This window comes from Variovorax sp. GW458-11-26-14-LB1, assembly GCF_059423965.1.
The window spans coordinates 1-112,742 of the sequence record NZ_JBWKYW010000016.1 but is presented as its reverse complement, the minus strand read 5'-3'; the positions used below and the strand labels follow the sequence as shown (position 1 = coordinate 112,742).

Below are 112,742 nucleotides of genomic sequence, written 5' to 3'. Positions count from 1 at the left end.
CGCGGAAAGTCTTGCGGCAGTGCGCCGGTGAGCGTGGCCAGGCGGTAGAGCGCGCCCTGGCGCTGGGCCTTCAGCGGCGGCAGCGCGGCGTCGAGCTGTGCGAGCTGGGCGCGCGCGCGGCCAGCGTCGATGGCACCGGCGCGGCCCGCGCGCTGCAGGCGCTCGGTGACGTTCACGGCGTCTTGCTGCAACGCGACCGACTTCTGCGCGATCTGCAGCCGCAGGCCGGCCGAGCAGGCCTCGGCGTAGGCGCGCGCGGTGCCGGCCGCGACGTTCACGCGCACGAGGTCGAGCGCGGCTTCGGCGGCCTGGCTGCTGGCGGCCGAGGCCTCGATGGCGCGGCGGATCTGGCCGAACAGGTCGACCTGGTACGACAGCGACGCGCCCGCGCTGTAGTTGAAGGTGTTCGGCGGCTCGTAGCCCTTTTGCAGCAGCGACAGGCCCGAGACGTGGCCGAAGGACGGCCCGGCGTTCACGCCGATGGTCGGGTACTTGGCGCCGGCCACTTCGGTTTCGATGGCGCGTTCGCGCTCGAGGTTGGCGACGGCCTGGCGCAGGTCGGTGTTGTGCGCAAGGGCCTGGGTGACGAGCCGGTCGAGCAGCGGGTCGTGGTACAGGCGCCACCAGTGCGCGGGCAGCGGCGCGGCATTCGCCGGTGCTTCGGCGAAAGGCTTGGCGGCAGCGGGTTGGCTGGCCAGCGCCTCGGGCGGCTGCCGGTAGTCGGGGCCGACCGCCGCGCAGGCCGCGAGCCCGGCCGCAACCGCGAGCGAAGCCATGCGAAAGGCGAAGCGGGTCATGGCGGTCATCCCTTCTTCGGCGTGGCGGCAGCGTGGGCCGCGTCGTGTTCGAGGACCTGCACGGTGACCGTCTGGCCGGCCACGAGGCGCGCGCCTTCGGGCAGCGGGTCGAGCTTCACGCGCACCGGGATGCGCTGCGCCAGCCGCACCCAGTTGAAGGTCGGGTTCACGCTGGGCAGCAGGTTGGCGCTGGTGGAACGGTCGCGGTCGGCGATGCCGGCGGCCACGCTGTCGACCGCGCCTTCGAGCACCGCGCCGCCGCCCATCGGCGTCACGCGCACGCGGTCGCCCAGGTGGATGCGCGGCAGCTTCGTTTCTTCGAAATAGCCTTCGACATAGAACGACTGCGCATCGACCAGCGCGAGCACCGGCCGGCCCGCGGCGGCGTAGCTGCCCTGGCGCAGGTCGAGGTTGGTGACGAGGCCGTCGGCCGGCGCGCGCACTTCGGCGCGCTGCAGGTTCAGGCGCGCCGAATCGAGCGCCACCTCGGCCTGCGCGACGGCGGCCTGGGCCTGCTCGACGCGGGCGCGGGTCTGTTCGCGCGACTCCTTCGACACCAGCTCGTCGAGCCCCGTGTTGCGCGCGTTCTCGCGCTGGGCCTGGGCGCTCACGGCGCGCTGCGCGGCGAGCGCGGCCTGCGCCTGGCGCACGGCGAGGTCGTAGCGCGCGCGGTCCACCTCGAACAGCAGCGTGCCGGCGACGACCGGCTGGTTGTCGCGGATCGGCACGGCCGTGACGAGGCCCGAGACGTCGGGCGCGATCTGGACCACGTTGGCGCGCACGCGGCCGTCGCGTGTCCACGGTGCGAGCTCGTAGTGGTCCCACAGGCGAAAGCCCGCCCAGACGGCGGCGGCCACCACGGCCACGGTGAGAAGAACGCGCAGCAGGCTCTGGGCCCGGGGGTTGTCTGCGAAGGGGTTGGCTTTCATGGGAATCTCTGTGGTGTTTGAGTTGTCGGTGCGGGCGTCATTGCAGGTGCGCCGTGAGGCGGCTCAGGCCGTACAGCAGCAGCAGGTACAGCGCCATGTCGAACAGCGCCGGGTGCCACACCCAGCGGTACAGGCCGGTGGCGGCGAGCAGCCGGCGCACGCCCCACAGGGCGAGCAGCGCGGCGCCGGCCAGCAGCATGAGCCAGGGCACGTAGAGCCCGTAGAAACTGGCTTCGCCGATCATGCGGAAGCTCCTTGCGGTGAAGAAGAAGACACAGCCGCGAGCGAAGGCGGCGCGTCGGGGAACAGGTTGCGGCGCAGGCCGACCAGCGCGGTGACGGCGGCGCGCGACGCGGTGGAGGTGTCGCGCGCGGCGAGCACCGACGCCAGCGCTTCATCGATCTGCGGCAGCAGCGCCGCCGGGCGCGGCGCCATGCGGCCTTCGCCGCGCTGGCGGAAGAAGCGCGCGATGCCGCCGAGCAGCGCGGCCGAGGTGGCCATCGGCAGCTGGGCGCGCACGCGCTGCAGCACGGCGATGTCGGCGCCCATGCGCAGGTCGCGCAGCGCGTCGTTGGCGGCCACGCCCTCCACGGTGCCGCCGGCCTGCGCGATGCGCGGCGCCAGCAGGCCGATGCGGTCGAGCATGCGCACGGCGTAGGCGTCGCTCTGCGCGTACTGCGGCTGGGTGGAGGCGGCCATGTCGCCGAGTTCGCGCCAGGTGGCGCGCTGGATGCGGCGTGCGCTCCAGTCGGCGCCCACCGAGCGCACCAGCCGCGTGACGCGCGCGGCCATCACCACGCCGACGATCTGGCCGGTCATGCTGTTGATGAAGCTCACGAGGTCGGCGCTGGCGGTGTCGTGCATCGCCAGCGTGCCCGACACGCCGAAGACCAGCGCCATCGCGGCCATGAAGTGCGTCGGGCGCGGCAGGTACAGGCCCAGCACCAGGAACAGCGGCGCGCAGACCAGCGCGAGCATGCCGAAGTCCTGCACCGTGGGCATGAGCACGAGCACGTAGACGGCCGAGATGGGAATGGACCACAGCGTCCACTTCAGGAAGCCGTGCATCGCGGGCACGGGGTCGTCCATGGTGGCGAAGAAGCAGCAGAAGACGGCGGCCATCATGGTGGCGGCCGAGCCCATGGTCCAGCCCGTGAGGATCCAGAACGCGCCGCACACGCAGATGGCGATGACGGCGGCCAGCGCCGACAGCAGCGCCATGCCGTGGTCGCGGTGCATCGCGCGCTGGCCCAGCGCGGCCGTGCGGCGCAGCGGCGCGCCGCCCTTCAGGCCTTCGTCGATGTCGCGGCGGAGTTGGGCGCAGGCGGTCCAGCCGTCGACCAGTTCTTCGAGCCGGCCCGCCAGGCCGATGCGCAGCGCGCGGGCCCAGGGGCTGAACCCCGTGTCCTGCGCGCTGCCCAGCGCGGCGATCGCGTGGCGCAGCGCCTGCAGGCGGGCCGACGCGTCGACGGCCGGGTCGCTTTCGTCGCGCAGCCATTGCGCGGCCAGCGCCAGCACGGCGGTGACGTCGGGCGCGAGGCGGCCTTCGGCTTGCGCCAGCGCCTGCAGCCGGTCTTCGACCGCCGACAGCGCGGGCGTGAGCGCCGCCACGCGGTCCTGCATGGCGCGGATCGCGCCGGCGGTCCAGCGCAGGTGCGTGGTGTCGAAGGGCACGTGGGTCGAGAGCAGGCGCAGTTGCGTGATGTCGCCGGCGAGGCGGCGGCGGTCGTCGTCCAGGCGCTTCGGGTCGGCGTCCTTGGGCGTGCTGCGGTCGCCGGGCTGGAACAGGTCGCCGATCCATTGGCGCGCGTCTTTCAGCGTGCGGTCGAGCAGGCCCAGCACGGTGGGCGCGAGCCCCGCGGGCAGCACGAGGCTGTGGACCAGCGTGGCGCAGAAGATGCCCAGGCCGATCTCTTCCACGCGCGCCACGGCGGTGTCGAACAGCACGAGCGGCGTCTGCACCGACGGAAAGCCGATCAGCGCCGCCGTGTAGCCCGCGAGCATGAAGACGTACGAGCGCGGCGTGCGGTCGAGCAGCGACACATACAGGCACAGCCCGACCCACAGCGCGAGCACCAGCGTGAGCAGCTCGGGCGCGTTGGACAGCGCGGGCACCATGAGCACGGTGGCGACACTGCCGATGAGCGTGCCGCAGAAGCGGAACATCGCCTTGGAGCGCACGGCGCCGGCCAGCGGGTGGGCGACGACGTAGGTGGTCATGAGCGCCCAGAACGGGCGCGGCAGGCCGGCGCGGCTGGCCAGGTACATCGCCAGCATCGCGGCGGCGAAGCTCTTGACGGAAAAGAGAACTTCCGCGCGGGTGAAGCGCGGCAGCGCCATCGACATCGCCATTTACTGGCCGCGCCCTTCCTGCTGCAGGCTCTGCATGCCGGCAGCACTGCGGCCGAGCTTGGCCTCGAGCGCGCCGAAGACGCGCAAGGTGGCGGCGATGTCCTCGTCGGGAATGCCTTCGAACAGCGCGGCGCGCATCTGGCGCAGCGCGGCCTCGATGGGCTCGCACACGGCGCGGCCGGCGGGCGTGAGGTGCAGCGTCTTGGCGCGGCGGTCGGCCGGGTCTTCGCGGCGCTCGACGAAGCCGGCCTCGACCAGCTGGTCGAGCGAGCGCACCAGCGACGGCCCTTCGATGCCCAGCGCCTCGGCCACCGTGCCCTGCCGAACGCCGTCTTCCATGCGCCCGAGCACCACCACCGGCCAGGCCAGCGTCTGCGACAGGCCCACGTGCGCCACTGCCTTGTCGGCCGCCGCGCGGTAGCCGCGCTGGAGCACCGACAGCGAGGTGCCGAGCCGCATCAGCGCGTGTTCGCGCAACGGGGAGATGGGTTCGGTATCGGCCACGGTGTTATCAATTAGTTAGCTTGCTAACAATTGTACGGGTTTCTACCGAGTCTTGCACGCGGCCGCGCACGACGCCGGCGCGCGGCCCAGGGAAAAGGGGGGGAGAAAGAAAAGTGTGAAGCTCGCCGATAAGCCGGATTCTGTGCACCGGAGCCCTCTTGCGAAGACCCCGGCGTGACCGCCATTACTCTGGGCCGTTTGTCGCCAAACGGCTCGATGCCACCTACCCGCCAGCTCAGCGGAACCACCTCAATACTGGCCTACTTGGTGTTGCTGCGCGCAGAGATTGCCCGTTTCACCCGAACTGAATCGGCTCGTCTCTGTTGCTCTGATCCTCACCTCACGGTGGAGAGTCGTTAACTCCTGCGCTGTCCTGTGCAGTCCGGACGTTCCTCCAGTGCGATCTTTCGACCCGATGCTGTTGCCCGAGGGCAGAGCATCGTCCCTTTCGGGCTTGCACCAGCGGCGGTCTGGCGTGCTTCACCGCTCGATTATCGCCCGCCCCATCAATGACCCTTCAGGCGACGCCGCCAGCCGACCGTCAGCCGGGCGTTTCGCTGTCGCCGGCCTGCACCAGGCCCAGCTTGCGCAAGGTCCGGTGGAAGTTGCTGCGGTCGATGCCGGCCTCGCGCGCGGCGCTGGCCACGCGGCCGCCGTGGCGGGCGAGCAGTTCCAAGAGCCAGGTCCGCTGGAAGGCGTCGGTCGCCTCGCGCAGCGTGCCGCCAGCGATGGCAGGCCCCGCGTGTTCGTTCGCCGGGGCCTGCACGGGCGCTGCCACCGCGCCTCCCACGGCGGCAGCGCTGTCCAGCGCCAGGTGATGCGGTTCGATGGCCGTCCAGCGCGAGCCGCGCGGCTGTTCCCTGAACGCCCGCAGCGAAGCGCGGCTGATCACATGCTCGAGCTCGCGCACATTGCCCGGCCAGCCGTGCGCCAGCATGGCGGCCTTCGACGCCGGCGAGAGCCGCAGGTTGCGCGCGCCCAGCCGGTGCTGGTTCTCCTCGAGAAAGCTGCCGGCGAGCACGAGCACGTCGCGCCCCCGTTCGCGCAGCGGCGCGACGACGAGCGGATAGACCGACAGCCGGTGGTACAGGTCGGCGCGAAAGCGCCCCTGCGCGATCGCCGCGGGCAGGTCGCGGTTGGTGGCCGCGATCACGCGCACGTCGACCTTGCGCATGCGGTCGCTGCCGGGGCGCTGCACCTCGCCGCTTTGCAGCACGCGCAGCAGCTTGGCCTGCACGCTCAGCGGCAGCTCGCCGACCTCGTCGAGAAAGAGCGTGCCGCCATCGGCGATCTCGAACTTGCCGTCGCGGTCCTGCACGGCGCCGGTGAACGCGCCGCGCTTGTGGCCGAAGAGTTCGCTGTCGGCCAGCGACTCGGGCAGCGCCGCGCAGTTGACCTGCACGAGCGGCTGCTCGCTGCGGCGCGAGCGCGCGTGCAGGCGCTGCGCGACCAGGTCCTTGCCGACGCCGGTTTCGCCGAGCAGCAGCACCGTGAGGTCGGACACGGCGACGGTGTCGATCTCGTGGCACAGCTGCTTCATCGCCGCACTGCTGCCCAGCAGCTCGCGGGGCGCGCCGCGGCCTGCGCGCAGCGCCTGCGCGACGGCCTGCTCGCGCATCGCGCGCGCCTGCATCTCGCGGATCGTATCGGCGGCCTCGATGCCGGTTTCGACGAGGGCGATCAGTGCCTCCATCTGCGCCGGGCCCACGGCATCGAAGGCGTGCGGCTCCAGGGCGTCCAGCGTCAGCAGGCCCCAGAGGGTGCCGCGCAGGCGCAGCGGCGCGCCCATGCAGTCGTGCACTGGCAGGATGCCCGGCTGGCCGGCGACGAGGCCGTCGTACGGGTCGGGCAGGTTGCTGTCGTGGGCGAAACGCAGGCCCCGTTCGCTGGCGAGCAGGCGCGCAAAACGCGGATGGGCGGCGACGGGAAACTGGCGCCCCAGGGTTTCATCGCTCAGGCCGTCGACCGCGACGGGCTTCAGCACGTCGACGTCGAGCTGCAGCAGCGCGGCGGCATCGCAGCGGACCAGTCCCCGCGCGGCGGCGAGAAGCGATCGGTAGCGGGCAGCCTCGGCTTCGGGCTCGGGTGGTGAGGCCTCGGTGGTCGAATCGACACGCAATGTGGTCATAAGTACAACGCAAAAGTTGTTGCGAATTTGACCACGCCCGATAAATCCCCAATGGCGTCAAGCACTTGCAACGGTCTTCCGGCTGGCACGGATCGTGAGATGACACAGGCATCTCCAACCGAAGGACCGCCAGACCATGAACCCGCAAACCATCGCCATCGTCAAGTCCACCGTGCCCGCGCTCCAGGCCCACGGCGAGGCCATCACCAGCCACTTCTACAAGATCATGCTCGAGGGCCATCCGCAGGTGAAGGCCTTCTTCAACGAAGCGCACCAGGCTGCCGGCACGCAGGCGCGCGCGCTGGCGGGGGCGGTCATCGCCTACGGCGCGCACATCGACCGGCTCGAAGCGATCGCCGGCGCCCTGCCCCGCATCATCCAGAAGCACGCGGCTCTGGGCGTGCTGCCGGAGCACTACCCGATCGTCGGCCACTACCTGCTGCGCGCCGTGAAGGAGGTGCTCGGCGATGCCGCGACCGACGAGGTGATCGCCGCCTGGGGCGAGGCCTACGAATCGCTGGCGGGCCTGCTCATCGCCGCGGAAGAAGCCGTCTACAGCGCCAACGCGGCGCAGCCCGGCGGATGGCGCGGCACGCGCGAATTCCGCGTGGCCCGGCGCGAGGACGAAAGCGAGGTCATCACCTCGTTCTACCTGGAGCCCGTGGACGGCGGCGCGCTGCTGGCGTTCTCGCCGGGGCAGTACCTCACGCTGGTGCTGGAGATCGACGGCCAGCCGGTGCGACGCAACTACTCGCTGTCCGACGCACCGGGCAAGCCGTGGTACCGCATCAGCGTGAAGAAGGAAGAAGGTGGCCGCGCCTCGAACTGGCTGCACGAGTCCGCGACGATCGGCACGCGGCTGCAAGTGCAGGCGCCGTGCGGCGACTTCGTGCTGCAGCCCGCGGGCGAGCAGGCGCGTCCCCTCGTGCTGGTGACGGGCGGCGTGGGCATCACGCCCGCGATGAGCATGCTCGAGTCGGTGGCCCACACGGGCCGGCCGGTGCACTTCGTCCATGCGGCGCGGCACGGCGGCGCGCATGCGTTCCGCGCCCGCGTCGACGCACTCGCGCAGCGGCATGCGAACGTGAAGCCGCTGTATGTCTACGACGCGCCGCGCGAGAGCGACACGCCGCACGCGACCGGCTTCGTCACCCGCGAACTGCTGGCCGGGCTGTTGCCCGCCGACCGCGACGTCGACCTGTACTTTCTCGGGCCGAAGCCCTTCATGCAGGCGGTGTATGCGAACGGGCTGGCGCTCGGCGTGCCCAAGCAGCAGCTTCGCTACGAGTTCTTCGGGCCGCTGGAAGCCCTGGAGGCCTGAACCGCAACGGCCTGCCATCCCCCGTGCTGAAACGGTCGCGGGCCGGGTGCAACCCGGCCCAGGGGGCGCCACAATGCGCGCTGACCATCCGCCCCTCGCACCCAAGGAGATTCCATGAAGGCCCAGAACATCCTCCAGACCATCGGCAACACGCCGCACATCCGCATCAACCGCCTGTTCGGCCATGCGAAGCAGCAGGTCTGGATCAAGTCGGAACGCGCCAACCCCGGCGGCTCGATCAAGGACCGCATCGCGCTGTCGATGGTGGAAGACGCCGAGAAGAGCGGCGCGCTGAAACCCGGCGGCACCATCGTCGAGCCCACCTCGGGCAACACCGGCATCGGCCTGGCGATGGTCGCGGCCGTCAAGGGCTACAAGCTGATCCTGGTGATGCCCGACAGCATGTCGGTGGAGCGCCGCCGCCTCATGCTGGCCTACGGCGCCACCTTCGACCTCACGCCGCGCGCCAACGGCATGAAGGGCTCCATCGCCCGCGCCGAGGAAATCGTGGCCGGCACGCCGGGCGCGTGGATGCCGCAGCAGTTCAACAACCCCGCCAACGTCGACGTGCACGTGCGCACCACGGCCGAAGAAATCGCAGCCGACTTTCCCGAGGGCATCGACGTGCTCATCACCGGCGTGGGCACGGGCGGCCACATCACCGGCGTGGCGAAGGTGCTGAAGAAGAAGTGGCCCAAGCTGCAGGTGTTCGCGGTGGAGCCCGTGGCCTCCCCCGTGATCTCGGGCGGCGCGCCGGCGCCCCACCCCATCCAGGGCATCGGCGCGGGCTTCATCCCGAAGAACCTCGACACCTCGCTGCTGGACGGCGTGCTGCAGGTCGACGCCGAACCGGCGCGCGAAATGGCGCGCCGCTGCGCGGTCGAGGAAGGCATCCTGGTCGGCATCTCGTCGGGCGCGACGCTCGCGGCCATCGCGCAGAAGCTGCCCTCGCTGGCGCCCGATGCGGTGGTGCTGGGCTTCAACTACGACACCGGCGAGCGCTACCTCTCCGTCGAAGGCTTCCTGCCCGCCTGATCCAGCTACAAGTTTCATAGCGCCCCGGGCGCTTAAAATCGTCGGTCTGCTTGATAACCACAAGCCCCACGACATGCTGCGAATCTCCGAACTCAAACTCCCGCTCGACCACGCGCCTGACGCGCTGGCCACCCTGATCGCCCGGACGCTCGACGTTCCGATTGAAGCGATCGCCTCCCACACCGTCTACAAGCGCAGCTTCGACGCCCGCAAGGTCGACCTGCTCACGGTCTACATCTGCGACGTGCAGCTGACCGACGCCGCGCTCGAAGCCGCGCTACTCGCCAAGCACGCCAGCCACCCGCACATCCAGCCCGCGCCCGACATGCGCTACACGCCGCCGGGCCAGGCGCCCGCGGACGCCACGCGCCCCGTGGTGATCGGCTTCGGCCCCTGCGGCATCTTCGCGGCGCTGATGCTGGCGAAGATGGGCTTCAGGCCCATCGTGCTCGAACGCGGCAAGACCGTGCGCCAGCGCACCCGCGACACCTGGGGCCTGTGGCGCAAGAGCGTGCTCAACCCCGAGTCGAACGTGCAGTTCGGCGAAGGCGGCGCCGGCACCTTCTCCGACGGCAAGCTCTACAGCCAGATCAAGGACCCGCGCTTCCTCGGCCGCAAGGTGATGGAAGAGTTCGTGAAGGCCGGCGCGCCGCCTGAAATTTTGTACGTCGCGCACCCGCACATCGGCACCTTCAAGCTGGTGAAGGTGGTGGAGAACATCCGCGAGCAGATCGTCGCGCTCGGCGGCGAAATCCGCTTCGAGCAGCGCGTGACCGACGTGCACATCGAAGACGGCCACCTGCGTGGCCTGACGGTGCTCGACCAGACGACGGGCCAGAGCAGCGAACTGCGCGCCGACCACGTCGTGATGGCGCTGGGCCACAGCTCGCGCGACACCTTCGAGATGCTGCATGCACGCGGCGTGCACATCGAGGCCAAACCCTTCTCCATCGGCTTTCGCGTCGAGCACCCGCAGGGCCTCATCGACCGCGCCCGCTGGGGCCGCCACGCGGGCCACCCGCTGCTGGGCGCGGCCGACTACAAGCTGGTGCACCACGCCAGCAACGGCCGCTCGGTCTACAGCTTCTGCATGTGCCCCGGCGGCACCGTGGTCGCGGCCACCAGCGAGCCGGGCCGCGTGGTCACCAACGGCATGAGCCAGTACTCGCGCAACGAACGCAACGCCAACGCGGGCATCGTGGTGGGCATCGACCCGAAGGACTTCCCCGGCGATGCGCTGGCAGGCATCGCGCTGCAGCGCCAGCTCGAAAGCAACGCCTACGTGCTCGGCGGCAGCAACTACCACGCGCCCGGCCAGCTGGTGGGCGACTTCATCGCCGGCAAGCCCTCGACCGCGCTCGGCAGCATCATCCCGTCGTACAAGCCCGGCGTGACACCGACCGATCTGCACCAGGCCCTGCCCGCCTACGCCATCGAGGCGATGCGCGAGGCCTTCCCGGCCTTCGGCCGCAAGATCAAGGGCTTCGACACGCACGATGCCGTGCTCACGGGCGTGGAAACGCGCACCTCGTCGCCGATCAAGATCACGCGCGGCGACGACTTCCAGAGCCTCAACGTGCGCGGCCTCTACCCGGCCGGCGAAGGCGCGAGCTACGCGGGCGGCATCCTGTCGGCCGGCGTGGACGGCATCAAGGTGGCCGAGGCCGTGGCGCGCAGCGTGCTCGGCAGCGCCGTTTGACGATGCACTTGCACCGTCCCACCACCGGCCAGCTGGCCGTCGCCACGCTGGCGATGGCCGCCGTGGTGCTCGCGTCCAACGTCCTGGTGCAGTTCGCCATCAACGACTGGCTCACCTGGGGCGCCTTCACCTACCCGGTGGCCTACCTCGTGAGCGACCTCGTCAACCGGCGCTTCGGCCCCGGCATGGCGCGGCGCGTGGCGTGGGTCGGCTTCGCGGTCGCCGTGGCGGTGTCGCTGCTGCTGGCGCCGGCGCGCATCGCCGCCGCCTCGGGCCTGGCCTTCATCGCCTCGCAGCTGCTCGACATCCGCGTGTTCGACCGCCTGCGCCGCGGCCTGTGGTGGCGCGCGCCGCTGGTGGCCACCGTGATCGCGGCCGTGCTCGACAGCATCGTCTTCTGGGGCATCGCCTTCGCAGGCACCGACGGCCCCTGGCTCACCTGGGCGCTCGGCGACCTGGGCGTGAAGCTCGGTGTCGGCGTGCTGATGCTGCTGCCGTTCCGGCTGCTGATCGGGCGGCAAGCCGCTGACCAAGGCGCTGCACGCGCATGACGATCCGCCCTGACAATACCCGCAGGATGTTCCGGCCGCGCTGACCGCGCGGGACCGGTTGTTCCTTTTCTTCCCTTTCCATCCCCTCGCGCCCATCGCCGAGCCTTCCGTATGACCGACGCATCCACCGCCGCCCCGAACACGAACTCGCGCAACGCACGGCGCCAGCGCCCGGACATGGCCGAGCAGCTGCAGCAGCTGAAGGCCGGCGCGGGCACCGACGCAGGCGCTGACGCGTCGGCAACGCAGCCCACCGCCCCCGCGCAACAGCAGCAACAACAACGGCCGCCGCGCGCCAAGCAACAGCGCCCGCATGGGCAGCAGCAACCGCAGCAAGGGCGCAAGCCGCGCGGACAGCAGCCGCAACAGCAACAACAGCCGGAAGCCCAGCGCGCACCGCGCAAGGTCAACCCGGTGCTCGAGCGCCTGTTCGCGCTGTACCCGCAGCTGTTCGGCGCACGCTTCGTGCCGCTGAAGCTCGGCGTGTACGAAGAGCTGATCGCGCGCCATCCCGAAGACTTCAAGGCCGAAGACCTGAAGATCGCGATGGGCCAGCATGCGCGCTCCACGCGCTACCTCGAGAGCGTGGCCGCCGGCCATGCGCGCCATGACCTGGACGGCAACGCGCTCGACCCGGTCGCACCCGAGCACGTGCACCACGCCATCCTCGAGCTGCACCGCCGCCGCTCGCACCGCAACCCCGGCGAAGACCTGCGTCCGCAGCTGGTGACGCGCATCGCCAAGGCCATCGAAGCCTCGGGCCTGGACCACGAAGCCTATGCCGTGCTGGTGCGCTCACGCGACGCCAACAACAACGCCGTCGTCGACGAAGCCCTGGCCGAACTCGCCCAGCAGGCCGCCAAGCGCGAAGCCCTGCTGCGCGCCTTCGAAGCCAGCGGCCGCAGCGAACAGGAGTTCGCCGATATGTACGGCATGAAGCCGGGCGACGTGACGCGCACGCTGCAGCGCGTGCGGGAGGACAAGAAGCGGGCCGAGGCGGCAGCCGCTGCCGCAGCGGTGGCTGCTGAAGCGGCGGCAGCCGCAGCGCCTGAAGTGCAGGCAGCGCCCGAAGCAGAAGCCGCCCCGGCCGCTCCCGAAGCACCCGCTGCGGACTGACGCAAAACGCCCGCCCCAACGAAAAAAGCCGCCACATCACTGTGGCGGCTTTTTTTTCATGGGCGACGGAGTTGGCCGTCCTTTGCAGTGGGCTCAGCGCGCGTTCTGCAGCGCCGCGATGCGCTCTTCGATCGGCGGGTGCGTGGCAAACAGCTTGCCCATCGCGCCCGTGATGCCCATGGCTTCCACGGCCTTGGGCAGTTCGCCGGCCGGCAGGCCGCCCAGGCGCGCGAGCGCGTTCATCATCGGCTGGCGGTTGCCCATGAGCGCGGCGGCGCCGGCGTCGGCGCGGAACTCGCGCTGGCGCGAGAACCAGGCCACCACCATCGCGGCGGCGAAGCCGAGCACGATGTCCAGCACGATGGTGCTCACGTAGTAGCCGATGCCGGGGCCCGACGAGCGGTCGTCGCCGCGGCGCAGGAAGCTGTCGACCGCATAGCCGATCACGCGCGAGAGGAACACGACGAAGGTGTTCATCACGCCCTGGATCAGCGTCATCGTGACCATGTCGCCGTTGGCGATGTGCGCGACTTCGTGGCCGATGACGGCCTCGACTTCTTCACGCGTCATGCCCTGCAGCAGGCCGGTGGACACGGCCACGAGCGACGAGTTCTTGAACGCGCCGGTGGCGAAGGCATTGGGCTCGCCTTCGAAGATGCCGACCTCGGGCATGCCGATGCCGGCCTTGTCGGCGAACTTGCGCACGGTGCTGACGATCCAGGCCTCGTCGGGCGACTGGGGGTTGTCGATCATGCGCAGGCCGGCCGTCCACTTGGCCATGGGCTTGCTGATGAGCAGCGAGATGATCGCGCCGCCGAAGCCCATCACCAGCGCGAAGCCGAGCAGCGCCGTCAGGTTGAGCCCGTTGGCCGTGAGAAAGCGGTTGACGCCGAGCAGGCTGGCGACCACGCCGAGCACCGCGACGACCATCACGTTGGTCAGGACAAACAGAAGGATACGTTTCAAGTTGAATTCTCCGTGGGGAACACTGCCGTCCAGATGAGGGCCAGAAGGCCCGCTTCAAGCCTGCCCGGTCGGGAATACCGCTGTTGTCGTAGGTTGTGACGGGCGCGGCGCGGTGGCGTGCGGTAGAGCAATGATAGGAGTAAAAGTTCTACGAACGGGGCCGGAAGACCTTCGGATCGTCGTAGTAATCGGGTGTTTCGTTGGCGCCGCACCACCCCGGCACGCCGAGCACCGGCAGCGGTGCGAAGGGCTTGCGTGCCATGTGTTCGGGCGTGAGGCAGCGCGCCAAAGCCGCATCACCGAGCGGGCCAGCGACGGCAGGCAGCAGCAGCACATGCGCGGTCGCGGCCTTGCGCGGCACCACCAGTTTTTCGAGCAGCGCATGGCCGAACACGCGCAGCCGGGCCTGCGCCCAGAGTGGGCGCTGCGTGACGAAGAGCGCCTGCCAGTCGCGCGCAACCAGCGCCTCCAACAGCGCAGGCGGTGCATCGAGCACCGCACCGTTCTCGTCGAACAGCGTGAGCGCATCGCGCAGCGGCCCACGCGTGGCGCCGACGCCGGCGCGTGCGATCTCGGTGGCCTGCAGTTCGTTGAGCCGGCGCTTGGTTTCAGGAAAGGCCAGCCAGACCAGGCCGTTGAAGAAGTCGTGCAGGTTGTCGCGCGTGGGCACGGTGCGCGTGCGGAAGATGTGGGCCTCGTAGGCCTGGCCCTCGGGCAGCGCGTCCTGCGTGACGAAGTCAGGCACGGCGGGTGGCTTGGCCGCCTGCAGCGCGGCGGCGACGGTGCCACCCTGTGCGATGGTCCGCGCCACGGCTTCGCCGGGATCACGGTACGGCGCCAGCCAGGGTGCGGCCCAATCAATGGCCGCGACCGCTGGCAGGCCCGGGCTCAAGGCGCGGGCGCCCCCGTCCATCGGATCCGGTCAGGGTGCTGCATCACCGCGAACTCGCCCGTGAGCTTGTCGAAGAGCTTGAGCGAGCTGCCGCTCTTGCTGAGCAGGCCGGCGGTGCGCAGGGCCTTGGCCACGTCGTTCAGCGGCACGTCGGTGCCGCGGCGCAGCGCGGGCACGGCCTGCAGGATGAACTCGGCGGCTTCGGAGATTTCAGGCTGCTGCGGCGGTGGCGGTGCCACCGGCTTGGCAGTCTTTGCCGTCGTCTTGCGCGCGGTCTTGGCAGCCGCCTTCTTCGCCGGGGCCGTCTTCGCGGCCGGCGTCTTCTTCGCAGCCGCCACCTTCTTGGCCGGTGCGGTGCGCACGGCCGGCTTGATGCCGTGGTGCGCGAGGTCGATGAAGCTGTCGTAGACGCCGACGGTCTCTTCGCCGGTCTTGCCCTGCTGGCCGATGCCGCAGACGCGGCAGCCCTTTTCGCGCAGGCGGATCACGAGCGGCGCGAAGTCGGAGTCGGACGACACCAGCACGACCACGTCGGGCCGCTCGGCGATCACGAGGTCGATGGCGTCGACGGCCAGCGCGATGTCGGTGCTGTTCTTGCCCGCCGACAGGTTCACCATGGGTCGCACCGACAGCCGCTTGAACAGCGCCTGGCGGTTCACGGCCATCTCGGCGTTGCAGTAGGCGCGGCGCACGTGGATGGCGCCGTAGTCCTCCATCGTGCGCTGCACGGCCTGCTCGATCACGTCGGCCGAGACGTTGTCGGCGTCGATCAGCAGCATCACGCGCAGCGACGACAGGGGCACCGGCGCCGTCATGCGAGCTTCCAGTTCACCGTCTCGCCACCGCGCAGCGGCTTGAGCGTGGCTTCGCCGTAGGGCACGGTCTCGGGCAGGGTCCAGGTTTCGCGCTTCAGCGTGATGGTGTCGGTGTGGCGCGGCAGGTCGTAGAAGTCGGGGCCGTGGAAGCTGGCGAAGCCTTCGAGCTTGTCGAGTGCGTTCACGCTGTCGAAGGCCTCGGCGTACAGCTCGATGGCGGTGAGCGCGGTGTAGCAGCCGGCGCAGCCCAGTGCATGTTCCTTCAGGTGCGCGGGGTGCGGCGCGCTGTCGGTGCCCAGGAAGAAGCGGTCGCTGCCGCTGGTGGCCGCCTCGACCAGCGCGACGCGGTGCGTCTCGCGCTTGAGCACGGGCAGGCAGTAGTAGTGCGGGCGGATGCCGCCGGTGAAGATGGCGTTGCGGTTGTACAGCAGGTGGTGCGCCGTGATGGTGGCAGCCGTGAAGCGATCGGCGTCGCGCACGTAGTGGGCGCCTTCCTTGGTGGTGAGGTGCTCGAACACCACCTTCAGTTCCGGGAAATCGCGGCGCAGCGGGATCATCACGCGGTCGACGAACACGGCTTCGCGGTCGAACAGGTCGATGGCGGGGTCGGTCACTTCGCCGTGCACCAGCAGCAGCAGGCCGTGCTTCTGCATGGCCTCGAGCGTCTTGTAGGTCTTGCGGATGTCGGTCACGCCGGCATCGCTGTTGGTGGTGGCGCCGGCCGGGTAGAGCTTGAGCGCGCGCACGCCGGCCTCAGCGGCCAGCGTGATTTCTTCGGGCGGCAGCTTGTCGGTCAGGTAGAGCGACATCACGGGCTCGAAGGACGTGCCCGCGGGCACGGCGGCGCGGATGCGGTCGCGGTAGGCCACGGCCTGGGCGGCGGTGGTCACGGGCGGACGCAGGTTCGGCATGATCAGCGCGCGGCCGAACTGGCGGGCGCTGTGGGGCACGACGGCTTCGAGGGCGGCGCCATCGCGCACGTGCAGGTGCCAGTCGTCTGGGCGGGTGATCGTGAGGGTGTCTGTCATTGCGGCGAGATTGTCGCATCGCCCCTCGACCGAAGCACCCCCGGGCTACCCCAGCAGGTACTCGCGCACCAGCAGGCGCGCCCGGTGCAGCCGGCTCTTCACGGCGCCCGGCGGCTCGCCCAGGCGCTCGGCGATCTCGGCGATGGTGAGTTCCTCGAAGTCGCGCAGCAGCACGACCTCGCGGTAGTGCGCCGGCAGCGATTCGAGCGCATGGGCCAGGTCGATGCGCAGCGCGTGGTCGCTGCGGGCCGCGAGCTGGCGCTCGACGGTGTCTTCGTCGAGCGGGTCGTGGCGGAACATCGCGCGCTGCAGGCGCAGGCATTCGCGCCGGATGACGGTGAACAGCCACGACGAGAACGCCGCGGCCGCCTGCAGCCCGCGCACGCGGCGCGCGACCACCAGCAGCGATTCCTGCACGGCGTCGTCCACGTCGCTGGCCTGGCAGTGCCGGCGGGCATAGCGGCGCGCGTCGGTCTGGCAGGCAGCGAGCAGGCCCTCGAGGGCGACGGGGTCGCCGGTCTGCGCGGCCAGGATCAGGCAGGTGCGGTCGATCGCTGCGGTGGCCATGGGTCAGCGGCCCTTGTCGAGGGTGCGCCCGACCATCGCGCACATCGGGCAGAAGCCGACCAGCCCGGTGAGGGCCAGCATCGCGCCCATGAGGCCGACCGCGACGGCCAGCGCGTCCGCCGGCCAGTTCATGGCGGCGAAGGCGAGGCCGATGAGGCCCAGGGCGATGCGCAGGGCGCGTTCCCAGCCGGGAACATTCTTGACGTAGAGCATGGTGGTTTCCTTCGATCCGTGACGTGTGAATGCGGGGGGAGCAGAACGCCCCTCCCGCATGGAAAGAGGCGGCCACCCGCCGAAACGGTTCGCGGAAAGTCAGGATTTTTTCATGCGCCGGTGCCAATGGCCACAGCAGCCAGGCGCCACTACCGCTGGAACACCCCGCAGATGCGGTCGGCCACGGCTTGCATCCAGCGCACGTGGCTGGTCGAGCTGCGCGCGCCCCGGCCCGGCGGCCAGGGGTCGAACAGGCGCAGCGTGGTGCCGCCCCCGCCGGGGTCGTTGTCGCCGCGGATGCCGACGAGCACGACCATGTGGCCCGGCTGGCCGGCGGGCGCGCCGCCCTTGGCGCCCCAGCGCAGGTCGAACATCAGCGGCCCGGCGTGCAGCGCGGTGCGCAGCGCGGCAACAGTCCACGGGCCGTGGGGCCGCAGCGTGAGGCCGTGCGCGGCGGCGAAGCGGCGGTTGTCGTCATCGTCGCTGCCTTGCGCATGGCGGTCGCTGTCCACGCGGCGGCGCAAGGCGCCGTCGGCGCCCATCAGCTCCGAGGGCGTGCGCGCGACCACGGTCTGCACGGTGGCGCGCGTGAGCATCGCGGTGGCCGCCGCCCAGCACAGCGCGGGCGCGGGCTGCGGGATCAGCGCCACGGGGTGCAGCAGCGGCGCGTGGGTTTCGTTGTCGAAGGCCACGTTGCGGGTGCAGGGGCCGGCTTCGCCGTCTTCGCACAGCCAGTGCGCGGCCTGCAAGCGCAGCACGGCCGCCCGGGTGACGGGGCCGTAGTCGCCGTCGGGCGCGAGGCCGGGGCTGGGCTGCAATTTGCGGTTCAGGGCCTCCTGCAGGCGACGGACATCGGCCCCGCGCCAGCCCTGTTTCAGCGTGCTCATCGGTGGGAATCCCCCTTGACACAAGGATGCACGGACGAAGGAAAGCGAGCGGATGCATTGTGAAAACGGCACGCCCCTGCGTCTATTGGTCAGATGACATAGCCGAAACATGTGATGACGCGGGGACGTCCCCCCGGGCGGCAGCCCCGTGGCGGACCTTGGTAGGCTCGCTCCCCATGACCGCGCCCGCCCCGACCGCCCACCCCATCGCCACCGAACTCGCCGACGGCGGCCTCGCGGCCCTGTTCACTGCGCCCGGCGGCGCGCCGGCCTTCGCGGTGCGCTGGCAGGGTGCCGTGCACGGCTACCTGAACCAGTGCCCGCACGCCGGCGGCCCGCTCGATTTCGAAGGCCAGATCCTCGAAAGCTCCGGGCGCTACCTGATGTGCGCGCGGCACGGCGCGATCTTCGAGCCCGACACCGGGCGCTGCGTCGGCGGCCCCTGCCGCGGCGCGCGCCTCACGCCGCTGGCGCTGCGCGAGGCGGCGGACGGCAGCGTGTGGCTGGCCGACTGAGGCCGCCGGGCGGCTACAGTCGCGACCTCTTCTTTTCGCCCTGCCCCATGCGCCGCTTCGCTGCTGTCTCCGTCCTCGTTCCGGCCTTGTTCATCATCGCGGGCTGCGTCTCGCGACCCGCGCCGCGCGTCACCTTCCTGGCCGACGGCGTGTTCAAGTCGCCCACCGCGCAGGACGCCGAGAACTACTGCCGCAACTTCGGCGCGCCGATGCGCTTCTTGAGCAGCACGCTGTCGGAGGTGCCGGCGCAGGGTGTGCCGGCGGGAGAAGTCGTCTACCGCTGCGACTGAGCTTCTTCGGCTTCTTCCGGCCGCACCCGCGCCAGGATGAAATCGATGAACGTCCGGATCGCCCGCGTGTGCTGGCGGTTCGGCATGTAGAGCATGAACATCTGGGTGCCGAAGATCGACAGGCGCCAGTCGTCCAGCGTGGTCACCACGTCGCCGCGGCGCACGTCTTCCTGCACCACGTAGTCGGGCACGAGGCCCACGCCCAGGCCCGCGAGGATGGCCTGGCGCAGGAATAAAAAGTTTTCCGAGATCAGCGTCGGCTCCAGGATCACCTCGCGCCGCGTCTCGCCCTGGTAGGCCGAGATGCGCAGCTGCCGACCGATGACGGCGGCCGTGACCACCGGCGTGGCGCGCAGTGCGTCCAGCTGCACGGGCAGCGGGTGGCGCTCGGCGTACGCGCGCGTGGCGCAGGCCACGTAACGCACCGGGCCCATCTCGCGCGCCACGAGGTTCTGCGGCGGCTCGGGAATCACGCGGATGGCGATGTCGACCTCGTCGCGCAGCAAATCCTCGATGCGGTTCTCGAACACCACGTCGAGCACGATGCCGGGGTACTGGCGCTTGAAGTCGATGAGCCAGTCGGCCATCACGAGCTGGCCGTAGCCGCTGGGCACGCTCAGGCGCACGCGGCCCTGCAGGCCCTCGCCCAGCGCGGTGACCGACTCGCGCGCCGCCAGCAGTTCGCCCTGGATGGCCACGCCGTGCTGGTACAGCCGCAGCCCGATCTCGGTGGGCTCGGCGCGCCGTGTGGTGCGCCGGATCAACTGCGCGCCCACCGAGCGCTCCAGCTGGTTCAGGTGGTAGCTGACGTTGGCGCGGGTCATCTTGAGCCGGCGCGCCGCCGCGCTCAGGTTGCCCGCGTCAAGGATTTCTACCAGCAGGGTGAGCGATTGCAGGTCCATGGGCGGATTGTGTCAAAAATTCTTTGACAGTCTGTCAACTACCTATGCAATTGTCAAAGCAGCGATGCCGGCCAAGAATGCAGGGCTCCCCAGAGCCCCGGACCCCTCGGCTTCACGAGGGCCTGCCACGCAAGCAAGAGACAAGCGACACGCACATGGCCACCCCCACTCCCAGCCCTTCCACGTCCAACGGTCCCGTCACCTTCCAGCGTCAAGGCGACGTGTGCGTGGTGACCATCGACAACCCGCCCGTCAACGCCCTGGGCGTGGACGTGCGCCGCGGCCTGGCCGCCGCCATCGACGCGGCCGAGGCCGACAGCGGCGCCAAGGCGGTGCTGATCGTCGGTGCGGGCCGCAACTTCATCGCCGGCGCGGACATCCGCGAGTTCGGCCAGGCGCCGCAGCAGCCCTCGCTGCCCGAGGTCTGCCTGAAGATCGAGAACTGCACCAAGCCGGTGGTCGCCGCCATCCACGGCGCCGCGCTCGGCGGCGGGCTGGAGATCGCGCTGTCGGCGCACTACCGCCTCGCCGCGCCCACCGCCAAGCTGGGCCTGCCCGAGGTGGCGCTGGGCCTGCTGCCCGGCTCGGGCGGCACGCAGCGCGCACCGCGCCTCATCGGCGTGAAGCCCGCACTCGAACTGATGCTCAGCGGCCGCCATGCGGGCGCCAAGGAAGCGCTGTCGCTCGGCCTCGTCGACCGCCTCGGTGCTGAAGCCGACGCCCGCGCCGAAGGCCTCGCCTACGCGCAGGAACTGGTCGCTGCCAACGCCCCGGTGCGCCGCACGCGCGAAGCCGCCGGCCTGGCCGACAAAGACGCAGCCCGTGCCGCCCTCGAGGCCGCGCGCGCCGACACCGCCAAGAAGAGCCGCGGCCTGTTCTCGCCGATGAAGATCATCGAAGCCGTCGAAGGCGCGCTCACGCTGCCCTTCGACGAAGGCATGGCGCTGGAGCGCAAGCTGTTCCTGCAGTGCATCGACAGCCCGCAGCGCGCCGGCCTGATCCACGCCTTCTTCGCCGAACGCGAAGTGCTGAAGGCGCCAGAGACCCGCTCGGCCAGCCCGCGCGCGCTCACCTCGGCCGGCATCGTGGGCGGCGGCACCATGGGCGCGGGCATTGCCGTGGCCATGCTGGACGCGGGCCTGCCCGTGACCATGGTCGAGCGCGACGAGCCCAGCCTGGCGCGCGGCCGTGCCCACGTCGAGAAGGTGTACGACGGCCTCATCGCCAAGGGCCGCATGACACAAGAGGCCAAGGCCGCCGTGATGGCGCGCTTCTCGGGCTCGACGAGCTACGACGCCTTCGCGAATGTCGACATCGTGGTCGAGGCCGTGTTCGAGGAGATGGGCGTCAAGAAGGCCGTGTTCGCCGAACTCGACCGCGTGTGCAAGAAGGGCGCCGTGCTCGCCACCAACACCTCGTACCTGGACATCGACGAGATCGCCGCCAGCATCTCGCGCCCGCAGGACGTGGTCGGCCTGCACTTCTTCTCGCCCGCCAACATCATGAAGCTGCTGGAGATCGTGGTGCCCGCCAAGGTGAGCGCCGACGTGGTCGCCACCGGCTTCGAGCTCGCGAAGAAGCTCAAGAAGGTGCCCGTGCGCGCCGGCGTGTGCGACGGCTTCATCGGCAACCGCATCCTGGCCGTGTACCGCCAGGCCGCCGACCACATGATGGAAGACGGCGCCTCGCCCTACGACATCGACGCGGCCGTGCGCAACTTCGGCTACCCGATGGGCCCGTTCCAGGTGTCCGACCTGGCCGGCGGCGACATCGGCTGGGCCACACGCAAGCGCAAGGCCGCCACGCGCGATCCGCAGGCGCGCTACGTGCAGGTGGCCGACCGCATCTGCGAACGCGGCTGGTTCGGCCAGAAGACGCAACGCGGCTACTACCTGTACCCCGAAGGCGCGCGCACCGGCGTGCCTGACCCCGAGGTGCTGGCCATCATCGACGCCGAGCGCGTGCGCGCCGGCATCACGCCGCGCACTTTCACCGAAGAAGAAATCATGCGCCGCTACATGGCCGCCATGGTCAATGAAGGCGCCAACGTCGTGCTCCAGCGCATCGCGCTGCGCCCGCTCGACGTGGACGTGACCTTCCTCTATGGCTACGGCTTCCCGCGCCACCGCGGCGGCCCCATGAAGTACGCCGACACCGTGGGCCTGCCCAAGGTGCTCGCCGACATCCGCGAGTTCGCGAAAGAAGACCCGATCTTCTGGAAGCCGTCGCCGCTGCTCGTGGAGCTGGTGGAACGCGGCGCCGATTTCGCCAGCCTGAATCAATCCGAGTAACCGTTAGAGCCCACCGTCCAGGAGACAAACCCATGCGTGAAGCCGTCATCGTTTCTACCGCCCGCACCCCGCTCACCAAGGCGCACCGCGGCGAATTCAATATCACCTCCGGCGCCACGCTGGCCTCGTTCGCGGTGAAGGCCGCGGTCGAGCGCTCGGGCCTGGACCCGGCCCTGATCGAGGACGCGATCCTCGGCTGCGGCTACCCCGAAGGCACCACCGGCCGCAACATCGCGCGCCAGTCGATCATCCGCTCGGGCCTGCCGATCAGCATCGCCGGCACCACCGTGAACCGCTTCTGCGCCTCGGGCCTGCAGGCCATCGCCATGGCCGCCGGCCGCATCGTGGTGGACGGCGCGCCGGCCATGATCGCGGGCGGCGTGGAAAGCATCTCGCAGATCCGCGGTCGCAGCCCCGGCGACGGTGGCGACCTCAGCCTGGACCCGTGGATCGTCGAGCACAAGCCCGAGCTCTACATGGCGATGATCGACACCGCCGACATCGTCGCCAAGCGCTACAACATCAGCCGCGAAGCACAGGACCGCTTCTCCGCCGAGAGCCAGCGCAAGACCGAAGAAGCGCAGCTGGCCGGCCGCTACAAGGACGAGATCGTGGCCTGCACCACCACGATGGCCGTGACCGACAAGGAGACCAAGGAGGTCACCCACCGCGAAGTCACCGCCACGGAAGACAACTGCAACCGCCGCGGCACCACCTACGAGGCGCTGGCCAAGCTCAAGCCCGTGATGGGCGACGACAAGTTCATCACCGCCGGCAACGCCTCGCAGCTGTCCGACGGCGCCTCGGCCTGCGTGATGATGGAAGCCAAGGACGCCGAGCGCGCCAACCTGAAGCCGCTGGGCGCCTTCCGCGGCCTGGCGCTGGCCGGCTGCGAGCCCGACGAGATGGGCATCGGCCCGGTCTTCGCCGTGCCCAAGCTGCTCGCGCGCCACGGCCTGAAGGTGCAGGACATCGACCTGTGGGAACTCAACGAAGCCTTCGCCTCGCAGTCGATCTACTGCCAGGAGAAGCTGGGCATTCCCTCGGAACGCCTGAACGTGAACGGCGGCGCGATCTCCATCGGCCACCCCTTCGGCATGACCGGCGCGCGCCTCACGGGCCACGTGCTGCTCGAGGGCAAGCGCCGCGGCGCCAAGTACGCCGTGGTCACGATGTGCATCGCCGGCGGCATGGGCGCGGCCGGCCTGTTCGAAATCTACTGATTGAGGAGTCCGCGATGGACCTGAACTTCACGACCGAAGAAGAAGCCTTCCGCAGCGAAGTGCGCAGCTTCCTGGCCAACAAGCTGCCCGCGCGGCTGTCCGACAAGGTGCGCGGCGGCAAGATCCTGGAAAAGGCCGACATGCAGGAATGGCACGCCATCCTGAACGAGCGCGGCTGGCTCGCCAACCACTGGCCCGAGCAGTACGGCGGCCCGGGTTGGACCGCGGTCGAGAAGTTCATCTTCGAGAACGAATGTGCCCTGGCCTTCGCGCCGCGCATCGTGCCCTTCGGCGTCAACATGCTGGGCCCGGTGCTCATCAAGTACGGCAACGAGGCGCAAAAGAGCTACTGGCTGCCGCGCATCCTGAGCGGCGCCGACTGGTGGTGCCAGGGCTACTCCGAACCCGGCGCGGGCTCCGACCTGGCCGCGGTGAAGACCACGGCCGTGCGCGGCATCGACGCGCAGGGCGACCACTACATCGTGAACGGCCAGAAGACCTGGACCACGCTGGGCCAGCACGCCAACATGATCTTCTGCCTGGTGCGCACCAACCGCGAGGCGAAGAAGCAGGAAGGCATCAGCTTCCTGCTGGTCGACATGACCTCGCCCGGCGTGGAAGTGCGCCCGATCATCACGCTGGACGGCGAGCATGAAGTCAACGAGGTGTTCTTCTCCGACGTGCGCGTGCCCGCCGAGAACCTCGTGGGCGAAGAGAACAAGGGCTGGACCTGCGCCAAGTACCTGCTGACCTACGAACGCACCAACATCGCGGGCGTGGGCTTCTCGGTGGCCGCGCTCGAGCAACTCAAGGGCATCGCCGCGTCGCAGACCAAGAACGGCAAGCCGCTGGCGGACGACCCGGCCTTCGCGGCACGCCTGGCGCGTGTCGAGATCGACCTGGAGAACATGAAGACGACCAACCTGCGCGTGATCGCGGCCGTGGCCGGCGGCGGCGTGCCCGGTGCGGAAAGCTCGATGCTGAAGATTCGCGGCACGGAGATTCGCCAGGAGATCTCGTCGCTCGCGCGCCGCGCCATGGGCGTGTACGGCCGCCCCTTCGTCGCCGAAGCGCTGCAGGACGGCTACACCGAGAACGGCGGCGAGACCTTCGGCCCGGCCTATGCCAAGGCCGCCGCGTCGCGCTACTTCAACAACCGCAAGCTGTCGATCTTCGGCGGCTCGAACGAAATCCAGAAGAACATCATCTCCAAGATGATCCTCGGGCTGTAAAGGAGAGACGCACATGAACTTCGAACACACCGAAGACCGGCGCATGCTCGCCGACAGCCTGAACCGCTTCATCGCCGAGCAGTACGCCTTCGATGCGCGCGACCGCATCGCGAAGTCGGCGCACGGTTTCAGCAAGGAAATCTTCCAGAACTTCGCCGAGCTCGGCGTGATCGGCGCGCTGTTCAGCGAGGCCGACGGCGGCTTCGGCGGCAGCGGCTTCGACATTGCCGTGGTCTTCGAAGCGCTGGGTCGCGGCCTCGTGGTCGAGCCGCTGCTGGGCGCCGTGATGGTCGGCGAGGCGATCAGCGCCGCCGGCAGCGACGCGCAGAAAGAGAAGATCGGCGACATCGTCAACGGCGTGACCGTGGCGGCCTTTGCGCACGACGAAGCCGACACGCACTACGAGCGCACGCGCGTGGCCACGAAGGCCGAACGCAGCGGCGACGGCTGGGTGCTCCAGGGCGCCAAGGCCGTGGTGCCGCAGGGCGAGCAGGCCGACCTGTTCCTGGTCTCGGCCCGCACCTCGGGCAACGTGGACGACGCAACGGGCATCTCGCTCTTCCTCGTGCCCGCCAAGACCGCCGGCCTCACCGTGCGCGGCTGCCCCGCGATCGACGGTGGCCGCGTGGCCGAACTCACGCTCGACGGCGTGACGCTCGGCGCCGACGCGCTGCTGGGCGCCGAAGGCCAGGGCGCCGCCACGCTGGAGCGCGCCATCGGCCGCGGCGTGCTCGCGCTGTGCGCCGAGGCACTGGGCGCGATGGAAGCCGCCAAGACCGCCACGCTCGAGTACCTGCGCACGCGCAAGCAGTTCGGCATCCTCATCGGCAGCTTTCAGGCCCTGCAGCACCGCATGGCCGACCTGCTGCTCGAGATCGAACAGGCCCGCTCGGCCGTGATCAACGCCGCCGCCGCCATCGACGGCAGCGACCGCGCGGCGCGCGAGCGCGCGCTGTCGGCCGCCAAGTTCAGCATCGGCCGCATCGGCGCGCTGGTGGCCGAAGAGAGCATCCAGATGCACGGCGGCATCGGCATGACCTGGGAGCTGCCGCTGCCCCACTACGCCAAGCGCCTCGTGATGATCGATCACCAGCTCGGCGATGAAGACCACCACCTGCAGCGCTACATCGCTCTGGGCAAAGAGGTCGCGGCATGACGGACAAGACCGTCCTCATCTCGCAGGAAGGCGCCGTCCGCATCCTGACCAACAGCAACCCGGCCGCGCGCAACGCGATCACGCCGACGCTGTACGCCGAACTCTCCGCCGCGCTCACCGACGCGCAGAACGACCCCGAGGTGGGCGCCATCGTCTTCACCGGCGCGGGCGACTTCTTCTGCTCGGGCGGCGACCTGAACCTGCTGGCCAAGCGCCGCGAACTGCCCGAGGCCGAACGCCGCGAGAAGCTCGAAGGCCTGCACGACCTGATCCGCGCGATCCGCGACTGCGGCAAGCCCGTGATCGCGGCGGTCGAAGGCGGCGCGGCCGGCGCGGGCCTGTCGATGGCGCTGGCCTGCGACATGCTGGTGTCGGCGCGCGATGCGTTCTACACGGTGGCCTACGTCAAGGTCGGCCTCACGCCCGACGGCGGCGCCACGGCCTTCCTCGCGGAGTTCGTCTCGCGCCAGCTGCTCACCGAGCTGTGCCTCACCGGCGACCGCCTCACGGCCGAGCGCCTGCACGCGATGGGCGCGGTGAACCGCCTGACCGACAAGGGCGGCGCGCTGGCCGAGGCCATCGCACTCGCTGCCAAGGTGGCCAACGGCCCGCAGCGCGCGAGCGCACGCATCAAGACGCTGTGCCGCCAGGCCCATCGTGCAACGCTCGAGGAACAACTCGAGGCCGAAGCGGTCTACATGGTGACGTCGCAGGCCGACGCCGAAGCCGCCGAAGGCATCGGCGCCTTCCTCGGCAAGCGCAAGGCCGACTTCGTCGCGTTGCGCCACGCACCCCAGCCCGACGCGTCCTGACGCGCTGAGCCCCTCCCCGCGTGTGCATGCCGATGCAGATGCGGGGGTCTTTCGTTTTCCTGGAGTTGTTCCCATGCCCTCGCTGAATTCCTCGCTGCCGCTCGCCGGCGTGCGCGTCCTCGATCTGTCCCGCATCCTTGCCGGCCCCTGGTGCGGCATGGTGCTGGCCGACATGGGCGCCGAGGTGATCAAGGTCGAGCACCCGGGCCGCGGCGACGACACGCGCGACTGGGGCCTGCGCGTGGGCAAGACCGAGACCGCCTACTTCAACAGCGTGAACCGCAACAAGCGCTCCGTCACACTCGACCTGCAGACGCCCGAAGGCCAGCAGATCGCGCGCGACCTCGCCAAGCAGTGCGACGTGGTGATCCAGAACTTCAAGTTCGGCGGCATCGACAAGCTGGGCCTGGGCTACGAACAGCTGCGCAAGGACAACCCGGGCCTCATCTACTGCTCGATCTCGGGCTACGACCGCACCGGCCCCGAGGCCGCACGCCCCGGCTACGACCTCGTGGTGCAGGGCGAGGCCGGCCTGATGGCGCTCAACGGCGAAGCCAACCAGCCGCCGCTGAAGTTCGGCGTGGCCGCCGTCGACCTGTTCACCGGCATGTACTCGGCGCAGGCCGTGCTGGCCGCGCTCTACCAGCGCGAGAAGACCGGCACGGGCCGCCACATCGAGATGGCGCTGTTCGACTGCGGCCTGATGATCACCGCCTACTACGGCCTGGAAGCGCTGCTGATGGGCGAAGACCCGCCGCGCTACGGCAACTCGCACCCGTCGATCGTGCCCTACGGCGTGTTCGACGCGGCCGACGGCCCGCTGGTGATCACCGTGGGCAACAACGCCCAGTTCATGCGCTTCTGCACCGAGGTGATCGAGCGCCCCGACCTGGCCGCCGACGAGCGCTTCAAGACCAACATCCTGCGCTCGGCCAACCGCGCAGCGCTGCTGCCCGAGCTGACCGCCGAACTCGCGAAGCGCCCGCGCGCCGCGTTGCTCGAAAAGCTCAACGCCTCGGGCATCCCCTGCGGCGAAGTGCTGGGCCTGCTGGAAGCATTGAACTCCCCGCGCGCGACCGACGCCGGCCTGGTGACCAAGCAGCCGCACCCGGTGGCCGGCGAAGTCAATGTGCTGGCGCCTCCCTACCGTTTCGATGGCGAGCGCCTGCCCGTGCGCAGCGCGCCGCCCACTTTGGGCGAAGGCACGCACGACGTGCTGAAGTCCCTGCTCGGCCTGTCGGATGAAAAGCTGGCAGCGCTGAAAACGAATGGCGTCGTCTGATCGCACCACGCGAAGACAACGCCCGCATCCCTGAAGAGAAATCCATGGCCTTCCCGTTCCTCCGTACCCCCCGCAACCCCGTGCGCCGCGCCCTGCTCGCGCTGGCCCTTCCCCTTCTCGCAGGCAGCGCCTTCGCCCAAGCCTGGCCGACCAAGCCGATCACGCTGGTCGTGCCCTTCCCGCCCGGCGGCCCGACCGACGTGGCTTCGCGCATCGTGGCGCAGAAGATGTCGCTCGCGCTCAAGCAGAACATCCTGGTCGACAACCGCAGCGGCGCCTCGGGCACCATCGGCGCGGCCTTTGCGGCCAAGGCCGCACCCGACGGCTACACCTTCGTGATGCTGGCCACGCCGACGCTGCTGGCCTCGCACCTGTACGGCACCGTGCCCTACGACATCTTCAAGAACTTCACGCCCGTGGGCACGGTGTACGACCTGCCGATCGTGATGGTGGTGAACCCGAAGGCCCTGCCCGGCGTGAACGGCCTGCAGGACCTGATCGCCAAGGCCAAGGCCGACGGCGGCAAGCTCAACTACACGACCGCCGGCGCCGGCAGCTTCGGCCACCTGACGACCGAGCAGCTGAAGAACATCGGCAAGTTCGAGATGCAGCACGTGCCCTACCGCGGCAGCGCCCCGGCCGTGACCGACCTCATCGGCGGCCAGGTGCCCGCGATGTTCTCCGACCTCGTGGCCGTGATCCCGCACATCCGCGCCGGCACGCTGCGCCCCATCGCCGTGGGCTCCGGCAAGCGCGTGAGCCTGCTGCCCGACGTGAAGACCGTGGCCGAGCAGGGCTTCCCCGGCTTCGACGCCACCTCGTGGGGCGGACTGCTGGCCCCGGCCGGCACGCCGCAGGCCGTGGTGGACCGCATGAGCGCCGAGCTGAAGAAGGCGCTGGCCGACAAGGAAGTCGGCGAGAAGCTGCAGAGCGTGGGCTCCTTCGCGGCCTACGGCACGCCGGAACAGACCGCCACGCGCATGCGCCAGGACTTCGAGCGCTGGGGCAAGGTCATTCGCGACAACAAGATCACGAACCAGTAAGACACGGCCTCCGTCCGCAGCCGGCAAGACCCCTCAAGGAGACAACATGACAACAGGCAACGACAAGAACAACAACAACGTCATCGGCACACCGTTCCGCCCCCGGTTCCCGGTGCGCGGGCTCGCCGACATCCGCGCGCTCGAAGCAACGCCGCTCGACGAAGCGCTCACGGTGCGCAGCACCTACGAGCTCTTCCGCAATTCCGGCGCGGCCTTCGGCGACAAGACCGCGCTCACCTTCCTGCGCAGCGGCAACCCGGCGGATGAACCCATCCGCTGGTCGTACGCGCAGCTGCTCGCGGGCATCCACCAGACCGCGAACCTGCTGCACACGCTGGGCGTGGGGCCTGACGATGCTGTGGCGGTGCTGCTGCCCGGTTGCCTCGAGTACCACCTGGCGCTGTGGGGCGGCGAGGCCGCCGGCATCGTGCAGCCGCTGAACCCGCTGCTCACCGACGAGAAGCTGGTCGCACTGATGACCGCAGCGCGCGCCAAGGTGCTGATCGCCTACGGCTCGGACGCAGAATCGGGCATGTGGTCGAAGGCGATGCGCCTGCGCGGCCAGGTGCCCACGCTCACCACCGTGCTGCGCGTGGCGCCGCACGACGAGGCACCGGGTTCTGCGGGTGCGTTGCCCGAAGGCGTGGCCGAGTTCGACGTGCTGCGCGCCGCGCAACCGAGCGACCGCCTCGTGAGCGGCCGCGACATCGCGCCCACCGACATCGCCGCCTACTTCCACACCGGCGGCACCACGGGCGCGCCCAAGCTCGCGCGCCACAGCCACGGCGCGCAGGTGTTCACCGCCTGGGCCAGCGTGCAGCTCGCGGGCATGAACGAGCAGGGCATCTCGATCAACGGCTACCCGCTGTTCCATGTGGCGGGCGTGCTTCCGGCCTCGCTCTCGTCGCTGTCGGCGGGCGTGGAGGTGATCATTCCGACACCCTCGCTGCTGCGCAACAAGGAGGTGCTGGCCAACTACTGGAAGCTGGTCGAGAAGTACCGCCCGACCTCGCTGTCCGCCGTGCCCACGGTGCTCGCCGCGCTGGCCAACGTGCCGCTGGACGGCGCCGACATCTCGTCCATCACCTACTGCCGCACCGGCGCCGCCGTGCTCGCGCCCGAGCTGGCCGCGCGCTTCGAGCGCCTGTTCGGCCTGCACGTGCACGAGAGCCTGGGCATGACCGAGATGGCCGGCATCTCGACCATCACGCCGCCCGGCGTGAACGGGCCCGCAGGCTGCGTCGGCTTTCGCCTGCCCTATGCGCAGGTGCGCATCGTGGCGCTGGACGAGAACGGCAACGCCAGCGACCGCGAGGTGGCACAGGGCGAGACCGGCATGGTGCTGTTCAAGTCGCCCAACGTGTTCTCGGGTTTCGTCGATCCGGCCGACAACGCCAAGGCCTTCACCGCCGACGGCTGGCTCGCCACCGGCGACCTGGGCTGGATGGACGCCGAAGAGCGGCTGCACCTCACGGGCCGCTCGAAGGACCTGATCATCCGCAGCGGCCACAACATCGACCCCAAGACCATCGAGGACGCACTGGGCGCGCACCCCGCCGTGCAGTTGTGCGCCGCCGTCGGTGCGCCCGATGCCTACGCGGGCGAGCTGCCCGTGATCTTCGCGACGCTGGTGCCCGGCGCCTCGGCCACCGAGGACGAGCTGCTGGCCTTCACCTCCGCGCGCGTCGACGAGGCACCGGCCCGTCCCAAGTGGGTGTCGGTGATCGCCACGATGCCGATGACCAACGTCGGCAAGATCTACAAGCCCGAACTGCGCGCCATGGCCGCGCGGCAGGTGGTGGCGGCCACGGTCGCCGAGGTCTGCGCCGCACTCGGCGTGGGCGATGCAGCCCGGCCGGCAGTGAGCACCGAAGGCGAAAGCCTCGTGCACGTGCAGATCGACGCCGCTGCAACGGGCGCACAAGCCGCTGCATTGCAGGAGCGGCTGCAGAAGGCCCTGGAGCCCCTGCCCTTCAAGACGCGCATCGCGCTGAAGTGACCCCCTGCTTCTTCTTCGACACGATTTTCTGAAACCGAACGGGAGACAAACCATGACCCATCAACCCTCGACCCGCCGCGCCCTGCTGTGCGCGGCAGCATCGACCGCCGCGCTGTTCGCGCTGGCCCCCGCGCATGCGCAGGCGCCCTACCCGAACAAGCCGATCCGCCTCGTCGTGCCCTTCCAGGCCGGCGGCGCGACCGACGTGCTGGCGCGCGTGCTGGGCCAGAAGATGTCGGCCAGCATGGGCCAGCCCATCGTGGTGGACAACAAGCCCGGCGCGGCCGGCATCATCGGCACCGACACGGTCGCCAAGGCCGCGCCCGACGGCTACACCATCGTGCTGTCGCTGAGCAACTCGCTCATGACCAACGAGTTCCTCTACGAGAAGCTGCCCTACGACACGCAGCGCGACCTCACGCTGGTCTACCAGATCGCGATGGCGCCGCTGGTGCTGGTGGTGCACCCCAGCGTGCCCGCCAAGACCGGCCCCGAGCTGCTGAAGTACGTGGCCGCGAACAAGGGCAAGGTCGCCTACGGTTCGTACGGCGTGGGCGCCTACCCGCACCTGGCCGGCGCGCACATGAGCCTCACGCAGCAGGCCGACATGAACCACGTCGCCTACAAGGGCGAGGCGCCGATGGTGCAGGACCTGATCGGCGGCCAGATCCAGATGGCCTACGCGAGCGCGCTCGCGGCCAAGCCGCACATCGACGCGGGCAAGCTCAAGGCCGTCGGCGTGACCGGCGAGCGCCGCATGAGCACGCTGCCCAACGTGCCCACGCTGGCCGAGCAAGGCCTGAAGGACGAGGCCTACCGCGTGACCGGCTGGCTCGCCATTGCAGCGCCCGCCAAGACACCCAAGGCCATCGTGGACCGCATCGCCGACGAAGTGCGCAAGGCGACGCAGCAGCCCGACGTGCGCGAGCGCGTCGCGGCCATGGGCTTCGAGATCAAGGACAGCTCGCCCGAGCTCTTTGCCGCGGCCTGGAAGCAGGAGCGCCCCGTGTGGGAGCGCCTGATCAAGCAGTCGGGCGCCAAGCTCGAGTAACCCCTTTTCCCATTTTTGTCATTCAAGAGGAACAGCCATGAAAGTTCTGGTGCCTGTCAAACGGGTCGTCGATTACAACGTGAAGGTGCGCGTCAAGAGCGACGGCACCGGGGTGGACATTGCCAACGTCAAGATGAGCATGAACCCCTTCGACGAGATCGCTGTCGAAGAAGCGGTTCGGCTGAAGGAAAAGGGCATCGTGACCGAAGTCATCGCCGTCTCCTGCGGTGACGCGAAGTGCCAGGAAACCCTGCGCACCGCGATGGCCATCGGCGCCGATCGCGGCATCCTGGTCGAGACCGCCGAAGAGCTGCAACCTCTCGCGGTTGCCAAGCTGCTGAAGGCGCTGGTCGACAAGGAACAGCCCCAGCTGATCATCCTGGGCAAGCAAGCCATCGACGACGACGCCAACCAGACCGGCCAGATGCTGGCTGCGCTGGCCGACCTGCCCCAAGCCACCTTCGCCTCGAAGGTCGACCTCGCAGCCGACAAGGTCACCGTCGCACGCGAAGTCGACGGCGGCATGGAAACCCTGACGCTCACGCTGCCCGCGGTCATCACGACCGACCTGCGCCTGAACGAGCCGCGCTATGTGACGCTGCCCAACATCATGAAGGCCAAGAAGAAGCAGCTGGACACCTTCAAGCCCGAAGACCTGGGCGTGGACGTCAAGCCCCGCCTGAAGACCCTCAAGGTCAGCGAGCCCCCGAAGCGTGGCGCCGGCATCAAGGTGCCCGACGTTGCCACCCTGGTGGACAAGCTCAAGAACGAAGCCAAAGTGATCTGAGGAAGAAACGAACATGACCGCACTCGTCATTGCCGAACACGACCACGCCAGCATCAAGCCGGCCACCCTCAACACCGTGACCGCCGCGCTGGCTTGCGGTGGCGACGTCCACATCCTCGTGGCCGGTGCCAACGCCGCCGAGGCCGCCAAGGCCGCCGCGCAGATCGCGGGCGTGTCCAAGGTGATCGCTGCCGACAGCGCATCGCTGGCCGAGAACCTCGCTGAAAACGTCGCAGCCCAAGTGCTGACCATCGCCGGCAACTACAGCCACATCCTGTTCCCCTCGACCGCCAACGGCAAGAACGTCGCGCCGCGCGTGGCCGCCAAGCTGGACGTGGCACAGATCTCCGACATCACTTTGGTTGTCAGCCCCGACACCTTCGAGCGCCCGATCTACGCCGGCAACGCCATCGCCACCGTGCAGAGCACCGATGCCACCAAGGTGATCACCGTGCGCACGACCGGCTTCGACGCAGCCGCTGCCACCGGTGGCAGCGCAGCGATCGAAACCGCTGAAGGCGTTGCAGACAGCGGCAAGTCAACCTTCGTCGGCCGTGAAGTCACGAAGAGCGACCGCCCCGAACTGACGGCCGCCAAGATCATCGTCTCCGGTGGCCGCGCGTTGGGCAGCGCCGAGAAGTTCAACGAAGTGATGACGCCGCTGGCCGACAAGCTCAACGCCGGCCTCGGTGCAAGCCGCGCCGCAGTGGACGCAGGCTACGCCCCGAACGACTGGCAAGTGGGCCAGACCGGCAAGATCGTCGCGCCGCAGCTGTACATCGCCGCGGGCATCTCGGGTGCCATCCAGCATCTGGCCGGCATGAAGGACTCGAAGGTCATCGTCGCGATCAACAAGGACGAAGAAGCACCGATCTTCTCGGTGGCCGACTACGGCCTCGTGGCCGACCTGTTCACGGCCGTGCCCGAACTCGTGACCACGCTGTAAGCGGCTGCGACGATGAAGACCCGCATCACCGAACTGCTCGGCATCCGCTACCCCATCATCCAGGGCGGCATGCAATGGGTGGGCCGCGCCGAGCTGGCCGCGGCCGTGTCGAACGCCGGCGGCCTGGGTATTCTCACGGCGCTCACGCAGCCCACGCCCGACGACCTGCGCCAAGAAATCGAGCGCACGCGCACGATGACCGACAAGCCCTTCGGCGTGAACCTCACGATCCTGCCGGCGGTGAAGCCGCCGCCGTACGCCGAGTACGTGCAGGCCATCATCGACAGCGGCGTGAAGATCGTGGAGACCGCGGGCAACAGCCCGAAGGACTTCATCGAGGCCCTGAAGCGCCACGACGTGAAGATCGTCCACAAGTGCACCTCGGTGCGCCACGCGCTCTCGGCCGAGCGCAACGGCGTCGACGCGGTGTCCGTGGACGGCTTCGAATGCGCGGGCCACCCGGGCGAAGACGACGTGCCCGGCCTCGTGCTGCTGCCGGTGGCGGCGCGCAAGCTGCGCATTCCGATCATCGCGTCGGGCGGCATCGCCGACGGCCGCGGCATGGCCGCCGCACTGGCGCTGGGCGCCGAGGGCATCAACATGGGCACGCGCTTCTGCGTGACCCAGGAAGCGCCGATCCACGACAACATCAAGCAGGCGCTGGTGGCCGCGACCGAGCGCGACACCAAGCTGATGTTCCGCACCCTGCACAACACGGCACGCGTGTTCCGCAACGCGATCTCCGAAGAAGTGGTGGCCACCGAACGCCGTCCGGGCGGCTGCGAGTTCGAGGACATCCGCCCCTTGGTGGCCGGTGCACGCGGCCGCGCGGCGCTGGAGTCGGGCGAGGTGCACAACGGCGTGGTCTCGGCCGGCCAGTGCATCGGGCTGATCGACGACATCCCGACCTGCGCGGAACTGCTGGAACGCATGGTGCGCGAGTGCCGTGAGCATCTGGACCTCGCCCGCAGCTGGATGAACTGAAGCTCTGCCGCGCTCCCGCCGACGGGGCGCCTTGCTCCGCGAATGTCCCCCGGGGCTTCGCCCTCCTCCTTGATTTCGCTGCGCAAGGCACCCCATCGACGTGAGCGTTCAAAGCCGCTTCGGACTGGCGCGGCACGGGCCCACGAGGTCCGTGCGCGGCGCATCGCAGAAGCTGCATTTGTTGGCGCTCGCCGAGACTTCGTGCCGCATGAACCGGCCACTTCGCCGGGTTCTTCTCTAGAGTGAATGCCCCTGTCACTCGACACCCCACCAAGGGAAGAAGAAAGGCGCCACACCCCACCCCCTACTGAGATGTTTGAAGGCTGCTTGCCTCGCGGCAGGTTGTCGGTGCGAAAGCAGCGATGCAGATGCGAGGTATCAAAAGGCGACGGCCGAGGTGTTACTAGCACCCCAGCCGTCTAACCAAAAACGTGCAATCACCTCTAAGGAGCGCACATAAATGGCTACCAAGACTATAGCCCGGCCAACTACGCCGGTAGCTCCCGAAGACAATGCCCAAGACCCGGCGGATCTTCTCGAAAACACCCTCTCTCAACTCGAAGCTCTCCTGTGGGTCTGCCACGGGGAAGAGATCGACTGGTGCAGCGGTGACGGGCCTGGACGGCTGGACAACGTGCTTTGGCTTGCGGCTGATCTCGCTCGCAAGGCTGGAGAGCTGTTTCAACTGAGCGAGAAGGCGCGACGCGCAGCGCTTGAGACCGGCGGTTAGCGGCTGGTCTGCGGGCTGCAGGGTTCGCGGCGCGCTCCCCTTCTTGCCAGTGAACTGCCCTTCAACGCGGCTGTTCCGACTACCAGCGGGAAGAAAAGCTGGCAACAAAAGCCGGGGCGATCCAGTTCGCCCTGTGCTGTTAGCCTTACCTGGTCGGCAGGGCCCCTGCCACGCCAACTCCGGCCATCGTGCCCAAAATTTTAGAAGTGAACTCACCATGACCAGCCCGCTGTACAACGCCTCCGTTCCCGTCATGCAGCAGATGCTGCGCGCCCTGTCCGACGTGCTCAAGAAGGCCGAAGACCAGGCGACGCAAAGAAATATCGATCCCAATGCGCTGCTGCAGGCGCGGCTGTTCCCTGACATGTTTCCGCTGGTACGTCAGGTACAGATCGCCGCAGACTTCTCCAAGGGCATTGCCTCCCGCCTGGCGGGTGCCGAGGTGCCGTCCTGGCCCGACACCGAGGTCAGCTTCGCCGACCTGCAATCGTTGATCGCCAAAGCTTTGGCCCATATCGGCTCCTTCAAGCCTGAGCAATTCGATTCCAGCGAGAGCCGCGAGATCGTGTTGCGCCCCGGCACCCCCAAGGAAAAGAAGCTGACCGCAAGCGCATACCTTCTGCACTACGGACTGCCGCAGTTTTTCTTCCACGTGACCACCACCTATGCCATCTTGCGCCACAACGGTATGGAGATCGGCAAGCGCGACTACATGGGTGCCTACTGACCCAAGACAGACAGGCGTTCAGCCACTCTGGCCACTGCCGCTCGAAGTGCAAGCGTGCGGCGTGCTGCCACCGATTCGCGCCTTTGAGCCGCCAATGACGGTCCTCCGAGGGACCTTCATCACCCGATGAAGGCCCCTTGAAGGCGCCACACCAGAGCCTGGGCCTGCCGGCACTCGAACGCGGTGTTCAACGGCCAGCGTACGGCAGCGACGAGTGATGCACGACGATGCGCAGCTTGCCGGCACCGTCCTTCACGAACGTCCAGGTCTTGTCGACCGTGGTGACCTTGCCGTCCGGGTCAGTGAACAGCACGTTACCCAGCGTGCTGGCCACGTCGCCGTGGATGAGCACGGCACTGTTGGCAATCTCGCATTTGGTCCAGCCCTTCAGGGCGAAGCCGGTGTCGTTGGGAAAGGCAGGGTTGCCACCCACGAAGTACGCCAGCGCGCCGTCGCGAGCGGTGCGGAAGGTCTGCGGCGATGTCGTGAGCGTCGGCTTGAACAGCACTGCGCCCAGTTGGTAGGCGTAGGCGCTGTCGATGACCTTCTCGGCCAGCGCCCTGGCGGCCGGCTGCCCTCCGCTGGAATTCGCAGCGCTGATGTCGACCAGCGCCTTGCACCAGGCCTGCTGGGCCCCCAGGACTTCCGCTTCCGTGATGCTCCGGTCGACGACTTTCTCCTTGGCGGCGACCGGCAAGATGGCCCCGACGATCAGGAGGCTGGCGATGGCGCTGGGAATGAATTTTTTCATTTGGGTCTCCAATTGAAGTAGTTGGATACCGGAGCGGCCGGGTGGGTCGAGCCGAGACCCAAAGTGCATCCATACGATATGCACAAGGCATGATGCGCCAGCTGATTTGCTCTGAGTAAAAGATGCAAATGAAATGAATGGTTGTGCATTCGCGAGACAGCCAGGCGTGCAGGCCTGTCTCGTGGGACAGGTGTCGAACGAAAGCCATCCTCTCGGTCTGCACCAGAATTTCCTCCGATCTGCGAAGACCTCATCACATGCAACAACGTTTTCTGAATGCCTTGCTGGTTGCCCTCATCGCCAGCTTCGGCATCTCTGGCGATCCGGCACGCGCCCAAGCCCAAACGACGCCCAAGGTGCAGCCCGGCGAGGGGCGGCCTTACGAGGTTGTCGACAGCGAGGTATGGGACGTGCCCGATCCGGTTTCAGGCCGCGGCTACCAAGTCTTCATTGCTTTGCCGCCGTCCTATGCGAAGCAGCCGCGGCAGCGCTACCCCGTGCTGTATGTGACTGACGCCGACTACGCTTTCCCGATCGTCCGGCAGTTGGGGCGCCGCCTGAACGTTGAAGGGCCTCAGATCGAGGAATTCATCCTCGTCGGTCTGTCTTACGCAAAGGGCGAGGACGGCGCAGTCAGCCGCCAGCGCGACTACACACCGACACCGAACGGCCCCAGCACCGCGCCTGCCAATGCGGTCCACGGTCAGGCGCGCGCCTATCAAGAATATCTGCGCAACCAGGTCAAGCCGTTCATCGCCGCTCGCTACCGGGCCGACCCGGCCAGAGCAATCTTTCTCGGTCACTCCTACGGCGCCCTGCTTGGGATGCAGATCCTTTTCACCGAGCCCGGCTTGTTCAACGGCTATATCCTCGGCAGCCCATCTCTCTGGTACGACAAACGACATGCCTTGAAGCTCGAAGCGAGCTACGCCAAACAGAATCGGGACCTGAAGGCGAATGTCTATCTTTATGTCGGCGCCTATGAGGCGCTGCGCAAAGGTGTTCGGCGCTACAACCAGACGGTAGACATGGTTGCCGACAACCAGACGCTGGAGACGACGCTACAGAGCAGAAAGTACCCAAGCTTGAAGCTGAAGTCAGCGGTCCTGAACGACGAGGACCATCTCACCGTCGCGCCGCGTGGCTTTACGCAGGGCATGAAGTATCTGCTCTCGGCGCACTGACAAATCACAGCGAGACGATGCAGCCGGGCGATCACTTGACATGAATTCTGGGTGAGAACTTTGCCATCGGCGAGCTCGCCTCGCACGTCGGCATGCCAGCCAAATACCGCGCCATCGTGTCGATGTCCGTCTCTGAAAGGGTCGTGCCGTTAGTCGCACCGTATCCGGGCTATCGACCGAAAACTTCCAGTCACTGCATGGCCAGGTCCAGACCCATCCAATTGCAAAATTCAAAGGTGAGGAAGAGCACGAGGAACGCAGAAGCGACGAACGCCCCGCCCACCTTGATGGATGTCAGTACCACTGCAGCTGTCTTTTGATTCTTGTCCTTCTGTCCCCGTTCGTAATGCCACTTGACGGCTAAATACATGCCCACGCTGAGCACGAGAATCTTGAAAATAACAAAAGAGATAGGGATTGAATTCATGATTGAAGGGATATCAATGGTGACAGACGGCGAAGTGCCCGAGTGCGGCGAGTAGCTCAATAGACCGATGAAGAAACGGACAATCAATCAATCAATCTAACGAAACGGTTGCGGTCAGCTAAATGGGCGTCCGCAAGACGCCTCGAAAGGCGGAGCAGTCTGCCTGCACCACAGAAGCACTCTCATCGTGCTGTCGAGTGTTCATCTTCCAGGCTGATACGTACAGAACCAGATCAGCTGAAAATTCTCGTATCAGATGCAAGGAGGCCGGTAGTCGCGCCGGGGCGGGTCGACGTCTGATATGACAATCTCTGGAGCGGTCCAGAACGACCGTATCAGAAAGAGATGCCCATGAACCGCTACGAGAAGCTTGCCGACAACATCGCTCAGCGTATTCGCGCGGGTAGCCTGAAGGCGAACGATCGCCTTCCCTCCGTGCGCGAACTGAAGTCGCAAATGGGCATCAGCGCGTCCACCGTGTTCTCTGCTTACTACCTGCTGGAGGCGCAAGGGCTTGTCGAAGCGCGGCAGCGGTCGGGATACTTCGTTCGAGCAGGCGCGGAAATGCCGACCAACGAACTCGCCGCCAGCGAGCCTGTCCTGCGGTCCATGTCGGTCGACGTCTCGTCGCTTGTCTTTCAGGTCCTTGCACAGGCTCGCGAGCGCGATATGGTCCCGCTCGGCTCGGCCTTTCCGTCGCCAGAGCTGTTTCCCTTCGAGCAACTTGCCGCCGGCCTGACGCGAGCGCTCAAGCGGATGGATCCTTGGCAGACCGTCGAAGATTTGTCTCCAGGAAACGCCCAATTGCGCCATCAGATCTCCCTGCGTTACGGCAGCGTCGGGATGGATGTTCCTGCGTCTGAACTGGTCATCACCAGCGGGGCGATGGAAGCACTCAATCTTGCGCTCGAATCGGTGACGCAGCCAGGCGACCTCGTGGCGATCGAAACGCCAACCTTTTATGGTGCGTTGCAGGCATTGGAGCGGCGCGGTCTTCGCGCGGTCGAGGTTGAGACCCACCCGCGAACAGGCGTAGATCTCGACTCTCTTGCTCGCGTGATCGACCAGCATCCGGTGAAGGCCTGCTGGTTCATGCCGACCTTCCAGAATCCAATGGGCTGCACCATGAGCGACGCAGCCAAAGAGCAACTGGTCAGCATGCTCGCCGCCCGCGCCATACCGCTGATCGAAGACGACGTGTACGGCGAGCTCGCGCATGGGGCTCGGAGACCGCCACCAGCCAAGGCCTGGGACCGGGATGGCTGGGTGCTGCACTGCAGTTCTTTCTCGAAATCCCTGGCACCCGGATATCGCATCGGTTGGGTAGCGGGCGGTCGCTTTGCCGCCACTTTGGGTCGCAACAAGTTGATGAGCTCGCTGGCGACGGCACTCCCCTCGCAACTGGCGTTGCAGGAGTACCTGCAACACAAGAGTTTCGATCGCCACCTGCGCGCCCTGCGGCATTCGCTCAGCCGCCAGCAGGCTGCATGCTTGCGATTTATCGATCGATACTTTCCGACTGGAACGCGGGTCACGCGCCCCGAGGGTGGCTATTTCCTGTGGCTCGCGCTGCCAGAAGGTGTCGACTCGCTCGCACTGCACCAGGACGCTCTTCGGCTCGGCATAGGCGTAGCGCCGGGCCATTTGTTTTCAGCCGACCGCCGATACACCCGGCACCTGCGCATCAACTACGGGTATCTCGGCGACCCGCGCTTGGAAGGGGCTATCAGGAGTCTTGGAGATCTCGCCAACGCGCAGCTGAAATCTACAACCGGAAATTCGGGGCCAATCTTCGAGGAACGTTTGTCGAGACCCTAGTTCGCGTCCATGCAGGTCGAGGTCCGCCGCCTTCGACTGACTCTCAACGTCACGCGCGCCGCTTCTGTCCAGTCGCGGCTTAAAGAACCCGCAGCACCTCAAACTGCTGTCGGATTGGAGCGACCTGTATCGACACCTCATCACCCTCGCATTTGCCCAGCATTGCCCGACCCAAAGGGGCTTCGCTGCTGATGACCTGAACCAGCTGAGTGCCGCTGACCAACGTCATGCTGCCCCCATCCGGGCCGAGAAAGAGCTGTTGCTGCTTGTCGTCGGAATCGACCAGGCAGACCAACGCGCCGAGCCGTATTCCTATGCTGGCGTCGTAGGGACGCGGGCGGAATTGGCGCCAATTGGCCATCGCCTGGCGTATGGCTTCGGCGCGCCGAGCTTGGCCGGTGGCCAGGTAGGCGGCTTCGAGTCCCAATGTGTCGTACTTGTTTTCGGCGATGTTCTCTTCGTGAGTCGCCGTTTCATGGGCTGCTCGCACTGCCTGTTCGGCTTGCAGCAGGTCTTCGGCGAGCCGTTCCAGCACCTGCTGTTGCAGCAAGAATTTATCCATGACGAAAGGTCGGTATCTCAAACAAGCGAGGGGCAGGTTTTGATTATGAAGGGCTCCAGAAGCCTTCGACGCTTCTGTTGGCTGCAGGTTGACTTCAGCAATGGGCCCGAAGGCGACGGTCAGACGTCGTGACTGAAAGACAGCTCGCAGTCTGACGCGAACATTGAACGCAGTCATGCCAATGTCGACCACGACCGACACCAGTCCTTCGGACTTCTGCTTGTCCCCCGTCCGTCTCTGGCGAAAGCTCAGCAGTACGCCCCCGCACATCCATCCGCCATCCACCACAGCGGTCGAACCGCCAACGCCACAGCCGCACTCATCATGCGCAGGGCATCGGGTGCTCCCCGCAGCGAAATCAAGGAGGAGCCGAAAGCGGGGGACATTCGCGGAGGGGAGTACCCGGTGTCCTGTGCACGCGCCCCCGACAACAGCGCCCCGAACAAGGGCCGCAAAGAGGCAGTCAACCAGCCGCCACAGCTAAGGAAACCCCCGATATATGAATGGTCATTGACCCCCTAGCATCGAGCGCTGCTCGCCTGTCAAGGTGTACGGATCGCGTCCCGGCGTCCGCCCGGTGACCTGGCGCCTGCCTCAGCTGCCCTTTCCTGCGATGACAACTCCTCCCGAGTCCGGCCCCACGCTGGACGCCGCCAGTCCCCTCCCCCCCGACATCGAAGCCGCCGACGAACCCACCAAGGTTCCCCTCGCCATCGAAGACTGGCTCACGGTCCTCATCATGGGCGCGCTGGCGCTCATCACCTTCGCCAACGTCATCGTGCGCTACTTCACCGACTCGTCGTTCGCGTGGACGGAAGAGTTCTCGGTGTTCCTGATGATCATGCTGGCGCTGGTGGCCGGCTCGGCCGCCGTGGCGCGCGACCGGCACATCCGCATCGAGTATTTCTCGGAGAGCGGCTCCATGGCGCGGCGCAAGCGCCTGGCCCAGTTCGGCGCGCTGATGATCGCCATCTTGTTCGCGCTGATCGGCGCGCTCAGCATCCGCATGGTCTGGGACGACTACCGCTTCGAGGAAACCACGCCCGGCATCGGCCTGCCGGCCTGGTGGTATTCGATCTGGCTGCCCATCGTGTCGTTCGCGATCGCGGGGCGCGCCATCGGACTCATGGTCCGCCGTGGCCGCAAGACGAACTACAAGTCTGACGACAACAACAGCAACAAGGGCGACGCCAAGTGATCGCCACCCTGCTCTTCGTCGCCTTCGTGCTCATGATGCTGGTGGGCGTGCCCATCGGCGCCGCGCTCGGCCTGGCGGGCGCGGCCTGCATCGCGCTGGCCAACGCCGACGCCCAATGGTTCGGCCTGCTGGCCGTGCCGCAGAACTTCTACGCCGGCCTGGGCAAGTACCCGCTGCTGGCGATTCCGATGTTCGTGCTGGTCGGCTCGATCTTCGACCGCTCGGGCGTGGCGCTGAGGCTGGTCAACTTTGCCATCGCCATCGTGGGCCGCGGCCCCGGCATGCTGCCGCTGGTGGCGATTGCGGTGGCGATGTTCCTGGGCGGCATCTCGGGCTCGGGCCCGGCCAACGCCGCCGCCGTGGGCGCGGTGATGATCGCGGCCATGAGCCGCGCCGGCTATCCGGCCGCCTACTCGGCCAGCGTGGTGGGCGCCGCGGCGGCCACCGACATCCTGATTCCGCCCTCGGTCGCGTTCATCGTGTACTCGGTGCTGGTGCCCGGCGCCTCGGTGCCGGCGCTGTTCGCGGCCGGCATGATCCCCGGCGTGATGGCCGGCCTGGCGCTGATGATTCCGGCCGTGTGGCTGGCGCGCAAGCACAAGATGGGCGCGCTCGAATCGACGCTGCCGCGCCCGCCGTTCTGGAAGAGTTTTCGCGAAGCGATCTGGGGCCTGGCGGCGCCGGTGCTCATTCTGGGCGGCATGCGCGCGGGCTGGTTCACGCCGACCGAGGCGGCCGTGGTCGCCGTGTTCTACGGCCTGTTCGTGGGCATGTGCATCCACCGGACGATCAAGGTGCGCGACCTGTTCGTGATCTTGCGCGAGTCGGGCGAGCTGTCGGCGGTGATCCTGCTGGTGGTGTCGCTGGCGGGCATCTTCGCGTACTCGCTCTCGACGCTGGGCGTCATCGATCCGGTCACGCGCGCCATCGTGAATTCGGGGCTGGGCGAGTACGGCATCCTGGCGCTGCTGATCCTGCTGCTGATCACCGTGGGCATGTTCCTGGACGGCGTGTCGATCTTCCTGATCTTCGTGCCGCTCTTGCTGCCCATCGTGCAGCACTACAAGTGGGACCCGGTGTGGTTCGGCGTGATTCTCACGCTGAAGGTGGCGCTGGGCCAGTTCACGCCGCCGCTGGCCGTCAACCTCATGGTCTCGTGCCGCATCGCCAAGGTGCGCATGGAAGAAACCGTGCAGTGGGTGGGCTGGATGCTGTTCTCGATGTTCGTGGTGATGGTGCTGGTGATCGCCTTCCCCGAACTCGCGCTCTGGCTGCCGCGCAAGCTGGGCTACTGATTTTTTCGATCCATCGACAGACCAAGAGGAGACCTCTCTCATGAAATTCCGCCGCACCCTGCTGGGCCTTGCCGCCGTGGCCGCCACGCTCGGCCTGTTCTCGACCGGCGCGATGGCGCAGGCCACCTACAAGCCCGAGTACAAGATGTCGCTGGTGCTGGGCCCGCCCACGCCGTGGGGCCAGGCCGGGAAGATCTGGGCCGACCTCGTGAAGGAACGCACCCAGGGCCGCATCAACATCAAGCTGTACCCGGGCGTGTCGCTCATTCAAGGCGACCAGACGCGCGAGTTCAGCGCGCTGCGCCAGGGCGTGATCGACATGGCGGTGGGCTCGACCATCAACTGGTCGCCACAAGTGAAGCAGCTCAACCTGTTCTCCATGCCCTTCCTGATGCCCGACTACGCGGCCATCGACGCGCTCACGCAGGGCGAGGTGGGCAAGGACATGTTCAAGACGCTCGACAAGGCCGGCGTGGTGCCGCTCGCCTGGGGCGAGAACGGCTTCCGCGAGATCACCAACTCGAAGAAGCCCATCAAGTCGCCGGCCGACATCAAGGGCATGAAGATCCGCGTGGTGGGCTCGCCCATCTACTCCGACATGCTCACCGCGCTGGGCGCCAACCCCACGCAGATGAGCTGGGCCGACGCGCAGCCTGCGCTCGCCAGCGGCGCGGTCGACGGCCAGGAGAACCCGCTGTTCCTGTTCACCGTGCTCAAGATGCACACGGTGGGCCAGAAGTTCGTCACCACCTGGGGCTACGTGGCCGACCCGCTGGTGTTCGTCGTGAACAAGGAAATCTGGGCCTCGTGGACGCCGGCCGACCAGGCCATCGTGCGCCAGGCCGCGCTCGATGCCGGCAAGCAGGAAATCGCCATCGCGCGCAAGGGCCTGGTCGAAGCCGACAAGCCCGTGCTGAAAGACATCGCGGCCATGGGCGTGACGGTGACCAACCTCACCCCGGCCGAGCGCGACGCCTTCGTGAAGGCCACGCGCCCGGTGTACGACAAGTGGAAGTCGACCGTCGGCGTCGACCTGGTGGCCAAGGCCGAGAAGGCCATCGCCGCGCGCGCGAAGTAAGCAGCCGCACATCGCCGTCCGTGGATCGGGGGCGGCATGACAATGTCGCCATGCACACCCTGATCATCGACACGGACCCCGGCGCGGACGACGTGATCGCGCTGCTGTTCGCCCTGGCGGCGCCCGAATCGCTGGCGATTCAGGCGCTGACCACGGTGGCGGGCAATGTTCCCCTGGCCAAGACCTCGCGCAACGCGCGCCTGGCCTGCGAATGGGCCGGACGGCCGGAGCTTCCGGTCTACGCCGGCGCCGAACGGCCCCTGCAGCGCACACCGATCTACGCCGCCAACATCCACGGCCGAGAGGGCCTCACCGGCGTGGCCGTGCACGAGCCCGCCGTGCCGCTGGCCGAAGGCCATGCCGTCGACTATCTCGTTCGTACGCTGCGCGCCGCGCCCGAGCGCAGCGTGACGCTCGCCATGCTCGGCCCGCAGACCAACCTCGCACTCGCGCTCGAACAGGCGCCCGACATCGTGCGCGGCCTGCGCGAGCTGGTGCTCATGGCCGGCGCGCACTTCAACGGCGGCAACATCACGCCGGTGGCGGAGTTCAACGTTTTCGCCGACCCGCATGCGGCCGAGGCGGTGCTGAAAAGTGGCGTGCCGATCACCATGCTGCCGCTGGACGTGACGCACAAGATCCTCACGAGCGAGGCGCGCATCGCGCGGCTGCGCCAGCTGGGCAACCGCGCGGGCGCGATCGTCGCCGACATCCTCGACGCCTACGCGCCGCAGGAGATGGCCCACTACGGCATGCGCGGCGGCCCGGTGCACGACGCCACCGTGACGGCCTACCTGCTGCGGCCGGACCTGTTCCAGGGCCGCCGCATCCACGTCGAGATCGACAGCCGCGAAGGCATGGGCTTCGGCCAGACCGTGGCCGACTGGCACGGCAGCCTGAAGCGGGCCGCCAATGTGCACTGGGTCATCGATGGCGATGCGCAGGGCTTCTTCGACCTGCTGACGGAGCACATCGCGCGGCTGCCCTGAGCCTCAAGCCAAGCCCCATGAAAAAAGCCACGCTGCGGACAGCGTGGCTTTTTTTTGGAGCGCCGCAGCGAATCAGTGCTGCAGGATCTTGTTGAGGAAGTCCTTGGTGCGCGGCTGACGGTTTTCCGGGTGGTTGAAGAACTCGTCCTTCGGGCAGTCTTCGAGGATCTTGCCGCCCACGTCGATGAAGATCACGCGGCTCGCGACCTTGCGGGCGAAGGCCATTTCGTGCGTGACCACCATCATGGTCATGCCTTCCTTGGCCAGGCTCACCATCACGTCGAGCACTTCGCCGACCATCTCGGGGTCGAGCGCCGAGGTGGGTTCGTCGAACAGCATCACGATCGGGTCCATGCTCAGCGCACGGGCGATCGCCACGCGCTGCTGCTGGCCGCCCGACAGCTGGCCCGGGAACTTGTCCTTGTGCGCCATCAGGCCCACGCGGTCGAGCATCTTGAGGCCGCGGGTCTTGGCTTCGTCGGGCGTGCGGCCCAGCACCTTGATCTGCGCGATCGTGAGGTTCTCGGTCACCGACAGGTGCGGGAACAGCTCGAAGTGCTGGAACACCATGCCGACCTTGGAGCGCAGCTTGGGCAGGTTGGTCTTGGGGTCGTGCAGCGGAATGCCGTTGACGGTGATCTCGCCCTTCTGGAAGGGCTCGAGCGCGTTCACGGTCTTGATGAGCGTGGACTTGCCGGAACCCGACGGACCGCACACCACCACCACGTCGCCCTTGGAGATGTTCACCGAGCAGTCGTTGAGCACCTGCACCGGGCCGTACCACTTGGAGACGTTCTTGATTTCAATCATTTTTTCGGACATTTGTTTCTCTCCGGTTCAGTTCAGCCAACTCGATCAGCGAATGATGGCGATTTTCTTGTGCAGGCGCTTCACCAGCCAGGAAAGGGCGTAGCACATGGCGAAGTACACGACCGCCGCCAGCAGGTAGGCCTCGATCGGACGGCCGAAGTTCTTGCCGGCCGTTTCAAAGCCCTTGAGCATGTCGTAGGCACCGATGGCGTAGACCAGCGAGGTGTCCTGGAACAGGATGATGGTCTGCGTGAGCAGCACCGGCAGCATGTTGCGGAAGGCCTGCGGCAGCACCACCAGGCGCATGTTCTGGCCGTAGGTCATGCCCACCGCCTGGCCCGCGTTCACCTGGCCGCGCGGGATCGACTGGATGCCCGCGCGCATGATCTCGCTGAAGTAGGCCGCCTCGAACGCCACGAAGGTGATCACCGCCGAAATCTCGGAGCGGTAGTTCGAGCCGAGCGAACCGAACATCGAATAGAACGACGCCGGCACCAGCAGGAAGAACCACAGGATCACCATCACCAGCGGGATGCTTCGCATGCCGTTGACGTACAGGGCCGCGGGCGCATCGAGCCACTTCTTGCCCGACAGGCGCATGAGCGCCAGGATCGTGCCGAAGATCACGCCACCAATGGTGGCCACCACCGTCAGCATGATGCTGAAGTAGAAGCCCTTGATGACGAAGTTGCTGATGACGTCCCAGTTGTAGAAGGACAGGTCGAGATTCATCATGTCAGTGTCCTCCGCCGCCAGCGCTGGCCGAGACGATGAAGCCCGGCACGCGGGTCTTCTTCTCGATGAACGCCATGAGCCGGTTGATGGCCAGGGCCGACACCACGTAGCACGCCGTCACCGCCAGGTAGACCTCGATGCCGCGCGAGGTTTCTTCCTGCGCCTGCATGGCGAACATGGTGAGTTCGGTGACCGACACGGCGAACGCGACGGACGAATTCTTGAAGATGTTCATCGTCTCGCTCGTGAGCGGCGGGATGATGATGCGGTACGCCATCGGCAGGATCACGTAGCGGTAGTACTGCGCGGTGGTGAAGCCCACCGCCATGCCCGCGTAACGCTGGCCCTTGGGCAGCGCCTGGATGCCGGAGCGCACCTGCTCGGCGATACGCGCCGAAGTGAAGAAGCCCAGTGCCAGCACCACGAGGATGAAGCTCGGCACGCCCTTCATCACGGGAACCAGCGCCGGAATCACGTGGTACCAGAGGAAGATCTGCACCAGCAGCGGGATGTTGCGAAAGAGCTCCACCCATGCATTGCCGAAGCGCACGAGCCACGGACTGTCGGGCAGCGTGCGGATGATGCCGATCAGCGAGCCCAGCACCAGCGCGACGATCAGCGCCAGCAGCGCGACCGACACCGTCCAGCCCCAGGCCGAGAGCATCCATTGCAGGTAGCTCGGATATTCCCCCCCGGGGTCTTGCAGGAAGACCTGCCAATCCCAGTTTCCCATGTGTGTTTACTCCTTCAGCTTCTTTTCGAAAAACCGTCCCTTGAAAAGAAACGCCCACCGCGAAAGGTGGGCGTCCATTCACGCAGCGACGCGCGCTTATTCCTTGGTGACGTACTCTTCGGCCGGCTTGTCGTTCGGGTTGGCCCACGCGTTCTTGGTGGCTTCGCCCAGCGGCAGGTTGATGGTCACGTTGGCCGGGGGAATCGGCTTGAGGAACCACTTGTCATACAGCTTGGCGAGTTCGCCCGACTTGGCCTGAGCCTTGATGCTGTCGTCCACGGCCTTCTTGAAGGCCGGATCGTCCTTGCGAATCATGATGGCGATGGGTTCCACGGCCAGCACGTCGTTCAGGATCTTGTAGTCCTTGGGCGACTTCGACTTGGCGGCCAGGGCAGCCAGGATCGAGCCGTCCATCACGAAGGCGTCGGCACGGCCGGTTTCCAGCAGCAGGAAGCTGTCGGAGTGGTCCTTGCCGTAGACCTCCTTGAAGGTCAGGTTCTCGGCGCGCTTTTGCTTGCGCACGGTCTGCAGCGGCGTGGTGCCGGTGGTGGTGGCGACCGTCTTGTCCTTCAGGTCGGCCAGCGAGTTGATGCCCGAGTTGGCCTTGACGACGATCTTGGTTTCTTCGACGTAGGTGGTCACGCCGAAAGCCACGTCCTTCTGGCGGGTGGCGTTGTTGGTGGTGGAGCCGCACTCGATGTCCACGGTGCCGTTCTGCACGAGGGGGATGCGGTTCTGCGAAGTCACGGGCTGGTACTTGACTTCGAGCTTCTTGCCGGCGGCCTTCTCCAGGTCCTTGATGATGTTGGCGCAGACGTCGTAGTGGAAGCCGGTGTACTGGCCATTGCCGAGCGTGTACGAAAGGCCGGAGGACTCACGCACGCCTTCGGTGATGGTGCCCGAGGCCTTGATCTTGGCCAGGGTGTCATTGGCCTGCGCGAAGGCGCCGCTGGTGGCGAGCGCTGCGACAGCCAATGCCAATACTTGTTTTTTCATACGAAAAGCTCCTGAGGGTGACTGAAACAAATAGAACGAAATTCTAGACACTCGCATTTTGCGGGATACCCGGACCAACCCGGTGCATTCCACGGGCATCGCCGCCCGCCTCGCACCGGCCGCGCCCATCGGGGCGCCAGCCTGGTGCAATCCAGACATTTCGCATTGTCCGACTTTCACTAAGCAGCCTTTGTGCCCGGCATTCGGGCGGCTGTGCGTGGCGCAAGCAGCGACCGGCGATCCCCGGCGTGCGACGGCCGAAAAAAACTGCCGCGACTGTAGTGGCGCCGTGGCCGGGCCGCCAATGCTGATTGCGGGGGGTCGTATGCGTGGTGCTTATAGATTGTGCAGTGCACAAATCTGCCCGCCGTTCACGCTCGTTCAGTGCGGCGGCTGGGTCCCGACCAGGTACGACCAGAGCGCGTCGGCCGTGCGCTTGGGCTGCATGCTTTCCGACAACCCGGCCCGTGCCGCCGAGCGGCCGGCGCCGCCCTTCACCGGGACCGGCGCGGTGGGCCGCTCGCGGTAGGCGCGGATTTCCATCTTGGCCTCGAGGCTGTCGATCTCGGGCGGCAGCGCGCTCACCAGCTTGCGCGCCTTGATCTCCTTGCGCACCGCGCTTTGTGGCAGGAAGGCGATGCCGTGGCCTTCGAGCGCCATCACCTTCAGGCCTTCGGCCATGTCGGTCTCGTAGACACGATCGAGGTGGATGGCCGTGCCCGACTCTTTGAGCAACTGGTCGACCACGCGCCCGAGGTACGCGCCCGGCGCGTAGCCCAGGTAGGGCAGCGGCTGGCCCGGGCGGCCCGGCAGCCGGTAGCGCGGCGCGCCCTCGGCATCGGCCTTGACCCAGGGGGCGACGGTTTCTTCGCCCAGGCTGACCATCTCGTACTTGTTGGCATCGAGCTGCAGCGGCTGCGAGGGGTGGTGGTAGGCAATGAGCAGGTCGCAGCTGCCCTCGACCAGCCGCAGCACCGCGTCATGCACGTTGAGCGCGATGAGGCGGCTCTTGATGGGCCCGAAGTGCTCGCGCAGGCTGGTGACCCACGAGGGAAAGAAGGTGAAGGCCAGCGTGTGCGGCACGGCGATCTCGATCACGTCCTGGCCGGCGGCCGAGTGCCCGCGCAGCATGGCGCGCGTGCTCTGCAGCGACTGCAGCATCTCGATGGCCTGGCTGTACAGCGTCTGGCCCGCGGGCGTGAGGCGCGTGGGGTAGGAGCTGCGGTCGACCAGGTCGGTGCCGGCCCATCCCTCGAGCGCCTGGATGCGCCGCGAGAACGCCGGCTGCGTCACGTGCCTCAACTGGGCCGAGCGGCTGAAGCTGCGGGTTTCCGCCAAGCTGATGAAGTCTTCGAGCCACTTTGTTTCCATACGCGGCGATTATGCGAGCGCCGCGCCATACTGGGCGCCCCCTCCTTTTCCCGCATGCGCCATGCCTTTCGACGACCTGCCTGACCTCAGCGCCACCGAACTTTCGCGCAAGATCGCGGCCCGCGACGTGTCCTGCCGCGAGGTGATGCAGGCGTCGCTCGCCCGCATCGACGCGCTCAACCCGCGCTTCAACGCCATCGTCTCCCTGCGCGACCCCGCGCAGCTGCTGGCCGAGGCCGACGAGCGCGACGCCGAGCTGGCGCGCGGCGAACGGCGCGGCTGGATGCACGGCTTTCCGCTGGCCGTGAAAGACCTGAGCCATGCCGCCGGCCTGCCAACCTCGATGGGCTCGCCGCTGTCGCCGCGCTCGCCCGCGCGCACCGACAGCCTGCATGTGGCGCGCATGCGCGCGGCCGGCGCCATCGTCATCGGCAAGACCAACACGCCCGAGTTCGGCCTCGGCTCGCACACCTACAACACGGTGTTCGGCATCACGCGCAACGCCTACGCGCCCGAGCGCAGCGCGGGCGGCAGCAGCGGCGGCGCGGCCGTGGCGCTGGCCCTGGGCATGCTGCCCGTGGCCGACGGCAGCGACATGATGGGATCGCTGCGCAACCCCGCCGCCTTCAACAACGTGATCGGCCTGCGCCCCTCGCGCGGCCGCGTGCCCGGCGACCCGGAGCAGGAACTCTTCTTCCAGCAGCTGGGCTGCGAGGGCCCGATGGGCCGCACCGTGGAAGACACGGCCCGGCTGCTGGCCGTGCAGGCGGGTTTCGACACGCGCGTGCCGCTGTCGTCGCCGCACGCCCTGCCCTCGCCCGACGACCTGCAGCTGGACGGCGACGGCCGCGGCCTGCGCATCGGCTGGCTCGGCAGCCTCTGGCCCGAGCTGCCGCTGGCGCCGGGCGTGCGCGAACTCGGCGAGCAGGCGCTCGACACCTTCCGCACCATCGGCTGCGAAGTCGAGCCCTGCACGCTCGACGTGCCGCGCGAGCACAACTGGAGCGCCTGGCTCCGATTGAGGCAACTGCTGGTGGGCGGCAAGCTCGGCGCCTACCTGAGCGACCCGAAGCTGTTCGCCCAGCTCAAGCCCGAGGCGCAGTGGGAGATCGAGCAGAGCCGGCACCTGGACGCCGCCTCGCTGTACCAGGCCTCGCACTACCGCTCGAACGTGTACCGCGCGTTCCTGAAGCTCTTCGAGCGCTTCGACTTCGTGCTCGCGCCGACCGCGCAGGTGTTCCCGTTCGACGCCGAGCTGCACTGGCCGGCCGAGGTGAACGGCGTGAAGAGCGACACCTACCACCGCTGGATGGAGATCGTCACGCCCTTCACGCTGGCGGGCCTGCCCACGCTGAACGTGCGCGCGGGCTTCGGCGACGGCGGGCTGCCGATGGGCCTGCAGCTGGCCGGGCCGATCCATGCCGACCTCGAGGTGCTGCGGCTGGGCCATGCCTACGACCAGGCCTGCGGCTGGGCGGCGCGGCGCCCGCCGGCCCTGTCCTGATCAGATCGGCGTGAGCACGCCGCGCCCCGCGAAGTGCCCTTGGGCGTTCGCGAGGAAGTGGTCCACCGACTTCTGCGTGGCCTCGGGCGACCAGCCCGCCATGTGCGGCGTGAGCAGCACGTTGTCCAGGCCGATGAGCGGTTCGGGGCGCTTGGGTTCGCTCTCGTACACGTCCAGGCCCGCGCCCGCGATGCGGCGCTCGCGCAGCGCCTTCGCCAGTGCCTCCGTGTCGACCACGCTGCCGCGGCCGATGCTCACGAGGTAGCCCTGCGGCCCCAGCGCATCGAGCACCTCGGCGTTGACCAGGTGCTTGGTCGCCGGCCCGCCCGGCGCGGCCAGCACCAGGAAGTCGGCCCAGGTGGCGAGCGACTTCAGGTCGTCGAAGTAGCGGTGCGTGGCGCCTTCGCGCGGCTTGCGGTTGTGATAGCCGATGGCCATGTCGAAGGCGGCGGCGCGCTTGGCGATCTTCTGGCCGATGGTGCCCAGCCCCAGGATGCCGAGCTTCTTGCCCGACACGTTCGGCGGCTGCGGAATGGCTTCGCGCCACACGCCTTCGCGGCACAGCCGGTCGAGCGTGCGGAACTCGCGCACGATGCTGATCAGCAGGCCGAAGGCGTGGTCGGCCACGCAGTCGTCGTTGGTGCCGGCGCCGTTGGCGGTGGCGATGCCGCGTGCGCGCGTGACCTCGAGCGGCACGCCTTCGTAGCCCGCGCCCATGCAGCAGACCAGCTCGAGCGCCGGCATGGCGTCGATCTCGGCGGGCGTGAGGCCGATGACGCCGATGGTCAGCACCGCGCGGAACTTGGCGCCGTGCTCGGCGATGGCGGCGGCGCGCTGCGCATCGCCGAAGGCGTAGGTCATGTCGTAGACCTCGGCAATCTGGGCCTGGTGGGCGCTCGAGAGGCTGTTGAGCACCAGCAGGGGAATCTTGGTCGACACGTCTGAACTCCTGGGGTCGGTGAAAAGAAAGAAGGGGTGAATGATCGGGCTAGAGCATCGGCACTGCTTCGCTCTTCTGCAAAGCCCACATCTGGGCATAGCGGCCCTGCTGCGCGAGCAGATCGGCGTGCGTGCCGCGCTCGACGATCACGCCCGATTCGAGCACCAGGATCTCGTGCGCCTCGACCACGGTCGAGAGGCGGTGCGCGATGACCAGCGTGGTCTTGCCCTGCGCGGCGCTGCGCAGCTCGGACTGGATCGCGCGTTCGTTGGCCGAGTCGAGCGCCGAGGTGGCCTCGTCGAAGATCACGATCGGCGGGTTCTTCAGCAGCGTGCGCGCGATGGCCACGCGCTGCTTCTCGCCGCCCGACAGCTTCAGGCCGCGCTCGCCCACCGTCGTCTCGTAGCCCTTGGGCGTGGCCGAGATGAAGTCGTGGATGCGCGCAGCGCGCGCCGCGCCTTCGACCTCCTCGCGCGTCGCGCCGGGGCGGCCGTAGGCGATGTTGTATTCGACCGTGTCGTTGAACAGCACCGTGTCCTGCGGCACGATGCCGATGGCACGGCGCACGCTGGACTGCTGCACGGCGCGGATGTCTTCGCCGCCGATGGTGATGCGGCCCTGCTGCACGTCGTAGAAGCGGTACAGGAGGCGCGCCAGCGTCGACTTGCCCGAGCCCGAGGGGCCGACCACGGCCACGGTCTTGCCGGCCGGGATCTCGAAGCTCACGTGCTTGAGGATCGGGCGATCGGGCTCGTAGGCGAAGCTCACGTCCTCGAAGCGGATGGTCGAGTCGGTGCCCGCCAGCGGCTGCGCGCCGGGCGCATCGCGCACCTCGCGCTCCTTCTCCATCAGCACGAACATCTTGTCCAGGTCGGTCAGGCTCTGCTTGATCTCGCGGTAGATCACGCCCAGGAAATTGAGCGGAATGTAGAGCTGGATCATGAAGGCGTTGACCATCACCAGGTCGCCCAGCGTCATGCGCCCTTCGACCACGCCCGAGGTGGCGCGCCACAGCATCAGCACCAGGCTCACGGCGATCAACAGCTGCTGGCCGGTGTTGAGCATGCTCAGCGTGCGCTGGCTCTTGATGGCGGCCTTGCGGTAGCGGTCGAGGCTGGCGTCGTAGCGCTTCGCCTCGAACTCCTCGTTGTTGAAGTACTTGACGGTCTCGTAGTTCAGCAGCGAATCGACCGCGCGGCTCTGGGCCATCGAGTCGAGCTCGTTCATGGTCTTGCGAAACTGCGTGCGCCACTCGGTCACCGTGACGGTGAAGGTGATGTAGAGCACCAGCGCCACACCCGTGATCCACACGAACAGCGCATCGAACTTCACGCCCAATATGGTGAGCACCAGCGCCAGCTCGATGATGGTCGGCACGATGCTGTACAGCGACATCGAAATGAGCGAATGCACGCCGCGCGTGCCGCGCTCGATGTCGCGCGTCATGCCGCCGGTCTGGCGCTCCAGGTGAAAGCGCAGGCTCAGCGAGTGCAGGTGGCCGAACACCTCCAGCGCGATCTGCCGCGCGGTGCCCTCGGTGGCCTTGGCGAAGATCAGCTCGCGCAACTCGCCGAACAGCGCGGTCGAAAAACGCAGCAGCCCGTAGGCCAGCAGCAGCGCCATCGGCACGACGAGCAGCGCCTGCGCCATGTCGGGCTTGGGCGTCATCGTGTCGATGAGGTTCTTCAGCAGCACCGGCACGCCCACGTTGGCCACCTTGGCGCCCACCATGAAAGCCAGCGCGGCCATCACGCGCCATTTGTACTGCCAGAGATAGGGAAAGAGGCGACGCAGGGTCGCCCAGTCGGAACGGTCGGAGCGCGCAGGCGGATGGCCGCCGGGCGCATGGGGAGAGGAGGAAAGGGCTTCGCCGCTTCGGCGCATGGGGGACAATCGTGGGTGTTGTTGTTGCTTCAGATTGTGCCCATGTCCTCCCCTTCCAGTGCCGCTTCCGCCGCAGCGGCCGCCGCCGCCACCCTCAAGAGCCTGCCCACCGACATGGAGCTGGTGCTCAAGGTCATCCCGATGCCGGCCGACTGCAACGCCAACGGCGACATCTTCGGCGGCTGGGTCATGGCGCAGTGCGACCTGGCCGGCTCGGTGATCCCGGCGCGCTACGCCAAGGGCCGCCAGGCCACCGTGGCGGTCAACGAGTTCATCTTCAAGCAGCCGGTGCGGCTGGGCGACATCCTCTCGTTCTATTCGAAGCTGGTGCGCGTGGGCCGCACCTCCATCACGGTGACGGTCGAGGTGTTCGCCGAGCGCTTCCGGGCGCAGGGCGAGTACATCAAGGTGACGCAGGCCACCTTCACCTACGTGGCCATCGACGACAACGGCCGCCCCCGCCCCATCGAACAGCCGGCGGCCTGAGCCGCCTTCAGGCGACGCCCATGCCGGCGTCGCGCACGCGCTCGAAGCACTCGAACTCGCGGTTGATCCAGCGCGCGTCGCGCCGCTCCACGCGGCGGATGTAGACCGACTGCACCACGTCGCGCGTGTGGGCGTCGATCTCGACCGGCCCGCGCGGGCTGTCCAGCCGCAGGCCGCGGAACGCATCCACCAGCCGCTCGGCGCCCGCCTTGCCGCCGCGCGCGCCCGGCGCGCTCAGCGCGGCGTCGATGGCCGCGAGCCCGTCGTGCGCCGCCACGGCGAAGTAGCCCGGGCGCAGATGGCTGCCGTACTCGGCCTCGAAGGCGCCCGCGAAGCGCCGGTTGGCCGGCGACTCGTGGGCGAAGGAATAGTGGTGGCTGGTGACCAGCCCCTCGGCCAGTTCGCCGATGCCGTCCAGGTAGTGGTCGTCGGTGGCGTCGCCCGTGGCGAGCAGGCGGATGCCGGTGTCGGCCATGCCGCGATCGCGCCAGAACTTCAGGAAGATGGCCGGCATCTGGCCCGAGGGCAGGAAGAAGAACACGGCCTGCGGCTTGAGCTCGCGCAGGCGCAGCATGTAGGCCGAGTAGTCGAGCGTGTTCAGCGGCACGCGCAGCATCGCGCCCACGCGCCCGCCACCCGCGGTGATGCCGGAGACGAAGGCGCTTTCGGCGTCCACGCCCGAGGCGTAGTCGGCCACCACGGTGCACACGTCGCGCAGCCCCTGCTGCAGCGCCCAGCGCGCCAGCGGCGCCGTGACCTGTGCGATGGTGAACGACACCCGCACCATGAACGGCGAGCGCCCGGGGATGCCCGAGGAGGCGGCGTTCATGATGACGGTCGGCACGCGCGCCTGCGTGGCGACCGTGCCGACGGCGTAGGCGTTGGAGCTGAAGTCCAGCCCCGTGAGCAGGTCGACGCGCTCGCTCTCGATGAGGTCTTGTGCCTGGCGCCGCGCCTGTTCAGGCGCGCTGCCAGCCACGTCGCGGCGCAGCAGCTCGACCGGCCGGCCCGCGATCTGCTGCTTGTGGTCGGCCAGCCAGACCGCCATGCCGGCGTCGAACTGGCGCCCGCCGCCCGCATAGGGCCCCGACCACGAGCCGATGACCCCGATGCGCAACGGCCGCACGCGCGCCAGCACCAGCGAGGGCGCCGCGAGCGTGCCCGCGAGTAAGCCCAAAGCATGCCGGCGCGTCGGCCGGGATGCTACTTTTTCAGTAGCACGCATCGCCCGTGTGGCGGGCGCTGTGGGCGGGTTGATGTCTGGAGCAGGCACGAGGAACAGTGTACGCAGGCACCGTCCGCAGGCAAGTCCACGGAAGGCTTAGACCTTCGAGAAATCGGGCTTGCGCTTTTCCATGAAGGCACCAAAAGCTTCCTTCGCGGCCGGCTCGCGCAGCATGCGGCCGAAGCTCGCGCCTTCTTCGCCCATGCGCTCGAGCACGGCGGGCATCTGCGCCTTCTTCAGCAGGCGCTTGGTCTCGATCAGCGCGCTCAGCGGCTTGGCCGCGAGCTTGCGCGCCTGCGTCTGGGCGATGCCATTGGCTTCGGTCGGCGGCACCACGCGGTTGACCAGGCCCACTTCGAGCGCGGCCTCGGCCATGAAGGGCTCGCCCAGCAGCAGGGCTTCGGCGGCGCGGTGGTAGCCCAGCATCTGAGGCACCAGCAGGCTCGACGCGGCCTCGGGGCACAGGCCCAGGTTGACGAAGGGCATCGAGAAGGCCGCGTTGTCGCCTGCGTAGACGAGGTCGCAGTGGAACAGCATCGTGGTGCCGATGCCCACGGCCGGGCCGCACACGGCGGCGACGATGGGCTTGGGGAAGGTGGCGATGCCGCGCAGGAAGCGGAACACCGGCGATTCGGTGTTGGCGGGCGGCGCGTTGAGGAAGTCGCCGATGTCGTTGCCGGCGCTGAAGATCGTCGGGTCGCCCTGGATCAGCACGCAGCGCACGGCCGCTTCGCTCTCGGCCGTGGCGAGCGCGTCGGCCAGCGCGGCGTACATGCTGCTGGTGATCGAGTTCTTCTTGTCGACGCGGTTGAAGGTGATGGTCATCACGCCGGCTTCGGTGTGGACGAGGATGTCGCTCATGGAAAGATCCTTGGGTAGGTAAAACGGGGGGCGACGCGCTCAGGCGTCGATGGCTTCGCGGACGAAATCGAGGCGGTCCTGGCCCCAGAACATCTGGTCGCCGACGAACATGGTGGGGGCGCCGAACACGCCGCGCTCCACCGCCTCCTGCGTGACCGCCTTGAGGCGGTCTTTCACTTCCTGCGCGCCGGCCAGCGCGAGCAGGCCCGCGGCGTCGAAGCCTGCATTTTGCAAGACGGCGCCGACGGTCGCAGGGTCGTTCAGGTTCTTCGGCTCGACCCACATCGCATGGAACACCGCGTCGATGTAGGCACCGAAGCGTTCGGGCATCTTCATCTGCACGCCGGTGGCGCCGCGCATCAGCAGCAGCGTGTTGATCGGGAAGTGCGGGTTGTGCACGAAGGGCACGCCGTAGCGCCTAGCGAAGCGCTGCAGGTCGGTCGTGAGGTACGGGCCCTTGGCCTTGATCTCGGCGGGCGAATGGTTGCCCGTGGCCTGGAACACGCCGCCCAGCAGCATGGGCTTCCAGACCAGTTCGGCGCCGGTGTCGGCGCACACGTGCGGCAGCTGCGTGGCGGCCAGGTAGGCGGCGGGGCTGCCGACGTCGAAATAGAACGCGACGGATTTCGTCATGGGTGTCGTCTCCTTGGGGCTGTGCGCCGCGACGCGAAGCGCGGCGTCGGTCAGAACTTCTCGGACCAGGGGCGCAGGTCCAGCTCGTGCGTCCACGCATCGCGCGGCTGCGCATGCAGCATCCAGTAGCTGTCGGCGATGTGGTCCGGGTTCAGGATGCCGTCGCTGTCCTTCAGCGCATAGCGCTCGGGGAAGTTGCTGCGGATGAACTCGGTGTCGATGGCCCCGTCGACCACGACGTGCGCGACATGGATGCCCTGCGGCCCCAGCTCGCGCGCCATCGATTGGGCCAACGCGCGCAGCGCCATCTTGGCGCCCGAGAAGGCGCCGAAGTTGGCGGCGCCGCGCAGCGAGGCCGTCGCACCTGTGAAGATGATCGTGCCGCGATGGCCGCCGGCGGGCATCTCGCGCGCCACCATGCGCTTGGCCACTTCGCGGCCGTTGAGGAAGCCAGAGAAGCAGGCCATCTCCCACACCTTGAAGTACTTGCGCGCGGTTTCGGTGAGGATGCTCTCGGGCACGTTCGCGCCGATGTTGAACACCATCACCTCGATCGGCCCGACGGTCGATTCGATCTGCTCGATGAGCGCCACCACCTCTTCTTCCTTGCGTGCGTCGCATGCGAAGGCGTGGGCCCGGCCGCCGTCGGCCTCGATCTGCGCCACCAGCGGCTGCAGCTTGTCGAGGCTGCGCCGCGTGACGCAGGTGGCGTAGCCCTCGCGCGCGAAGCGGCGGGCGATGGCGCCGCCGGTGGCGTCGCCCGCGCCGACGATCAATGCAGCCTTGGTGAGCGCCATGACGTTCATTCCTTGTAGTAGACGATCTGGTTCGACGTGGCGAGCAACGCGCCCTTCTCGCTCCACAGCTGCGCCTTCTGATCGAAGAAGCCGTTGAAGAACTGCTGCCCCGCCGCGCAGCCCAGCAGGTAGCCCGTGCCGACCTCGGCCAGCTCGGCGGCGCCGACATGGAAGTAGGTGGTGATCGACACCGTGCCCGCGGGCACGTGCGTGGCGCGGCGCAGCCACACGCGCGGGTAGAACACGTCGCTCAACGCGGCGAGCGAGGCGAAGTCGAGCGGGCGGGCCTGCGCGTCGCGCACCCACAGGCGCGTTTCGCTGTGCTGCAGGCTGCCGTCCCACTTGGCGGGAATGCCGCCGCTGAAGGGACGCATCTCGTACTGCTCGAGCCAGGCCACGCCCGACGGGCCGATGCGGATGCGATCGACCGCCTCGGGCTTCGGCGCCTCGGGCATGGTGAGGTCGGCCTGGCTCCAGGTGTCGCGGCGCGCGGCCGTGACCACGGTGGCGGTGGTCGTCATGTTCGCCGTGCCGTCGGCGCCGGGCTGCGTGATCGTCACCGTCCAGTGCTGCGTCGAGCGGTTGGTGCGCACGGCGGTGGCCTGGATGTCGAACGCGCCCTCGCCGAGCGCGGCCGCGTAGTTGACGGTCAGCGCGATGGGCGTGCCGAGCAGGTCGGGGTGCTGGAGCACCGCCTGCAACGCCAGCGCCGCGGTGGTGCCGCCGAACGGGCCGACCATGTTCCAGTAGTCGGGACTCGTGGTGCCCGTGAAGTGCCCCACGCGGATGTCGCTGTGGTGCAGGGCCAGGGCTTTGTCGAGGGGGTGTGGGGTCGTGCTGCTCATGGTGATCGCCAGTGTGCCTTCGGAGGATGACGTCACGCAGTCGTGTGCGGGACGTTGGCGTGCTGCACTGCCGCAGGCGCAGTCAGCGCGGCGAGCCGGTGCAGCTTGTCGAGCGTGCTCGGCCACAGGCTCTGACTGAACTGCTCGCGGAAGAAGCCGAAGTGGCCGATGCGCCGCGCCTGCACGTCGGCCGGCGCGATGCGCTCGACTGCGCTCGGCGCGCCCGCGTAGAAGCTCACGAGGCTGCGCGTGCCGGCGTGCGTCATGAGTTCGTCGTCGGTCATCGAGAGCGCGAGCACCGGGAAGCGCACGCGTGCATAGCTTTGCAGCGCGGGCTCGCCTTCGGCGCCCACGCTGTAGCGCGGGTTCAGGCACCAGCGGCGCCATTGCAGGATCACGCCGCGCGGCAGGTCGCCGACCTTCTTCAGCTTGCGGCCCGGGAAGTAGCCCCACAGGCGCGTCGCCAGCGGCACCAGCACGAACCAGAAATACAGGATGCTGCGTCGCAGCTTCGGCGCGTTCTCGCGCCAGTAGCCGCTGCCGGCCGCGATGCTCACGAGGCCGTCGACCTGCCCGGGCCGCTGCAGGAAGCCCGGCAGCTGCGCGCCGAGGCTGTGGCCCAGCAGGTACAGCGGTGAGTCGGGCAGCGCGGCCTTCGCGGCGTCGATCACCGCCTCGTAGTCGCGCGCCCAGTCGAACAGGTCGGCCTGGAAACCACGCAGCGGCGCATCGCCGAGCGAGTCGCCGCTGCCGCGGTAGTCGAAGGTCCAGACCCGCAGGCCCTGCCCCGCGAGCCAGTGCGCGAAGGGCTCGTAGAACGACTGGCGCACGCCCATCGCACCGCCGATGACGATGCTGGCGCGCGGTGCGCCGGCGGGGTCGTAGCGGCGCACCGCCACGTGGGCGCCGGCGTCGACCGGCAGTTGCAGGGCTTGCATTCCGTGGTCTCCTTCGTTCTGCGGCCCCTTGCTAGGGCGTCCCGGGGTCGGACGGATCAGACGCGTTCAAAAATTCCTGCAGCGCCCTGGCCCATGCCCACGCACATCGTGACCATGCCGTACTTCAGCTTCTCGCGACGCAGCGCGTGCACCACGGTGGCCGCGCGGATCGCGCCGGTCGCGCCCAGCGGGTGGCCCAGTGCAATGGCGCCGCCCATCGGGTTGACCTTGGACGGATCGAGCCCCAGCGTGTTCATCACCGCGAGCGATTGCGCGGCGAAGGCTTCGTTGAGTTCGAACCAGTCGATGTCTTCGTGCTTCAGGCCGGCGTAGCGCAGCGCGGCCGGAATCGCCTCGATCGGGCCGATGCCCATGATGTGCGGCGGCACGCCCTTGCTGGCGAAGCTCACGAAGCGTGCGAGCGGCGTGAGGCCGTACTGCTTGATGGCCTTCTCGCTCGCCAGGATCAGCGCGCCTGCGCCGTCCGAGGTCTGCGAGCTGTTGCCGGCCGTCACGGTGCCGCGCGCGGCGAACACGGTGCGCAGCTTGGCCAGGCCTTCGATGCTGGTGTCGGGGCGCGCGCCTTCGTCCAGGCTCACGGTGCGGGTCTTGGCGATCGACTCGCCGGTTTCCAGGTCCGGCGTGCGGTCGGTCACTTCGATCGGCGTGATCTCGTCGGCGAACTTGCCGGCGGCCTGCGCGGCCAGTGCCTTCTGGTGCGAGGCCAGCGCGAACGCGTCCTGCGCCTCGCGGCTCACCTTCCACTGCTGCGCGACCTTCTCGGCCGTGAGGCCCATGCCGTAGGCGATGCCCACGTCGCCTTCGCGCTCGAAGATGGAAGGCGACAGCGAGGGCGAGTTGCCCATCATCGGCACCATGCTCATGCTCTCGACGCCGGCCGCGATCATCACGTCGGCCTCGCCGACGCGGATGCGGTCTGCCGCCATCTGCACGGCCGACAGGCCCGAGGCGCAGAAGCGGTTCACGGTGATGCCGCCGATGCTGGTGGGCAGACCCGCCAGCACCGCGCCGATGCGCGCGACGTTCAGGCCCTGCTGCGATTCGGGAATCGCGCAGCCGCAGATGATGTCTTCGATGGCCTTGGGGTCCAGGCCCGGCACGGCAGCGAGTGCGGCCTTCAGCGTGGTCGCGAGCAGGTCGTCGGGACGGTAGTTGCGGAAGTAGCCGCGGTGCGACTTGCCGATGGGCGTGCGGGTGGCGGAGACGATGTAGGCGTCTTGTACTTGCTTGCTCATGAAATCTGTCCTTAGTTGCGGACCGGCTTGCCGGTGCTGAGCATGCCCATGATGCGTTCCTGCGTCTTGGGGTGCACGATGAGCGAGCAGAACGCCTTGCGTTCCAGCGTCATCAGGTATTCCTCGGTCACGAGCGAGCCCGCGTCCACGTCGCCGCCGGTGACCACGTTCGCGATCAGGCTGGCAATGTGGAAATCGTGCGCGCTGATGAAGCCACCGTCGCGCATGTTCACCAGCTGGCCCTTGATCGTCGCGGCGCCGCTGCGGCCCGCCACGCGGAAGGTGCGGCGCAGCGGCGGGCGGTAGCCGGCGTCGGCCATCGCCTTGGCCTGCTGCAGTGCCACGTAGAGCAGTTCGTCCTTGTTCGGCACGATCACGTCGCTGTCGAGCAGGTAGCCCAGCTTCTTCGAGTCGAGCGCGCCTGTGCCCACCTTCGCCATCGCCGCGGCGGTGAAGCCTTCGGTGAGGAACGGCAGCAGGTCGGTGCCCGTCGACGCCGAAGCGTTTTCCGCCGCGCGGCGAGCGATGTAGGTCAGGCCGCCCGCGCCGGGGATCAGGCCCACGCCGACTTCGACCAGGCCGATGTAGCTTTCCATCGCGACGACGCGCTTGGCCGAGTGGATGGCCAGCTCGCAGCCGCCGCCCAGCGCCATGCCGCGCACGGCGGAGATCACCGGCACATTGGCGTAGCGGATCTTGAGCATGACGTTCTGCAGCTCTTCCTCCGCGCCTTCGACCGCGCCGATGCCCGCGACCACGAAGGCCGGCAGCATCGCCTGCAGGTCGGCGCCGACCGAGAACACCTCGTCGGGCGACCAGATCACGAGGCCCTTGTATTCGGCTTCGGCCAGGTCGACCGCGGCGCCCAGCGCCTCGGCCACGTCGGGGCTGATGGCGTGCATCTTCGACTGGATGCTCGCGATGAGCACTTCACCGTCGAGCGTCCACACGCGCACATCGCCTTCGTCGCTGATCGTGGTGCCGGCCGTGTTGGCATCGGCCGCGTTCGCGCCGAGCACGCTCTCGGGGAACAGCTGGCGGTCGTGCACGGGCAGCTTGCGCTGCGGCACGAACTTGTTTTGCGACGCGCTCCACGAGCCTTCAGGCGTGTGCACGCCGCCGGCTTGTGCGACCGGGCCTTCGAAGACCCACTTGGGCAGCGGTGCGGTGCTCAGTGCCTTGCCCGCGTCGATGTCTTCCTGCACCCACTTGGCGACCTGCGCCCAGCCGGCTTCCTGCCAGAGCTCGAACGGGCCCTGCTTCATGCCGAAGCCCCAGCGCATCGCGAAGTCGATGTCGCGCGCGCTCTCGGCGATGTCGGCCAGGTGCACGGCGGCGTAGTGGAAGCCGTCGCGCAGGATGGCCCAGAGGAACTGGCCCTGCGGTCCTTCGCTCTCGCGCAGCAGCTTCAGGCGTTCACCCGCGGGCTTCTTGAGCATGCGGCCGTACACCTCGTCGGCCTTGGCGCCGGCGGGCACGTACTCGCCGCTCTTCAGGTCGAAGCGCAGGATGTCGCGGCCGGCCTTCTTGAAGAAACCGGCCTTGGTCTTCTGGCCCAGGTTGCCCAGCTCCAGCAGCTTGGCGAGCACTGGCGGCGTCGCGAAGTTGGCGTAGAACGGATCGGTTTCGGCGTTCAGGTTGTCCTGCAGCGTCTTCACGACGTGGGCCATGGTGTCCAGGCCCACCACGTCGGCGGTGCGGAAAGTGCCCGAGCTCGCGCGGCCCAGCTTCTTGCCGGTGAGGTCGTCCACCACGTCGGGCGTCAAACCGAACTTCTCGACTTCCTTCAGCGTGGCCAGCATACCGGCGATGCCGACGCGGTTGGCGATGAAGTTGGGCGTGTCGTGCGCGCGCACCACGCCCTTGCCGAGCGTGCTGGTGACGAAGGCTTCCAGGTCGTCGAGCACCTGGGGTTGCGTGGTGGGCGTGTTGATCAGCTCCACCAGGAACATGTAGCGCGGCGGGTTGAAGAAGTGAATGCCGCAAAAGCGCGGCTTCAGGGCCTCAGGCAGCGCTTCGCTGAGCTTGGTGATCGACAGGCCCGAGGTGTTCGAGGCCAGGATCGAATGCTTGGCCACGTGCGGCGCGATCTTCTTGTACAGATCGAGCTTCCAGTCCATGCGCTCTGCGATGGCCTCGATGATGAGGTCGCACTCGCCGAGCTTGGCCAGGTCGTCTTCGTAGTTGGCCTGCTCGATCAGGCCCGCGTCGGCCACGTCGCCGAGCGGCGCGGGCTTGAGCTTCTTGAGGTTGTCGATGGCGCGCGTGACGATGCCGTTCTTCGGGCCTTCCTTGGCGGCCAGGTCGAACAGCACGACAGGCACGCGCACGTTGACGAGGTGGGCGGCAATCTGCGCGCCCATCACGCCGGCGCCGAGCACGGCGACCTTCTTCACTTGAAATCGGGACATGGCTGAGTTTCGAAGTTATGAATCAGTTCGGGGAACACTGCGGAACCGGTTTGGCCGGGCGGCTGGTGTTGCCCCTTGAGGGGGAGGCTGCTACACGAAGTGAGCAGCTACGGGAGTGGGTCAAGCTATCAAGAACAAAAGGGAATCTCCGCTGCATCGATGACGCGCTATGCCGAGTCCGATTCGGCACCTGATGTCGGTGGCGATTCGTCTGCTGCCAGTGAGTTCGCAAGGAGAACCAGTCCTCCCAAACCAAACAGACCGCAGATCGCCCAACCGAAACCGACCCACCACGGGAATGTCGCCGAGGCGCCTCTGTACCCGGTAGCAATGGGGACAGTTGCGAATATCCCAAGAAAGAAGATGACAGCGGCCGCACCAGCAGCAACCGCCACGAGGGCAAGGCCACCGATCAACTTTCCAGATGAGACGCTCATGTCACATGGCCTCCGTTGCGCACTTACTGCACACGGTTCCAGGTTTGGGTGCGCCAGAAGGGGCCCAGATAGCCGCGCACTTCGAGCTTCTTGCCGCCGTCGATGGGCGTGAAGCTCGCGCGGTATTCCTTGCCGTTCTCGGGGTCGAGGATCTTCCCGCCTTCCCAGACGTCCTTGCCCTCGGCCTTCTTGCCGCCACGGATGATCTCCAGGCCCGCGATGGGCTTGCCCTTGCGGTCGTCGGCGCATTCGTCGCAGGTGGCGTCGGGCTTGGTGTCTTTCTTCAACGACTTCTCGATGCGACCGAGCAGCGCGCCGTTGGCGTCGGCGATGCGGATCTCGGCCTTGGCCTCGCCGGTCTTGTCGTCGACGTTGCGCCACAGGCCCACCGGCGTGCTCTGGGCCATGGCCGAGACGGCGGTGACGGTGAACAAGACGGCTGCAAGCGTTGCTTTCATGAGCGGGCTCCCGGTGGGTCGATGAAGAAAGGCTGTGTGTGTCGCTTAAGCGAGTGCGGCGTCGGTGTCCATCAACACCTTGCTGCCGGCGCGCGCGGTGCGCATCAGCATCACGGTCTCGGGGAACAGCTTGGCGAAGTAGAAGCGCGCGGTCTGCAGCTTGGCGACGTAGAACGGATCGTTGTTGCCGGCGGCGATTTCGCGCAGGGCCACTTGCGCCATGCGCGCGAACAGGTAACCGAACACGAAGTGGCCGGCCACGCGCAGGTAGTCGACGGCGGCGGCGCCCACCTCGTCGGGGTTCTGGAAGCCCTTGAAGCCGATCTCGGTCGTGAACTTGGTGAGCTGGTCGCCCAGCATCGCGATCGGGTTGATGAACTCGGCCATCTTCTCGTTCACGCCTTCTTCTTCCACCAGCTTGGCGACGAGCTTGCCGAACTTCTTGAGCGACGCGCCGTTGTTGCCCAGGATCTTGCGGCCCAGCAGGTCCAGCGACTGGATGGTGTTGGTGCCTTCATAGATCATGTTGATGCGGTTGTCGCGCACGAACTGCTCCATGCCCCATTCCTTGATGAAGCCGTGGCCGCCGAAGACCTGCATGCACGAGTTCGTCGCGATGTGGCCGTTGTCGGTGATGAAAGCCTTGACGATGGGCGTGAGCAGCGCGACCAGCTCGCCGCTGTCCTTGCGCACCTTCTCGTCGGGGTGATTGTGTTCCTTGTCGAGCAGCAGCGTGCAGAAGATCTGCAGCGCGCGGCCGCCTTCGGCATACGCCTTGGCCGTGAGCAGCATCTTGCGCACGTCGGGGTGCACGATGATGGGGTCTGCTTCCTTGTCCTTGGCCTTCACGCCCGAGAGCGAGCGCATCTGGATGCGGTCCTTGGCGTAGGCCAGCGCATTTTGATAAGCCACTTCGGTCAGGCCGAGCGACTGGTTGCCCACGCCCAGGCGGGCGGCGTTCATCATCACGAACATCGCGGCCAGGCCCTTGTTGGGCTCGCCCACCAGCGTGCCGGTGGCGCCTTCGATCACGATTTGCGCAGTGGCGTTGCCGTGGATGCCCATCTTGTGCTCCAGGCCGGCGCAGAAGATCGGGTTGCGCTCGCCCAGCGAACCGTCGGCCTTGACGTGGAACTTGGGCACCACGAACAGGCTGATGCCCTTGCTGCCCTTGGGCGCGTCCGGCAGGCGGGCCAACACCAGGTGAATGATGTTGCTCGTCATGTCGTGCTCGCCGGCCGAGATGAAGATCTTGCTGCCGGTGATGCGGTAGGTGCCGTCCGCCTGCGGCTCGGCCTTGGTGCGCAGCAGGCCCAGGTCGGTGCCGCAATGGGGTTCGGTCAGGCACATCGTGCCGGTCCACTCGCCGCTGGTGAGCTTGGGCAGGTAGGTCTTCTTCTGGTCGTCGGTGCCGTGCGCGGCCAGGGCCTCGTAGGCGCCGTGCGAGAGGCCCGGGTACATGGTCCAGGCCTGGTTGGCGCTGTTGAGCATTTCGAACAGGCACTGGTTCACCACGAACGGCAGGCCCTGACCACCGAAGGCCGGATCGCACGACAGCGCGGGCCAGCCGCCTTCGACGTACTTGGCGTAGGCGTCCTTGAAGCCGGTGGGCGTCTTGACTTCGTGCGTGGCCTTGTCGAGCACGCAGCCCTCTTCGTCGCCGCTGATGTTCAGCGGGAAGGTGACTTCGGCGGCGAACTTGCCGGCTTCTTCGATCACCGCGTTGATGGTGTCGGCATCGGTCTCGGCGTGGGCCGGCAGTGCCTTGAGTTCCTCGGCGACGTTGAGCACTTCGTGCAGCACGAACTGCATGTCACGCACGGGGGGGTTGTAGGTAGGCATCCGGGACTCTCCTGGTCGAAGCTAGATAGATTGGAAAAAACGAAAACGGAAAAACGAAACGGGTCGCCGTGGCGCTCAGCGCACGGTCTTGAGGCGGCGCGTGCCGCGCGCAGCAGGCGCGGACTCGGCGGCGTTGGAAGCAGGCGGCGCGTCCGGCGTGGCGGCGCGCGCGAGGATGTTGTCGAAGCCGACGTTGGCGCGGCCGATGGAGCCGGGCACCTGCAGGAAGCGGGCTTCGTAGTGCAGCGCGAGGATCAGGCCGTGGATCTCGAACCCGACCTGGCGCTCGTCGGCGTCGGCGCGCAGGTGGCCTTCGGTCTTCGATTGCACGATGGCGCGCAGCACGGCGGCCTGCCAGATGCTGACCGACTCGACCAGCGCGTCGCGCACCGGGCCCGGGCGGTCGTCGAATTCGGAGGCGCCGCTGATGTAGATGCAGCCCGAGTCGATCTCGGTCGAGGTGCGCTTCATCCAGTTGGCGAACATGGCGCGCAGGCGCGGCAGGCCGCGCGGCGCCTGCAGGGCGGGGAAGAACACCTCCTGCTCGAAGCGGGCGTGGTACTCGCGCACCACGGAAATCTGAAGCTCTTCACGCGAGCCGAAGTGGGCAAACACGCCCGACTTGCTCATCTTGGTGATCTCGGCCACGGCGCCGATCGACAGGCCCTCGAGCCCGATCTGCGCGGCCAGTGCCAGCGCGGCGTCGACGATGATGGCCTTGGTCTGCTGGCCTTTGGGGGCGGCGCGGGCCGGCTTGGCGGGAACGGCGGTGGCAGACATCGTGAAAGCTCCGAATAAAACGAACGGTCGTTCTATTTTGCAGGGGCTTTGCACTTTTGACCGCAAATGACCTTGGGCCGCGGTAGGTTAATCAAGGTTAGCCAAAGCAAAGGGCGGCCGCCAGGGGGCCGCACCCTTGCCCGGCGGGATCAGAACTCCTGCGACACAGGCCGCAGCACGACTTCGTTGATGTCCACGTTGGCCGGCTGCTCGACCGCGTAGACGATGGCGCGTGCCACCGAGTCGGCCGGAATCTGGTTGGCGTCGTAGAAGGCCTTCACGCCGGCGGCGCTCTCGGCGTCGCTGCTGCCGAACTTCAGTTCCGAGTCCACCGCGCCGGGCGACACGATGGTCACGCGCACGCCGCTGTTGCCCACCTCCACGCGCAGGCCTTCGGAGATGGCGCGCACCGCGTGCTTGGTCGCGCTGTAGACCGTGCCGATGGGCGTGAACACCTTCAGCCCGGCAATCGACGCGACGTTCACGATGTGGCCGCTGCCCTGCGCCTGCATGCGCGGCAGCACGGCGGCGATGCCGTAGAGCACGCCCTTGATGTTGACGTCGATGGTGCGGTCCCACTCGTCGACCTTGAGCTTGTCCAGCGGCGACAGCGGCATCACGCCCGCGTTGTTGACCAGCACGTCGATGCGGCCGAAGGCCTCGACCGTCGCGGCCGCGAGCTTTTCCAGGTCGGCGCGCTTCGCCACGTCGGTGGCCACGGCGATGGCGTCGCCGCCGGCCTCGCGGATCTCGGCGACGACCTGGTCGAGCCGGTCGGTGCGGCGGGCCGCGAGCACCACCTTGGCGCCGCGCGCGGCGAGGTGGCGCGCCGTCGATTCGCCCAGGCCGCTGCTGGCGCCGGTGACGATGGCAACCTTGCCCTGGATGTTGTCTTGAATGGAGGTCATGGAATTTCCTTGGGGTGTGTTGAAGAAGTGCATGCAGTGTGGAAAATCCACGCGTTCCAGTAAATGAAACTCTGGCGACTTCAGAATTCCCCAAAAAGGAACACCCCATGTCCAACCGCCTCGAAGCCCTGCGCGTGTTCTTCACCGCCGCCGATGCCGCCAACTTCCGCGAGGCGGCCGTGCGCCTGTCGGTGTCGCCGCAGGTGGTGACGCGCGCCGTGCGCGAACTCGAAGAAGAACTGGGCGAGCCGCTCTTTCACCGCAGCACGCGCGGCGTGCAGCTCACCGATTTCGGGCGCCAGCTCGCCGAGCGCGCCCGCGTGGCCGTGGGCGGCGTGGACGAACTTTTTCACCGCATCGACCGGCGCGCGCTGTCGCAGCACACGGGCACGGTGCGGGTCACGGCGCCGCATGTGTACGCCCGGCTGATTCCGCAGGCGCTGGCGCCGCTGCTGGCGCAGCATCCCGGGCTGGTGCTCGACCTGCGGCTGTCGGAGCAGCATGCCGACGTGGTCGACCAGCAGATCGACCTCGGCGTGCGCGTCGGCCCGATGCGCGACGCGCGCTTCGTGGCGCGGGGTGTGGGAAAGATGTCGCTGTGCGTGGTGGGCTCACCCGCACTCGTCGAGCGGGTCGGTGCGCCGCGCACCGTCGATGCGCTGTCCGGGCTGCCGGTGACAGCGCTGATCGACCACAGCTCGGGCCGGCCGTGGCCGTGGGCTTTCAGCAAGAAACGGGTGTTCACCGTGTCGTCGCCCGCGTTCGTGACGGACAACATCGACGCCGAATGCGCCGCGGTGCTGGCGGGCATCGGCTTCGGCCAGCTCATCGGGCCGCTGGCGCAGCCGTGGCTGCAATCGGGTGCGCTGGTGGAGGTGCTGGCGGCCGAGGCGCCCGAGCCCTGGCCGATCCACGTCTACCGCCCGCAGCGCGCGCCGGTGCCGGCGCGCGTGCGGCTGGTGTACGACGAGCTGGTGCGCGTGCTCAGAGCTTGAAGGGCACCACTTCCTGGCGCTGCTCGCCCAGGCCTTCGATGCCCAGCGTCATCACGTCGCCCTTCTTCAGGAACAGCGGCGGCTTCATGCCCATGCCGACGCCGGGCGGCGTGCCGGTGGTGATCACGTCGCCGGGCATCAGCGTCATGAACTGGCTCACGTAGCTCACGAGCTTGGCCACGCTGAAGATCATGGTCTTGGTGCTGCCGGTCTGCACGCGCTGGCCGTTGAGGTCGAGCCACATGGCGAGCTTCTGCGGGTTCTCGATCTCGTCGCGCGTGACGAGCCAGGGGCCGATGGGGCCGAAGGTGTCGCAGCCCTTGCCCTTGTCCCAGGTGCCGCCGCGCTCGATCTGGTATTCGCGCTCGCTCACGTCGTTGATGGTGCAGTAGCCGGCCACGTAGTCGAGTGCGCTCTTTTGCGACACATAGCGCGCCTTCGTGCCGATGACCACGCCCAGCTCGACCTCCCAGTCGGACTTGACCGAGCCCTTGGGCAGCATCACCGGGTCGTTCGGGCCCTGGATGCAGCTGGTGGCCTTCATGAAGACGATGGGTTCCTTGGGCACCGGCAGGCCCGATTCGGCCGCGTGGTCGGCGTAGTTCAGGCCGATGGCGATGAACTTGCCGACGTTGGCCACGGGGCTGCCGAAGCGCGGCTTGCCCTTGACCAGCGGCAGCTTGTCGACCTTGGTCTTGCGCAGCTTGGCAAGGGCGGCATCGCCGAGCTGGTCGGGACCGATGTCCTTGATGACGGCGCTCAGGTCGCGCAGCTTGCCTTCGTTGTCGATGAGGCCGGGCTTCTCTTTGCCGGGGTTGCCGTAGCGGACGAGTTTCATGCGTTCCTTTCAGTGCATTGAAATAGGGAATGGGGTCAGTAGGTGGAGCGGCCACCGGAGAGGTCGAAGACCGCGCCGGTGGAAAACGAACAATCGTCGGTGCAGAGCCAGCCGACCATCGCGGCCACCTCTTCCACCGTGCCGAAGCGGCCCATGGGAATCTTCGAGAGCATGAAGGCGATGTGGTCGGGGCTCATCTGGTCGAAGATGGCGGTCTTCACCGCCGCGGGCGTCACGCAGTTCACGCGGATGCCGGTGTCGGCCAGCTCCTTGCCGAGCGACTTGGTGAGCCCGATGACGGCGGCCTTGCTCGCACTGTACGCGCTGGCGTTGGGGTTGCCGTCCTTGCCCGCCACCGAGGCGATGTTGACGATGCGGCCCTCGCCCTTGGCGCCCTGCCTGCGCATCTGCGCCACCACCTCGCGGCAGCACAGGAACACGCCGTTGACGTTGACCTCCATCACGTGGCGCCACTCGTCCACCGGGTAGTCCCACAGCTTGACGTTGGGCCCGGTGATGCCGGCGCTGTTGACCAGCGCGTCGATGCGCGGCGCATGCGCGAGCGTGGCGGCCACGGCCTTCGCGACCGAGGGCTGCTGCGTCACGTCGACCTTCAATGCGAAGGCCTTGGCGCCCAGCGCTTCGGCCGCGCGCCCGGCGGCGGCCTCGTCGCGGTCCCACAGCGTGACGCTGCCGCCCGAGGCGACGAGCCGCTGCGCGATGCCGAAGCCCAGCCCCGTGGCACCACCGGTGACCACGGCGTGGCGGCCTTCGAAATCGAGCCGGTTCATATCGTGATGCCGCCGTCGACGGTGAAGTACTGGCCGGTGGCGAAGATGGATTCGTCGCTGGCCAGGAACACCACCACCGGCGCGATCTCCTCGGCCTGCGCGAGCCGGCCCATGGGCTGGCGCGCCACGAAGGCCTTGCGCGCGGCCTCGGGGTCGGCGTTGGCGTTGATGCGATCGCCCAGCGAGGGCGTGTCGACCGTGCCCGGGCACACGGCATTGCAGCGGATGCCGCGGGCCACGTAGTCGGCCGCCACGCTCTTGGTGAGGCCGAGCACGGCCGCCTTGGTGGTGCCGTAGACGAAGCGGTTGGGCAGGCCCTTGATGCTGGAGCACACGCTGGCCATGTTGATGATGCTGCCGCGCCCGGCCGCGAGCATGCCGGGCAGCACGGCCTGGATGGTCCACATCTGCGCGCGCACGTTGAGGCGGAAGGCAAAGTCGAGGTCGTCGTCGCCGGCCTGCTCGATGGTGCCGTTGTGCACCACGCCCGCGCAGTTGAAGAGCACGTCCAGCGTGGGCAGCTGCGCCACGACCGCGCCGATGGCGGCCTTGTCGAGCACGTCGAGCTTCAGGGCCGTGACGTTCGCCACGCCGGCGTAGGCCGACAGCAGCTGCTCGTTGACGTCGGTGGCCCACACATGGGCGCCCTCGGCCGCGAGCGCCAGCACGCTGGCGCGGCCGATGCCCTGGCCGGCGGCGGTGACGAGCACGGTCTTTCCCTTCAATCTCATGGTCGGTGTCTCCTGGGGTGTTCTGCGGATGCGGGGTGGGTTCGGGTTAGGCCCGATGGGTGACATCTGTGAATCGCCGTATTCTGAATTGGCCTTACCACTTGTCCAATTCAGGACAACCCTTAAGCCGATCCACCGTCTCGCCCGCACCCACTGCCTGCTCCCGTGCCGCTCCAGACCGTCGAACCCCAACGCCTCTATCGCCAGATTGCCGACCAGCTCCGGGGGCTGATCGCCAAGGGCGAATTCGACGTGGGCGCGCGCCTGCCCGCCGAGCGCGACCTGGCCAAGCAGCTCGGCGTGAGCCGGCCCTCGGTGCGCGAGGCGCTCATCGCGCTGGAGGTCGAGGGCTGGGTCGAGGTGCGCACCGGTTCGGGCGTGTACGTGCTCGACCGCTCGCACCGCGCCAGCGCGCCGGTGGCGCCCACCGAGTGGGGGCCGCTGGAGCTGATCCGTGCGCGCCGCGTGATCGAGGGCGAGACCGCCGCCATCGCCGCCCTGTCGGGCAAGCGCAAGGACGTGGACGCGATGACACGCGCCATCGCCACCATGCGCGAGATGGCCGACCGCAACGTCATGCCGCTGGACGGCGACCGCGCCTTTCACCTGGCCATCGTCGGCGCCAGCGGCAACGTGGTGCTGGTCGAGACGGTGCAGGGCTTCTGGGATTCACGCCGCGGCCCGATCTTCACGCGGCTGGGCGGCTACTTCGAGACCGTGACCTCGTGGCGCGCCGCCATCACCGAGCACGAGGCGATCCGCGACGCCATTGCCGCGCGCGACGCCGACGCCGCGCGCAGCGCGATGCACACGCACATGGACAACTCGCACCACCGTTTCAGCGCGAGCTGGCGCCGCGCCAAGCCCGCCTGATTCCTCGCCAGCCTTCCTGCCAGTTCACTACAACGGAGACACACCCCATGATCAGCAGCAGCAAGAACAGCAAACGCACCGCCCTCAAGGCCCTGGCCGCCTGCGCCCTCGCGGCAAGCGCGCTCGGCGTATCGGGCATCGCCTCGGCGCAGACCAAGCTCAAGTGGGCGCACGTCTACGAGACCTCGGAGCCCTTCCACAAGTACTCGGTGTGGGCGGCCGAAGAGATCAAGAAGCGCAGCAACGGCAAGTACGACATCCAGGTGTTCCCGGCCTCCAGCCTGGGCAAGGAAGCCGACATCAACCAGGGCCTGACGCTGGGCACGGTCGACATCGTGCTGACCGGCGCGAGCTTCGCGGGCAACAGCTACAAGCCGCTGGCCATCACCTACTTTCCGTTCATCTTCCGCGACGCGGAGCACCAGCTGAAGTACGCCAGGAGCGACGTGTTCAAGGAGCTCGCCAAGGGCTACGACGACAAGACCGGCAACCACATCACGGCGCTCAACTACTACGGCGCGCGCCACGTCACCTCGAGCGCGGCCAAGCCGGTGAGCAAGCCCGAGGACATGAAGGGCCTGAAGATCCGCGTGCCCGACGCGCCCGCCTACCTGGCCTTTCCCAAGTCGCTGGGCGCCAACGCCACGCCGATCGCCTTCGCCGAGGTCTACCTCGCGCTGCAAAGCGGCACCGTGGATGCGCAGGAGAACCCGCTGCCCACCATCGAGGCCAAGAAGTTCTACGAGGTGCAGAAGAACATCTCGCTGACCGGCCACATCGTCGACTCGCTGCTCACCGTGGTCTCGGGCCAGCTGTGGGCCAAGCTCAGTGCCGACGAGAAGAAGATGTTCAACGACGTGATGCAGGAAGCCGCCGAGAAGACCGGCCGCGAGATCATCGCCTCCGAGACCCGGCTGGTGGAGGAGTTCAAGAAGAAGGGCAACAACGTGATCACGGTCGACAAGGGCGCGTTCCGCGAGGCCGTGCTCAAGAACACCAAGCCCACCGACCACGGCTACCGCCAGCAGGACTACGACCGCATCATCGCGATCAAGTAAGGCCACACGATGAGCGACGACAAGCTGCTGGGCGACGACGGCGAGTTCCACGCCAAGGACGAGGCCGTCGACCTGTCCGGCACCACCGTGGAGGCCTGGGCCGCCCTGGGCATCTTCTGGGTGCTGGGCCTCACGGTGCTCTACCAGTTCGTGACGCGCTACGTGCTGAACGACTCGGCCTCCTGGACCGAGGAGATCGCGCGCTACCTGCTGGTGGGCACGGTGTTCGTGGGCGCGTCGATCGGCGTGGCGCGCAACAACCACATCCAGGTCGACTTCTTCTACCGCCACATGCCGCCGGCCATGGGCCGCGCGCTGGGCCTGCTGGTCGACGTGCTGCGCACGGCGTTCTTCGCGGCGGCGGTGGTCATGACGGTGCAGATGATGCTCAAGATCGGCAACAACGCGAGCATGACCATCGTCGACCTGCCGATGAACATCGTCTACGGCGTGTGCCTGCTGGGCTTCGTCGCCATGTGCGTGCGCTCGGTGCAGGTGAGCGTGGTGCACTGGCGCCGCGGCTACTGCGTGCTGGAGCGGCCCGAATCCACGATCGACGACCGCTGAGGTCGCAACCCCACCCCACAACGACAACAACATGCTGAAGATCGCCTTCCTGCTCTTCATGAGCGCCGGCATCCCGGTCGCCGTGGCCATGGCCGGTGCCTCGCTGGTCTACATCCTCTGGAGCGGCAACCTGCCGGGCTTCGTCGTCATTCACCGCATGGTGAGCGGCGTCGACAGCTTTCCGCTGCTCGCCGTTCCCTTCTTCATCCTCGCCGGCAACCTGATGAACAACGCCGGCATCACCAACCGCATCTACAACTTCGCGCTCGCGCTGGTGGGCTGGCTCAAGGGCGGCCTGGGGCACGTGAACATCCTGGGCTCGGTGATCTTCTCGGGCATGAGCGGCACCGCCATCGCGGACGCGGCGGGCCTGGGCACGATCGAGATCAAGGCCATGAAGGAGCACGGCTACTCGACCGAGTTCGCGGTCGGCGTGACCGCGGCCTCGGCCACGCTGGGGCCGATCATTCCGCCGAGCCTGCCCTTCGTGATCTACGGGATGATGGCCAACGTGTCGGTGGGGGCGCTGTTCATCGCGGGGCTGATGCCGGGGCTCATCATGACGCTGCTCATGATGCTCACGGTGGCCTACTACGCGCACAAGAACGGCTGGGGCGCGGACGTGAAGTTCCAGTGGCCGCGGCTCATGAAGGCGCTGGTCGAGCTGCTGGTGGTGTGCCTGTGGCCCACGCTGCTGTGGTTCGCGGTCGACAAGTTCGGCGCGCCGGCCCAACCGGCGGTGGCCATTGCGCTGGTGATTCTTTTCGCGGCCGACAAGGTCTTCAAGTTCGAGGCGGTGCTGCCGATCATGACGCCGGTGCTGCTCATCGGCGGCATGGCGACGGGCCTGTTCACGGCCACCGAAGGCGCCATTGCCGCCTGCGTGTGGGCGATGGTGCTGGGCTTCTTCTGGTACCGCACGCTGCAGTGGAAGATGTTCGTCAAGGTGTGCCTGGAGACGGTGGAGTCGACCTCGACGGTGCTCTTCATCGTGGCGGCCGCCTCGATCTTCGGCTGGATGCTGACGGCCACGGGCGTCACGGCCGACATCGCGAGCTGGGTGCTCAACTTCACCAAGGAAGCCTGGGTGTTCCTGCTGCTCGCGAACCTGCTGATGCTGTTCGTGGGCTGCTTCCTGGAGACCACCGCGGCCATCACGATCCTGGTGCCGATCCTCTTGCCGATCTCGAACCAGCTGGGCATCGACCCGGTGCACTTCGGCGTGGTGATGGTGCTCAACCTCATGATCGGCGTGCTGCACCCGCCGATGGGCATGGTGCTGTTCGTGCTGGCGCGCATCGCCAACCTCAGCATCGAGCGCACGACGATGGCGATCCTGCCCTGGCTGGTGCCATTGCTGTTGAGCCTGGGCATCATCACCTACTGGCCCGCCACCGTGCTGTGGCTGCCGAAGATCATGCAGTAACGACCACCGCCGGCGCACCCGCGCCGGCTCCGAGAACGATACCCACGATGACTCCCTACATCCGACTCCATCCCGCCGACGACGTCGTCATCGCGCGCTCGCAACTGCTGGGCGGCACGCTCGTCGAGAACGTGGCCGTGCGCGGCCTGATCCCGCCGGGCCACAAGGTCGCGATGCGCGCCATCGCGCAGGGCGAACCGGTGCGCCGCTACAACCAGATCATCGGCTTCGCGAGCAAGCCCATCGCGCCCGGCGAGCACGTGCACACGCAGAACCTGGACATGGGCCCCGACAAGGGCGACTTCGAACGCGACTACGCCTTCGGCGCCGACGTGAAGCCCGCGCCCGCAAAGCGCGAGGCCACCTTCATGGGCATCAAGCGCGCCGACGGCCGCGTGGCCACGCGCAACTACATCGGCGTGCTGACCAGCGTGAACTGCTCGGCCACCGCTGCGCGCGCCATTGCCGACCACTTCTCGCGCAAGACCAACCCACAGGCGCTCGCGGCGTTCCCGAACGTCGATGGCATCGTCGCGCTCACGCACGGCACGGGCTGCGGCATGGACACGCAGGGCATGGGCATGCAGATCCTGGAGCGCACGCTCACGGGCTACGCCACGCATGCGAACTTCGCGGGTGTGCTGGTGGTGGGGCTGGGCTGCGAAGCCAACCAGATCAACGCCTGGCTCGCGACCGGCCACCTGGCCGAGGGCGAGAACTTCCGCACCTTCAACATCCAGGACACGGGCGGCACGCGCAAGACGGTCGAGAAGGGCGTGGCGCTCATCAACGAGATGCTGCCCCGCGCCAACGCCGTGAAGCGCGAGCCGTGCAGCGCGGCGCACATCACCATCGGGCTGCAGTGCGGCGGCTCCGACGGCTACTCGGGCATCAGCGCGAACCCGGCGCTGGGCGCGGCGGTCGACCTGCTGGTGGCGCACGGTGGCACGGCCATCCTCAGCGAAACGCCCGAGGTGTACGGCGCCGAGCACCTGCTCACGCGCCGCGCGGTGAAGCGCGAGGTCGGCCAGAAGCTCGTGGACCGCATCAAGTGGTGGGAGCACTACACCGAGATCAACGAAGGCGAGATGAACAACAACCCCTCGCCCGGCAACAAGGCGGGCGGGCTCACGACCATCCTCGAGAAGTCGCTGGGCGCGGTCGCCAAGGGCGGCACCAGCAACCTCGAGGCGGTGTACGAATACGCCGAGCCCGTCACCGCGCACGGCTTCGTCTACATGGACACGCCGGGCTACGACCCCGTGAGCGCCACGGGCCAGGTGGCGGGCGGCGCGAACCTGATCTGCTTCACGACCGGTCGCGGCTCGGCCTACGGCTGCGCACCCTCGCCTTCGCTCAAGCTGGCGACCAACTCGGCGCTGTGGCAGCGGCAGGAAGAAGACATGGACATCAACTGCGGCGAGATCGTCGACGGCACCGCCTCGATCCAGGAAATGGGCCAGCGCATCTTCGAGCTGGTGCTGGCCACGGCCTCGGGCGCGCACTCGAAGAGCGAACAGCACGGCTACGGGCAGAACGAGTTCGTGCCGTGGCAAGTCGGTGCGGTGATGTGAGGCCCGCCCTCCCCTTCGGCTATGCCATCCCATTGAACGCACGAGGAGCCTGATCCATGTCCAGAACCCTGCCGGCCGACGGCCTGCAAGCCAACGTCGCCCGCATCCTCGAAGCAGCGGGCAGCAGCGCCGCCGAAGCGCAGCAGGTGGCCGCCAACCTCGTGCTGGCCAACCTCAGCGGGCACGACTCGCACGGCGTGGGCATGCTGCCGCGCTACATCGATGCGGTGGCCGAAGGCGGCCTCGTGCCCAACGCGGCCGTGAAGGTCAACCTCGACATCGGCACGCTGATGGGCCTGGACGGCCAGCACGGCTACGGGCAGATCGTCGGCGTGCAGGCGATGGAGCTCGGCATCGCGCGCGCGAAGCAGCACGGCAGCTGCATCTTCACGCTCGCGAACGCGCACCACCTGGGGCGCATCGGCCATTTCGCCGAGATGGCGACGGCGCAGGGGCTGGTGGCGATGCACTTCGTCAACGTGCTCTCGCGGCCCGTGGTGGCGCCCTGGGGCGGCGGCGACGGGCGCTTCGGCACCAACCCGTGCTGCATCGGCATTCCGCTGGCGGGCGCCGAACCCTTCGTGCTCGACTACGCGACCAGCCGCGTGGCGCAGGGCAAGATGCGCGTGGCCCACAACAAGGGCGAGCAGGTGCCCGACGGCTACCTCATCGACGAACGCGGCGCGCCCACCAACGACCCGGGCGTGGTCGTGGTGCCGCAGGGCAACGGCCTGTTCGGCGCGCTCATGACCTTCGGCGAACACAAGGGCTACGGCATGGCCGTGGCCTGCGAGTTGCTGGGCGGCGCGCTCACGGGTGGCGGCACCTGGCACCGGCCGGCGGACACGGCACGCACGGTGCTCAACGGCATGCTGACGGTGCTGATCGACCCCGCGAAGCTCGGCACGCAGAAGGCCTTCGACGAGGAGGCGCGCGAGTTCATCGGCTGGCTGCGGCAAAGCCCGCCGGGCCAGGGCTTCGAGGCCGTGCAGATCGCGGGCGAGCCGGAGCGCCAGGCGCGCGCGGCACGCCGGCGCGACGGGGTGTGGGTCGATGACGCGACCTGGGGCGAGATCGTCGCCGCCGGCGCGAAGGTGGGCGTGGCCGTCGCCTAGCGCCGCGCCGCCTGGCGCGACTTCTGGCTCAGCACCAGCGCGATGCCGCCAAGGATCGCCACCGAGGCGAGCGCCAGCCGCGGCGTGATCGCTTCCGACAGGAACAGCACGCCGCCGAACGCCGCCAGCAGCGGCACCGACAGTTGCACCGTCGCCGCCCGCAACGCCGACAGCCGGCCCAGCGCCGCGTACCAGACGACGTAACCGAGCCCCGAGGTCAGCGCACCGGAGGCCACGGCCAGCGCGACGCCGCGCGCATCGGCGTGCGCGCGCGTGGCGAACACCAGGCTCAGTGCCAGGGCCAATGGCACGGCGCGCAGGAAGTTGCGCGCGGTCGCGGCCAGCGGGTCGGCCACGCCCCGGCCGCGCAGCGAATACACGCCCCATGCCACGCCCGCCACCGCCATCAGCACGGCGCCCAGCAGCGGCGGCGCCGCAACGCCCGGCGACACCAGGTAGACGAGCCCGGCCGCCGCGAGGACGAAGCCGCACCACGCCAGCACCCCGAAGCGCTCGCCACCGCCCAGGCCCGCGCCCAGCATCGTGAGCTGCACCGCGCCGAAGAGGATCAGCGCGCCCGTGCCCGCCGGGAGGCTGAGGTAAGCGAAGGAGAAGAACGCGACGTACGCGAACAGCATGACGGCCGGGAGCCAGCCGGTGTGCCCGAGGGCGGACGGCTGCGCCCGGAAGCGCACGACGAGCGCCAACGTGATCGCCCCGGACGCGAGCCGGATGCTGCCGAAGCTGGCGGGGTCGATGCCGCCGTGCTGCAGCGCGAGCCTGCACAGCAGCGAGTTGGCCGCGAACGCGACCATGGCGACGGCGGTGAGCACGACGGCGTGCAGGAGAAGGGCCGGGCGGGCGGCGGCGGCGTCAGGCATGGCGCGCCCCGGAAGGCCAGCGGCGGCGGGAAGGACAAGCACTCATGCGAGCCTCCGATCCAGAGGTCATGCGAAACGGGCTTGTCACCGCGGCACCGCGTGGCGGCAAGGGAGAAATTCGATCGTACGCGCCGCAAGGGGCCGCGTCGAGTTCAGCGTGGCGGCGCCGGACTTGCCGGCAAGGCCGTCAAACGATCAGGGCGATCGTGGCTTCCAGGTGTTCGGACGGCGCGCGGCGGAAACCCGAACGCGCAAAGCGCTGCAGCTGCCCGACCACGAAGGCCGTGAGCGCCGCGGCGCGCACCTGGGCGTCGACGCTGGGCGTGGCCGAGCCGTCGGCGGCGGCCGCGCCGCGCAGCACCTGGCGCAGCGTGGCCTCGATCTTGTCGAAGAACTGGTTCATGCGCTGCTGCAGGCGCTCGTTCTCGAACACCAGCGCATCGCCGACCATGACGCGCGTCATGCCGGGGTTGCGCTCGGCGAACTGCACGAGCAGCACGAGGATGCGGGCCGCCTGCTGGCTGCCGGTGGCGCCTTCGCGCTCGAGGATCTGGTTGACCAGCGTGAAGACGCTCTGCTCGATGAAGTCGATGAGGCCCTCGAACATCTGGGCCTTGCTCGCGAAGTGGCGGTACAGGGCCGCCTCGCTCACCTCGAGCCGCGCGGCCAGCGCGGCGGTGGTGACCCGCTCGGCACCGGGCTGCTCCAGCATGGCGGCCAGCGCCTGCAGGATCTGCACGCGCCGCTCGCCCGGCTTGGGGCGCTTGCGCGTCGGTGCGGCGGCGGGCGTGTCGGCCGGGGTCTCTACGCCGGGGGCAGCTGTCTCTTCGTTCTGCATGGGAGCGCGTGCAAAGATGTAATCAATTGATTCTCGCACAGCGCAGTGAGCGCGCGCCTTCCGCCGACGGAAGGCACGCGGAGGGCGCTCAGCGCGCCCGGATCATCGTGCCGTAGGCCTGGTCGGTCAGGATCTCGAGCAGCATCGCGTGGGGCACGCGGCCGTCGATGATGTGCACCGCGTTCACGCCGCTCTTGGCCGCGTCGAGTGCGCCTTCGATCTTGGGCAGCATGCCGCCCGAGATGGTGCCGTCGGCGAACAGGTCGTCGATTTCGCGCGCGCTCAGGTTGGTGAGCAGGTTGCCGTTCTTGTCGAGCACGCCGGGCGTGTTGGTCAGCAGCATGAGCTTCTCGGCCTTGAGCACCGTGGCGAGCTTGCCGGCGACGACGTCGGCGTTGATGTTGTAGCTCTCGTTCTCCTCGCCGAAGCCGATCGGGCTCACGACGGGAATGAAGGCGTCGTCCTGCAGCGCCTTGACCACGCTGGGGTCGATGGAGACGATGTCGCCGACCTGGCCCACGTCGTGGTGCACGTTCGGGTCGGTGCGGTCGGCCAGCTTGAGTTTCTGCGCGCGAATGAGGCCGCCGTCGCGCCCCGTGAGGCCCACGGCCTTGCCGCCGGCCTGGTTGATCAGGCCCACGATGTCCTGCTGCACCTCGCCGGCCAGCACCCATTCGACGACTTCCATGGTCTCGGCGTCGGTCACGCGCATGCCCTGCACGAAGCTGCCCTTCTTGCCCAGCTTGTTCAGCGCGGCCTCGATCTGCGGGCCGCCGCCGTGCACCACCACCGGGTTCATGCCGACCAGCTTGAGCAGCACCACGTCTTCGGCGAAGTCGGCCTGCAGCGCCGGGTCGGTCATGGCGTTGCCGCCGTACTTGATGACGATGGTCTTGCCGTGGAACTTGCGGATGTACGGCAGCGCCTGGGCCAGGATCTCGGCCTTGTCGCGCGGAGGGATGTTGAGGACGGGGTCGGTCATGGGCGGTCAGGCTCCAAAGCGGTGGACGATGGGAAGAATTCTCGCAACAAGGCGGCGCCGGCGGTCAGGGCCGCAGCCAGCGCGGGACCTTGAAGCGCACGATCATCAGGTACGCCCCGACGTAGGTCGTGACGAACAGAAGGCAGAACAGCATCAGCACGAAGGTGTTGTTCCAGAACAGCACCGCGGGTACCACCGACAGCGCGGCGAACATCCACAGGTAGGGCGAGGTGCGGTTGTTGCGCGCCAGCAGCTGGCGCGCCTCGTCGTCCGCGAAGGCCACGCGCACGATGCGCCGGAAGATCAGCTGGTGGAAGTGCAGCGCATCGGCCGTGCCCGGCGACTGGCCCCGGGCCAGCTTGCGGTAGATGGAGAACAGCGTCTCCCACACCGGGTAGATCAAGAGCAGCATCGGGAACCATGGCGACACCACGCGGTGGCGCTGCACCAGCGTCACGCAGGCCACGGCGATCACCATGCCCCAGACGTAGGCGCCGCCGTCGCCGGCGAAGATCTTGCCGCGCGGGTAGTTCCAGACCAGGAAGCCGAAGGTGGCGCCGACCAGGCAGATCACCATCGCGGCCAGCTGCCGGTCGCCCAGCTGCAGCGCCACGTGCGAGATCGCCAGGCACACGAGCACGGCCACGGTGCCGGCCAGCCCGTTGTAGCCGTCGATGATGTTGAAGGCATGCGGCAGGCCTCCGATGGCCAGGGCCGCGAAGACCAGCGAGGCATAGGGCAGCAGCGCGAGCCAGCCGTCGAGCGTCTCGAAGCCGGTGCGCGCCACGCCCAGCCCCTGCACCCAGCACACCAGCAGCGCCGAGCCGATCGTCAGGCCCAGCCGGTAGCGCACCTTGACCTGCTGGGTCACGTCTTCGACGATGCCGCCGAGCACGGCGGGCAGGATGCACACCAGCGTGAGCATCGAGGACTTGAGCGGCCAGGCGATGTTCAGCGGCTCGATCAGGCCGGCGCCCAGCCAGGCCGCGCTCATGCCGAGCATGATGCCGGCCCCGCCCAGGCGCGGCACGTGGCCCTTGTGGAAACGCTGGGGCATGTCGGCGCCGTAGCGGCGCGCGTGTCTGCGCGCGCGGCGCATGAACAGCTGCACCGCGATGGCAGAGACGAAGAAACTGAGGATGATCAGGGCAATCATGAGTGGGGTTGGGGGAACCCTAGAATTCCCGAGCGAAATTAGACCATGCCCACGCCCCCTTCTTCACCCCACGCCCCGGTCACCCTGTCGATCGTGAGCCACGGCCAGCTCGCGCTGGTGCTGCCGCTGCTCGAGCAGCTCGACCGGCACAGCCGGGACGCGATCGCCAAGGTCGTGCTCACGCTGAACATTCCCGAGGCCGACCTGCTCGCAGGACGCCAGTGGGGTTTCGCCATCGAGCGCATCGAGAACGCGGCGCCCCTGGGCTTCGGCGCCAACCACAACCAGGCCTTCGCGCGCTGCGACACGCCCTGGTTCCTGGTGCTCAACCCCGACATCCGCTTCGATGCCGACGTGCTCGCCCCGATGCTCGCCCAGGCCGCGCCCGACGCCGGCCTGATGACCCCGCGCATCCTGGAGTCGGGCCGGCCCGAGCCCGAGCCGCACCGCGCGCTGCTGACCCCCTTCGAGATCCTGGGCCGCAAGAAGCCCGGCTACCAGCCGCCGGCCGTGCCGGCCTGGATTCCGGGCCTGTTCATGCTGTTTCGCAGCGAGGCCTACCGCAAGATCGGCGGCTTCGACGAACGCTTCTTCATGTACGGGGAAGACTTCGACATCTGCGCCCGCACCCGGCTGGCCGGCTGGAAGCTCCAGGTGACCGAAGACCTGCGCGCGCGCCACGACGCCCAGCGCGCCAGCCACCGCAGCAAGAAGTACCTGTACTGGCACGTGACCAGCCTGCTCAAGGTGTGGCTGTCGGGCGCTTTCTGGCGCTACTGGCGGCTGCAGCGCGCCGCCGCCTGAAAAAGGCACGGCGGCGTTTGCGAGGACAATCGGGACCGAAAAGCCCCGCACGAAAAGCCCGCAAGCGCCGCTTTCAGCACCGACGATGACGACCACGAGCAGCCCGACCTCCCTCCCCGAACACGCCCACCTGGTTCACCCGAAATACCGCCCGGACATCGACGGGCTGCGCGCGGTCGCGGTGCTCTCGGTGCTCGGCTACCACGCGTTCCCGCAGTGGATCAAGGGCGGCTTCATCGGTGTCGACATCTTCTTCGTCATCTCGGGCTTTCTGATCACCACCATCATCCTGGGCAGCTTCCAGGGCGACGGCTTCAGCTACCGCGAGTTCTATGCGCGGCGCGTGAAGCGCATCTTCCCGGCGCTGGCGCTGGTGCTGCTGGCCACCATGGCCTTCGGCTGGTTCGCCCTGCTGCCGCACGAATGGGAACAGCTGGGCAAGCACGTGGCCGCGGGCGCAGGCTTCGTGTCGAACTTCGCCTTCTGGAACGAGGCCGGCTACTTCGACAACGCCGCCGAGACCAAACCGCTGCTGCACCTGTGGTCGCTGGCCATCGAGGAGCAGTTCTACATCTTCTGGCCCGTGCTGCTGGGCCTGGCCTGGAAGCGCAAGTGGCGCATGCTCACGGTGCTCGGCACGGTGGCGGCGATGTCGTTCCTGCTCAACGTGACGACCATCCACAGCCACCGCACGGCCGCGTTCTATTCGCCGCTGTCGCGCTTCTGGGAGCTGATGATCGGCGGCATGCTGGCCTATGCGCGGCTGCACCGACCGCCGCCGAAGCCGGGCTGGAGCCGCCACGCGCAGTCGATCGCCGGCCTCGTGCTGATCGTGCTGGGCCTATGCTACATCCGCGGCGGCAAGGCCTTCCCCGGGTTCTGGGCCATCCTGCCGTCGGTGGGCGCCTTCTTCTGCATCGCGGCCGGACCGAGCGGCGTGCTCAACCGCTACGTGCTGGCCTCCAAGCCGATGGTGTGGGTGGGGCTGATCAGCTACCCGCTGTACCTGTGGCACTGGCCACTGCTTGCCTATGCGCGCATCCTGGAAGGCAAGCTGCCTTCCGACGGCATCCGGGCGCTGATGCTGGTGGCGTCGTTCGTGCTGGCCTGGCTCACCTACCGGTTCGTCGAGCGCTACACGCGCCGCAGCGAGAACCCGACGGTGACGGCGGGGCTGGTGGCCGTGATGATCGGCTTCGTCGTGCTCGGCCTGCTGGCGACCACGCGCTACTACGTCGGCCGCCACAGCGACCCCTACTTCAACAAGACCGCCGCGGCCGCCAAGGACTGGGCCTACCCGGACGGCCTGAGCCCGATCAAGGTCGATGGCGAGGTGCTGCAGCAGATCGGGCAGGGCAAGCGGCGGGTGCTGTTCTTCGGGGACAGCCACGTCGAACAGTACGGGCCGCGCGCCGTCGAGCTCTCCAAGACCTCGCCGGGCACGCTCGATTCGCTCTCCTTCGTGACCTGGGGCGCCTGCCCGCCGATTCCCAATGTGGTCGACGAGCAGAACAACCTCTGCGGCGAACGCCGCGACGGCGGCATGCGGCTGGCCATGAGCGACCGGTTCGACGCCGTCGTCTTCGGCGGCTGCTGGAACTGCTACTTCACCGAGACCGGCAAGCCCAACGCAGAGAACGCAGCGGCCGACCGCTACTACTTCTTCGACGGCAAGGACAAGCGGCGCTTCATGGGCGGCGGCGGCGTGGACTTCTCGCTCAACATGCTCGAGACCGTGCTGACCACGTTGGCCAAGCACAAGCAGGTCTACCTGCTGCTGGACAACCCGGTCGGCGAGGGCTTCGGCCCCGAGGAGTTCATCAAGGGCGGGCGCCTGGGCGACATGCAAGTGGGCAAGATGTCGCCCACCGCCCCCTGGGACCCGAGGCAGAAGGCGCTGCACGAGCGCATGCGGCAGATCGCGCAGCGCAGCGGCGCCATCGTGATCGACCCGATCCCGAGCCTGTGCCAGAAAGACTGGTGCACCCGCGCCGATGCCGACGCCACGCCGATCTACAAGGACGCGGGCCACCTGCGCGCCGAGTATGTGCGCTCGCACGCCACCTACATGGACCCGGCGATGACGTCGGCGCCGGCCCGCTGAGGGCCAGGCTGCGGCGGCCTGCGGGCCGCCGCGGCGCGCATCAGGACTTGTAGACCTTGCGCAGGCTGCGGATGCCCGGCAGCTTCGTCAGCGCGCCGATGAAGCGCACCATGCCCGGCGTGCTCCGGCGCAGCAGGAACAGCGTGATCCACAACCGCAGCTTCTTCTTGCGGCCCACGTACGGGTTCGCGAAGACGATGGCCGCGTAGTCGTCCAGCACCGCCGTCATCTCGCCGCGGTACTGGTCGTCCTTCTTGATGGCCTCGATCGCCTCGTTCACGAAGAACAGCTGGAAGCGCGGCATCAGGTATTCGCGCAGGTAGTAGCGGCCGCGCTGGTGCTCGTCGGGGAACATCTGCAGCAGCTTCTTGAAGTACTTGAAGCGGCTGCGCACCATGCGGATGCCGAACGAGGTGCTGGCCGTGTGGATGCACCAGACCGTCACCGCCTTGTCCACGAAGTGATTGCTGTAGCCCTTGCGGAAGATGCGCAGGAACAGGTCGTCGTCCTCGTAGCCCATGAACTGCGAGTCGAAGCCGCCCACCGCGTCGAAGGCCTTGCGGCTCACCAGCGCGGCCGAGGGCAGCACGAACATGTCGTAGCGCAGCAGGTCGAAGATGCTGCGCTTCGGGTGCTGTGCGTGGTCCTTGATGACGCCGGTGCGGATCACGTTGCCGTCGCCGTCCGCCTCGTACAGGTCGGCGTAGATGTAGCCGAACAGGCGGTCGTCCCACGGGATCGACGACACCAGCGTCTCGATGTGGTTCGGCAGGTAGAAGTCGTCCTGGTCCAGGAAGCAGATGTACTCGGAGGTCGACGCCGCCACGCCCGCATTGCGCGCCGAGCCCTGGCCGCCGTTCTCCTTGTCGAGGATGCGGAACGGATAGCGGGCCGCCAGCCCGTCGAGCGCGGCGCGCTCCTCCGGGCGCGAGCCGTCATTGACCACGATCACCTCGTGTGCGGGCACCGACTGCTCGAACACACTCTTCACCGAGCGCTCGATGAAATCGGCGCCGTTGTAGAACGGGATGATGACCACGACGTTCGGCCAGGCCATCGGCTCGCCGGGCGGGGAAGGGTTCGCGGGGACGTTGGTTGGGTTCATTGTTGTTGTGTCAGACAGATTCGAAAAGATCGCGGACCACGCCGCGCACCCCGCGGCCGAACTTGTCGTAGCGACCGGTCATGGCCTCGCGCAGGATCGGCACGCACCGGGCCAGGCGCGAGGCCGGCAAGGCGGCGCGGAAGCGCTGGTGCACGATCTTGCTGCGCACCTTGTCGATGATCTCGGGGGGCACGCGATCGCCGAGCTGGAGCAGACGCTCCAGCAACAGCTCGGCCTTGATCGCGCGCTCGACGTGCGTGTTGCCGCGCGAGGCGAGCGCCTTGCGCACCTTTTCCTTGTAGGTGTCGCGGCGGGCGCCGATCTGGTTGGATTCGTGCTGGCGGTATTCGATGAGCGGCTCTTCCAGCAGGTCGACCCGCGACGTCGTCGACGCGATGATGGCCAGCCATTCGTCGTGCACCCACTCGACGGGCAGCGGCAGCGCATCGGCGAGCAGCGCACGACGGAAAACCGTGGTGGCGCCGGTCACGAGGTTGCGGCGCAGGAACACATCGAACGCCCGGCCCGTGTGGATCCGCTCGAGCTCCGACGGTGTGACCTCCAGCGCATGGAACAGCGTGTTGCCCAGGTCGCGGCCTTGGGAATCCACGAGGCGCGCGTCGGTGTGCAGCAGCCAGAGGTTGTCGTCCTGCACGAAGGGCGCCACCATCCGCTCGAGCCGGTCGGGCACCCACACGTCGTCCTGGTCACTCAGCGCGATCAGGTCGCCGGTGCAGGCCGAGATGGCCTGCTCGAAGTTCTTGACGACCCTCAGGGCCACCGGGTTCTCGAAGACCCGCAGGGCGATGGGCGGCCCGGGGCGCTCCGCCGCGCATTCGGCCACCGTAGCGCGCACGACATCGACCGAGCCGTCGCGCGAGGCATCGTCGGACAGCACGATCTCGATCGGCGGCCGGGTCTGCAGGCAGATGCTGCGCACCTGCTCGCGCAGGAAGCGGACGCCGTTGTAGGTGCACAGGGCGACGGAGACTTCGAGAGGACGGGGATTGCGCATGGGTGGATCGTTTTTCTGTCGGGCATGCTGCCGATGGCAGCCGCAGCCCGTCCGATCGGGGGAGCGGTGGGCTCTTCCATGGTTACGAATTGCGGGGGAACCGGAGCCGGTAAAATTATCTCTCAGTTGATACTCTGAATAAAATGCGCGGGCTCGCACGAGCACCGTCCCGGCCCATCCGGCCATAGCCCTCCAAGAAATCCCGCTTGACCCCCTCGGCCACGAAGCGCTTTTGCTCATCGCCGTTTCACGCGGCGGTGGGACCCTGACCCTGCACATCGGCATCCGCATGGCAGACAAAGACACTGACGCACACGCATGAGCCAAGTTCATTCCAATCTCCATCGAAGCGCCCTGGCCGACTGGTGGGAAGGCACCCGCCGCACCGACATCTGGTGGACGCTGGCCTGGTTCGACGTGGTGCTGCGCTATCGCCGCTCCATGCTGGGGCCGCTGTGGCTCACGCTGAGCATGGGCATCATGATCGGCGGCATGGGCCCGCTGTATGCCTCGCTCTTCGGCACCCAGCTGGACAAGTTCTTCCCGCACCTGGCGCTCGGCGTCATCTTCTGGGGTTTCTTCTCCGCGATCGTCACCGATGCCTGCAACGCCTTCGTCGGCGCCTCCAACTACCTGAAGCAGGGCTACTTTCCCATCAGCCTCTTCGTGTGGCGAGGCCTGGGACGCAACCTGATCCAGTTCGCCCACCAGATCGTGCTGTACATCCCCGTCGCCCTGTGGGCCGGCGTCTCGCTGTCGTGGTCGGTTCTCCTGGTCATTCCGGCCTTCCTGATCCTCATCGTCAACGCCCATGCGCTCGGCCTGCTGCTGGGCCTCATCTGCACCCGCTACCGCGACGTGACGCAGATCATCACCAGCATCATGCAGATGCTGATGTTCCTCACCCCCGTGTTCTGGCTTCCCGAGAACCTCCCGGGCCGCGCCAAGTACGTGCTGTGGAACCCCTTCGCGCAGATGCTCGACCTGCTGCGCACGCCGCTGATGGGCGGCGTGGCCCACCTCGAAAGCTGGATCGGTATCGGTCTGTGGACCGTGTTGTGCCTGACCGCCGCGAGCGTGATGTTCGTCAAATACCGTCGCCGCGTCGTTTACTGGCTCTGATCCATGGCATCCATTTCACTCAAGAACGTTTCGGTCAGCTTCCCCATCTACGGGGCCGGCTCGGTGTCACTCAAGAAGACGCTGGCGGCCTCCGTCACCGGCGGGCGCTTCGGCAAGGAAACCGGCGTCACCGTGGTGCAGGCGCTCAGCGGCCTCAACCTCGAACTCAAGAGCGGCGACCGGCTGGGCCTCATCGGCCACAACGGCGCAGGCAAGTCCACGCTGCTGCGCACGCTGGCGGGCGTCTATGAACCGTCGTCGGGCGAGTTCACGCGCCAGGGCTCCGTGGCCAGCCTGATCGACCCCGCACTGGGCATCGAGATGGACGCCACCGGCATCGAGAACATCATGCTGCGCGGCCTCGTGATGGGCATGAGCAAGAAAGAGGTCGACCGGCTCACGCCCGACATCTGCGAATTCAGCGGCCTGGGCGAGTACGTCAACATGCCCGTTCGCACCTACTCGACCGGCATGATGATGCGGCTGGCGTTCTCCATCTCGACCAGCGTCGAAGCCGACATCCTGCTGATGGACGAATGGCTGTCGGTGGGCGACGCCGCGTTCACCGAGAAGGCCGAGAAGCGGATGCGCGACGTGGTCTCCAAGTCGGGCATCCTGGTGCTGGCCTCGCACTCGCCCGAGCTGATTGCCAAGGAATGCAATCGCGTGATTCACCTGGAGCACGGACGAATCGTAGAAAGCTGAGGAAGCACGGCTGCAAACGCCGTGACTCACATCGGTCTCCGTAGACCCTCCGGGCATTCAACGAATATGATGATTGCCCCCCGTCTTGCGCCCCCAAGGATTGAATGAATATGCATTTCAAGTGCAACATTTGCGCGTCTGTCCGTGTGGGCCGGTCATTGACACGGGGTGATGGGCGCAATGTCCTGTTCTGCGAGAACTGCGACATGGGGGTCGTCGAAGTGGTTCCCGAAGATACGAGTGTCTTCTATGAAGACACGTACTACGGTGCGAGCAACGCGGACGAGGTCGGATACCACGACTACGAGTTCACGGCGGATCACAGCCTTCTGTGGGTCCAGCTGGTGCTGGAGGCGATCTCACCCGCGGGCCGGATTCTGGACATCGGTTGTGCCAACGGCCATTTGCTCCGAAGCCTGAACGGCGACTACGAACGCTTCGGCATCGAGGTCAATGCGGCCGCAGCCGGCGTGGCCCAGCAGAGAGGCGTGGCCGTCATTGCCTCCGATGTGTTCGATCCCGCAGTCAGCAATCAAACGCATGGCAGTTTCGACTTCATCACGTCGATCGCAACCTTCGAGCACGTGAACGATTTCAGGGGCGCATTCGATGTTTCCCTGAAATCCCTTCGACCCGACGGTGTCCTCATCTTCGAGGTCCCGCTGATGTCGTACACAAGGAACAACAAGGATTGGCTCGAATCCTCTTACGAGCATGTCTACTACCCCACGGTCAAGGGGCTGGAGGCCTTGTTCAAGGAATTTCCGGACCATCAATTCACTGGATTCGAGTCCGATATCGCCGGGTACAGCTCGACCTACATCGGCGTCGCCGCTCACGATTCTGCGGTCTTCGCTCGCGTGAGCCAGCTTCTCGAGGCAATGACACGGCCTTCGCCCGCCGGTCTATCCGACGAGGAGACCTGCATCAATCTTGCGTACAACGTCGTCCACTCATTCAACGTGACTGCCGACCGCATTCTGGCGCTGCCTACGCTGGTCAAGCATGCCTACAGTTTCAATCTGGTGAAGCGCCTGACCCAGCTCTGGCATGCGGACCGGGTCGTTGCAGACAATGCCGGAGGCGCATTGGAAAGTGCGAAATGGCACGAACAGCAAGCGAAGAACTGGCAGCACGAGTGGAATCGCCTGCATCACGACACTGAAGAATTGAAGGCGACCAACGCCGAGATGTACAAGCAGTTGCAGTCTCTGTCCAAGCGACACTGAAGACCACGTTGGAGCAGATGATGCCTCGGTCTCCGGCAAGACTGCGGCCTTGCCGCACTCTGCGCGATCGCGAGTCGTCCTTCAGATCGAGGCTACTTTCGCGAAAGCGGCCCCATACGCCTCGATCATCTTTTCGCGGCTGAAATGCGCCAGCGCATGGGCGCGCGCGGCAGTCTTCAGTGCGTCGAGCGCCTGTGGCTGCCCCTGCAACCTGGACAGCAGTCCGTGAATGCGCTCGGTTTCAGTCGGATGCATCAGAAAACCGTTGACCCCGTCGGCCACCAGTTCAGGGATTCCGCCCACTGGCGCTGCAATCACGGGAATGCCACACGCATTCGCCTCCATGACCAGAACGGGTCTGCCATCGAACTTCGACGGCAGGATGAGCACATCCAGTTGGTGCAATGCTTCTTTGGCGTGCTCCACAAAACCGTGATACCTCAGCCTGTCGGTGATCCCACTGGTTGCAACGCGTTCCTTGACCATGGCCGCATCGGGGCCCGTGCCGAACATGTCGAAATCGAGACCGGGGTTCAGGCTCGCCAGCCGCCGCGCCAATTCGATGAACCCAACAGGATTCTTCTCACCTGACATCCGGCCGACATATCCAACCTTGAGTCCAGCGCCGCTGGGCGGCGTGGCGGCAGGGAAAAAATCGTCCACGTCGACGCCGCTGCGAACGACAACAACAGGAGGATCGGGCCTGCGGGACGATCGCCTGATGAAATCGCCCATGAAATCACTCTCGACGATCACGGCATCGAAGCATCCTTCATAAAGGAAGTGGTTCAACGTATGGCCGATTTCGTTGTACAGGATGTCGGCAATCCGCAGCGCAGGCAACCGCTCTTTCCAATAGGGAAGGAGGTGATACAGCTGGGTCGCACCCACCTGCAGGACGAGATCTATCTTGCGATCGACAAGAAGTTCTTGAACCAGATCGAACCGGGTCACCGAGGACATGCCGGACAGGTTGAGAAGATGCCCGGTCGAGGCGAAATCTTCCAGCGCATCAGACTCATAGTCTGCCGATGCATCGCCGCAATAAGCCACCGTGATCTCGACTCCGCGCGCTCTGAGCGCACGGAAGATCGCAATCGAGAGAGCCCCCTTCACCAGGAAAGGGAGCAGTGCCATGATACGGGGCGAGTTCATTTGGTCAGGGCACGGACAAGACGCGACCATGCACGCCGGGGAAAGGAGGGTGAACCACGTGAGGCCAGAGCTTCATTGAGCGCCTGGTGCTCGGCCTGGAGCGAACGATAGGCGCGCTCCCAGTTCTCGCACTCCCCTTTGAAGTAGTCCCTTGCCTCGATATAGGCCTGGATGTCGCGGTGACAGGAGTCCCTCGCCTCGATATAGGCTTGGATGTCGCGGTGACAGGAGTCCCTCGCCTCGATATAGGCCCGGATGTCACTGTGAAGCTTGTCGACTTCCTGATAGGCATCGGCGCTCGGCCCCGCAAATGCAAGGGAACGTCGACCGATTTCGGCGAGCTCGGGATGGTTGCTGTAGTTTCCCAGCATGGCAAGGAAATGCTGGAAATCAGAGACCGCTGTCGATTGCATCATCACGCCGATCAGCCTATGTGCCTGCAATGGCGGCAACTGGCTCAGCGATGGATGGCGGCATGTCCATGCAACCATTCGCGTGATGGAAGGAAGCAGCGAACGCGCTTCGGCAAGAGGCACCAGATTGCGTTGCATCGCGTAGCTGACCTCGAGCAGCGTGCCGACCGGATCACCGTGTGTCACGCCACGCGAGTGCGCACGAATGGAAGTCAGGGGCTGCGGAATGATGGCGAACTTGCATCCGTGCTGCAGCGCGCGAGTCCACAGTTCGTAGTCCGGCGCGCGGACCATCAGCGGGTCATCCAGCCCGATTCGCTGGTGCGCGGAGGCGCGCACCATGGTGGAGGACCGGCACAGATGGTTGGCACCGATCCAGGTGTCGACCAGATTCAGGTCGCGCGGCTGGTTGTATCCCGCCTCCATCGCGTCGGCCGATGGGTGCCGATTGTCATTCTCGTCATAGATCGCGACATAGGTACCAATGACATCGAGTTGTGGATTCCGGCTAGCCGCCTCCAACTGGATTTCGGCTTTTCGCGGATCGACCCAATCGTCCGCATCCAGGTTGACCAACCACTCGCCACGCGCTTCTTGAACCGCCCGGTTGTAGCTGGCCGCACCGCCCAGGTTCTTCTCATTGACGAACAGCCTGATGCGCGGGTCTTCGAAGGAGGAAACGATGGCCACCGAGTTGTCGACGGATCCATCGTCCACGACCACGATCTCGAAGTCCTGCACCGTCTGGTCCAGGATGCTGCGCAACGTCTTGCCTATGTAGCGCTCGTAGTTGTACGAAAGAACGATGTACGAGAGAAGCGGGCTCTTGCTCATTGGAGGCAACCAGTGACGCGGTCCAGCTCACCCGCCGACAGGTCAGCGTGGAAAGGCAAGCCGATGACACGGGGTGCGAGGGCGTCGGTTGCCGACAGGTCGGACCTCGGCACATCCTTGAACGCCGGATGCCGGTGGCAACCCAGGCCCCACCAGCGACGCCATTCGACCTTGGCATCGTCGAGCCGAGCCAGGGTCGCGGCGAGATCCGCAGCCGGAACCATCACGTTCAACGTCATGGTGACCCAATCGGTTCCGACCCCGCGCTGCAGCTGCACCGCTTTTCCTTCCAGTCGACTCGCATACGCGGCCGTCAGGTCACGCATTTCCTGGAGGCGCGCCGGCAGCCCGTCCAGCGCCGCCAAGCCCACCGCTGCCGCGTATTCGGAAATGCGATAGTTGCCCGCGCGCAGCGAAGACAGGCGCTCCTGGCCGGCGAATCCGAAGCCCGTCATGGCGGTCGCGCGTTCCATCAACGCCTGGTCGGCACAGAAGATGGCGCCGCCTTCGCCGATGCCCAGCGTCTTGGTGGCATGCAGGCTCACGCAAACGGGTTGCTGGCCGATACCGGAGAGCGAAGTCAATGCCGCCGCCGCATCGAACACGACGGGAATCCCGTGCCGCGCCTCGAAGTCTGCCCACGCGGCGAAGTCCGGCGGCGCACCGAAGGCACTGACGACCAACACGGCAGCAACCGGGCCGGGCACGGACTTCAGCGCGGCGGTCGCGATTTCGGGCGTGAGCGCCAGGGTGTCCGGATTTGCCTCAAGCAGGTACGGCGTCAGCCCGGCATTGCACACCGCGTGCGCACTGGCGATGAAGGTGAACGCCGGCATCAGGCAGTGGCCGCCTTGTTCGCAACGCAACCTCAATACAAGCTCGATCGCGGTGGTTCCATTGGAGGTCAGCGTCGTGTGACTGCCTCCGACCAGATCGCCGAGACGGCGCGCAAACTCTCCATTGAGCGGCCCGTAGTTGCTGTACGTGCGGGAGCTGTCGATGCGCTCGAGGTAAGGAAGGAGTTCAGCCGACGTTGGCAGTTTCGGTCGCAAAACCTTGATCGTCGCCGGAGAAGCGTCGCGTTCTTGCATGGGCATGACTTGAGACATCTGAGCAGCTGGGGAAAAAGGGCTACCCGAAGGTAAGACAGCAGGGGCAATGTCACCCCCCGCGACGAATGGGGCGCGCCGGAACGCCAACGACGGTCGATCCGGGCTCGACGTCCCGGATCACCACTGCGCCGGCCCCCACCGTCGACCAAGCACCGATCACAACACCTGGCGCGACGGAGACGCCCACGCCCAGATTGGCGCCCTCTTGAATCGTGACGCGACCGGCAAGGGCGCACGAAGGACCAAGATTGACGAAATCCCCAAGCACACAATCATGGGCGATCGTGCAACCGGGATTGATCAACCCGTGGGACCCGATTGAGACATCCGCCGTGATGCTGCAAAGGCCGATGATCATGGCTCCTTCACCGATTGAAACACGGGAGCCGATCACCGCAGCCGGATGCCGCACCGAGACGAATGCGGCGCCGGCCCCCAGAGACAGTGCGGCACGTTGACGCGCCCTGCCATCCCCGATCGCCAGGACGAAGCACGCGGCAGGGTCCGACAAAGTCGCAAGACGCTCGGCACGTACTGGCAGACCCTGAATATCCGAGATCGGGAAGCCCGGATCAACCATGAAGCCGGACACGCCTTCCCCGCATGCTTGCAGGGCGGACAGCACTTCGCGCCCCAATCCACCCGCCCCATAGATAAAAAGAGTCATGCGCAGAGATATGGTAGATCGAGAGAAAGGTGCCCTGCCAAGGCAAGTTGGGCGGGTATCAAGTTGACATTCATGCCTGTTGCACCCGCAGCACACCCGTGAAGAACAATTCAAGTTGGCCTGCGCCCCGACAGCACAGCTTCATGCAGCCAATTGAATTTTCATCGGGCAAATGATTCAAGAAGGTAAGAAATTAATTCTTTCAATACACGGCGATCCACGACATTGCCAATCTTGGTTCAGCCAATTCGGCATCGCTGTATTCATTGCCAGGATCAAGGAGCCGAATGCCCATCATTTGCGACGAACGAAGCGATAAGCCTGCCAGGTCCAGCGGGCAGCCAACACGCCGCCCCGAATGATCCAAGGCGCGTTGCGCTCGAGCCAACGCGAAGCCTTGAGGCTCGCGAAAACAATCTGCTCGTCGTACTGCCCTCCGGATCCGAAGAGCCCGCTGATGAGTTCTTCCGCCGTGGGCTCCATCCTGGGAGGCGCGACCACGGAGTCGTCGACAGCCTCCGACTGATTGCCGGCGACCGCTGAGCCAAGGCCCACCACGAGCTGCCTGGATTTCTGCCTGAGCGATGCGGAGGCACTTGTTCGCAGCAGGTCGCTGTATTCGATGCGCCTGCGGGCAAGATCGCGCGGCGTGTGCACCATGGAATTGCGCCGCTTCCTGTAGAAGAAGAAGACGTCGGTGGTCACGATGGACCGCAGGCCCGCATCGCACATCCTCATGAAGAGCGACCAGTCTTCGTAGCAGCTCAAGCTCTCCAGGTAGGGGAACCGTTCCATCGCCGATCGCCTGAAAAGCGCAGTGGCGGTGGAGAACCTGTTCTCGAGCAATCCGGCGACAACAGCCTCGCCGGAAAACATGGCGTAGTCACGGCAGGGGTTGACGGCTGCTCCCACCACGGGCGGCACGTCTCCATCGATGAAATAGCCCGCCGGGGTCACGACGATATCGAACTCCGCGTTGTTCTCCAGCGCGGCCACGCCGACCTCGAGAAAGCGCGGATGGATCAGGTCGTCGGCGTCGAGTGTCAGCACGTACGGTCCAGTCGCATGACGAACGCCGACATTGCGCGCTCCCGCCAGGCCGACATTCGCGGCCAGCCGGATCACCTTGACGCGCGGGTCCGCGCTGCGCGCGAGTTCGTCGATTCCGAGCACGCTCTGTGCGTCCGTCGATGCATCGTCCACCACGAGGATTTCGATGTTCCCGTAGTTCTGCCCGATCAGGTTCTCGAGCGTCGCAGGCAAATAGCCGCCGAGGTTGTAGTGAGGCACCACGACCGAGACCAGGGGAAGTTGTTCACCCAATGCCCGCCACGCCCGCTTTCGCTTCGCAGCGGTGAGCCACGGCCACGGACTCTCCGGATGGCGCACCGGCACCAGCTTTTCATTGCGGGTGAAGTTGCGCTCCAGCACCTCGACCAGCCCGGTGGGCGTTCCGTCGAACTTCAGGCAGTTGATCCCGTCAAGCCAGGGCGTGCCTTCGCCGAACGCGGGATTCGCCTTGTTCAGGATCACGCGCCCTCCCTGCAGTGACACGTCCAGTGCCGCAGTGGCTGCAGCCTCGAAGGCACCCGGGAACACGACCGTCGCATTTGCGGCCAGCGCGTCGAACACGTGCTGCTCCGCGTGCGCCAGAAAAACGGCACGCTCGACAAGCGTCGGGGGAACCAGCCGTTCGATCTGCGCACGATAGGCCTCGTCGGTGCTGCGCGCATCCAGCGTCATCGCGCCGGTGTACTGCGGGCAGTTGCGCATCAGGCCGACGACGCCGCGCACGAAGAGGTCGGGGCGCTCCGACCGCTGGAATTCGGAGGCGAAGACCACGGCTTGATCCGTTGACGCAGGCACCGTATCGGTGGCGAGCGACGTGCGATCGAACGGCACGTGGCAGAGCACCCGAGGCTCCCATTCCTGCACCGGGAAATCGAAGATGTCGCGCACGGCCTCGCTCACGGCGAGACTGGGCGCCACGACGTAGTCGCAATCGCGCAGGCATTTGCGCTCAAGGTCGCTCAAGTTGAGATCTGCGATCGCGAGCGGTCTCGCTTCAGCGTGCAGGAGCGCGGTGTGCGATCCGTGAAGACGAACGGCCACGGTGGCATCGGGCAGAAAGCCCCGGAGCCGGCATTCCTGCAAGGTACAGAATGCCAGCCCCCCGAGATCCGGAAACTCCAGGTAGTCGATGGGGCCGCTCTTGCTCAATTCGGCCAGGGCCCTGAAGACGCATGCCGAGCGCCAATGCCACAGCGTGTTCGAGTACGCCGAGGCGGGTGGATGATGGCGCGAATCGGTGAAGCGGCCCTGGGTCGCTCGTGTGTCGACCTCGACCAGCTCCACGTGAGGGAACGCGGCCTTGAACGCCGTGGCATCGACGGCGGCATCGACCATCACCAGGGTCGTGCGCTTGCGGTCTGCTTCGTCGAGCGCACGCAGCATGTTGCGCATCACCCGGCCGCTGGCCCCGGGCGTGTACGGAGTCAGCTCCGTGGAAACGAACACGAGACGGCTCATTCAGCTTCCCTGAAAGCGCCGGCGACGCCGGAGTGCGACAGCGGCGTTCCGCCGGCAATACCGTGGCCAACTCGCACGCCGCCGGGAGACCCCGGATTGGCGCACACCGTCGCGCCAGCCGACAACATTGAATCAGACACTGCGTCTCCCCCATCCCGCTTCGGGATCTTTTTCATCGTCTTACATCGGCTGATTCGCCCGCAAGCGATCGCCTGTTCTCTTCAGCCGCGGTTCGCAGCCTGCCACCGCCATGCATCGCGGCACATCTCATCGACATCGCGCTTGGCAACCCAGCCCAGCAGTTCGCGCGCAAGACTCACGTCGGCAAAACTGATGCCGATGTCCGCATCCCGCCGCGGAACGATCTCATAAGGGACACGCTGGCCACTGACCCGTTCGAACGTCCGGATGACTTCCAGCACCGAGGTTCCATGTCCTGTTCCGAGATTGACCACGATACGAGCCTGATTCTTCATGAGGAAATCGAGCGCAGCCACATGCCCCTCTGCAAGATCCATGACATGGACGAAATCGCGCACGCCGGTTCCATCGTGGCTCGGGTAATCGTCGCCGAAGATCTGCAACGACGGACGGATCCCCGCAGCCACCTGACACACCAACGGCATCAAATTGCTGGGCGTGCCCAAAGGGCTCTCGCCGATCAACGCACTGGGGTGTGCGCCCGTCGGGTTAAAGTACCGGAGCGTCGCAATGCGCCATTGCGGATCCGAGCGACCCAGTTCATTCAGCAAGTCTTCCACGACCAGCTTGGTGCGCCCGTAGGGATTGCTCACCGCACAGGGTGCGTCCTCGGCAACCGGCATCGGCTGCTCGGGCCCATAGACGGTTGCAGATGACGAGAAGACCAGGGTCTTGCATCCCGCACGCGCCATCGCCCCCATGAGCGCAATGGAACCGTGCACGTTGTTGTCGAAGTAGTCGATCGGCTGGCTGATCGATTCGGTCACCGCCTTCAGCCCGGCGAAATGCAGGACCGCGGACACCGGATGGCCTGCAAAGACCTTGTCCAATGCCGCCGGGTCGCGGATGTCGCCCTTCTGCCAGACCACGGGCCGCCCGATGATTTGCTCCATGCGCGCCAGGACGGCTGGGGCGCTGTTGGAGAAATTGTCGAACACCACGAATTCATGCCCGGCACGTGCCAGCTCTATGCATGTGTGGGACCCGATGTAGCCGGCCCCGCCAGTGACCAGAATCAACGCCCGACTCCGGCAAGGCTGTCGGCGAGCGACGGCGCGGCGGCGTCCTTCGCCGACAGGATCGGGGAAGCACCGAACAGCGGCCATTCGATGCCGATCGCCGGGTCGTTCCACGCAATGCTCCGCTCGTGGGCGGGCGCATAGTATTCGGTGGTCTTGTAGAGGAAATCGGCGCTTTCGCTCAACACCAAGAAGCCGTGCGCCAGGCCGGGAGGAATCCAGAGCTGCCGGTTGTTGTCCTCGCTCAGTTCGACCCCCACCCATCGCCCGAAAGTCGCCGACGTGGGGCGGATGTCGACCGCGACGTCAAACACGGCGCCGCGAGCCACGCGGACCAGTTTGCCCTGTGCCTGCTCGACCTGGTAATGCAGCCCCCGCAACACGCCCTTCGACGAGCGGGAATGGTTGTCCTGCTTGAACGTCAGCTCCGAGCCGGTCGATCGCCGGAACACCTCCTCGTTGTAGCTCTCGAGGAAGAAGCCTCGGGCATCACCGAAGACTTTGGGCTCCAGGACAACGACGTCCGGAATGCTGGTGGGAGATATCTTCATACTTCATCGTTAGGGAAACGCTCGCCGTCAAACCCGGCGCCACGATCAGGGCATTGTTATCCAAAATCCTGACTGGATTGCCCCGGCGTTACTCCCCTTGCCCAGGTATCCATGCCAGGAGATCGTGAAAACAACGGTACGGCCTTTGGCGACCTCTCCCGCAGGTGTTGTACGGCGTTGGCTGGGCTGCTTCACCCCTGCCCAATCAAGCGCCGCAGTTCGCTCTCATATTGCCGCAGCATTGCCTGAATGTCGAAGCGGCGCTCCGCAAAGGCTCTGGCGGCCAATTGAAAGTCTTCGAGCTTCTGCTTGTCCGAAGCAAGCTCTTCAATCCTGCGAGCGAATTCGTCGTACGCACCGGGCGCGCACAGATAGCCTTGCTGCCCTTCCTCGATCATGTCCGGCAGTGCCCCGACCCTGGACGCGATCACCGCCGTCCCGCTGGCCAATGCTTCCATGATGATGTTCGGTCGTCCGTCAAGCCGCGACGGCAGGCACAGGATGTCGCACGCCTGGAGGTAAGGCCTGAGATCCGCGACGGAGCCTTTCAACAAGAATCTCCCAGGCGGGAAATTGGCCGCTGCAATGGCCGATCTGAGCTCCGGCTCGAGAGAGCCGGTGCCAGTCATCAGGAACACCACATTCGATTCGCTGGAAATGCGCTTCGCTATTTCGACGAAGCCCAGAGGGTCTTTTTCCTCGGACCAACGGCCAAAGAATCCGACGACTGTTGCGTTTCCAGGAATATCGCCGGCCATCGGGGAGGGCTGCCCCGGATCCGCCGGCGCGTTTTTTTCCAGATCGACACCGCTTTCCACCAGGCTGATGCGCTGCGGGGATTCGCCCGCGGCAATCAACCATTCCCGCACTTCGGCATTTTCAATGAAGGTCAGGTCGATGCAGTCGGCATACCGCCGGTTGTTGGCTGTATGGCCCACCGTATTGAAAAGCAGGTCGGCCACGGCAAGACGCGGATACCTGAGCTTCCATGCGGGCAGGCAGTCATATGCAAAAGCACTGCCGATCACCCAGAGGATCTGGACATCCCTGGATTGCAGCAGGTGATCGAAAAAGTCGCGCCAGTATTCAGGTTCGAGAAACCGCGGCAGATGGAATATTTCCGGCGTTGCCGATTCGAACCAGGAGGTGGTATCGCCGTGGGTTTGCCCCACGGGCACGGTCGTCACGATCACCACGCGCCACCCATTGCGCGCCAATTGCGCAACGATGGCACTCAACAAGCGCTCGGCGCCACCCAGAACCAGGAATGGCAGGGCGATCAACAAGGTGGGGCCGGTGGTCGCCTGAACATGGAAGTCGCGCCGGGTCGCAAAGGACTGCGGCGGACGAGCCGGTGCAGAAGCGCCTGCTGCTCTCGCAGACTGAAGTGCGTCTTCCGTCAGCACGTCTTCGTTGAAGCGATGGACCAGCAGCTTCTGGATTTCGTTGTCGAGCACGTCGCTTCTATTGCTTAGCGTGTTGCCGTGGCTGCGATAGTGGAAAAGCGGCTCGCGAATGCCGATGAAGCGCGCGCCGAGCGCCGCAAGGCGCACCCAGAACAACCAGTCCTCGTGGACATGCCCCGTGGTCGGGTCCGTGTCCCGGTAGCCGCCGGCCTTGCGCCAGAACTCCTTGCTGTACACGGCGCAAGTGAGCGCATTGTTGCCGTCGAGCAGCATGTCCAGGGTCGGGCGTTCGTGTGGCGTCCAGGCATCCGATCTGTCGCCAAAGAACTGCAGCCCCGGCGAGACCACCCCGTAACCGGAATGCTCCAGCATGAAGACCGCCTTCTCGATGTAAGTCGGCGCGATGCGGTCATCGGCATCCAGGCAGCAGATGTACTTGCCCCTGGCGTGACTGATGCCGAAGTTTCGGTTGGCGCCGGCACGGTACGGCTGGTCCTGCAGCAGCAGCCGCAGCTTGGGCGATGCCTTGGACACGGCATCGATCAGGCGCTGGCGGGAGTCGGGGGAGCTCGAGCCCCCCTCCACCACGATGATCTCGATGTCGGTGAAGGTCTGCGCCTCGACCGAACGGATCGCCTCGCCCACGAGGTGGCCGTAGTTGAAGCAAGGAATCACGATGCTGACGAGCGGCCGATCCGATGGCCAGTCCTGCCCGCTCGGCGGTTGCACGGCATCCGGTACGACGCCTGCCGGTGCGAGGAGACGGACCGCCGCCGCGGTGCGCTTCGCGGCCTCCAGATTGCTGGCGCCGCTTCCGCCCTGCGCGCGTCGGCGCCTGAATTCCCGAAGGTGATCGAAGATGCGACCCCGAAGCGTCCACCACGCCAGCTTTGCGACTTGCTTCGCCCGTCGCGCAGCACGGGGATTGTTCGTCGCCCAGCGACGCAAGGGCGTCGTGGCTCGCCATGCGATGGTTTGTTGCATGGCCTCCAGCCGACCCGTGGCCTCCAGCGCCCGATGTTCCATGGCGGAGGTCTTCGCGACCTCCTCGGAGAGTTTCCTGCGAAGCGCCGCAGTCTCGCCCTCACGCTCCGCGGCCCGCCTGATCTCGAAGTTGATGGCCTCGGTGGCCTGCGCCGCATTGAGACGCGCGTCCGCGAGGATCACTTCGACTTCGGCCTTCAGGCGTTGGACCTCGCGGTTCACAGCCTCGAAACCCACCGGTTGCCGGTTGCCGGATTGCAGTCTCTTCAGGTCGAACGACCAGAGCTGCCCAATGCGCGCAACCAGCGGCGGCGTGAACTCGCTGCCGTCCAGTCGCGAAAGCGATCGCACCGAAGCTTCGGTCGCCTGGCCTGCATGCAGAAGGTGCAGGTGCGTCAGGGCCTTGGTTTCCTCAGTCGTCGCGCCATCGAAGTCGGCGTTCATCAAGCGTTCAAAGACTTCCTTGACGCGCGCAGCCTGGCGTTCGCTCTTCGTGACGATGCCGACATAGGTCGAGGCGTAGTCCTTGATGGGAACCTCCGCGCCGATCAGATGAGCGCCGAGCGCCGTTTCGACGATGTGGCGGATCGCCCCCTCGGCCGGATAGTAGATGTGCTCCAGGGAACTGTTCAGCCATGCCGCGTTGTTGGACTCGGCCGACATGACGGGGACCTCGAACAGCAGGAACCCGTCGTCTTTCAGCAGCTCGATGGCGGCGTGGAATCCGCCGCGGAAATCGAGCAGATGCTCGAAGACCGCGATGGCGGTCACCACGTCGAATTCGGCGCGATGGTCCTGTACCAGCTGCGGCGCCAGCAGGTTGTTGCCAAGGAGCCGGATGCCCTTGCCCTGCGCCTGCCCGGCGGCCTTGGCGTTGACTTCGATGCCGGACTTGTCGAAAGCGCTTGTGAACTTGTCCAGCAAGTAGCCGTTCGCGCAGCCTATGTCGAGAATTTTCCCGTGGTCGGCCAACAAACGGACCAGCGCGGCAGCCCAACCCAGTCCGTGCTCGGCCATGAACTCATAGTCCGCATAGCCGCTGCTCGCGCCGTTCACGTAGTAGTTGTCGTCGTAGTACGCCTGCGTGCTCTCCGGCAGGTTGGCGATCACACCCAGGCCGCAATGAGTGCATCGCTTGATTTCCATGCCATCTGCCCGAATGGCGAACGGCTTGAAGCTGGTATCGGAACACGCGTTGCAGATCATTTTTTTGCTTGCCAGTAGAAAACGAAAGGCAGTCCGGCGTGGCGCCGAACACGTCCCTTGCACGCCCTCGATTTAAGTTGCGGAGATCTCTTCGCGCGCGCTGCGCAGGGTCTCTTCGAGAACCGAGTCCATGTCGGAGGCCTCGACGTGAAGCCCCAGTGCCTTCAGTCTGGACGGGTCGCCGACAAAAGCCCTGACATCGCTGTTGCCGCGCCGCGACTCATCGTGCTTCAACTCGACCGGCACGCCGGAGACAGCGATCAACCGCTGTGTGAGGTCAAGCAGACGCTGTCCGTCGCCGCTGCAGATGTTCACCACCTGCGCAGAGGCGTCGCTCGCCAGGGACAGGTCGACAAGAAGCTTCGCAGCGATCCGCACATCCATGAAGTCCCGCACGACATCGAGATCGCCGGTGGACAGCACACCGCCACGCGTGCCCATGCAAGCGATCTGGTGCGCAAAGCTTCCCAGGGCCAGAGACTTCGGCATGCCAGGCCCGATGGGGTTGAACAGCCGGGCCACCACCACGGGCAACCCGCGCGAAGCCGCGACGAAGGCGTGGCTCGTCTGCGCCAACTTGCTCGCGCCGTAGGCCGTGTTGGGACGGCAGGTCGCATCCTCGCGCACGGGCTGCTGGGCGGCGGGCACCGCCCCGTATTCGGCTGCGCTACCCGCCAGGAGCACGCGCGGCTTGCGCGGCATGGCGAGCGCGCCATCCAGCAGGTTGGCAGCGAATACGACGTTGGCCTCGTAGAGCTCGCTATAGGAGGGAGCGGAGGAAACCCCCGCCAGATGCATGACGAACTGCGGCTCTACAGACAAGAGCAGATCGCGGACCTCGGCCGCATCGGCAGGATCGGCAAGCACGCGCCTTGCCTCGCCTGCGACAGCGGCCCGTTCGGCTCTGCTGACGGCGAAGACTTCAAGGCCACGCGCCTGCAGTTCTTCAAGCACCGCCCGCCCGACGAATCCGCTGGCACCGGTGACAAACACGCGCATAGGCTACTCGGGCAGGAAAAGCTCGCGACTCTCGTCGAACATCTTCTGCGCTGTCGAGTAGTCTTCCGGTCGGCCGATGTCGAGCCAGAAGCTCTCGGGCTGTTGGTGGCAGCGCACCTTCTTGCCGGCCGCGCTCAACTTGAGCAACAGGTCCGGCATGTCCAGGTGAACACCCTCGCTGACATGCGGCTTCACCGCGTCGCGGTTGAGCATGTAGAGGCCCATGCTGACCAGGTGCTTGCTCATGGGTTTCTCGAGGTAACCCTGGAGATTCATCTCCGCATCGACCTGGATGAGCCCGAAATCGATCTTGACCTCTCGTTCGTAGACGCAGATCGTGGCATCCGATTGCCGCTCGGCATGCGTGCGGACCAGTTGGCCGATGTCGAACGTGGTGAGCAGGTCGCCGTTGGTGACGATGAAGTTCTCGCCGACCTTGTCGATCAGTGCGCCAAGCGGACCGGCCGTCCCCAGAGGGCTGTCCTCGAGGCTGTAGTCGATCTTCAGCCCGAATCGCGAACCATCGCCGCAAAACGCGCGGATCAGGTGATGCAAATGGTTGACCGCAAGGATGACTTCGTCGACGCCGGCGCGACGCAGCTGCCGCAGCAGGAGTTCCAGCACCGGCATGTCCCCCAGGGGCATGAGGGGCTTGGGAAACGAGGCGGTGAACGGCTGAAGGCGAGTGCCCTTGCCGCCGGCCATGACGACTGCTTTCATGATGCTTGCTCCCTCAGACGGTGTAGACCGCAGGGCGGTACAGGTGGATGTTGCGGCGGATGAATTCGATGCTCTGGCGCAACCCCTCGTCCAGGTCGACTTGCGGCGACCACCCCATCAACTTCGCGGCCAGCGCGTTGTCGGAGACGAGCTTCAAGACCTCGCTCTTGTCGGGGCGCATGCGCGCGGTGTCCGCAACGATCTCTTTTTCCACGCCCATCAGCTTGAGGATGCGCTCGGCAAAGTGACCGATCGTGTAGGTCGAGCCGGTTCCCAGGTTGATGGTCTGCCCCTCGATGCCGGGCGTCACCGAAGCAGCGACGAAGCCGGCGACCGTGTCCGTCACGAAGGTCATGTCGCGCTCAGGGGTCAGCGATCCGAGCTTGATCACGTCCTGGGTCAATGCCTGCGAGATGATGGTCGGGATGAATGCCCGGGCGGACTGGCGTGGGCCGAACGTGTTGAACGGGCGCAAGGTCACGACACCGGTGTCGAACGAGCGGTAGTAGCTCTCGGCGATCTTGTCCGCCCCGATCTTCGAGGCCGAATAAGGCGACTGCCCTTGCAGCGGATGCTCTTCGTCGATCGGCACGCGCACCGCGGTGCCGTACACCTCGGAGGTGCTCGTGTGGACGACGCGACGAACCGACAGACGGCGCGCGGCCTCCACGACGTTGAGCGTTCCCTCGACGTTGGTGCGCACGTAGCTGCGCGGGGCAACGTACGAATACGGAATGGCGATCAGGGCCGCCAGATGGCAGACGACGTCGATGCCCTGCATGGCATGCATGACGAAATCGCCATCGTCGATGTTGCCCGCCACGACGCGGAACTGCCCCTTCACGTCATCCGGTGCGAATTCGAGATTGCCCCAACTCGATGCGGAACCGTAGCGGACCATGGCCGTGACGTCAGCGCCGGCACGCACGAGCGCTTCGACGAGATGGCTTCCGATGAACCCGCCTGCGCCGGTTACGAGGTACTTTTGACCCGTCAGGGTTTGAGTTGATGCGTGCATGACTTGTACTACCGAAGAAATTGTTGTGTGTCAGTGTTCAGAATGAGTGCTCTTCGGCAAGCAGCCGATTGAGGTACTTGCCGTAGGCATTTTTCTGCAGTGGCAAGGCCAGCCGCGCCAGTTGCTCCTTGTCGATGAAGCCATGCCGCCACGCGATTTCCTCCGGGCAGGCGATCTTCAACCCCTGCCGGTGCTCCAGCGTGGCGATGAACTGCCCCGCCTCCAACAGGCTTTCGTGCGTACCGGTATCGAGCCAGGCATAGCCGCGCTGCATGATCTGCACGTTGAGCCGGCCAAGATCGAGGTACGCCTGATTGACGGCCGTGATCTCGAGCTCGCCTCGTGCACTCGGCTTCACCGCCTTGGCGATGTCGATGACCTGGTTGTCGTAGAAGTACAGGCCCGTCACGGCGTAGTTGCTCTTGGGCTTGAGCGGCTTTTCCTCGATGCTGCTGGCCTTGCCTTGTGCATCGAATGCGACCACGCCATACCGCTCCGGGTCATGCACGTGGTACGCGAACACAGTGGCTCCCGCGTCCTGCGCGTCGGCGCCGCCCAGCAGATGGGCAAAGTCATGCCCATAGAAGATGTTGTCCCCCAACACCAGCGCGCTCGGCGAGTTCCCCACGAACTTGTCGCCGATGATGAATGCCTGCGCCAGGCCATCGGGACTCGGCTGCACCGCGTACTGCAGGTTGATGCCCCATTGGCTGCCGTCACCCAGCAGCTGTTGGAAGCGCGGCGTGTCCTGCGGCGTGCTGATGATGAGGATGTCGCGCATGCCGCCGAGCATCAGGGTGCTCAGCGGGTAATAGATCATGGGCTTGTCGTACACCGGCAGCAGTTGCTTGCTCATGGCGAGCGTGGCCGGGTGCAGGCGGGTGCCGGAGCCACCGGCAAGGATGATGCCTTTGCGTTGCGTCATGGGTTCTTCTAGTGTGGGAGGCCGGGAAAAATCAGTCGGTCAGAGCGTCTCGCGCAGCATGCGTGCCACGCCTTCCTGCCAGGGCGGCAGTCGCAGGCCGAAGGTGGTCTGCAGCTTGGTGGTGTCGAGCCGCGAGTTGTGCGGCCGCTTCGCGGGCGTCGGAAAGGCGCTGGTGGGCACGGCCTCCACGGCCTGCGGGCCGGCCTTGAGTTCGACGCCGGCCTGCTGCGCCATCTCGAGCACGAAGCGCGCGTAGCCGTGCCACGTGGTCTCGCCGCCGGCGATGGCGTGGTACAGGCCGGCCTTAGCCGGGTCTTGCAACGTGGCGCGGATGGCATGCGCGGTGATGTCAGCCAGCAGTTCGGCGCCGGTCGGCGCGCCGAACTGGTCGTCGATGACAGTCAGCTTGTCGCGCTCCTTGGCCAGCCGCAGCATGGTCTTGGCGAAGTTGCCGCCGCGTGCGGCGTACACCCAGCTGGTGCGAAAGATCAGGTGCTTCGCGCAATGCCGTGCCACCAGCTGCTCGCCTTCGAGCTTGGTCTGGCCGTACACGCTGAGCGGGCCGGTCGCGTCGTCTTCCTTCCAGGGCTTGGTGCCGCTGCCGTCGAAGACGTAGTCGGTGGAGTAATGCACCATCAGCGCGCCGATCTGCTGCGCCGCCTCGGCCACCACGCCGGGCGAGGTGGCGTTGAGCTTGCGCGCGAAGTCGGGCTCGCTCTCGGCCTTGTCGACGGCAGTGTGCGCGGCGGCATTGACGATGACGTCGGGGCGCACCGCCAGCACCGTGGCAGCCAGCTGCTCGGGGCGGCTGAAGTCGGCGTGGAAGTCGGTGCTGTCGAAGTCCAGTGCGACCACTTCGCCGAGCGGCGCGAGGCTGCGCTGCAGCTCCCAGCCGACCTGTCCACCTTTGCCGAGCAGCAGCAACTTCATGCGGAAGCCTTTGCAGGCGCAGCGTCGTATTGCTTCTCGACCCATTCGCGGTACGCGCCGCTTTGCACGTTGCGCACCCACTCGCCGTTGGCGAGGTACCACTCGACGGTCTTGCGGATGCCGGTATCGAAGGTCTCGGCGGGCTTCCAGCCAAGCTCGGCCTCGAGCTTACGTGCATCGATGGCGTAGCGGCGGTCGTGGCCCGGGCGGTCCGTGACGTAGGTGATCTGTTCCTTGTACGGCTTGCCGTCGGCGCGCGGGCTCAGTTCGTCGAGCAGCGCGCACACCGTGTTGACGATCTCGATGTTGGGCTTCTCGTTCCAGCCGCCGACGTTGTAGGTCTCGCCGAGGCGGCCGGCTTCGAGCACGCGGCGGATGGCGCTGCAGTGGTCCTTCACGTAGAGCCAATCGCGCACCTGCATGCCGTCGCCGTACACGGGCAGGTTCTTGCCGGCCAGTGCGTTGACGATCATCAGCGGGATCAGCTTCTCGGGGAAGTGGAACGGGCCGTAGTTGTTCGAGCAGTTGGTGGTGACCACCGGCAGGCCGTAGGTGTGGTGCCAGGCGCGCACGAGGTGGTCGCTGGCGGCCTTGCTGGCCGAGTACGGGCTGTTGGGCTCGTACTTGTTCTCTTCGGTGAAGGCCGGGTCGGTCTTGGAGAGCGAGCCGTAGACCTCGTCGGTCGACACGTGCAGGAAGCGGAAGGCCGCCTTCTGGTCGGCCGGCAGGGCGTTCCAGTAGCCGCGCACCGATTCGAGCAGGCGGAAGGTGCCGAGCACGTTGGTCTGCACGAAGTCTTCGGGGCCGTGGATCGAACGATCCACGTGCGATTCCGCGGCAAAGTTCACGACGGCACGGGGTTTGTGCTCGGCCAGCAGGCGATCGAGCAGCGCGCTGTCGCCGATGTCGCCCTGCACGAAGACGTGGTTCGCGTTGCCCTTGAGCGACGCCAGGGTCTCGAGGTTGCCTGCGTAGGTCAGCTTGTCGAGGTTCACGACGGGCTCGTTGCCCTGCGCGATCCAGTCGAGCACGAAATTGGCGCCAATGAAGCCTGCGCCGCCGGTAACCAGGATCATGGAGTCCCCTGCATGTAGAAAAAAGTTTGCTTTACCAAAAATCAACATTCAATTATCCCATCGGTGTGAAGTGCCGATGTACAGGGCTTGGCCGGCTTGCGGGGCCCGCCTACAATCGCCAACAATTGCAGGAGAGCGGGCCTCCACGGAGGCCCTACCGAAGGCGCAAACTCCCATAAACGCTCAGGTCGGCCCGACGAAATTCCAGGCAACGCCCAGGAACTTCGGCAAGGGGTCAGTACTGCACTCATCGATACAGCCGTCTGGAGAGCCGCCACGCCATGTGGCGCACCGAAGGAGCAAACCCGCTGCGGGTGCAGCAGGGTGAATCTCTCAGGTACCGAGGACAGGGGGAGCGGCAACTTGGACATCGGTCGTCCGGTTGCTTGCTATTGGTTCAATAGCACTCCACGCCCGCCGTTCAAGCGCTGCAAACTCAAAGGTACTTGCAATGCGTGTGATCGTTCTTGGCGCCGGCCTGCTCGGCGTGACTTCGGCCTACTACCTCCAGCAACTCGGCCACGAGGTGACCGTGATCGACCGGCAGGCCACCCCGGCCGCCGAAACCAGCTTCGCCAACGGCGGCCAGATCTCGGTCAGCCATGCCGAACCCTGGGCCAATCCGAGCGCGCCGCTGAAGGTGCTGCAATGGCTCGGCAAGGAAGATGCGCCGCTGCTCTTTCGCATCCGCGCCGACATGCGCCAGTGGCTCTGGGGCCTGCAGTTCCTGCGCGAATGCACCCCCGCGCGCACCCGCCACAACATCGAACAGATCGTGCGTCTCGGTACATACAGCCGGGAAATGTTGCAGCAATTGCGTCGAGACACCGGCCTGAACTATGACCAGCGCACGCAAGGCATCCTGCACTTCTACACGACGCAAAAAGAATTCGACGGCGCCCTCGCGCCCGCCGAGCAGATGCGTGCCCTGGGCTGCGAGCGGCTGGTCATCTCCGCCGACGAGGCCATCAAGATCGAACCCGCCCTCGCCCACATCCGCCCGCAACTCGCCGGCGCCACCTACACCGCCGAAGACGAGTCGGGCGACGCCAACCGCTTCGCGCGCGAGCTCGTGAAGCTGGCCGAGGCGGCCGGCGTGAAGTTCCTCATGAGCCACACGGTGACCGCGCTGCGCGAAGCCGGCGGCAGCATCGACCACGTCGAGGCGACCGACAACGAAGGCCGTTTCCAGCGCATCCGCGGCGATGCCTTCGTGCTCGCGATGGGTTCGCTGAGTCCGTTGTACGCCGCGCCGCTGGGCATCCGCCTGCCGATCTACCCCGCCAAGGGCTACTCGGTGACGCTGCCCGTGAAGGACGCGTCGAAGGCGCACCAGGTCTCGCTCACGGACGACGAATACAAGCTGGTGTTCTCGCGCTACACCTCCGAGTCGGGCGACCGCCTGCGCATCGCCGGCACGGCCGAGCTCAACGGCTACGACCGCGACCTGAACCGCGTGCGCTGCGAAGCCATCGTGCGGCGCGTCGAAGAACTCTTCCCCGGCGCCGGCGACACCGAGCGCGCGCAGTTCTGGACTGGCCTGCGCCCGGCCACGCCGAGCAACGTGCCGCTGATCGGCAAGACCAAGCTGCCGAACCTGTTCCTCAACACCGGCCACGGCACGCTCGGCTGGACGCACGCCTGCGGCTCGGGCAAGTCGATCGCGCGCATCGTGAGCGGGCTGGCGCCCGAGGTCGACTTCGCGTTCGCCGGCATGCCGGCGCCCGCGCCACGCGCCGTGCAGCCCGCACTGGGCTGACACGACACGCGCCCTCGGGTCACGCCTTGAACGTGACCCAGGGCTTGAGCCGCACGGCGCAGCGGATGAGCCCCGCGCTTTCCTGCGCCTCGATCACCGCGCCGATCGGCTTGTAGGCCTGCGGCGCCTCCTCGATGCGGCGCTCCTCGCGCAAAGTCACGCACTGCCAGCTGGCATCGGCGTCGTCGGGTGCGGGCCGCATCGCGCGCACTTCCTGCCGACGCATGCGCCGGCCGGCACCATGGCTGCACGACCACAGCCAGTCTTCATGCCCCAGCCCGGTCGCGAGGTACGAGTGATCGCCCATCGACCCGGGAATCAGCGCCAGGTCGCCCGCGTGCGCCGGCGTCGCGCCCTTGCGGTGGATGTTCATGCCGTGCTCGCGCAGCACCACGTTGTGCGGCACGTCGACCACCAGCGTCGACGCCGTGGCGCCCAGCAGTTCGGCGAAGTCCTTGCGCACCAGCTCGGCCAGCACGACGCGGTTGGCCCACGCATAGCGCGCGGCCACGCCCATGGCTTCGAGGTACTCCTGCGCCAGCGGCCCGGCCAGGCCGTACAGCCCGCTCTTCGGGTGGCGCAGGCCCTGTGGCCACTCGGCCCGCGCGCGGTCCATCCAGCGGCCGCCGACATGGAACCCGATGTCGCGCGAGCCGCTGTGGATCATCACGACGACCTCGCCCGCCTTGAGCCCCGCGCGGTAGGCCGCGTGCCGGTCCATCACCTGGTCGACCACCTGCAGCTCGACGAAGTGGTTGCCGCTGCCCGGCGTGCCCAGGCACGGATCGCGGAACACCTCGTGGCGCGCGCCGGTGTAGGCCGGCGGTGCGTGCCGCGACTGACCGCCGAAGCTCGCCAGGCCGATGCACGCGCCGATCTCGGCCTGCAGCCGGTCGCGGTCGCAGGCCGCCCAGAGCCCCTCGTTGCGCACGGCGTCCAGGAACGCGGCCGGCCCGTCGTCGAACAGCGCGCGAAACGCCGCCGTGTGCACCGGCACGTCGCGCCCGTTGTCGAGCAGGCTGCGCGTGAGCCGCGCGAGCAGCTGCGTCTTGTGCGGCGCCACCTGGTCCAGCGTGAGGCCGGTGGTCAGCAGGCGCATGCCGCAGTTGATGTCGGTGCCGACCGCGGCGGGAATCACGAAGTCGCCATCGGTGGCGACGACGCTGCCCACCGGCGCGATCGAGCCCGGATGAAAGTCCGGCGTCGCGCAGGCCTTGCACACGCCGTGCGCGCCGTCGGGCGAGCGCACGCTGGCGAAGGCCAGCAGCTGGCTCACGGCTTTTTCTTCCAGCGGCAGGCTCTGCGGCAGAAGAACGGTCGCCTGCGCGGCTTCGTTGCGCAGGTGATAGATGCCGTCGCGGTAATCGACGGCGATATGGGCGCGCGAAAAGACGCGCTGGAGTCTCGAAAAATGACTATTGGTAGGGCTGCCCATGGCTGCAATTCCATTCGGGGAAACCGTGTCGGTTTCCGGGCCCCGTCACATCGCGTGGCGGGGCGAAAGAGATCGACCGCGTGCCTCGGGGCGCGCGGATCACTCTTTCTTGCAGCAGCAGAGATTCAAGAAAGCGGGCGGATTCTAGCGACGCGAAGCGCCTGCGAACACAGGGCGCAGGCGCGCGCGTCGTTTTTTCCCGTCAGTCAGCCAGTCAGTCCGGCGCAGTGAACACCGTCAGCACGCCGGTGTAGCCATACAGATGGTGGCGCGCGATCTCGCCGGCGGCGAAGAAGCCGACCAGCGGCACGTCGCCCAGCGCATGCCGCACGATCTGCAATTCGGCGCCCGGCGCACCGAAGTGCGGGCCGCCGCGTCCCGAGCAGCTCACGTACACCGCGCCCGCGATGCGCCGCGCGGGATGCGGCGCGGCCTCGGCCTCGCCGGCCGCCACGGCGCGCGCGGTGGCCAGCGTCTGTTCTTCGGGCTCGAGCTCTTCGCGGATCTCGGCGCAGATGCGCATCAGGTCGGCGCGCGCCGCCTGCGCATTGCGGCGGCAGAAGCTCAGCCGCATGCCGGCCTCGGCGTTGTCGGCAATGGCGATGCCGCGCCGCGTCGGATCGAGGCCGATGATGTGGCGCACCAGCACGTCGGCGCCCAGGTCGCCGGTGCGGCGGATGCCGTCGCTGCCCGCGTCGGCCAGGCCGACCAGCGTGTTGCGCACGGCGTCGATGGCTTCCTGCGGCCGGTCGAGCGACACCTGCAGGTCGGCCAGCAGCACGTCGAGCGCCGGCTCGCCGTCGAGCGACAGCAGCAGGTTGCCGTCGGCCTCGGTGATCTCGCGCTCGCGCGCGCCACCGGTGCGCAGCGGCTGGCAGCCCTGCGTGACGCGCGACACCAGCCGCACGCCCTCGCCGAACACCACGCCCGACAAGCCGCCCGAGAACACGCCGCCCGCCGCGCCGTGGCCGCGGATATTGCCGTTGCCGCCGACCGCGAACTGCAGCGCCCCGCCGCGGCCGGACGAGAGCCCGCCGAACAGGTAGCCGGTGTCGGTGCGCCCCGCCATCTCGCCGATGAGCTCGCCCAGGTCGGGCGTGGCCGGGTCGGCGTGCACGAGCGCGGTGTGCGCCTCGAAGCCGCTCATTTCGGAGCTGCCCAGCGGCGCCACGCCGGAGAACACGCGGTACTGGTCGCTGGGCAGCGCGCACAGCATCAGGCTCAGGCCGGGCTCGTCGAAGTACTCGGCGTTGTTGGCCGACACGCCGATGCCGACGGTGCCCGACCAGTCGGTGACCTCGGGCAGTTCGGCGCTCAGGTGATCGAGGATCTCCTGCGCCTCGGCCGCGTAGTGGTCGGTGATGTAGAGCAGCCCGAGCGTCGGGTTCGACGCGTAGTCGGGCAGCGCCATCTGCGCGCGCAACTGGGCCAGCACGAGGCCGGCGGCCATGCGCCATTGCGGGTGGGTGGCATGGCCGGTGGGAAACAGTTTCATGGTGCGTACCGACCCGTGCGTCGTCGTCTGGAAAGGTGTCTGTAAGACGTCAGCGCCGGCCGGAGGTTCGCTTGCGCGCGGCGGCGGACGTGGTTTTCTTGCGCGCGGCGGGTGCCGGCGCGGCTTTCTTGGCGGCGGCCTTCTTCGCGGCGGTCTTGGCGGCCGGCTTGCGCGCCGCCGTCGCCTTGCCGATGACCTGCCCCATGGCGTCGGCCAGCGGCTGCGCCATGGCCGGCACCTTGAGCTGCGCCGCGTCCTGCAGCGCGGTGCTCGCGATCTGCTGGAACTGCTCGGTGAGCGAGCCCCACCATTGCATCGGGTCGACCACGCCGGCGGCGCCGTTGGACGCTGCGGGCTTGGCGCGCGACGTCTTCTTCGGCGCCGGGGTTTCCTCTTCTTCCGCTTCTTCCTCGGCCTCGTCGAACTCTTCTTCCTCTTCTTCGACGGGCTCCGGCTCGGGCCGGGGTGCGGGGGCCG

103 protein-coding genes, 1 other RNA gene, 1 pseudogene and 2 riboswitches (1 of these 107 running past the window's edge) are annotated in these 112,742 nt (G+C 67.1%); of the genes and pseudogenes, 42 read left to right on the top strand and 63 right to left on the bottom strand.

Going from position 1 to position 112,742, the window contains the following annotated elements; genetic code table 11:
• From AC07YS_RS13455 to norR, 7 genes are all read right to left on the bottom strand, one after another.
• Positions 1-806: the 5' portion of an efflux transporter outer membrane subunit gene (locus tag AC07YS_RS13455; protein ID WP_495269323.1), read on the bottom strand. Its footprint begins 676 nt before the window's first position; 806 of the gene's 1,482 nt are visible here — the first part of the coding sequence; its start codon is at positions 804-806; its stop codon lies beyond the left edge, outside the window.
• Entirely contained in the window at positions 803-1,726 is a 924-nt protein-coding gene (locus AC07YS_RS13450; RefSeq protein ID WP_495269324.1) for an efflux RND transporter periplasmic adaptor subunit, read from the bottom strand. The genes AC07YS_RS13455 and AC07YS_RS13450 overlap by 4 nt, the downstream gene beginning before the upstream one ends.
• Positions 1,727-1,763: 37 nt before the next feature.
• Positions 1,764-1,970 (bottom strand): DUF1656 domain-containing protein, encoded by a 207-nt coding sequence (locus AC07YS_RS13445; protein ID WP_062483051.1) that lies wholly within the window; start codon positions 1,968-1,970, stop codon positions 1,764-1,766.
• Entirely contained in the window at positions 1,967-4,078 is a 2,112-nt protein-coding gene (locus AC07YS_RS13440) for an FUSC family protein (RefSeq protein ID WP_495269325.1), read from the bottom strand. Before AC07YS_RS13440 ends, AC07YS_RS13445 begins: the two co-directional genes overlap by 4 nt.
• The gene (locus AC07YS_RS13435; RefSeq protein WP_139701559.1) at positions 4,079-4,537 is read right to left on the bottom strand and encodes a MarR family winged helix-turn-helix transcriptional regulator; all 459 of its coding nucleotides are present in this window, start codon (positions 4,535-4,537) and stop codon (positions 4,079-4,081) included.
• A 158-nt stretch (positions 4,538-4,695) separates the two neighbouring features.
• Positions 4,696-5,064: RNase P RNA component class A (gene rnpB / locus AC07YS_RS13430), an RNA gene on the bottom strand.
• A 59-nt stretch (positions 5,065-5,123) separates the two neighbouring features.
• Positions 5,124-6,710 carry a nitric oxide reductase transcriptional regulator NorR gene (gene norR, locus AC07YS_RS13425; RefSeq protein WP_495269326.1) on the bottom strand — a complete coding sequence of 529 codons (1,587 nt, stop codon included), beginning with the start codon at positions 6,708-6,710 and terminating at the stop codon, positions 5,124-5,126.
• A 136-nt stretch (positions 6,711-6,846) separates the two neighbouring features.
• On the opposite strand from norR, the gene hmpA reads away from it, so the two are divergent.
• From hmpA to AC07YS_RS13400, 5 genes are all read left to right on the top strand, one after another.
• Positions 6,847-8,031, top strand: coding sequence for an NO-inducible flavohemoprotein (gene hmpA, locus AC07YS_RS13420; protein ID WP_495269327.1), 1,185 nt, complete (start codon positions 6,847-6,849; stop codon positions 8,029-8,031).
• Between the two features lie 114 nt (positions 8,032-8,145).
• Positions 8,146-9,066: a cysteine synthase A gene (cysK, locus tag AC07YS_RS13415; protein ID WP_062478599.1), complete on the top strand. Its 921-nt coding sequence runs from the start codon at positions 8,146-8,148 to the stop codon at positions 9,064-9,066.
• Between the two features lie 73 nt (positions 9,067-9,139).
• Positions 9,140-10,765, top strand: a complete 1,626-nt coding sequence (locus AC07YS_RS13410) for an NAD(P)/FAD-dependent oxidoreductase (protein ID WP_495269328.1) — start codon at positions 9,140-9,142, stop codon at positions 10,763-10,765.
• Between the two features lie 2 nt (positions 10,766-10,767).
• The gene (locus tag AC07YS_RS13405) at positions 10,768-11,316 is read left to right on the top strand and encodes a VUT family protein (protein ID WP_495269329.1); all 549 of its coding nucleotides are present in this window, start codon (positions 10,768-10,770) and stop codon (positions 11,314-11,316) included.
• Positions 11,317-11,427: 111 nt separating this feature from the next.
• On the top strand, positions 11,428-12,432 hold the full coding sequence (locus AC07YS_RS13400; RefSeq protein ID WP_495269330.1) for a ProQ/FinO family protein: 1,005 nt from the start codon (positions 11,428-11,430) through the stop codon (positions 12,430-12,432).
• 93 nt (positions 12,433-12,525) lie between these two features.
• Here the strand turns inward: AC07YS_RS13400 and htpX are convergent, their stop codons facing one another.
• The 7 genes from htpX to AC07YS_RS13365 form a co-directional block, all read right to left on the bottom strand.
• Positions 12,526-13,398, bottom strand: a complete 873-nt coding sequence (gene htpX, locus AC07YS_RS13395) for a protease HtpX (RefSeq protein WP_495269331.1) — start codon at positions 13,396-13,398, stop codon at positions 12,526-12,528.
• A gap of 148 nt (positions 13,399-13,546) precedes the next feature.
• Positions 13,547-14,311 (bottom strand): DUF3025 domain-containing protein, encoded by a 765-nt coding sequence (locus tag AC07YS_RS13390; RefSeq protein ID WP_495273765.1) that lies wholly within the window; start codon positions 14,309-14,311, stop codon positions 13,547-13,549.
• Positions 14,287-15,105, bottom strand: a complete 819-nt coding sequence (locus AC07YS_RS13385) for an NYN domain-containing protein (RefSeq protein ID WP_495269333.1) — start codon at positions 15,103-15,105, stop codon at positions 14,287-14,289. The genes AC07YS_RS13390 and AC07YS_RS13385 overlap by 25 nt, the downstream gene beginning before the upstream one ends.
• Positions 15,102-16,133, bottom strand: coding sequence for a dihydroorotase (gene pyrC, locus AC07YS_RS13380; RefSeq protein ID WP_495269334.1), 1,032 nt, complete (start codon positions 16,131-16,133; stop codon positions 15,102-15,104). The genes AC07YS_RS13385 and pyrC overlap by 4 nt, the downstream gene beginning before the upstream one ends.
• 45 nt (positions 16,134-16,178) lie before the next feature.
• Positions 16,179-16,700: an RNA polymerase sigma factor gene (locus AC07YS_RS13375; RefSeq protein ID WP_062478577.1), complete on the bottom strand. Its 522-nt coding sequence runs from the start codon at positions 16,698-16,700 to the stop codon at positions 16,179-16,181.
• 3 nt (positions 16,701-16,703) lie between these two features.
• Entirely contained in the window at positions 16,704-16,913 is a 210-nt protein-coding gene (locus AC07YS_RS13370; RefSeq protein WP_495264879.1) for a YgaP family membrane protein, read from the bottom strand.
• A gap of 149 nt (positions 16,914-17,062) precedes the next feature.
• A complete protein-coding gene (locus tag AC07YS_RS13365) occupies positions 17,063-17,800 on the bottom strand; it encodes a peptidoglycan-binding protein (RefSeq protein WP_495269335.1) in 738 nt (245 codons plus the stop codon).
• Between the two features lie 176 nt (positions 17,801-17,976).
• Between AC07YS_RS13365 and AC07YS_RS13360 the strand changes: the two genes are divergently transcribed.
• On the top strand, positions 17,977-18,315 hold the full coding sequence (locus tag AC07YS_RS13360; protein WP_062478568.1) for a Rieske (2Fe-2S) protein: 339 nt from the start codon (positions 17,977-17,979) through the stop codon (positions 18,313-18,315).
• Between the two features lie 47 nt (positions 18,316-18,362).
• A complete protein-coding gene (locus tag AC07YS_RS13355; RefSeq protein ID WP_369631204.1) occupies positions 18,363-18,605 on the top strand; it encodes a hypothetical protein in 243 nt (80 codons plus the stop codon).
• On the opposite strand, the gene AC07YS_RS13350 is transcribed toward AC07YS_RS13355, so the two are convergent.
• The gene (locus AC07YS_RS13350) at positions 18,590-19,507 is read right to left on the bottom strand and encodes a LysR family transcriptional regulator (protein WP_062478562.1); all 918 of its coding nucleotides are present in this window, start codon (positions 19,505-19,507) and stop codon (positions 18,590-18,592) included. The two genes, AC07YS_RS13355 and AC07YS_RS13350, sit on opposite strands and share 16 nt — an antisense overlap.
• Before the next feature lie 155 nt (positions 19,508-19,662).
• Between AC07YS_RS13350 and AC07YS_RS13345 the strand changes: the two genes are divergently transcribed.
• The 14 genes from AC07YS_RS13345 to AC07YS_RS13280 all read left to right on the top strand — a co-directional run bounded on the left by AC07YS_RS13345 (position 19,663) and on the right by AC07YS_RS13280 (position 35,770).
• Positions 19,663-21,798, top strand: a complete 2,136-nt coding sequence (locus tag AC07YS_RS13345; protein WP_495269336.1) for a 3-hydroxyacyl-CoA dehydrogenase NAD-binding domain-containing protein — start codon at positions 19,663-19,665, stop codon at positions 21,796-21,798.
• A 32-nt stretch (positions 21,799-21,830) separates the two neighbouring features.
• Positions 21,831-23,021, top strand: a complete 1,191-nt coding sequence (locus AC07YS_RS13340) for an acetyl-CoA C-acyltransferase (protein ID WP_062478557.1) — start codon at positions 21,831-21,833, stop codon at positions 23,019-23,021.
• A gap of 14 nt (positions 23,022-23,035) precedes the next feature.
• Complete coding sequence (locus tag AC07YS_RS13335; RefSeq protein ID WP_495269337.1) at positions 23,036-24,253, top strand: acyl-CoA dehydrogenase family protein; 1,218 nt, start codon at positions 23,036-23,038, stop codon at positions 24,251-24,253.
• Positions 24,254-24,266: 13 nt separating this feature from the next.
• Positions 24,267-25,409: an acyl-CoA dehydrogenase family protein gene (locus tag AC07YS_RS13330; RefSeq protein ID WP_495269338.1), complete on the top strand. Its 1,143-nt coding sequence runs from the start codon at positions 24,267-24,269 to the stop codon at positions 25,407-25,409.
• Entirely contained in the window at positions 25,406-26,221 is an 816-nt protein-coding gene (locus AC07YS_RS13325) for an oxepin-CoA hydrolase, alternative type (protein ID WP_495269339.1), read from the top strand. The genes AC07YS_RS13330 and AC07YS_RS13325 overlap by 4 nt, the downstream gene beginning before the upstream one ends.
• A 73-nt stretch (positions 26,222-26,294) precedes the next feature.
• On the top strand, positions 26,295-27,503 hold the full coding sequence (locus AC07YS_RS13320) for a CaiB/BaiF CoA transferase family protein (RefSeq protein WP_095743559.1): 1,209 nt from the start codon (positions 26,295-26,297) through the stop codon (positions 27,501-27,503).
• A 44-nt stretch (positions 27,504-27,547) separates the two neighbouring features.
• Positions 27,548-28,546 (top strand): Bug family tripartite tricarboxylate transporter substrate binding protein, encoded by a 999-nt coding sequence (locus tag AC07YS_RS13315; protein ID WP_159273819.1) that lies wholly within the window; start codon positions 27,548-27,550, stop codon positions 28,544-28,546.
• Between the two features lie 46 nt (positions 28,547-28,592).
• Positions 28,593-30,545 carry an acyl-CoA synthetase gene (locus AC07YS_RS13310; RefSeq protein WP_495269340.1) on the top strand — a complete coding sequence of 651 codons (1,953 nt, stop codon included), beginning with the start codon at positions 28,593-28,595 and terminating at the stop codon, positions 30,543-30,545.
• Positions 30,546-30,597: 52 nt separating this feature from the next.
• Positions 30,598-31,596, top strand: a complete 999-nt coding sequence (locus AC07YS_RS13305; protein ID WP_447741022.1) for a Bug family tripartite tricarboxylate transporter substrate binding protein — start codon at positions 30,598-30,600, stop codon at positions 31,594-31,596.
• A 37-nt stretch (positions 31,597-31,633) separates the two neighbouring features.
• Positions 31,634-32,383: an electron transfer flavoprotein subunit beta/FixA family protein gene (locus tag AC07YS_RS13300; RefSeq protein WP_070060185.1), complete on the top strand. Its 750-nt coding sequence runs from the start codon at positions 31,634-31,636 to the stop codon at positions 32,381-32,383.
• A gap of 13 nt (positions 32,384-32,396) precedes the next feature.
• The gene (locus tag AC07YS_RS13295; RefSeq protein WP_495269341.1) at positions 32,397-33,329 is read left to right on the top strand and encodes an electron transfer flavoprotein subunit alpha/FixB family protein; all 933 of its coding nucleotides are present in this window, start codon (positions 32,397-32,399) and stop codon (positions 33,327-33,329) included.
• A gap of 12 nt (positions 33,330-33,341) precedes the next feature.
• Positions 33,342-34,313 carry an NAD(P)H-dependent flavin oxidoreductase gene (locus AC07YS_RS13290; RefSeq protein ID WP_495269342.1) on the top strand — a complete coding sequence of 324 codons (972 nt, stop codon included), beginning with the start codon at positions 33,342-33,344 and terminating at the stop codon, positions 34,311-34,313.
• 460 nt (positions 34,314-34,773) lie between these two features.
• The gene (locus AC07YS_RS13285; RefSeq protein WP_307582899.1) at positions 34,774-35,043 is read left to right on the top strand and encodes a hypothetical protein; all 270 of its coding nucleotides are present in this window, start codon (positions 34,774-34,776) and stop codon (positions 35,041-35,043) included.
• A gap of 217 nt (positions 35,044-35,260) precedes the next feature.
• Positions 35,261-35,770 (top strand): DUF1993 domain-containing protein, encoded by a 510-nt coding sequence (locus tag AC07YS_RS13280; RefSeq protein ID WP_495269343.1) that lies wholly within the window; start codon positions 35,261-35,263, stop codon positions 35,768-35,770.
• Positions 35,771-35,957: 187 nt separating this feature from the next.
• Here the strand turns inward: AC07YS_RS13280 and AC07YS_RS13275 are convergent, their stop codons facing one another.
• The gene (locus tag AC07YS_RS13275; protein ID WP_495269344.1) at positions 35,958-36,521 is read right to left on the bottom strand and encodes a metal-independent carbonic anhydrase family protein; all 564 of its coding nucleotides are present in this window, start codon (positions 36,519-36,521) and stop codon (positions 35,958-35,960) included.
• A gap of 257 nt (positions 36,522-36,778) precedes the next feature.
• Here AC07YS_RS13275 and AC07YS_RS13270 point away from each other — a divergent pair, with 257 nt between their 5' ends.
• The gene (locus AC07YS_RS13270) at positions 36,779-37,705 is read left to right on the top strand and encodes an alpha/beta hydrolase (RefSeq protein ID WP_495269345.1); all 927 of its coding nucleotides are present in this window, start codon (positions 36,779-36,781) and stop codon (positions 37,703-37,705) included.
• A 190-nt stretch (positions 37,706-37,895) separates the two neighbouring features.
• Here AC07YS_RS13270 and AC07YS_RS13265 read toward each other — a convergent pair whose 3' ends face one another.
• Positions 37,896-38,132: a hypothetical protein gene (locus AC07YS_RS13265; RefSeq protein ID WP_495269346.1), complete on the bottom strand. Its 237-nt coding sequence runs from the start codon at positions 38,130-38,132 to the stop codon at positions 37,896-37,898.
• Between the two features lie 351 nt (positions 38,133-38,483).
• Between AC07YS_RS13265 and AC07YS_RS13260 the strand changes: the two genes are divergently transcribed.
• Positions 38,484-39,950 carry an aminotransferase-like domain-containing protein gene (locus AC07YS_RS13260; RefSeq protein ID WP_495269347.1) on the top strand — a complete coding sequence of 489 codons (1,467 nt, stop codon included), beginning with the start codon at positions 38,484-38,486 and terminating at the stop codon, positions 39,948-39,950.
• 79 nt (positions 39,951-40,029) lie between these two features.
• On the opposite strand, the gene AC07YS_RS13255 is transcribed toward AC07YS_RS13260, so the two are convergent.
• Positions 40,030-40,512 carry a GreA/GreB family elongation factor gene (locus tag AC07YS_RS13255; protein ID WP_062471040.1) on the bottom strand — a complete coding sequence of 161 codons (483 nt, stop codon included), beginning with the start codon at positions 40,510-40,512 and terminating at the stop codon, positions 40,030-40,032.
• 613 nt (positions 40,513-41,125) lie between these two features.
• Between AC07YS_RS13255 and AC07YS_RS13250 the strand changes: the two genes are divergently transcribed.
• From AC07YS_RS13250 to AC07YS_RS13235, 4 genes are read left to right on the top strand one after another with little or no spacing between them, the layout of a single operon-like run.
• Positions 41,126-41,710, top strand: coding sequence for a TRAP transporter small permease (locus AC07YS_RS13250; RefSeq protein WP_095949545.1), 585 nt, complete (start codon positions 41,126-41,128; stop codon positions 41,708-41,710).
• Positions 41,707-43,005 (top strand): TRAP transporter large permease, encoded by a 1,299-nt coding sequence (locus AC07YS_RS13245; protein ID WP_307635951.1) that lies wholly within the window; start codon positions 41,707-41,709, stop codon positions 43,003-43,005. The genes AC07YS_RS13250 and AC07YS_RS13245 overlap by 4 nt, the downstream gene beginning before the upstream one ends.
• 40 nt (positions 43,006-43,045) lie before the next feature.
• Positions 43,046-44,083, top strand: a complete 1,038-nt coding sequence (locus tag AC07YS_RS13240; RefSeq protein WP_062471046.1) for a DctP family TRAP transporter solute-binding subunit — start codon at positions 43,046-43,048, stop codon at positions 44,081-44,083.
• A gap of 50 nt (positions 44,084-44,133) precedes the next feature.
• Positions 44,134-45,072, top strand: a complete 939-nt coding sequence (locus AC07YS_RS13235) for a nucleoside hydrolase (RefSeq protein ID WP_495268997.1) — start codon at positions 44,134-44,136, stop codon at positions 45,070-45,072.
• Positions 45,073-45,144: 72 nt separating this feature from the next.
• On the opposite strand, the gene AC07YS_RS13230 is transcribed toward AC07YS_RS13235, so the two are convergent.
• The 5 genes from AC07YS_RS13230 to AC07YS_RS13210 form a co-directional block, all read right to left on the bottom strand.
• Positions 45,145-45,882 (bottom strand): amino acid ABC transporter ATP-binding protein, encoded by a 738-nt coding sequence (locus AC07YS_RS13230; RefSeq protein ID WP_056576214.1) that lies wholly within the window; start codon positions 45,880-45,882, stop codon positions 45,145-45,147.
• A 45-nt stretch (positions 45,883-45,927) separates the two neighbouring features.
• Complete coding sequence (locus AC07YS_RS13225) at positions 45,928-46,617, bottom strand: amino acid ABC transporter permease (protein WP_062471052.1); 690 nt, start codon at positions 46,615-46,617, stop codon at positions 45,928-45,930.
• A 1-nt stretch (position 46,618) separates the two neighbouring features.
• Positions 46,619-47,350, bottom strand: a complete 732-nt coding sequence (locus AC07YS_RS13220) for an amino acid ABC transporter permease (protein WP_159273787.1) — start codon at positions 47,348-47,350, stop codon at positions 46,619-46,621.
• A gap of 96 nt (positions 47,351-47,446) precedes the next feature.
• On the bottom strand, positions 47,447-48,346 hold the full coding sequence (locus tag AC07YS_RS13215; protein WP_062471058.1) for an amino acid ABC transporter substrate-binding protein: 900 nt from the start codon (positions 48,344-48,346) through the stop codon (positions 47,447-47,449).
• A 381-nt stretch (positions 48,347-48,727) separates the two neighbouring features.
• Positions 48,728-49,717, bottom strand: a complete 990-nt coding sequence (locus AC07YS_RS13210; RefSeq protein WP_492698163.1) for a LysR substrate-binding domain-containing protein — start codon at positions 49,715-49,717, stop codon at positions 48,728-48,730.
• A 61-nt stretch (positions 49,718-49,778) separates the two neighbouring features.
• Between AC07YS_RS13210 and AC07YS_RS13205 the strand changes: the two genes are divergently transcribed.
• On the top strand, positions 49,779-51,221 hold the full coding sequence (locus AC07YS_RS13205) for an amidase (protein ID WP_495268998.1): 1,443 nt from the start codon (positions 49,779-49,781) through the stop codon (positions 51,219-51,221).
• Here the strand turns inward: AC07YS_RS13205 and AC07YS_RS13200 are convergent, their stop codons facing one another.
• Both AC07YS_RS13200 and AC07YS_RS13195 read right to left on the bottom strand, forming a co-directional pair.
• Positions 51,222-52,160, bottom strand: coding sequence for a 2-hydroxyacid dehydrogenase (locus AC07YS_RS13200; protein WP_495268999.1), 939 nt, complete (start codon positions 52,158-52,160; stop codon positions 51,222-51,224).
• 49 nt (positions 52,161-52,209) lie between these two features.
• Positions 52,210-54,045 (bottom strand): ABCB family ABC transporter ATP-binding protein/permease, encoded by a 1,836-nt coding sequence (locus AC07YS_RS13195; RefSeq protein WP_495269000.1) that lies wholly within the window; start codon positions 54,043-54,045, stop codon positions 52,210-52,212.
• A 42-nt stretch (positions 54,046-54,087) separates the two neighbouring features.
• Between AC07YS_RS13195 and AC07YS_RS13190 the strand changes: the two genes are divergently transcribed.
• Entirely contained in the window at positions 54,088-54,531 is a 444-nt protein-coding gene (locus AC07YS_RS13190) for an acyl-CoA thioesterase (RefSeq protein WP_070060209.1), read from the top strand.
• A 7-nt stretch (positions 54,532-54,538) separates the two neighbouring features.
• Here AC07YS_RS13190 and AC07YS_RS13185 read toward each other — a convergent pair whose 3' ends face one another.
• From AC07YS_RS13185 to AC07YS_RS13130, 12 genes are all read right to left on the bottom strand, one after another.
• Complete coding sequence (locus AC07YS_RS13185) at positions 54,539-55,657, bottom strand: ABC transporter substrate-binding protein (protein WP_495275715.1); 1,119 nt, start codon at positions 55,655-55,657, stop codon at positions 54,539-54,541.
• A 195-nt stretch (positions 55,658-55,852) separates the two neighbouring features.
• Entirely contained in the window at positions 55,853-56,617 is a 765-nt protein-coding gene (locus AC07YS_RS13180) for an enoyl-CoA hydratase (RefSeq protein WP_307582871.1), read from the bottom strand.
• Between the two features lie 39 nt (positions 56,618-56,656).
• Entirely contained in the window at positions 56,657-57,250 is a 594-nt protein-coding gene (locus AC07YS_RS13175; RefSeq protein WP_487848589.1) for a 2-hydroxychromene-2-carboxylate isomerase, read from the bottom strand.
• A 50-nt stretch (positions 57,251-57,300) separates the two neighbouring features.
• On the bottom strand, positions 57,301-58,047 hold the full coding sequence (locus AC07YS_RS13170) for an SDR family oxidoreductase (RefSeq protein ID WP_095949525.1): 747 nt from the start codon (positions 58,045-58,047) through the stop codon (positions 57,301-57,303).
• 5 nt (positions 58,048-58,052) lie between these two features.
• Positions 58,053-58,892: an acyl-CoA thioesterase gene (locus AC07YS_RS13165; RefSeq protein ID WP_062471080.1), complete on the bottom strand. Its 840-nt coding sequence runs from the start codon at positions 58,890-58,892 to the stop codon at positions 58,053-58,055.
• Between the two features lie 32 nt (positions 58,893-58,924).
• The gene (locus AC07YS_RS13160) at positions 58,925-59,830 is read right to left on the bottom strand and encodes an alpha/beta hydrolase family protein (protein ID WP_390346791.1); all 906 of its coding nucleotides are present in this window, start codon (positions 59,828-59,830) and stop codon (positions 58,925-58,927) included.
• Positions 59,831-59,886: 56 nt separating this feature from the next.
• The gene (locus AC07YS_RS13155; protein WP_495269001.1) at positions 59,887-61,086 is read right to left on the bottom strand and encodes an acetyl-CoA C-acyltransferase; all 1,200 of its coding nucleotides are present in this window, start codon (positions 61,084-61,086) and stop codon (positions 59,887-59,889) included.
• Positions 61,087-61,097: 11 nt separating this feature from the next.
• On the bottom strand, positions 61,098-63,497 hold the full coding sequence (locus tag AC07YS_RS13150) for a 3-hydroxyacyl-CoA dehydrogenase/enoyl-CoA hydratase family protein (protein ID WP_159278636.1): 2,400 nt from the start codon (positions 63,495-63,497) through the stop codon (positions 61,098-61,100).
• A gap of 460 nt (positions 63,498-63,957) precedes the next feature.
• The gene (locus tag AC07YS_RS13145; protein ID WP_062471092.1) at positions 63,958-64,392 is read right to left on the bottom strand and encodes a DUF2147 domain-containing protein; all 435 of its coding nucleotides are present in this window, start codon (positions 64,390-64,392) and stop codon (positions 63,958-63,960) included.
• A gap of 45 nt (positions 64,393-64,437) precedes the next feature.
• On the bottom strand, positions 64,438-66,234 hold the full coding sequence (locus AC07YS_RS13140; RefSeq protein WP_070060218.1) for an acyl-CoA dehydrogenase C-terminal domain-containing protein: 1,797 nt from the start codon (positions 66,232-66,234) through the stop codon (positions 64,438-64,440).
• 75 nt (positions 66,235-66,309) lie between these two features.
• On the bottom strand, positions 66,310-67,014 hold the full coding sequence (locus AC07YS_RS13135; RefSeq protein ID WP_070060219.1) for a TetR/AcrR family transcriptional regulator: 705 nt from the start codon (positions 67,012-67,014) through the stop codon (positions 66,310-66,312).
• A 149-nt stretch (positions 67,015-67,163) separates the two neighbouring features.
• The gene (locus tag AC07YS_RS13130; protein WP_070060220.1) at positions 67,164-67,922 is read right to left on the bottom strand and encodes an SDR family oxidoreductase; all 759 of its coding nucleotides are present in this window, start codon (positions 67,920-67,922) and stop codon (positions 67,164-67,166) included.
• Positions 67,923-68,029: 107 nt separating this feature from the next.
• On the opposite strand from AC07YS_RS13130, the gene AC07YS_RS13125 reads away from it, so the two are divergent.
• Entirely contained in the window at positions 68,030-68,917 is an 888-nt protein-coding gene (locus AC07YS_RS13125) for a LysR family transcriptional regulator (RefSeq protein ID WP_095743534.1), read from the top strand.
• On the opposite strand, the gene AC07YS_RS13120 is transcribed toward AC07YS_RS13125, so the two are convergent.
• The 3 genes from AC07YS_RS13120 to AC07YS_RS13110 are packed head-to-tail and all read right to left on the bottom strand — an operon-like array spanning position 68,907 to position 71,277.
• Positions 68,907-69,755 (bottom strand): fumarylacetoacetate hydrolase family protein, encoded by an 849-nt coding sequence (locus AC07YS_RS13120; protein WP_492740999.1) that lies wholly within the window; start codon positions 69,753-69,755, stop codon positions 68,907-68,909. The genes AC07YS_RS13125 and AC07YS_RS13120 overlap by 11 nt on opposite strands.
• A gap of 35 nt (positions 69,756-69,790) precedes the next feature.
• Complete coding sequence (locus AC07YS_RS13115; protein ID WP_495269002.1) at positions 69,791-70,546, bottom strand: SDR family NAD(P)-dependent oxidoreductase; 756 nt, start codon at positions 70,544-70,546, stop codon at positions 69,791-69,793.
• Positions 70,543-71,277, bottom strand: a complete 735-nt coding sequence (locus AC07YS_RS13110; protein ID WP_307635964.1) for an SDR family oxidoreductase — start codon at positions 71,275-71,277, stop codon at positions 70,543-70,545. Before AC07YS_RS13110 ends, AC07YS_RS13115 begins: the two co-directional genes overlap by 4 nt.
• A 165-nt stretch (positions 71,278-71,442) precedes the next feature.
• Here AC07YS_RS13110 and AC07YS_RS13105 point away from each other — a divergent pair, with 165 nt between their 5' ends.
• Genes AC07YS_RS13105 through AC07YS_RS13080 form a run of 6 tightly spaced genes read left to right on the top strand, consistent with a single transcriptional unit; the run spans position 71,443 to position 77,890 of the window.
• Positions 71,443-72,150, top strand: coding sequence for a FadR/GntR family transcriptional regulator (locus tag AC07YS_RS13105; protein ID WP_062471117.1), 708 nt, complete (start codon positions 71,443-71,445; stop codon positions 72,148-72,150).
• A gap of 47 nt (positions 72,151-72,197) precedes the next feature.
• Positions 72,198-73,208 (top strand): sialic acid TRAP transporter substrate-binding protein SiaP, encoded by a 1,011-nt coding sequence (locus AC07YS_RS13100; RefSeq protein ID WP_095949517.1) that lies wholly within the window; start codon positions 72,198-72,200, stop codon positions 73,206-73,208.
• 9 nt (positions 73,209-73,217) lie between these two features.
• Positions 73,218-73,775 (top strand): TRAP transporter small permease, encoded by a 558-nt coding sequence (locus tag AC07YS_RS13095; protein ID WP_070060225.1) that lies wholly within the window; start codon positions 73,218-73,220, stop codon positions 73,773-73,775.
• A gap of 31 nt (positions 73,776-73,806) precedes the next feature.
• The gene (locus AC07YS_RS13090) at positions 73,807-75,201 is read left to right on the top strand and encodes a TRAP transporter large permease (RefSeq protein ID WP_095743531.1); all 1,395 of its coding nucleotides are present in this window, start codon (positions 73,807-73,809) and stop codon (positions 75,199-75,201) included.
• Positions 75,202-75,248: 47 nt separating this feature from the next.
• A complete protein-coding gene (locus tag AC07YS_RS13085) occupies positions 75,249-76,775 on the top strand; it encodes a UxaA family hydrolase (RefSeq protein WP_495269003.1) in 1,527 nt (508 codons plus the stop codon).
• A gap of 56 nt (positions 76,776-76,831) precedes the next feature.
• Positions 76,832-77,890, top strand: coding sequence for a malate/lactate/ureidoglycolate dehydrogenase (locus AC07YS_RS13080; RefSeq protein ID WP_495269004.1), 1,059 nt, complete (start codon positions 76,832-76,834; stop codon positions 77,888-77,890).
• On the opposite strand, the gene AC07YS_RS13075 is transcribed toward AC07YS_RS13080, so the two are convergent.
• The 4 genes from AC07YS_RS13075 to AC07YS_RS13060 all read right to left on the bottom strand — a co-directional run bounded on the left by AC07YS_RS13075 (position 77,887) and on the right by AC07YS_RS13060 (position 81,747).
• Positions 77,887-78,771 (bottom strand): DMT family transporter, encoded by an 885-nt coding sequence (locus AC07YS_RS13075; protein WP_447740957.1) that lies wholly within the window; start codon positions 78,769-78,771, stop codon positions 77,887-77,889. The genes AC07YS_RS13080 and AC07YS_RS13075 overlap by 4 nt on opposite strands.
• Positions 78,772-78,958: 187 nt before the next feature.
• Complete coding sequence (gene slmA / locus AC07YS_RS13070) at positions 78,959-79,609, bottom strand: nucleoid occlusion factor SlmA (RefSeq protein ID WP_062471138.1); 651 nt, start codon at positions 79,607-79,609, stop codon at positions 78,959-78,961.
• Positions 79,610-79,697: 88 nt separating this feature from the next.
• The gene (gene argB, locus AC07YS_RS13065; RefSeq protein ID WP_062471140.1) at positions 79,698-80,591 is read right to left on the bottom strand and encodes an acetylglutamate kinase; all 894 of its coding nucleotides are present in this window, start codon (positions 80,589-80,591) and stop codon (positions 79,698-79,700) included.
• 64 nt (positions 80,592-80,655) lie between these two features.
• Positions 80,656-81,747 (bottom strand): glycosyltransferase family 4 protein, encoded by a 1,092-nt coding sequence (locus AC07YS_RS13060; protein WP_062471143.1) that lies wholly within the window; start codon positions 81,745-81,747, stop codon positions 80,656-80,658.
• A 45-nt stretch (positions 81,748-81,792) separates the two neighbouring features.
• Here AC07YS_RS13060 and AC07YS_RS13055 point away from each other — a divergent pair, with 45 nt between their 5' ends.
• The gene (locus AC07YS_RS13055) at positions 81,793-82,551 is read left to right on the top strand and encodes a glycosyltransferase family 2 protein (protein WP_095743527.1); all 759 of its coding nucleotides are present in this window, start codon (positions 81,793-81,795) and stop codon (positions 82,549-82,551) included.
• An 85-nt stretch (positions 82,552-82,636) separates the two neighbouring features.
• Positions 82,637-84,655, top strand: a complete 2,019-nt coding sequence (locus AC07YS_RS13050; protein WP_495269005.1) for an acyltransferase family protein — start codon at positions 82,637-82,639, stop codon at positions 84,653-84,655.
• A 40-nt stretch (positions 84,656-84,695) separates the two neighbouring features.
• On the opposite strand, the gene AC07YS_RS13045 is transcribed toward AC07YS_RS13050, so the two are convergent.
• Together AC07YS_RS13045 and AC07YS_RS13040 are read right to left on the bottom strand one after the other, a co-directional pair.
• Entirely contained in the window at positions 84,696-85,760 is a 1,065-nt protein-coding gene (locus AC07YS_RS13045) for a glycosyltransferase family 2 protein (protein ID WP_159273766.1), read from the bottom strand.
• Positions 85,761-85,770: 10 nt separating this feature from the next.
• Positions 85,771-86,775 carry a glycosyltransferase family 2 protein gene (locus tag AC07YS_RS13040; protein ID WP_495269006.1) on the bottom strand — a complete coding sequence of 335 codons (1,005 nt, stop codon included), beginning with the start codon at positions 86,773-86,775 and terminating at the stop codon, positions 85,771-85,773.
• Between the two features lie 318 nt (positions 86,776-87,093).
• Here AC07YS_RS13040 and AC07YS_RS13035 point away from each other — a divergent pair, with 318 nt between their 5' ends.
• The 3 genes from AC07YS_RS13035 to AC07YS_RS13025 all read left to right on the top strand — a co-directional run bounded on the left by AC07YS_RS13035 (position 87,094) and on the right by AC07YS_RS13025 (position 89,831).
• Positions 87,094-87,897, top strand: coding sequence for an ABC transporter permease (locus tag AC07YS_RS13035; RefSeq protein WP_492686368.1), 804 nt, complete (start codon positions 87,094-87,096; stop codon positions 87,895-87,897).
• Positions 87,898-87,900: 3 nt separating this feature from the next.
• Positions 87,901-88,602, top strand: coding sequence for an ABC transporter ATP-binding protein (locus tag AC07YS_RS13030; RefSeq protein WP_492733766.1), 702 nt, complete (start codon positions 87,901-87,903; stop codon positions 88,600-88,602).
• A gap of 206 nt (positions 88,603-88,808) precedes the next feature.
• Positions 88,809-89,831 carry a class I SAM-dependent methyltransferase gene (locus tag AC07YS_RS13025; protein WP_495269007.1) on the top strand — a complete coding sequence of 341 codons (1,023 nt, stop codon included), beginning with the start codon at positions 88,809-88,811 and terminating at the stop codon, positions 89,829-89,831.
• A gap of 81 nt (positions 89,832-89,912) precedes the next feature.
• Here AC07YS_RS13025 and AC07YS_RS13020 read toward each other — a convergent pair whose 3' ends face one another.
• The 14 genes from AC07YS_RS13020 to rfbB all read right to left on the bottom strand — a co-directional run bounded on the left by AC07YS_RS13020 (position 89,913) and on the right by rfbB (position 107,576).
• Positions 89,913-90,968 (bottom strand): glycosyltransferase, encoded by a 1,056-nt coding sequence (locus AC07YS_RS13020; protein ID WP_495269008.1) that lies wholly within the window; start codon positions 90,966-90,968, stop codon positions 89,913-89,915.
• A gap of 14 nt (positions 90,969-90,982) precedes the next feature.
• Positions 90,983-92,233, bottom strand: coding sequence for a glycosyltransferase family 2 protein (locus AC07YS_RS13015; protein WP_495269009.1), 1,251 nt, complete (start codon positions 92,231-92,233; stop codon positions 90,983-90,985).
• Positions 92,230-93,324: a DegT/DnrJ/EryC1/StrS family aminotransferase gene (locus tag AC07YS_RS13010; RefSeq protein WP_495269010.1), complete on the bottom strand. Its 1,095-nt coding sequence runs from the start codon at positions 93,322-93,324 to the stop codon at positions 92,230-92,232. Before AC07YS_RS13010 ends, AC07YS_RS13015 begins: the two co-directional genes overlap by 4 nt.
• A 70-nt stretch (positions 93,325-93,394) precedes the next feature.
• On the bottom strand, positions 93,395-94,012 hold the full coding sequence (locus AC07YS_RS13005) for a NeuD/PglB/VioB family sugar acetyltransferase (protein WP_495269011.1): 618 nt from the start codon (positions 94,010-94,012) through the stop codon (positions 93,395-93,397).
• A gap of 294 nt (positions 94,013-94,306) precedes the next feature.
• Entirely contained in the window at positions 94,307-96,541 is a 2,235-nt protein-coding gene (locus AC07YS_RS13000) for a glycosyltransferase family 2 protein (RefSeq protein WP_495269012.1), read from the bottom strand.
• Between the two features lie 221 nt (positions 96,542-96,762).
• A complete protein-coding gene (gene galE / locus AC07YS_RS12995) occupies positions 96,763-97,761 on the bottom strand; it encodes a UDP-glucose 4-epimerase GalE (RefSeq protein WP_495269013.1) in 999 nt (332 codons plus the stop codon).
• On the bottom strand, positions 97,758-98,312 hold the full coding sequence (gene rfbC, locus AC07YS_RS12990; protein WP_492733745.1) for a dTDP-4-dehydrorhamnose 3,5-epimerase: 555 nt from the start codon (positions 98,310-98,312) through the stop codon (positions 97,758-97,760). Before rfbC ends, galE begins: the two co-directional genes overlap by 4 nt.
• A gap of 191 nt (positions 98,313-98,503) precedes the next feature.
• Positions 98,504-101,908 carry a glycosyltransferase gene (locus AC07YS_RS12985; RefSeq protein ID WP_495269014.1) on the bottom strand — a complete coding sequence of 1,135 codons (3,405 nt, stop codon included), beginning with the start codon at positions 101,906-101,908 and terminating at the stop codon, positions 98,504-98,506.
• Positions 101,909-101,980: 72 nt separating this feature from the next.
• Positions 101,981-102,907 carry an NAD-dependent epimerase/dehydratase family protein gene (locus tag AC07YS_RS12980; protein WP_495269015.1) on the bottom strand — a complete coding sequence of 309 codons (927 nt, stop codon included), beginning with the start codon at positions 102,905-102,907 and terminating at the stop codon, positions 101,981-101,983.
• A 3-nt stretch (positions 102,908-102,910) separates the two neighbouring features.
• A complete protein-coding gene (locus tag AC07YS_RS12975; protein WP_492733742.1) occupies positions 102,911-103,627 on the bottom strand; it encodes a sugar phosphate nucleotidyltransferase in 717 nt (238 codons plus the stop codon).
• 13 nt (positions 103,628-103,640) lie between these two features.
• Positions 103,641-104,645, bottom strand: a complete 1,005-nt coding sequence (locus AC07YS_RS12970; RefSeq protein WP_099794925.1) for a GDP-mannose 4,6-dehydratase — start codon at positions 104,643-104,645, stop codon at positions 103,641-103,643.
• Between the two features lie 37 nt (positions 104,646-104,682).
• Complete coding sequence (gene rfbA / locus AC07YS_RS12965) at positions 104,683-105,570, bottom strand: glucose-1-phosphate thymidylyltransferase RfbA (RefSeq protein ID WP_492740978.1); 888 nt, start codon at positions 105,568-105,570, stop codon at positions 104,683-104,685.
• Between the two features lie 39 nt (positions 105,571-105,609).
• Complete coding sequence (rfbD, locus tag AC07YS_RS12960; RefSeq protein WP_495269016.1) at positions 105,610-106,500, bottom strand: dTDP-4-dehydrorhamnose reductase; 891 nt, start codon at positions 106,498-106,500, stop codon at positions 105,610-105,612.
• Positions 106,497-107,576: a dTDP-glucose 4,6-dehydratase gene (rfbB, locus tag AC07YS_RS12955; RefSeq protein ID WP_495269017.1), complete on the bottom strand. Its 1,080-nt coding sequence runs from the start codon at positions 107,574-107,576 to the stop codon at positions 106,497-106,499. The genes rfbD and rfbB overlap by 4 nt, the downstream gene beginning before the upstream one ends.
• 118 nt (positions 107,577-107,694) lie before the next feature.
• Positions 107,695-107,785: riboswitch (glycine riboswitch) on the top strand.
• 44 nt (positions 107,786-107,829) lie between these two features.
• Positions 107,830-107,936, top strand: a riboswitch (glycine riboswitch).
• Positions 107,937-108,027: 91 nt separating this feature from the next.
• On the opposite strand from rfbB, the gene AC07YS_RS12950 reads away from it, so the two are divergent.
• Positions 108,028-109,335, top strand: coding sequence for a D-amino acid dehydrogenase (locus AC07YS_RS12950; protein ID WP_062471173.1), 1,308 nt, complete (start codon positions 108,028-108,030; stop codon positions 109,333-109,335).
• A gap of 19 nt (positions 109,336-109,354) precedes the next feature.
• Here the strand turns inward: AC07YS_RS12950 and AC07YS_RS12945 are convergent, their stop codons facing one another.
• The 3 genes and pseudogenes from AC07YS_RS12945 to AC07YS_RS12935 form a co-directional block, all read right to left on the bottom strand.
• Positions 109,355-110,770, bottom strand: a complete 1,416-nt coding sequence (locus AC07YS_RS12945) for an RtcB family protein (protein ID WP_495269018.1) — start codon at positions 110,768-110,770, stop codon at positions 109,355-109,357.
• A gap of 214 nt (positions 110,771-110,984) precedes the next feature.
• Complete coding sequence (locus tag AC07YS_RS12940; protein WP_070060267.1) at positions 110,985-112,265, bottom strand: FIST signal transduction protein; 1,281 nt, start codon at positions 112,263-112,265, stop codon at positions 110,985-110,987.
• Positions 112,266-112,314: 49 nt separating this feature from the next.
• A pseudogene (locus AC07YS_RS12935) lies at positions 112,315-112,742 on the bottom strand (PhaM family polyhydroxyalkanoate granule multifunctional regulatory protein); the annotation flags it as partial.

Coding starts and splice junctions, on each gene's coding strand:
- AC07YS_RS13450 (WP_495269324.1), bottom strand. CDS start 1,726: ATGAAAGCCAACCCCTTCGCAGACAACCCCCGGGCCCAGAGCCTGCTG.
- AC07YS_RS13445 (WP_062483051.1), bottom strand. CDS start 1,970: ATGATCGGCGAAGCCAGTTTCTACGGGCTCTACGTGCCCTGGCTCATG.
- AC07YS_RS13440 (WP_495269325.1), bottom strand. CDS start 4,078: ATGGCGATGTCGATGGCGCTGCCGCGCTTCACCCGCGCGGAAGTTCTC.
- AC07YS_RS13435 (WP_139701559.1), bottom strand. CDS start 4,537: ATGCGGCTCGGCACCTCGCTGTCGGTGCTCCAGCGCGGCTACCGCGCG.
- norR (WP_495269326.1), bottom strand. CDS start 6,710: ATGACCACATTGCGTGTCGATTCGACCACCGAGGCCTCACCACCCGAG.
- hmpA (WP_495269327.1), top strand. CDS start 6,847: ATGAACCCGCAAACCATCGCCATCGTCAAGTCCACCGTGCCCGCGCTC.
- cysK (WP_062478599.1), top strand. CDS start 8,146: ATGAAGGCCCAGAACATCCTCCAGACCATCGGCAACACGCCGCACATC.
- AC07YS_RS13410 (WP_495269328.1), top strand. CDS start 9,140: ATGCTGCGAATCTCCGAACTCAAACTCCCGCTCGACCACGCGCCTGAC.
- AC07YS_RS13405 (WP_495269329.1), top strand. CDS start 10,768: ATGCACTTGCACCGTCCCACCACCGGCCAGCTGGCCGTCGCCACGCTG.
- AC07YS_RS13400 (WP_495269330.1), top strand. CDS start 11,428: ATGACCGACGCATCCACCGCCGCCCCGAACACGAACTCGCGCAACGCA.
- AC07YS_RS13390 (WP_495273765.1), bottom strand. CDS start 14,311: ATGGACGGGGGCGCCCGCGCCTTGAGCCCGGGCCTGCCAGCGGTCGCG.
- AC07YS_RS13385 (WP_495269333.1), bottom strand. CDS start 15,105: ATGACGGCGCCGGTGCCCCTGTCGTCGCTGCGCGTGATGCTGCTGATC.
- pyrC (WP_495269334.1), bottom strand. CDS start 16,133: ATGACAGACACCCTCACGATCACCCGCCCAGACGACTGGCACCTGCAC.
- AC07YS_RS13375 (WP_062478577.1), bottom strand. CDS start 16,700: ATGGCCACCGCAGCGATCGACCGCACCTGCCTGATCCTGGCCGCGCAG.
- AC07YS_RS13370 (WP_495264879.1), bottom strand. CDS start 16,913: ATGCTCTACGTCAAGAATGTTCCCGGCTGGGAACGCGCCCTGCGCATC.
- AC07YS_RS13365 (WP_495269335.1), bottom strand. CDS start 17,800: ATGAGCACGCTGAAACAGGGCTGGCGCGGGGCCGATGTCCGTCGCCTG.
- AC07YS_RS13360 (WP_062478568.1), top strand. CDS start 17,977: ATGACCGCGCCCGCCCCGACCGCCCACCCCATCGCCACCGAACTCGCC.
- AC07YS_RS13355 (WP_369631204.1), top strand. CDS start 18,363: ATGCGCCGCTTCGCTGCTGTCTCCGTCCTCGTTCCGGCCTTGTTCATC.
- AC07YS_RS13350 (WP_062478562.1), bottom strand. CDS start 19,507: ATGGACCTGCAATCGCTCACCCTGCTGGTAGAAATCCTTGACGCGGGC.
- AC07YS_RS13345 (WP_495269336.1), top strand. CDS start 19,663: ATGGCCACCCCCACTCCCAGCCCTTCCACGTCCAACGGTCCCGTCACC.
- AC07YS_RS13340 (WP_062478557.1), top strand. CDS start 21,831: ATGCGTGAAGCCGTCATCGTTTCTACCGCCCGCACCCCGCTCACCAAG.
- AC07YS_RS13335 (WP_495269337.1), top strand. CDS start 23,036: ATGGACCTGAACTTCACGACCGAAGAAGAAGCCTTCCGCAGCGAAGTG.
- AC07YS_RS13330 (WP_495269338.1), top strand. CDS start 24,267: ATGAACTTCGAACACACCGAAGACCGGCGCATGCTCGCCGACAGCCTG.
- AC07YS_RS13325 (WP_495269339.1), top strand. CDS start 25,406: ATGACGGACAAGACCGTCCTCATCTCGCAGGAAGGCGCCGTCCGCATC.
- AC07YS_RS13320 (WP_095743559.1), top strand. CDS start 26,295: ATGCCCTCGCTGAATTCCTCGCTGCCGCTCGCCGGCGTGCGCGTCCTC.
- AC07YS_RS13315 (WP_159273819.1), top strand. CDS start 27,548: ATGGCCTTCCCGTTCCTCCGTACCCCCCGCAACCCCGTGCGCCGCGCC.
- AC07YS_RS13310 (WP_495269340.1), top strand. CDS start 28,593: ATGACAACAGGCAACGACAAGAACAACAACAACGTCATCGGCACACCG.
- AC07YS_RS13305 (WP_447741022.1), top strand. CDS start 30,598: ATGACCCATCAACCCTCGACCCGCCGCGCCCTGCTGTGCGCGGCAGCA.
- AC07YS_RS13300 (WP_070060185.1), top strand. CDS start 31,634: ATGAAAGTTCTGGTGCCTGTCAAACGGGTCGTCGATTACAACGTGAAG.
- AC07YS_RS13295 (WP_495269341.1), top strand. CDS start 32,397: ATGACCGCACTCGTCATTGCCGAACACGACCACGCCAGCATCAAGCCG.
- AC07YS_RS13290 (WP_495269342.1), top strand. CDS start 33,342: ATGAAGACCCGCATCACCGAACTGCTCGGCATCCGCTACCCCATCATC.
- AC07YS_RS13285 (WP_307582899.1), top strand. CDS start 34,774: ATGGCTACCAAGACTATAGCCCGGCCAACTACGCCGGTAGCTCCCGAA.
- AC07YS_RS13280 (WP_495269343.1), top strand. CDS start 35,261: ATGACCAGCCCGCTGTACAACGCCTCCGTTCCCGTCATGCAGCAGATG.
- AC07YS_RS13275 (WP_495269344.1), bottom strand. CDS start 36,521: ATGAAAAAATTCATTCCCAGCGCCATCGCCAGCCTCCTGATCGTCGGG.
- AC07YS_RS13270 (WP_495269345.1), top strand. CDS start 36,779: ATGCAACAACGTTTTCTGAATGCCTTGCTGGTTGCCCTCATCGCCAGC.
- AC07YS_RS13265 (WP_495269346.1), bottom strand. CDS start 38,132: ATGAATTCAATCCCTATCTCTTTTGTTATTTTCAAGATTCTCGTGCTC.
- AC07YS_RS13260 (WP_495269347.1), top strand. CDS start 38,484: ATGAACCGCTACGAGAAGCTTGCCGACAACATCGCTCAGCGTATTCGC.
- AC07YS_RS13255 (WP_062471040.1), bottom strand. CDS start 40,512: ATGGATAAATTCTTGCTGCAACAGCAGGTGCTGGAACGGCTCGCCGAA.
- AC07YS_RS13250 (WP_095949545.1), top strand. CDS start 41,126: ATGACAACTCCTCCCGAGTCCGGCCCCACGCTGGACGCCGCCAGTCCC.
- AC07YS_RS13240 (WP_062471046.1), top strand. CDS start 43,046: ATGAAATTCCGCCGCACCCTGCTGGGCCTTGCCGCCGTGGCCGCCACG.
- AC07YS_RS13235 (WP_495268997.1), top strand. CDS start 44,134: ATGCACACCCTGATCATCGACACGGACCCCGGCGCGGACGACGTGATC.
- AC07YS_RS13230 (WP_056576214.1), bottom strand. CDS start 45,882: ATGATTGAAATCAAGAACGTCTCCAAGTGGTACGGCCCGGTGCAGGTG.
- AC07YS_RS13225 (WP_062471052.1), bottom strand. CDS start 46,617: ATGATGAATCTCGACCTGTCCTTCTACAACTGGGACGTCATCAGCAAC.
- AC07YS_RS13220 (WP_159273787.1), bottom strand. CDS start 47,350: ATGGGAAACTGGGATTGGCAGGTCTTCCTGCAAGACCCCGGGGGGGAA.
- AC07YS_RS13215 (WP_062471058.1), bottom strand. CDS start 48,346: ATGAAAAAACAAGTATTGGCATTGGCTGTCGCAGCGCTCGCCACCAGC.
- AC07YS_RS13210 (WP_492698163.1), bottom strand. CDS start 49,717: ATGGAAACAAAGTGGCTCGAAGACTTCATCAGCTTGGCGGAAACCCGC.
- AC07YS_RS13205 (WP_495268998.1), top strand. CDS start 49,779: ATGCCTTTCGACGACCTGCCTGACCTCAGCGCCACCGAACTTTCGCGC.
- AC07YS_RS13195 (WP_495269000.1), bottom strand. CDS start 54,045: ATGCGCCGAAGCGGCGAAGCCCTTTCCTCCTCTCCCCATGCGCCCGGC.
- AC07YS_RS13190 (WP_070060209.1), top strand. CDS start 54,088: ATGTCCTCCCCTTCCAGTGCCGCTTCCGCCGCAGCGGCCGCCGCCGCC.
- AC07YS_RS13180 (WP_307582871.1), bottom strand. CDS start 56,617: ATGAGCGACATCCTCGTCCACACCGAAGCCGGCGTGATGACCATCACC.
- AC07YS_RS13175 (WP_487848589.1), bottom strand. CDS start 57,250: ATGACGAAATCCGTCGCGTTCTATTTCGACGTCGGCAGCCCCGCCGCC.
- AC07YS_RS13170 (WP_095949525.1), bottom strand. CDS start 58,047: ATGGCGCTCACCAAGGCTGCATTGATCGTCGGCGCGGGCGACGCCACC.
- AC07YS_RS13165 (WP_062471080.1), bottom strand. CDS start 58,892: ATGAGCAGCACGACCCCACACCCCCTCGACAAAGCCCTGGCCCTGCAC.
- AC07YS_RS13160 (WP_390346791.1), bottom strand. CDS start 59,830: ATGCAAGCCCTGCAACTGCCGGTCGACGCCGGCGCCCACGTGGCGGTG.
- AC07YS_RS13155 (WP_495269001.1), bottom strand. CDS start 61,086: ATGAGCAAGCAAGTACAAGACGCCTACATCGTCTCCGCCACCCGCACG.
- AC07YS_RS13150 (WP_159278636.1), bottom strand. CDS start 63,497: ATGTCCCGATTTCAAGTGAAGAAGGTCGCCGTGCTCGGCGCCGGCGTG.
- AC07YS_RS13145 (WP_062471092.1), bottom strand. CDS start 64,392: ATGAAAGCAACGCTTGCAGCCGTCTTGTTCACCGTCACCGCCGTCTCG.
- AC07YS_RS13140 (WP_070060218.1), bottom strand. CDS start 66,234: ATGCCTACCTACAACCCCCCCGTGCGTGACATGCAGTTCGTGCTGCAC.
- AC07YS_RS13135 (WP_070060219.1), bottom strand. CDS start 67,014: ATGTCTGCCACCGCCGTTCCCGCCAAGCCGGCCCGCGCCGCCCCCAAA.
- AC07YS_RS13130 (WP_070060220.1), bottom strand. CDS start 67,922: ATGACCTCCATTCAAGACAACATCCAGGGCAAGGTTGCCATCGTCACC.
- AC07YS_RS13125 (WP_095743534.1), top strand. CDS start 68,030: ATGTCCAACCGCCTCGAAGCCCTGCGCGTGTTCTTCACCGCCGCCGAT.
- AC07YS_RS13120 (WP_492740999.1), bottom strand. CDS start 69,755: ATGAAACTCGTCCGCTACGGCAACCCCGGCAAAGAGAAGCCCGGCCTC.
- AC07YS_RS13115 (WP_495269002.1), bottom strand. CDS start 70,546: ATGAACCGGCTCGATTTCGAAGGCCGCCACGCCGTGGTCACCGGTGGT.
- AC07YS_RS13110 (WP_307635964.1), bottom strand. CDS start 71,277: ATGAGATTGAAGGGAAAGACCGTGCTCGTCACCGCCGCCGGCCAGGGC.
- AC07YS_RS13100 (WP_095949517.1), top strand. CDS start 72,198: ATGATCAGCAGCAGCAAGAACAGCAAACGCACCGCCCTCAAGGCCCTG.
- AC07YS_RS13095 (WP_070060225.1), top strand. CDS start 73,218: ATGAGCGACGACAAGCTGCTGGGCGACGACGGCGAGTTCCACGCCAAG.
- AC07YS_RS13090 (WP_095743531.1), top strand. CDS start 73,807: ATGCTGAAGATCGCCTTCCTGCTCTTCATGAGCGCCGGCATCCCGGTC.
- AC07YS_RS13085 (WP_495269003.1), top strand. CDS start 75,249: ATGACTCCCTACATCCGACTCCATCCCGCCGACGACGTCGTCATCGCG.
- AC07YS_RS13080 (WP_495269004.1), top strand. CDS start 76,832: ATGTCCAGAACCCTGCCGGCCGACGGCCTGCAAGCCAACGTCGCCCGC.
- AC07YS_RS13075 (WP_447740957.1), bottom strand. CDS start 78,771: ATGCCTGACGCCGCCGCCGCCCGCCCGGCCCTTCTCCTGCACGCCGTC.
- slmA (WP_062471138.1), bottom strand. CDS start 79,609: ATGCAGAACGAAGAGACAGCTGCCCCCGGCGTAGAGACCCCGGCCGAC.
- argB (WP_062471140.1), bottom strand. CDS start 80,591: ATGACCGACCCCGTCCTCAACATCCCTCCGCGCGACAAGGCCGAGATC.
- AC07YS_RS13060 (WP_062471143.1), bottom strand. CDS start 81,747: ATGATTGCCCTGATCATCCTCAGTTTCTTCGTCTCTGCCATCGCGGTG.
- AC07YS_RS13055 (WP_095743527.1), top strand. CDS start 81,793: ATGCCCACGCCCCCTTCTTCACCCCACGCCCCGGTCACCCTGTCGATC.
- AC07YS_RS13050 (WP_495269005.1), top strand. CDS start 82,637: ATGACGACCACGAGCAGCCCGACCTCCCTCCCCGAACACGCCCACCTG.
- AC07YS_RS13045 (WP_159273766.1), bottom strand. CDS start 85,760: ATGAACCCAACCAACGTCCCCGCGAACCCTTCCCCGCCCGGCGAGCCG.
- AC07YS_RS13040 (WP_495269006.1), bottom strand. CDS start 86,775: ATGCGCAATCCCCGTCCTCTCGAAGTCTCCGTCGCCCTGTGCACCTAC.
- AC07YS_RS13035 (WP_492686368.1), top strand. CDS start 87,094: ATGAGCCAAGTTCATTCCAATCTCCATCGAAGCGCCCTGGCCGACTGG.
- AC07YS_RS13030 (WP_492733766.1), top strand. CDS start 87,901: ATGGCATCCATTTCACTCAAGAACGTTTCGGTCAGCTTCCCCATCTAC.
- AC07YS_RS13025 (WP_495269007.1), top strand. CDS start 88,809: ATGGGGGTCGTCGAAGTGGTTCCCGAAGATACGAGTGTCTTCTATGAA.
- AC07YS_RS13020 (WP_495269008.1), bottom strand. CDS start 90,968: ATGGCACTGCTCCCTTTCCTGGTGAAGGGGGCTCTCTCGATTGCGATC.
- AC07YS_RS13015 (WP_495269009.1), bottom strand. CDS start 92,233: ATGAGCAAGAGCCCGCTTCTCTCGTACATCGTTCTTTCGTACAACTAC.
- AC07YS_RS13010 (WP_495269010.1), bottom strand. CDS start 93,324: ATGCAAGAACGCGACGCTTCTCCGGCGACGATCAAGGTTTTGCGACCG.
- AC07YS_RS13005 (WP_495269011.1), bottom strand. CDS start 94,012: ATGACTCTTTTTATCTATGGGGCGGGTGGATTGGGGCGCGAAGTGCTG.
- AC07YS_RS13000 (WP_495269012.1), bottom strand. CDS start 96,541: ATGAGCCGTCTCGTGTTCGTTTCCACGGAGCTGACTCCGTACACGCCC.
- rfbC (WP_492733745.1), bottom strand. CDS start 98,312: ATGAAGATATCTCCCACCAGCATTCCGGACGTCGTTGTCCTGGAGCCC.
- AC07YS_RS12985 (WP_495269014.1), bottom strand. CDS start 101,908: ATGATCTGCAACGCGTGTTCCGATACCAGCTTCAAGCCGTTCGCCATT.
- AC07YS_RS12980 (WP_495269015.1), bottom strand. CDS start 102,907: ATGCGCGTGTTTGTCACCGGTGCCAGCGGATTCGTCGGGCGGGCGGTG.
- AC07YS_RS12975 (WP_492733742.1), bottom strand. CDS start 103,627: ATGAAAGCAGTCGTCATGGCCGGCGGCAAGGGCACTCGCCTTCAGCCG.
- AC07YS_RS12970 (WP_099794925.1), bottom strand. CDS start 104,645: ATGCACGCATCAACTCAAACCCTGACGGGTCAAAAGTACCTCGTAACC.
- rfbA (WP_492740978.1), bottom strand. CDS start 105,570: ATGACGCAACGCAAAGGCATCATCCTTGCCGGTGGCTCCGGCACCCGC.
- rfbD (WP_495269016.1), bottom strand. CDS start 106,500: ATGAAGTTGCTGCTGCTCGGCAAAGGTGGACAGGTCGGCTGGGAGCTG.
- rfbB (WP_495269017.1), bottom strand. CDS start 107,576: ATGATCCTGGTTACCGGCGGCGCAGGCTTCATTGGCGCCAATTTCGTG.
- AC07YS_RS12950 (WP_062471173.1), top strand. CDS start 108,028: ATGCGTGTGATCGTTCTTGGCGCCGGCCTGCTCGGCGTGACTTCGGCC.
- AC07YS_RS12945 (WP_495269018.1), bottom strand. CDS start 110,770: ATGGGCAGCCCTACCAATAGTCATTTTTCGAGACTCCAGCGCGTCTTT.
- AC07YS_RS12940 (WP_070060267.1), bottom strand. CDS start 112,265: ATGAAACTGTTTCCCACCGGCCATGCCACCCACCCGCAATGGCGCATG.